Genomic DNA, 92,229 nt, shown 5'->3' with positions numbered 1-92,229 from the left:
GCAGTCACTCAGAAGAGTTACACCACAACGATGCAGAGTGCTGAACAAGATAAAAAGAAACAAGAGAAATCCTCTAAAAAAGACTCAAAAGAAAATGATCAAGGGAAAGAAAAGGAAAATGAACAAAAGGATGCCAAGGGGGAAGAGGGTCAATCCGGGGATAAGCAAAGTAGCCTTCCCCCAGGTGTTCAAAAAGTTACGGAACGAATAAAAACCGAAACAACACGAGATTATCTTGGCGCTGACGGTAAAGTTTTAGGCACAGAGAAAACAGTTAATGAGCAAGTGAAGACTGTTCCACCAGAAATGTTAAAGCAAGAGCAATCTAAAGACGCTTCGCAAGAAGGCGACCAGGGAAAAGAAAAGGAAAAAGAAGAAGGTAAATAGAAAAAAGTTGTAACGGTGTAAAACAGGGGGACAGGTGTATTGTTTTGAAAACACACCTGATCTCCCTGTTTTTCCGTGGTTCTGTAATTAAGCAGAATAGAGGTGGCAGCTGGTTACTTTGATTTGTATATAAGCCTAGGTAGATGTAAAATAAAATAAGTAGATTAAAGAAGAGAAATAATCAGTTATTGGATTTTTATTGAAAGGGAGAACGGTGCATGGAATTTCGCATACATGCCCCATACCAACCTGGCGGGGACCAGCCACAAGCTATCGATGCCTTGGCTGCCGGTCTAAATGAAGGTATGAATCATCAGACGTTGCTGGGGGTCACAGGATCAGGGAAGACCTTTACAATGGCTAATATTATTACGAAGGTGCAAAGACCAACCCTGATATTGGCTCATAACAAAACTCTAGCAGCGCAGCTTTACAGTGAGTTCAAAGAGTACTTTCCGGAGAATGCAGTAGAGTACTTTGTGAGTTACTATGATTATTACCAACCAGAGGCCTATGTGCCTTCAAGCGATACGTTCATCGAAAAAGATGCTTCCATTAATGAGGAGATCGAAAAACTACGTCACTCAGCAACTGCAGCTTTGCTAGAGCGGCGTGATGTAATTGTAGTAGCTAGCGTATCCTGTATTTATGGATTAGGCTCTCCAGAAGAATATCGTGATCTTGTCCTTTCCTTACGTCAGGGACAAGTTATAGATCGTAATGAGATTCTGCGTAAGCTCATTGCCATTCAATACGATCGCAATGATATAGCGTTTACTCGGGGAACGTTTCGAGTGCGTGGAGATATCGTAGAGATTTATCCAGCGTCGTCTAGTGAACAAGTGATTCGAGTCGATTTGTTCGGAGATGAAATTGAGCACATCTATGAGATTAATATGCTGACTGGGGAGATCTTAGGGGAACGGCACCACGTCTCCATATTTCCGAATTCACACTATGTAACGGCCCAAGAAAAGGTTATGAAGGCGGCAGAGGCTATCGAGCTAGAGCTGGAAGAACAATTAAAGATCTTAAATTCGGAAAATAAACTTTTAGAGGCCCAGCGGCTTGAGCAGAGAACTCGCTATGATTTAGAAATGCTTAGAGAAATGGGCTTCTGTAACGGAATTGAAAATTATTCTCGCCACTTGACCTTTCGTGAGCCTGGAGAGACTCCCTACACCCTTCTAGATTATTTCCCGGACGATTTCATTCTTTTTGTTGATGAATCCCATGTATCCCTTCCCCAAGTAAGAGGAATGTATGAAGGTGACCGGTCACGTAAAACCACCCTGGTAAGTTATGGTTTCAGACTCCCTTCTGCTTTAGATAACAGACCACTGACCTTTGCCGAGTTCGAACAAAGGATAAGACAAAGTATTTATGTCAGTGCAACACCAGGGCCTTATGAATTGGCACACTGTCCTAAGGTTGTCGAACAGATTATCCGCCCGACGGGTTTATTAGATCCAGAGGTGATTGTCCGTCCAACAAAAGGCCAGATCGACGATTTAATGGGGGAAATCAGACGGCGGATTGCTAACGATGAACGAGTTCTTGTTACGACCTTAACCAAAAAGATGGCTGAGGACCTAACGGATTATTTTATTAACCTAGACATTAAGGTGAAATATCTTCATTCTGATATTAAGACCTTAGAACGGGTGGAAATCCTTCGAGAACTTCGCTTGGGCGAAATTGATGTTGTGGTGGGGATTAACCTTTTGCGGGAAGGCTTGGACTTACCAGAGGTTTCTCTCGTAGCAATTCTCGACGCGGATAAAGAAGGATTTCTTAGATCAGATCGTTCGCTCATTCAGACCATTGGTCGCGCGGCTCGTAACGCTGAAGGTAAGGTTATCATGTATGGAGATAAAATCACCCGTTCCATGCAGAACGCCCTAGATGAGACGAACCGACGTCGGTCCATCCAGACGGCTTGGAACCTGAAGCAAGGTATTACTCCTCAAACCATTCGCAAAGCCGTTCATGCCGGGCCAGAGGCAACCAAAGTGGCCGAAATGCAAAAGGCTCATGGGACAAAACTGCCTCCCGAAGAGCTGGATCAGCTGATTAAGAACCTGGAAGCTGAAATGCGGCTAGCAGCACGAGATTTAGATTTTGAGCGAGCGGCCGAAATCCGAGATGCCCTGATTGATTTAAAAGGGGAAGAAAATAAGTACAAAATGACCAGTCAACAAGGCAAGAGCAAGAAAAATACTCGATATAACCAAAAAGCCCAAAAGAAACAAGGATCTTCTCGAAAACGATGACCGAAAGGAAGCAATAAATCAAGAAATGAGGCAAACCATGACCCAAGATTACCTTCGCGTGCGTGGAGCACGTGCCCATAATTTAAAAAATATAAATATTGACATTCCCCGTAACAAATTGGTCGTTATCACCGGGTTGTCCGGTTCGGGAAAATCATCCCTTGCCTTCGATACAATTTATGCTGAGGGACAGCGACGTTATGTAGAATCCCTTTCTGCCTATGCGCGGCAGTTCTTAGGGCAGATGGACAAACCGGATGTGGATTCTATTGAAGGTCTTTCCCCGGCTATTTCTATTGACCAAAAGACGACGAACCGCAACCCTCGGTCAACCGTTGGGACGGCAACGGAGGTCTCGGATTACCTACGCTTGTTGTATGCAAGAATCGGTCATCCCCATTGTCCAAAGTGTGGTCGAAAGATCTCTCAGCAAACCGTTCAACAAATGGTTGACCAGCTGATGGCCTTACCCGAACGGACAAGATTGCAAATATTAGCCCCTCTGATTAAAGGGAAGAAAGGGGAACATCAGAAAGTCTTTGAAGACGCCCGTAAATCAGGGTATGTTCGAGTTCGAGTAGATGGAGAGGCCCGAGACCTCAGTGAAGAAATCAAACTGACAAAAAATAAAAAACACTCTATCGAGGTGGTAATCGACCGCATTTCCCTGAAACCAGAAAGTGCTGAACGCTTAGCAGATTCCTTAGAAACTGCCCTTAAATTGGGTGAAGGGAATGTCATAGCAGACCTTGGGGATGGACAAGAGCTGCGTTTTAGCGAAAACTTTGCCTGTCCGGATTGTGGAATAGCGCTTGAGGAAATCTCTCCGCGTCTTTTTTCCTTCAATAGCCCCTATGGAGCCTGCCCAACTTGTACAGGACTAGGGGCAAATCTAACGATCGATATCGACCTGCTCATTCCAGATCGTTCCCTTTCTTTAGAAGCTGGTGCAATAGCACCTTGGGCTAAGTCAACCTCAAGTTATTACCCGAAGATGATGGAGGCTGTGGCCCGAAACCTTGGCTTCGAGATGGATACACCCCTAAGAGAACTCAATGAGAGTCAATGGAAAGAGATACTCTATGGAACAGAGACCCCTATAACCTTTATGTACCAAAATATTTTCGACCAAGAGAAGACTTATCACACCAAGTTTGAGGGACTAGTTCCCTTATTTGAACGCCGCTATCGAGAGTCAACCTCAGATTATGTGCGCTCTGAAATAGAAGGGTATATGAGTGAAAAACCTTGCCCAGAATGCCAGGGAAAACGGCTTAAACCTGAAGCCTTGGCAGTGAAGGTGGGAGGAATCTCCATAGACGATTTTTCTCGTCTTTCTATTACAGAAGCAATTAGTTTTGTGAACGAACTTGTTCTATCCCCCAAAGAAGAAACCATTGCCCACCAGATTCTTAAAGAAATCAAAGAGAGGCTAGGTTTCTTGATGAACGTCGGACTAGACTATCTAACCATGGCACGTGCAGCAGGTACGCTTTCGGGTGGTGAAGCTCAGCGTATTCGCTTGGCGACTCAGATCGGGTCAAGTTTAATGGGCGTCCTATATGTTCTTGATGAACCCAGCATAGGCCTTCACCAACGAGACAATGCTCGACTGTTGGCAACCCTTAAGCACCTGCGCGACCTCGGAAATACCCTGATTGTCGTTGAGCATGACGAGGATACCATGGCAGCCGCTGACCACATTATCGATATAGGTCCTGGAGCAGGAGCCCACGGCGGGCGAGTGGTAGCTGAAGGCCCCATCGAAGAAATAAAAGCCAATAAGGAATCCATGACGGGGCAGTATTTGAGTGGTGCAAAGCAGATCAGATTACCCAAAGAACGACGGCAACCGAATGGAAAGTGGCTCGAAGTGCTAGGTGCGAGAGAGAATAACTTGAAGAACGTGGATGTGCGTATTCCTTTAGGTATGTTTACGTGTGTCACTGGTGTTTCAGGTTCGGGTAAAAGTACCTTGGTTAATGAGATTATCTTTAAGGGATTAGCGTCCAATTTTGGTCGAGCTCGAGTTCGCCCAGGTGCACATGAGGAGTTAAAAGGCTTGGGGCATCTGGAAAAGGTAATTGATATTGATCAGTCTCCCATTGGACGGACTCCCCGTTCAAACCCAGCAACCTATACCGGTGTCTTTGATTTTATCCGCGAACTGTTCTCCATAACTCCAGAAGCTAAGATGCGGGGGTACAAACAAGGCAGGTTTAGCTTTAATGTCAAAGGCGGCCGTTGCGAAGCTTGCCGGGGAGACGGAATTATCAAGATTGAGATGCATTTCCTGCCGGATGTGTATGTCCCTTGTGAAGTCTGTGAGGGAAAACGCTACAATCGTGAAACTCTTGAAGTAAGGTATAAAGGAAAAAATATTTCTCAAGTCCTTGATATGACGGTAGACGAAGCGGTAGATTTCTTCCAAGCTGTCCAGAAGATTGCCCGCAAACTCCAAACACTCCAAGATGTGGGGCTTGGCTATATTCGTCTTGGCCAACCGGCAACTACCTTATCTGGGGGGGAAGCTCAGCGTATCAAGTTGGCCACAGAACTGAGCAGACGCAGCACAGGAAAAACCATTTATATTCTTGATGAACCGACGACAGGGTTACACGCGGCAGATATTGATAAACTTCTTCACGTTCTTCACCGCTTAGTAGATGGGGGAGATACTGTACTCGTTATTGAGCATAATCTCGACGTCATAAAAACTGCAGACTGGCTGGTCGACCTCGGTCCCGAGGGGGGTAATCGGGGTGGAGAGGTGCTGATAGCAGGGAGGCCAGAGGAAGTGGCGGCTTTTCCGGCATCTTATACAGGTCAGTATTTGCAACGATATTTAGGCTAGAGCATGGTGGGCTTAGGCACTCTGGGTGCATGATCTATTTATTTGTCATTTTGAGCACTGCGAAGAATCTGTTCCCCCAGTTTTCGGATAAGATTCTTTACTTTCTTCAGAATTCCCATACGTACCCCCGTCACGATAAAGGAAAGATTATTCTGTCCAATGACATGCAATTTAAGGGGTGATGAAGGTTTTGGCGATTCGTTTAGTAGCCATGGATCTCGACGATACATTACTGAGAAATGATTGGACAATTTCTCCAAGAGTGGTGAAGGCTATTCAAAAGGCCCGGGCACAGGGAGTTAAAGTGACAATTGCAACTGGCCGGATGCCCATTTCCACACGGCCTTACGCAAAACAACTTGAATTAGATGTCCCGGTGATCACCTACCATGGGGCAATGATCCAGCAGGCTATCAGTGGAGATATTATCTTTCGGCGTGTGATTCCCAGCCCTATAGCCTCTGAGATCATTGAAGATGTTTTGGGACGAGGAATTTATTCACAGATTTATCTCAAGGATCGTGTCATAACTCAGACCTGCAATGAATGGTCCGAAGAGTACGCGAGGATCGCCAGTGTTCGTATTGAGGAGGCTAACCTGACACGATTACTTTCTCAAGAACCAGAAGGGGTTGAGAAAATCCTTTGTATCGCTGGAGAGGCCGATCTTGATCAATTAATTCCCATTTTAGGGCATCGTTACGGAAAAAAGGTGCATATTACGAAATCTAAACCTCATTTCCTTGAAATTACCGAAAGCTCTGTCAATAAGGGAGTTGCCTTAGCTGCTTTGGCTGACCGTTTTGGAATCCAACAGCAAGAGGTAATGGCCATCGGAGACAGCTTTAATGATTTAGAAATGATACGATATGCCGGCATTGGAGTAGCTATGGGAAATGCTCGACCAGAGATAAAAGCTCAAGCGGATATTGTCACAGTTACAAATGAGGAAGATGGAGTCGCAGAGGCTATCGAACGTTTTGTGCTAAACATTAATGGTTGAGGTTAGTATAACGTTTTTCTTATAGAAGTCTCATTGATAAGACAAATTGAATTAAAGATCTGAGTTTAATGATTTAAAATAATTGTTCGTGCATCGTGCTCTTTGTGCATAGTGTTACGAAACTTGAGTGGAGGATAACTTTATGAACATCAAAACAGTTCGTCAAACTGCCCGAGAAAAGCTTAAGGGATTTTGCCGTGTTTGCCCCGAGTGTAATGGCAAGGCCTGTGCCGGGGAAGTCCCGGGTATGGGAGGTATGGGGACGGGAGCTTCCTTTAAGAATAATGTTGAGGCTTTAGCAGCTTTTCGCATTAATATGAGAACACTGCATAGTGCCAAACATCCTGATACAAAGCTCAAACTTTTTGGGCAAGAACTGAAAACCCCGATTCTCGGTGCACCAATTACCGGAAATAACTTTAACATGGGTGGAGCTTTAAATGAACATGAATGGGCAGAGGCTATGATCCAGGGCTGCCTTACTTCGGGAACCTTAGGTTCTACGGGTGATGCCCCAGACCCGGCTATGTATAAGGCGGGGGTTGAGGTTGTTTCTAAAGCCCAAGGCCAAGGTATTCCGTTTATGAAGCCACGGCAATTAGATGAAGTTTTTAGTTATCTGCGTCAAGCAGAACAGGCGGGAGTTCTGGCAGTTGGTATGGATGTAGATGCAGCTGGCCTAGTAACGATCCCTGTTAGCCCAAAAAGTAAAGAAGACTTGAAACAGATCATTGATAACACCTCATTACCCTTCATTATTAAAGGAATTATGACGGTGGATGAGGCTGAAATAGCCATTGAAGCAGGTGCTGCTGCAATAGTCGTATCGAACCATGGTGGTAGAGTAATTGATCATACGCCAGGAACAGCAGAGGTTTTACCAGAAATAGCCTCGGCGGTTAATGGTCGCATTCCTGTGATTGTAGATGGTGGAATTCGAACAGGGCTTGATGTTCTAAAAATGCTGGCCCTTGGTGCAGATGCTGTCATGATTGGGAGACCTCTGATCATTGCAGGTTACGGCGGAGGTGCAGAAGGAGTCGCCTTAGTTATAAGGCGAATGACGAATGAACTGAAACAGGCCATGGTTTTGACTGGTTGCTCAACACTGGAGGATATTGATATTGACGTATTGTTTTAACTGTTGCTTAATGGTTTTAGAAGTGGATTTTTAAATTGAGAAGATCAAGTTGGTCAGGGTTTATTAAAATGAAAAGATGCCTGCATTTTGTAGGCATCTTTTTCCTGTCAGTGTATCACTGATCAAGTTTTTTAACGTACCAGACTTTCATGCTGCATAAGCAGCATCATTGAGGGATGGAAAAATAATATTGGGTCAAGATACTTCGCGTCTGAATTTTCCAAAAATTGAATACTAAGCCAGAAAATCCAATCTTTCAAATACTTCGTGCAATTTGGCATAACAATTGCATTGGAGGCCTTAAACCGCTATACTTAAAAGCAAAGGGAGTTGTCGATTTTGCGAGTTCTATTAGTTGCTCTAAATGCAAAATTTGTCCATACGAATTTAGCCCTTCGCTATTTGAGAGAAGGTATAAGTCCCGTCTACCCGGACGTTTTGCTTAGAGAATTTAGCATTAATGATCATCTGGATCGGATTGCCTCGGAAATCTATGAGGCTAAGGCAGATGTCATAGGTTTCTCCTGTTACATTTGGAATCTGAAAGAAATCGTCGCGCTGATTAGGCAGCTCCGGCCAGTTTGTCCCAATGTTCGATTTGTTTTAGGAGGCCCAGAGGTATCCTTTGAGGCGGAGGAGTTTCTTCACGAACATCCAGAGGTAGATGCTCTTGTCGTTGGTGAAGGTGAGACAACGTTTTTAGAACTACTGCAGACTTGGCAAAATGGTAGTGATCTTTCTCACGTCCCGGGCATAGTTTGGAGAAAGGACGGGAAAATACTGGTTAACCCCTCTCCCTTAAAGCCCATGAGTTTAAATGATCTTCCTTTCCCTTATGTTCAAGATGAAGATTTTACAGCACGGATTGTTTATGTTGAAACAACTAGGGGATGTCCGTTTAATTGTCAGTATTGCTTGTCCTCAACCTTTCGAGGGGTTCGTTTCTTAGAGCCGGAGAGATTTCGCAGGATCTTTCGCCAACTACTGAAAAATGGTGCCCGTACCATAAAATTTGTAGACAGAACCTTTAATGCGAATAAGCTTCATGCGCTAAAGATTTTAGACATCGTGCGGGAAGAAAGTCAAATCCAACCAGATGCTCAGCGTATTCGCGTTCATTGCGAAATGGCTGGGGACTTATTTGATGCAGAATGGCTGGATTATTTTCAAAACTATCCCCAGGGACTTATTCAATTAGAAATCGGAGTACAATCTACGCACCAGCCCACACTCAAGATTGTATCCCGTCTTCAATATTTTGAAGAGTGGAAAAAGTTCGTACCGGAACTTCAGTCGTTTGGAATACCGCTTCACCTAGACCTGATCGCAGGGTTACCCGAGGAAAACTGGATAGACTTTCGAACCTCCTTTAATGATGTATACGGGGTAAATCCGGATATGCTTCAGCTGGGATTCCTAAAAGTTCTCAAAGGATCTGGCTTACGTTTGCAGAGGCTAAGTTATGGTCTGTTGTTCACCCCTGATCCACCCTATACAATTCTAGAGACTAAGGTCCTTTCACATAGCGAAATACTCAAATTACATCGCATGGAAGACGTGCTTGATAAATACTATAATTCTGGGAAGTTTTCGACTGCTCTACGTGAAGTCCTTAAACTCTTTCCCACTCCCTTTGATTTTTACTGCGAATTTGCTGAGTTTTGGCAAGAAAAGGGTTGGTTCCAACGCCAATGGCAGGGAAAGGCCCTCTTTGATAAACTCTGGGAGTTCCTCCAGAAGATCTATGCCTCCGAAACGAAGGAGGGGCTAGATGTCGCCCTGAAGAACAGAATCAGCGATGCTCTCCGGTTTGATTATTATAGGTGGGAGCGTCCTCATAGTATCCCTGACTATCTCCAGCCTGAGTATGGCTTGGAGTGGGAAGAGAAGGCAGATCAGTGGAAAACCATGCAGGAAACCATCCGTAAAAGTGCTTATTGGGAGACGGTCATTCCCGGGGTCAAGGGAATGGACCGACGGCAATGGGTTCGCAACACAGCCGTAACTTGTTTTACCTCAGATTTATTTCAAGTTGAAGAATCCAATCAGCCCTGTTGGTATCTTTTCCTCTACCAACCAGGGAACGTAAAAGCCTACCGATATGAAGGATCATGAATGGAGCGCAGTAAAATGACTATGCACATCGCTTGGCGGCTAACAAGCAGTCTAATACATGGGTCGACAATGTCCGCAAGATGGGCTAATGCCTTCGTGGGCGCTGGACGAGTTTTCTTAATAATAGCTACCCTAACCCTTGTCACTGGGTGTTCATCAGCTCCTCAGACAGGAGAACCGGGTGGACCAGCACCTGCAGTCGTCGACGTCTGGCATTCCTTACAAGGAGCAGAGGAGGATGCTTTAGAGATACAGGCACAGATGATTGCCGAGAAACATCCGGAGGTGATTGTCAAGCTCAATTATGTACCTGAAAAAACCTTTGCAAGTTTTTCCTACCAATCTGAAGCGGGAGGGGAAGGGCCGGAGATTTTCATTGCTTCAAGGGAGATTATCCATCAGCTCTATGGGCAAGGGGCATTGGCGCCCGTAGTATATAAGGATCAGGAGGCATTTCCTGCAGCATTGGCAGCCTTTCGATTTGGAGAGATCAGTTATGCTCTCCCTTGGTTGACCGATATTCCTTTGCTTTATTTCAGAACAGATATAGCTGAGGCTCCTCTCGATTTAGCAGGCCTGTTTACAGCAAAAGGGGTTTCCATCGTCTCTCCTGATACTGCCACACTCTCAGCATGGTGGAATGGGCAGGGTGGGCGAATTATAAATACTGGAAAGGTAAGTTTTAATGATCCGAATAATGTTGTATTCCTTCAACAACTCCTGACTTGGCGGAATGCACAAGCAATTCGTATTGACCCTGCAGCAATAACCTCCTTCGCTAAAGGGGAAACACCCTATATCATAACGGGAGCTAGCGCAGCTAAACACCTAACTCAACAGAACGTTCCTTGGGGAAGCATGCCTCTTTCGGACTTGTTGGGAGGACAAGGACAATCCTTGATTGGCAGGACCTTAGGGATTGCTAATTCAGCGATTAAAACCACTCCGGATATGAGGGACGCAATTCAAACCGTTGAGAAGGCCCTGCTTACCCCAGAAGTTGAGGGAGCATTACTGGAGGCTGGTCGTCTTCTTCCGGCTAATATAAGTTACTATGGGCGTCCAGAGGCTCAGAAAGGAGTCTTTCCTCAGGCAAAAACTGCCCTTTCTAAGGCGTGGACTTTAGAAGGGAATGCCCAAGAGTGGAAGCTCATTTCGATACAAGATTCCGCGTGGAATAGCGTACTAGCAGAGAACACCGCTCCCGAGGACGCACTAAACAATGCTCAAGTTCAAGCTGAAAAAGCCATATTGGTCAAGGGTCAGCCATAATATAATAAGAGGAGGTGAAAGAATGAATAAACAAGGATTAGAGCTCATTGTTATTACAGGCTTATCGGGGGCAGGAAGAACCCAGGCCATGCAAAGTCTGGAAGATCAAGGGTTTTTCTGTGTCGATAATTTACCGCCTACCTTTTTAGTTAAATTTGCTGAACTCTGTGCCCAATCCAGAGGGAAGGTCTCTAAGGCGGCTATTGTTTGTGATTTGCGCGGCGGAGAATTTTTTTCCTCCTTAAGTGAAGCTTTAAGCAATTTGGAGACAGAAGGGTTTCGTCTGGAAGTGCTCTTTCTCGATGCTTCGGATGAAACCTTAATACGCCGTTATAAGGAATCTCGGCGCAGACATCCCCTTTCACCCCATGGACGAGTCTTAGACGGAATTCAGGCCGAACGCCAGCAGTTGGCGGAGCTAAGATCTCGAGCGGACAGTATTATAGATACCTCTAACCTTAGTTCCCAACAACTTCGCAGCCAAGTAGCGGGGCTTTTTTGCAAAGCTCAGGGATTGGGCCAAATGGCAGTCTCCGTAATATCGTTCGGCTTTAAATATGGAATTCCTATGGATGCCGATTTGATTATGGATGTGAGATTTCTTCCCAATCCATTTTACGTAGAAGCATTACGGCCTCTTACAGGAGAGCATGACTTAGTTCGTGACTATGTCTTTGGAAACCAAATGGCCCAAGATTTTATGGAAAAATATTTGGATTTACTAGAATACATTCTTCCTAATTATATCAAAGAAGGTAAAACTCACTTAGTCATTGGGATCGGTTGTACAGGCGGACAACATCGTTCTGTTGCCATTGCAGAAAGAGTCGGAAGTTTTTTAAAGGAACGTGATTATGCCATTAGTGTTAAACACCGGGACGCCTCAAAAAACCAAAACCGTGGATTAGCGCGATGAATCCCAAAAAGTACGAAGTGATTTTTAGATATTTAAAATGGCTTTATCCGGATATAAAAGTAAAACGTTGGTTTTTGCTCGCAGTTTTAGGAATCTTTCTCTTCGCAACGGGTTTTTCCGTCATGAACGATGGAGTAGCAATCGGTTACGCGGAGTTAAAGTTTCGTGAGGTTATTTACAGATTGACGGGCAGTACCCGGCATATCACCGTTCCAGCAGGTGCAATCATTAGTGCCTTAGGGGTTTTTGCAATTATCATCGGTTTTAAGCGTATGCTTTATTCGATTATATCTTCAGTGCTCCCCGAAAACGAAGTGAGAATTGTGGATAGGATTTATTCCAGGCATCACTTACGGAGAGGGCCGAAGATTGTAGTGGTTGGCGGTGGGACCGGGCTTTCTGCGCTTCTTCGGGGTCTTAAGCAATACACCTGTAATCTAACGGCTATAGTTACAGTTTCCGATGATGGGGGAAGTTCGGGAAAATTACGAAGTGAGTTAGGCATACAACCACCAGGAGATGTGCGCAATTGTCTAGTCGCTTTGGCTGAGACAGATGAAATCATGGACACTCTCTTCTCTTATCGCTTTGAAGGCGGAGCCCTCAAGGGGCATAGTTTGGGAAATTTGTTTTTGGCAGGCTTAACCGATACCTTTGGGGATTTTCAAAAAGGAATCGAACAAGTCAGCAAAGTTTTTGCTCTTCGTGGAAAGGTATTTCCTACTACCTTGGATCAGGTCGTACTAATGGCGGATTTAGAGGATGGCACCCGTGTCGTTGGGGAGACCTCCATCCGGGCCACGGAGGGTAAGATTGATCGAGTCTATCTGGATCCCAGTGATTGTACTCCTTTGCCAGGCGCTATACAGGCAATTGAAGAGGCAGACCTTATCGTTCTAGGACCGGGAAGCCTCTACACCAGTGTTTTGCCTAATCTATTGGTTACAGGGCTCAGGGAAAAAATTCGAGAAGTAACCGCCCCTGTCGTCTATGTATGTAATGTAATGACAGAAAAAGGAGAAACGGACGGCTATAAAGTATCTGATCATCTCCAAGCGATTCTGGACCACTGCGGTACAGGTTTTGTAGATGCAGTACTTGCTTCCCGTGGAGAAATCACAGAGACGCTTTTGAAACGCTATAGCCAAGAAGAAGCTGTTCCAGTTATTGCGGATCCTAAAGTGGTACAGCATTTAGGTGCAAAATACTATGAAGCAAATTTAGTTCAAGAGAGGAACGTTGTACGCCACGATTCGGATCGATTGGCCAAAGAACTAATTCGGTTGCTCTTTCGTTTAAAACCTATAGGGGAGCGGATTGCACTAGTCGATGCTTATTTGCTCACTCGTAAGCTCCGTCAGGATTTATAGTATTGTTAGAAAGTGCACCGTCACTCCATGAACTTTGTAGGAATGACCGAAGGATCCAGATCCTTCGCTATCGCTCAGGATGACGACTTAGGTTAATCTGCTTTACTGCTTGCTTGCGTATTCGAACTACGAGTCACGAACCACGAACCACGAAAAGGGGGCCGGAGAATTGTCCTTCAGTGCTGTTACAAAGGAAGAGCTTGCCCGCTTAAGTGGGCAGAAATCTTGTTGTGATTTAGCGGAATTGGCAGCTTTAGTCCGCATGGATGGAACCCTTCAAATCAGTGCAAATCAACAGTATACCTTGAATGTGACCACGGAAAGTGCACCAGTGGCACGAAAAATATATCGCTTAGCTAAGGATGTGTTAAAGCGTCAGGTAGATATTGTGGTTCGACGCAAGCTGAGACTGCGTAAAAACAACTCCTATTTGGTTAGAATTCATCCCCGGGGAATAGAAGATTTACAGAATGTTGGATTGCTTGATAATAAGGGCCAAATTTATCTAGGGATTGCTCCAAATCTTATTAAAAAGCGCTGCGATCAAAAGGCTTATTTGAGAGGAGCTTTTCTAGCAGGGGGCTCGATTAACAATCCTGAAGGCACTTATCATCTTGAAATTGTTAGTAATGATGAGCAGCATGCCAAAGCATTATGTCAACTGATCAATCGTTTTAAACTTGGGGCCAAAGTGAGTATGCGAAAGAATTGGTATGTAGTATATCTCAAAGAGAGTGAACACATTGTAGATTTCCTTGGCTTCATCGGGGCACATCATGCTCTATTAGAATTTGAAAATGTACGTGTTTTAAAAGATGTACGAAATCAAGTGAATCGCCTAGTTAATTGCGAGACTGCTAATCTGGATAAAATTGTTGATGCTGCTGTACGTCAGTTAGAGAACATCCAAATAATTGCGGATACTATTGGGCTTCAATCTCTGCCGCCAACACTCCGTGAAATAGCTGAACTGAGGTTAGAGTATTCCGAAGCTAGTTTAAAGGAACTTGGAGAAATGCTAAGACCTAAAGTCGGCAAGTCGGGTGTCAATCACCGAATGAGAAAAATTGATGAGATGGCTGAGCGAATCAGAAACCAAAAGGCAACCTAAAGTAACTCCCTTCAATGCATCTGACGATTGGATAAAACGAGGCAGGGAGTTTGGATTTGATAAAAAGCCAAGGAAGGATCGTATGAAATTGAAGATATAGGGGGGGAGTATGGTGCGGTTAGGTTACGGTCTGAGTCTCGAACAAACCCAAAAACTCATTATGACCCCAGAATTACGCCAAGCAATTACGATTTTACAGTTGTCCGCACTTGACCTTTCCACGTATGTCGAGGAACAGCTTCTAGAGAATCCTCTGTTGGAAAATCTAGAAGAAAGTACGGATATTAAAGGGGAGGCAGAGACCCCTGCAGTTGAGGAGGGCCCTCCTGAGGACAAATGGGAAGTGGACTGGCAGGATTATTTCCATGATCAGGATGATAACAGGGTTCGTCAAGAACGAGTGGTTATGGAAGATAAACAGCGATTTGATCCTTTCATTACAGCAGCACCAACGCTCCTGGAGCATTTGGTCGAACAACTTCATGTTCAAAAACTTACTGCTTCTTTAGAAATAGCTGAGTATATCGTCGGGAATTTGAATGATAAGGGATATTTGACATTATCGTCGGAAGATATTGCTCGGGAAATGAATGTCCCCCTTGCAAAGGTGGAGGAAGCGCTGGCTGCCGTTCAGAAATTAGACCCATTAGGTGTAGGGGCTCGGAATTTAGAGGAATGCTTATCCTTGCAATTACCACTCTTATCAAACTATCCTCCTGAATTACCTGTGTTTTTAAAACATCTTGAAGACTTAGCGGCAGGACGCTTGCAACGAATCGCCCAAGCCCTGAAAATCTCCTTAAGTCGGGTTCAGGAGCTGGCAGACTTAGTACGAAAGCTTGACCCTAAACCCGGTCTTCGCTTTTCTGGTCCCGGGGAAGTGCGTTATATAGTTCCAGATGTAGTAATTGAAGAAATCGAAGGGGAATTTATTATCCTCGTTAATGATATTACGGTCCCTCGCCTAGGGGTTAATAAGGCATACCGTGACGCTCTGAATCAGGATGAGGGAACAGACACTCGCAAATTTGTTGAACAGAAGCTAAATGCTGCTGCCTGGCTTATTCGCAGCATTGAGCAACGACGCCTGACTCTATATAAAGTCGCTAATGCTATTGTAAAGTGGCAAACAGAATTTCTTCGCAATGGAATTCGATACCTGAGACCCCTCACCTTAAAAGATATCGCAGAGGAAATTGGAGTCCATGAGTCCACGGTCAGTCGTGCAACTGCCCATAAGTACGTCCAAACTCCGCGAGGTATTTTTGAGTTTAAATTTTTCTTTGCCAATAGTATGGGTCGCGGAAATCAAAATGACTCAGGCGTTACCACGGATGTCATTAAACTAGTCCTACGCGACCTAATTGCTTCAGAGAATCCCAAAAGCCCTTATTCTGATCAAAAATTAGCGGATCTACTAAAGGCAAGGGATATGGAGATTTCCAGGCGGACAGTGGCTAAATATCGTGATGAGTTAGGTATTGCGTCTACGTCTGTTAGGAAGAGGTATTAGATTGTCTTGAGCGGAGAAGTCGCGAAACACTCGGTCAGCCGTTACGGTCGTGGGCCAAACTAGGGCTCCAGCGCTTGGATGAGAGCGGGCGGGGTGCCCGCCAGATGCGACGTCCGACGGCCATGGATGGCCTAGTGTCGCTGGAGCCAAGGACGGCGGGAAGCGACCGTGTCGCACTGGCGGCTGAGTACATCCCTGTACTCAGCCCCGCTTTGGGTGGGAAGCGCTGGAGCCAAGTTTGGCGAGCCACTCTCGTAGAGGCTTCGCTCCGTGTTTCGCGACTTCTCTGAAGTCGCGGGGAGGCTGTGAAACGGATCGGTGACAACGATTTGGGTGGCAAGGCGGTGTGCTTGCTTAGACAAAAAGAGGAGCCACTGGAAGGACTTGTTCTTCCAGTGGCTCCTTGTTTTTCACGTTCCCATAGTCCTAATCAGAGTATTGATCGGAACCATTAGATCTTATTAAAAAATGCAAAATAGACCTGCCCATCCTTATATGCAAGGGTAATCATTACCGAAGCAACTAACTGATTGGCATCCCCTGTCCAGTCACCATACTCCCAAACATTATCGAGGAGTTTAGAAGTCTTATCTCGATAGAATATAGTACTAAATTGAGTATTGTCTGATTGCAGGAGAAGATCTGTCCCCATGTTCGTGGCAAGGACTTCACCGTTGGAATCAACTAGTGTTACAACAATAGCTGCTAAATCCGATGCATTTTTTCCATCGATAAGTTTAAAATCAACACTTTCCCCTTCTAGTGGCGTGGGGTACATTGAGGAAAAATGGGTCAGGGTCACATGATCGTATCCCTCCATGAAAAGTTCTACTAGTATATCGAATATATCAGTAAGGACTTTCTCTGGAATCGCTGCTGTTCCACCAAATGCTATGACCTCGGAATAAGGCAATATCGATTGTTTCGTCAACTCTCGAGTTACTTGAGGTAATTCCTGTCCCGTAAGGATAATGGGGGATTGTGTTTGAGCAGCGAATGGAACTCCAGCCAGCGCGTCAACAAAGGTTTCGCCATTGGCATAGTAAATATGCTCATAATTAAGTGTCTGAGCAAACCCCTTAAGCACTTCTACATTTGTATCATATTTGGTAAGACCAGCATAACGATGCACCGTACCAGGAAGCTCCAATTCAATAGTTTCTCCAACAACAGCGGTTCCTCCGATGATATACGTGTCCGTAATTCCCTGGATTGAACTTAGGAAATTTACCACTGATTCCGGTAGTTTGCCCTTCGTTGTCGCTAAAATCGGCATGCCTTGTGCACCAGCGATGGCGCCTACAGACAAGGCATCCGCTGGAGTGGACCAACCAGAAGCAATAACCACCTTTGAAAGATCTGCTCCTAATTCGGCCATTTCCTTGGCAATGTTTACGGAGGTCTCATACTGATCCCAGCCGCCTAAAGGAACAACCTTCTCCACACTAGGCATTGCTTCTATGACTTTCAAGACTTCTGGCTTAATTACGGCGCTGCCGCTCGTGACATAAACAGTATGAGGCTCAAGGCGTTCAATTTCTGCCTTAGTTAAGGAGTTCAGGGTTGTACTTCCATCCGTTAATAAAATCGGGGCGTTTAATTGAGCTGCTAAGGGGCCAGCAGCTAGGGCATCAACTAAGTTCCTATTCATTCCTGCAGATAGTACCACAGCCTCTGAATTGATTGTCCATCCTTGGCGTGCGATAAGGGCAGCTGTTTCATATTTGTCATATCCTCCGAGACGATCAAACGGTTGAGTATCCGTCCCCATAACACTCATTTGGCCCATTGCAGTCAAGGGATTAATCAAGCTCATTAATATAAATGAGGTACCTAAAAACACAGAAAGCGCTTTGGTTAGCCTTTTTTTCACTACATTAACTCCTTTAGATTGTTTTTTAATAACTTGTACGGACTTTAGTTTAACAGTGTTGAGTGTTAGAATCATTAGTAAATTAATGGGAGAAACCTTTTGTTTTTCCAAAAGAATAATCTCAAAGGCGGGGATCGATTCAAAGGAATAGTGCGGTAATCCGCAGAATATCAAATAGTACAAGTTTCCGGGTTTTCGTCCGACGTTTAAAAGCTGCTAGAGTGTGACGGAATGGAAAGATAAGGGGGAGAAGAATGAGTCCGGGGGAGAAAACTATCGCTAATAAATACGTTTTAGCAATAGATCAGGGTACTACCAGTTGCCGGGCAATTTTATTTAACCAAGAAAGTGAAGTTATAGGGGTGGCGCAAAAGGAGTTTGCTCAAATTTACCCTAAGCCCGGATGGGTAGAGCATGATGCAGAGGAAATATGGAGTATACAATATGGGGTTATGGCTGAGCTGCTGGCAAGAACGAATGTATCCCCAGAGAAAATAGCATGTATTGGAATTACTAATCAACGAGAGACCACCGTGGTATGGGATAGGTTTACAGGGAAACCTATTTACCCAGCCATTGTTTGGCAATGTCGTCGGACGACGGAAATAGTTGAAGGTTTAAAAGCAAAAGGGTGGGAAGCAAAAATCCGCTCAATAACAGGCTTAGTTCTGGATGCCTACTTTTCGGGAACAAAAGTTCAATGGATTCTCGATGAGGTGGAGGGAGCTCGCGACAAAGCGGAGCGTGGAGAGTTATTATTTGGAACCATCGACACGTGGTTAGTTTGGAAATTGACTCAGGGGAAAGTACACGTAACGGATTATTCTAACGCTTCACGAACATTGATGTTTAACATACATACCTTAGAATGGTCGGAAGAAATTCTCGAGGAGTTAAAAATCCCTAAAAACATGTTGCCTGAAGTAAAACCTTCAAGCTGGATATATGGTCAAACAGAAATCGGTTTATTTGGCAAACATTCAATTCCTATCTCAGGAATAGCGGGGGATCAGCAAGCAGCATTATTTGGTCAGATGTGCTTTGAACCCGGCATGGCCAAAAACACTTATGGAACCGGCTGTTTTATGCTAATGAACACCGGAGAACGGGCAGTACCGTCTAAAAATGGGTTACTTACTACGATTGCCTGGGGTCTTGACGGTAAAATAAACTATGCATTAGAGGGAAGCGTGTTTATCGCGGGTGCAGCTATTCAATGGCTGAGGGATGGACTCAAACTGATTAATTCTGCGCAGGACTCAGAGGTTTTAGCTGGCACAGTCGAGGATACAGAGGGGGTCTACGTTGTTCCGGCCTTTACCGGACTAGGAGCTCCCTACTGGAATATGCGTGCTAGAGGTGCAATTTTTGGCTTAACGCGGGGAACCACACAAGCACACCTGATTCGGGCGACTCTGGAAGCAATGGCTTATCAGACAAAGGATGTCCTTGGAGCAATGGAAAATGATGCTGAGATTACTCTCCAGACATTACGTGTGGACGGGGCCGTAGCAAATAATTTACTGATGCAATTCCAGGCGGATCTTTTAGGAGTTAGCGTGGAGCGTCCTAAAGTCGTTGAGACAACGGCGCTGGGGGCTGCTTATTTGGCCGGCTTAGCTGTGGGCTTTTGGAAGAATCAAGGGGAAATTTGTTCAAGTTGGAGAATAGATCGTTGTTTTACACCTGAAATGCCAGAGTTGCGGAGGATAAAACTTTATCGGGGTTGGCTTAAGGCTGTTGACCGAAGCAAAGATTGGGAGGACTAGCCAAGGAGTTCGTGAACAAATAGTCTTGCTAGCAGGAAACTAGATTTAAATAGAGAAGTACTACAATTGACTAATTACGGCAGGAAAGAGTAAGAAGTTTATTTTCAGGCATACTAATGGATATTTATCCTAAACCAGAGGGGTATCAAGGAGCGGAGATTCAAATGGGTAAAACCATCCTCGATAAGAATAGGGATAGGGTCTTTAGTTGACGACCCCCCGAACCCATGGGACAAGTGAAAGGGGATTTTTTTGAATGAATAAAAAGAGCGTAAAGGATGCAGAGGTACGTGGAAAACGTGTCCTTGTCCGTGTGGATTTTAATGTGCCATTAAATGAGCAAGGGCAAATTACCAATGATAAACGTATCCAAGCATCCTTGCCTACTATATTGTATTTAATAAGAGAAGGTGCACGGGTTATTCTTGCTTCTCACCTTGGGCGTCCCAAGGGAAAAGTCAATCAAACGTATTCCTTAGCACCCGTTGCCAAGCATCTAAGCGGGCAATTAGCCCAAGAGGTAGCCTTTGCCAAGGACTGTGTGGGAGATTCAGCAATGGAAGCTGTCAGCAAGCTGCAAAATGGGCAAGTTCTCTTGTTAGAAAATGTTCGTTTCCATGCCGAAGAAGAGAAAAATGATCCGGCATTTGCACAACAATTAGCTGGGTTGGCAGAGCTCTTTGTCAATGATGCCTTTGGAACTGCCCATCGTGCCCATGCTTCAACTGAAGGGGTTACGCACTATATTCCTGCTGTTTGTGGGTTGTTAATGGAAAAGGAAGTTGAGTTCATGGGCAATGCTCTGGAACGACCAGAACGTCCTTTTGTTGCTATTATCGGTGGTGCCAAGGTAAGTGATAAGATAGGTGTTATAGAAAATCTTTTAGAAAAGGTCGACGCCTTAATCATAGGTGGAGGGATGGCCAATACCTTCCTTAAAGCTCAAGGGTTTAATGTTGGGAAATCCCTTCTTGAAGAGGAAAAAGTGGAGTTGGCCAAGCAACTGATTGATAAAGCCAAAACAAAAGGGGTTGAATTAGAACTGCCAATTGATGTTGTGGCAGCATTGGCATTCGAAGCGGATGCTTCTCATCGTACGGTGAATGTATCTGAGATTAGAGATGATGAAATGGCCCTAGATATTGGGGCTAACAGTGCCGAGAAATTCAAGGCTCGTGTATCGACTGCTCGTACCGTGATCTGGAATGGTCCGATGGGCGTCTTCGAAATGGAAGCCTTCGCTAAGGGAACTGAACAGGTTGCACAAGCAGTAGCTGCTTGCGAGGGGATCACAATTGTTGGTGGAGGGGATTCGGTGGCAGCTGTGGAGAAGATGAATGTGGCAGATCGCATGACTCATATTTCCACCGGGGGGGGAGCTTCCCTTGAATTTCTGGAAGGGAAAGTGCTGCCGGGTGTTACGGCATTAAGCGAGAAGGAGGTATAAAATAAGTGGCTAATCGACGACGGGTAATCGCCGGCAACTGGAAGATGTTTAAGACTGTTAGTGAAGCAGAGAACTATGCAGTAAAATTCTTAGATGAAGTTAAGGATGTTACTGATCTTGATATTGTCCTTTGTGCTCCCTTTACAGCCCTATATGCTCTTAAAAATGAACTTGAAGAAAGTATAGTCCACTTAGGAGCCCAAAACATGGCCTGGGCAGATCAAGGTGCTTATACGGGAGAAATCTCGGCTCAGATGCTGCTTGATGTGGCTTGTACCTATGTCATACTCGGTCACTCCGAGCGACGGGAGATGTTCGGAGAGACGGATGAGGAAATTGCCAAGAAGGTACAGCAAGCTTTGGCAGTCGGATTAACACCCATTGTATGCTGTGGAGAAAATCTGAGTCTTCGCGAAGAAGGGAAAGCTGTCGAGAGGGTCCAAGGGCAAGTGTCTCGTGCCCTTTCCGGCTTAGCCACGGAAGATTTAAGTCGGGTTATAATTGCTTATGAACCCATTTGGGCGATTGGCACGGGAAAAACTGCCTCTAGTAAAGACGCTCAAGAAATGTGTGCCGCGATTCGTACTACTCTCACTAAACGTATGGGGCGGGCTGCTGAGCAAGTACCCATACTCTATGGTGGAAGTGTCAAGGCTGAAAATATTGCCGAGCTGATGACTGAGCCCGATGTTGACGGCGCTTTAGTCGGTGGAGCAAGTCTTGATCCCCTTGGTTTTGCCAAACTTATCAAAAACGCAGGTCCCCTCGTGGCTCGCGTAGAAGGGATATAGTCATGCAGGCTGCAAAACCACTTTTTCTAATAATTCTCGATGGATGGGGTTGTCGAGACAATGCCGAAGGAAATGCTATTGCTCAAGCAAATATTCCAAACTTTAAACGTCTAGAAAAAGAATACCCTTATACTACCCTTCAACCATCTGGAGAGGCAGTAGGACTGCCGAGTGGACAAATGGGTAATTCAGAAGTAGGTCATCTGAACATAGGGGCAGGGCGAGTGGTCTATCAGGAGTTGACTCGTATCTTTAAGGCGATTCAGGATGGTACGATATTTGAGAATTCCGTTCTGATCGAAGCTATGGATCATGCCCGACTACATAACAAGGGACTTCATCTTATGGGCTTACTCTCGGACGGAGGAGTTCATTCACATATCGATCATTTATTTGCCCTGCTAGAGATGGCAAAAAAACAAGGCGTACAAAACGTCTATATCCACGTTATTCTCGATGGACGCGACGTCTTACCTCAAAGTGCCAAAGATTACATTGTCCAACTCGAAGAAAAGATTCAAGAACTGGGCGTGGGAAAAATCGCCTCAGTAAGCGGCCGTTACTATGTAATGGATCGAGATGAACGTTGGGAACGCTTAGAAAAAGGTTATCGGGCCATAGTCTACGGAGAAGGAAAGCATGCGGCAGGTGCTTTATCTGCGGTGGAGTTTTCTTATGACACCCGGGTGACCGATGAATTCGTACTACCTACCGTGATTGATGATCAAGATGGAAAACCAGTGGGGCTAGTGCAAGAGGGAGATAGTGTCCTATTTTACAACTTCCGTTCAGATCGCGCACGTGAAATCACTCGCGCCTTTGTAGACGAAGAATTCCCGGGATTCCAACGACCTAATCGCCCTAAGGTCCACTTTGTTTGTATGACTCAGTATGATGAAACGATTCCTGCACCTGTAGCCTTTCCTCAACAAAACTTAGATAACACCTTGGGAGAAGTGCTTTCCGATCACGGGTTAAAACAGTTAAGAATTGCAGAGACAGAAAAATACGCTCATGTAACCTTCTTCTTTAACGGAGGGCTTGAAGAACCGTATCCAAGCGAAGAACGGATCCTTATCCCTTCGCCAAAAGTAGCTACTTATAATCTACAGCCTGAGATGAGCGCAATGGAAATAACTCAAACAGTCCTCGAACAGCTTCGAGAATCGGACTATGATGTTATCATCCTGAACTTTGCTAACCCAGATATGGTGGGACATACAGGGGTTTTTGATGCAACGGTCAAGGCAGTAGAGACTGTAGACCAATGTTTGGGCCATATTTATGAAGAAATTCAGAAAATGAACGCTACCCTCATTGTGACAGCAGATCACGGGAATGCCGAAGAAAAGGTGGATCCTAAGACGTTATTTCCTATAACTGCTCATTCTTGCAACTGTGTGCCGTTCATATTAGTCGATGATAAACTCAAAGGACATGAGTTGCGGAGTGATGGAGCGTTATGCGATGTAGCTCCTACTATCCTAAAGTTACTTCAGATTCCCGTTCCGAAGGAAATGACCGGGAAATCATTGCTTGAGTCATAGTCAACCTAGCTATAATTCAGGATTAGTTCTTTATATAAGAACCCAAGTTTTCAATAGGTTTAAACCTATATCTAAATTACGCGAGAACTCCTAATAAGGATTTCTAATAAAAAAGGGGGACATTGATCAATGAGTTTTATTACAGATGTTTATGCACGTGAGATTTTGGATTCAAGGGGGAACCCAACAGTAGAAGTCGATGTCGTTCTTACAGATGGAATTATAGGGCGTGCAGCAGTTCCTTCAGGTGCTTCTACGGGAGCCTTCGAGGCAGTTGAACTCAGAGATAAAGATGAGACCCGTTACATGGGTAAAGGGGTATTAAAGGCAGTTGAGAACGTCAATTTAAACATCGCTCCAGAAATAGAGGGACTAAGTCCCTTTGACCAGCCAGGCTTAGATCAAGTGTTGATTGAACTTGATGGAACTGAAAACAAGGGAAATTTCGGAGCTAATGCCATCCTCGGAGTATCCTTAGCAGCAGCTAAAGCGGCGGCAGAGTCGCTAGGAATTCCGCTCTATCAATATTTAGGGGGAGTAAACGCCAAAGAACTGCCTGTTCCTCTAATGAATATCTTGAATGGCGGTAAACACGCCGATAACAATGTAGATATACAAGAATTTATGATTATGCCGGTTGGGGCCTCGAACTTTGCCGAGGCACTTCGTATGGGAACAGAAGTATACCACAGTTTGAAAGCCGTCCTTAAGGAAAAATCCCTCGCTACCGCAATCGGGGATGAAGGGGGCTTTGCGCCAAGCCTAGAGTCCAACGAAGATGCCTTGTTATGCATAATGGACGCTATTCAGAGAGCGGGGTATCAGCCTGGTGAGGATGTCGCCTTAGCCCTTGATGTGGCAGCAACAGAACTTTATGAAAATGGGACCTATAACTTAGCCGGCGAAGGGGTTAAGAAAACATCCGATGAAATGATTGATTACTATGAAGGCTTGATTGAGCGCTATCCAATTCTTTCTATTGAAGACGGTCTTGATGAAGAGGACTGGGAAGGGTGGAACAAGCTCACCAAGCGCCTAGGGGATAAGGTACAGCTTGTCGGAGACGATCTATTTGTAACCAATCCAAAACGTCTGGCCCGTGGGATTGAAGAGAAATGTGGCAACTCGATTCTAATAAAACTTAACCAAATCGGAACCCTAACTGAAACCTTGGACGCCATTGAAATGGCCAAACGCGCAGGATATACATCAGTTATTTCACATCGTTCAGGTGAGACTGAAGACGTCACTTTAGCCCATGTAGCAGTAGCGGTCAATGCTGGATTAATCAAAACTGGTGCCCCTGCACGGACTGAGCGAGTTGCAAAGTATAACGAGCTACTCAGAATCGAAGAGGAACTCGGAGAAAGCGCCGTATATCGTGGCCGTAAAGCATTAGCGAGATAGGACTAGAGCGTACACAAGATTCAAGGATTTATTGAGTTTTGAAGACCTTTATGCTAAAATGAGCCTATTGATAATTTACAAAGTTGTAATGATATAAACAACGGGTTATCTTAGGGGGTGAGCTATTTTGCAAATTGCTTTAATAATTCTTCTAATCATCAGTTCAATCGGACTTATCACGGCTGTATTGCTGCAGTCCGGTAGAAGTGCAGGATTATCTGGAGCTATTACTGGTGCTGGCGAGGCTATCTTTGGTAAAAAGAAGGGTATGGATGAATTATTCGCCAAGCTTACGGGGATTTTAGCGGGTGTCTTTTTGCTGAGTTCCTTAGGTCTAGCAATAATTGCATAAGTTAAGAGAGTTAGAGTACTTCTTACCCCATAGTAATGAAGCTTATCAATGCTCTTACTCAATTTTACGCTAATAGAGCCAAATCAAGGAGGGCACTTCATAGGAGGTGCCCTTCTATGCTATTCTTCTGTTTGAGAGGGAGTGATTTGATGGAATTACAAAGACGCCTAGTAGAGCCCTTCTATTTCCAGGGAAACCGTGTTGGGTGCCTACTTATCCATGGCTTTACAGGAGCTCCTTCGGAAATGCGCTTGTTGGGCGAAGGCTTAGCTAAGTTTAGCTGGACTGTCCTTGGTATTCAGCTTTCAGGACACGGAACAACTCCTGAAGAAATGGCAAAAACTCGTTGGGAGGACTGGGCTAAAGACGCGGAAAAAGGAGTAAGGAAGTTAAGGGAATCTTGCGACACAGTGATCGGAGTTGGTTTGTCCATGGGAGGGCTCTTAACACTTCATCTAGCGACGCTTGGATTAATCGACGGATTAGTTGCTATGAATGCTCCGATGGTGCTTGCTGACAGAAGAACACGTTTTGCCCGACTAATTAAACCCTTTGTAAAGTTTGTCGGGAAATCAAAATTAGCCTCGATAACACAGCCGCGGACAGATCGTTTTGTATATGACCGGATTCCGGTGGATGGCCTGGTTTCCTTGAATAGAGGAATTCGTCAGGTGCGTAATAAACTTTATTTAATTAAGTGCCCAGCATTGTTAATGCAGAGTACTAAAGATTTCACAGTAAATCCTATCAGTGTCCAGATTATTAGAAAGGAAATTCAGCAAGTTAACCCCGTCGTAATCTATTGGGAAAACTCGGGACATATCTTAACCCTTGGACCGGAGCGAAATGAGGTTACACTTAAGGTTCATGAATTTCTCCGGCAGATTACCACAGAAGAACGTACATAGTGAACTTGCTCAACTAAAGCAGAATTAGAATAAATTAAGCGTAGGGTTTAAAATTAATAGTTTCAAGGTTATAAATATATTTAGCACAAAACAACATGGATAAAATAGGTAAATTATGCTATACTGAAACACTGGGACGAAAGGAGGAACTGTATGTCATCTGGAGGAATTAAAGTCATCGCCGAAAATCGAAAAGCCTTCCACGATTATCATATCGAAGATAGGGTGGAGGCCGGAATCATTCTTACCGGAACAGAAATCAAATCCATTCGTAACGGGCGGGTGAATCTAAAAGATAGCTATGCACGACTGGATAATGGTGAAGTTTGGGTTCACCAGATGCATATCAGTCCTTATGAACAGGGAAATCGATATAATCATGATCCACTCAGGCCACGTAAACTGTTACTTCACCGTGCCGAAATCAATAAACTAATCGGAAAAATTCAGCAACAAGGATTGACTTTGATTCCGATTAAGATTTATCTGAAAAAAGGTATGGCAAAAGTAGAATTGGCAGTTGGTCAGGGAAAGAAGAATTATGACAAACGTCAAGCTCTTGCTGAGCGTGAAGGTAAACGTGATATAGAAAGGGCTCTAAGGGATCGCAATAAAGCTTACTAGACAGAAGCAGATAATTAGTTTTACAAACTTATGGATTTTCCATAAAAAAGCAACTATTCAACAGAAATCCAGTTTCCTTTAAGGATAAATGTGTTATACTATCGTTGTAGAGCTTCTTATACATGGGGGCGTTTTAGACTCGCTCGGGGAAGCGGTGGCAAAGGTTGCGCGTCGAGATTCCACCTGGTCTCGTTAAACGGTGGACAAAAATAGTTAACGAAAACAATTACGCTCTAGCAGCCTAAGTGCCGCTAGCATTCTGCCTTCAGAACCTACGATGAAGGGTCAGAGTGTCATTTAAGTAGGACGCTCTAATGTCAATGCTCGGAGACATTAGCTAAGATCATCGAGCTAGCCTGAACTGAATCCTTGCCTTTAGGAGTCAAGACTGGCGAAATTTAAATTAAAGGACACACGCGTAGACGCTTTTGTGGTCGTTCTTCGATACAGGGGTGCAAGTCCCCTCGCCTCCACCAAATATGTGATAATTGAGAGTCCTTGGGGACTCTTTTTGCTTTTCTAGTTAAGAGAGGTTGCTTTACAAACTTCTTGTTGGATGGTCGTATTCCTGTACCTGTAAATTCCTCGAACACGCTAAAAAGAAGGAAATACGTAGTTTTGTGTGGAAGTTGTTGTAAGATAGTTGTGGGAGTAGGAGATGTATTCCTTTGGGAGTATTACAGTTACAACAAATAACTGAGTGCCATGAAAATGCCATAGAGGGCATAATGGTTTATGATAATTTTAATCGTACTAGAAAGTTAGCTATGGTATTGTTTTTATTAAACTTTGTCTTGCTTTTCATAGACTATAGCAACAGAACCAAGGGCCTATGGAATAGTAATGATGGTTATTTTGACCTATTTTATTCTCATGTCATTTTAGGTTCAGTGTCCCTTGTGATTTTTTTGTTCTCCTACAAACTTACTGTTTCTACGGCAAGTGAGATAACGCTATCTCATAAATTGTATGTAATTCTCTATTCCTTTTTTATTCTATGCTTAACAGCGGTGGTCTCTGGGTTGATAGATCAAGAGATTCATGGTCAAATTACAGTTTATATAATGGGATGTATTATAATAGCTGTAATGTTTAGCTATAACCATAAGGTAACTGCACTTTTGTATGGGTTGTCATGTGCGGCGTTTATGATGTTACTGACTGTTAGTCAAAAGGATCCAGATATACGCCAGGGGAACTATATTAACGCTTTCTCGATAGTTGTAATTTCGTATTTTATATCCTCCCTACTCTATAAACTAAAGCAACAGGATTTGCGTTATAAATATTATCTAGAGGATTTAGTTACAGAGCGGACAAAGGAATTACAGACTGTAAATGATTTGCTGTCACAGGAAATATTAGAGCGTAAACGGTCAGAAATGGAAATGTTGAAACTTGATAGATTAAACATGATAGGTGAAATGGCAGCTAGTATTAGTCATGAAGTCCGAAATCCGATGACAACAGTAAAAGGCTTCTTGCAATTGCTCAGAAAAAAACAAGAGTCAAAGGATAGAGAATACTTTGACCTCATGATCGAAGAACTAGACCGTGCAAATACAATTCTCACGGAGTTTCTTTCCATTCGTGGAAACAAACCAACTTTTCTGGAATGGCATAATATTAACGACATAGTCACATCCACCTTGCCGCTCATCCAAGCAGATGCACAAACCAACGATAAATTATTGACTGTCGAACTTAATGATTTGCCGGATATAAAACTCGACATTCAGGAAATACGCCAACTGTTATTAAATCTTGTTCGTAATGGATTTGAAGCAATGGCTCCTGGCGGGCAGTTAAAAATAAGAACGTTTACTACTAATAGTGAAGTAGCTTTAGTCGTATCAGATGAAGGTAGCGGAATTGAACAGTGTATCCTTGAAAAGTTAGGCACACCATTCTTTACAACGAAGGAACAAGGTACGGGCTTGGGATTAGCCGTATGCTATGGTATAGTTTTACACCACAACGGAAGGATAAGTATTGAAACCAGTTCCCAAGGCTCTGCATTTTATGTATATTTTAAATTAAGTAATTAGAAAGAAATATCTGTGTTAGTAAAATACCTTCGGGCGTTGTTCTTGTCGCATAACTTATCATTCATTTGAAGGCGGGTCTTTTGACTCGTCTTTTCGCCTTTTATAAAGAAAAAAGGGCCCTCAAACTAGAAATTGAATTTCTAGTTTGAGACAGCCCATAAACACCATACGCTACTTACATCTTATTAGAACAGACAGCTTTAATGATTTTAAGGAATTCCTTTTCGACCATGGAAAGGTGGTGACGAGCTAACCAAATTAGAATAATTGAAACCTCTAATTGAACATCGCTGATGGTTATCTTCTTGATTTGGTTGGACTTAACATACTCGTCTGCCATAAATTGGGGAACGAAAGCAATCGTTTTACCCTTAGATAGGATTTTTTCCATCATCTCTAAATTGTCCACACGATAAGAAATATTTATAGCACCATACTTTTGTAGCACACTAGATACTCCACAATCCGTAAGATATTCGGTGTTGTACAGAAGTATAGGCAATGAAAGAGCCTTACTAAGAGACATTGTTGAGTCAATGGAATGGTAGTTGTTTCCAGAAATAATCACTAATTGATCGGAAAATAATTCCTTGTAATTAACATCTTTTGATTTGCAAAAAGCTTCTGTCTTCATAATAATACCAAAATCAGCTTTACCTAATTCAACATCCCGTAAAATATTATTTGATTCTCCGACTTTCAAAATGGCATTTACTCTAGGGTGGTTATGTTTAAAGGTCGTTAATATATCGGGCATCATGGTAATATTAATGCTTGGTTCCACGGCAATCGAAATGTTGCCAGTTAAATCATTTGAGTCACCGTGGGCAATAGACTTGATCTCATCAACCTTATTGAGTACTTCCTTAGCTATCGTAATAATTTGTTCTCCAATTTCAGTGAGATGTGCCCCTGTATTAGACCTTTTCAATAAAACTACCTCTAATTCATCTTCCAGTTTACTAATGGCAGAACTGAGTGCAGGTTGAGAGATGTGAGTGCGCTCTGCTGCGAGAGAGATAGATTTTGATTCGTGAACTGCAATTAAATAAGCTAATTGTTCTAAACGCATATGCTTAACCATCCTTGATAGTTTATTTCTTAGTATAGAATTTAATCTAAGGTCCAACTATTTATAGCCATTATACTATGAGAGTTATTCAGATAACAAATGACTTACTATAATATTAGTAGAAAAAAATCGAAACATGTAAAATCAACACAAATAAAGGGGTGAGAAATTTCAGAAAGCCTCAATAGAAATTATTAATCACCCCATGATTAATCTATAGGGGGTATAATCAGCAAGTATTGTACAGGGGGCATAGGTATTACATATAATCGGCATCATAAGTGCTTCAAGTCACAAGCTATTTTGAAAATCGATAGGGTAGGAGGTCAGATAACCATTCAAACGTTCTTATCATAAAATTTTTCAAAATTTTTATGGACAAGACTAGAACTGATTAACAATGACATTCTATAAGGGGGAACAAAAGTAAAGGATTACGGTATTATCATGATATATCTTTGTAATTCTTGCTTGGCAGAACAAATCATTTTAAACTTCATTATCTTCTTAAACCCGATTATCAGATTAAATCACAAGAAAGGGTGAATAACTTGTCACAAGAGAAAGCTAAAGGTAAATCCGTTCTTATTAATCCTGTTGTTTTCTGGGGCAGTGCTATTTTATGCGTTGTGTTATATGCCCCAATGCTTATTTTTGGTAAAGAATTGCAACCCTATGTTTCAACCATATTAAAAGCTATTACCTATAAAATGGACTGGTTATGGTTATTATTTGCTTTGGGCTGTGTAGTGTTTTCACTTTGGTTAGCTTTTGGCAGATATGGCAATGTAAGATTGGGCGGAAAAGATGATAAACCAGAATTCTCAGACTTCAGCTGGATATCCATGATGTTCACAGGCGGTGTCGGAGCAGGTTTAGTTTATTGGTCCATGGCCGAGCCTATTTTTTATCTTAAGTGGCCTCCTTTCTGGGGTGAGCCATTCTCAGCGCAAGCTGCGCAATTCTCTCTTGCTTATGGAATATTTCACTGGGGTATTACGGCCTGGGCTATCTTTGTCCCAGGGGCCATCGCCTTTGCCTACATGCTTCACGTAAGAAAAAAACCCTACTTCTACCCAAGCTATGCTTGCAGGGGAATATTGGGGGACCGGGTAGACGGATGGCTTGGCAGAGCTATCGATATCTTTGTTGTTATCGGTTTGGTAGGCGGATTAGGAACAACCTTAGGAACGGTTATACCTATGATGGCGGCTGTAAGCGCCGATATGCTGGGTATTGAGAATTCTATGACGGTAAAAGTTGGGGTTACACTGGTGGTTGCAGCGGTATTTACCTATAGCGCTTACGCCGGTTTAAATAGCGGAATTAAAAAGTTATCGGAATTAAATAGTTGGTTATGTATGGGATTATTAGCTTTCGTTATGCTTGTAGGCCCCACCTTATTTATGTTATCCTTCTATGTTGACAGCCTAGGGGTTTTGGCTACTAACTTTTTACGGATGAGTTTATATACAGATCCGATTACCAAATCCGGTTTTCCTCAAGACTGGACAGTGTTTTACTGGGCCTGGTGGGCAGCATGGGCCATGTATTTCGGATTATTTGTTGCCAGGATCTCCAAGGGGAGAACGATCAAAAATGTTGTTATAAATATGATGGTTGTAACGACCATTGGATGTTCAATATTCTTCTTAGTGTTCGGCACCTATGCAGTCGATCTTCAGCTTAATCAAGGGATAGCACTTGATCAGACACTGGCGGATGCCGGTGCCGCGGGAATGATTTCCCAAGTCTTGCATAGCTTACCCTTAACTGCAATAGTGATTCCCTATTTCTTATTTGTAATGCTTATTTTCCAAGCTACTACCATTGATTCCAATGCGTTTATTATTTCCATGATTGCATGCAAAGAGGTTAGGAATGATCAGGAATCTCCCCGCTGGACAAGACTTTTCTGGTGTGCACTCCTTGCTGTGATCGGGGTGGCTATCATGATGGTGGGCGGATTACCGGTTGTTCAGCTTTCATCTGTTGCCACCAGCGTACCCATTATAGTTATTATCATCATCTTAGGGCTGTCCCTACGCAAATGGCTCGAGGAGGATTTCGGCGGAGAAAGCAAAGTGCAAGCTGTCGATTATCCGGAAGAAGACTAATCCTAACAGGGTTGTCGCAGTGAGACCAGCCCGGAAAAATAGCAAAAGGCGGCTTCAGCAGAAGCCGCCTTTTGCCGTCAAATGTATCACAGATCCGATTTTGGCAATCGTTATATTCTCGATGTCTCCACAGTCAAATGGTTTAGAGGGCTTAGATTTTAAAGGTGTTAAGCATCTCGTTGGAAAATACTTACTATAGGCAATATAAATTAACCCCATAGATACGTTAGCTATATGGGGCATAATCACTAAGTATTTTACAGGAGAACAAGGATTGCATATAATGCGAATTGCAAGTGCAACAAATAACAAGCTAAACAAATGACGAATTTCATCCTCCGGGGAAGTCGAAATTTCTTTCTCGGAGAATCATGAGAGAACTTAAAAAAATTACGGAGGAGATGCATAACATGAAAAGACCAGCACTTACCGGTAAATTATTGGTATTAGGCGTTGATGGGATGGACCCAAGAATTAGTCGGAAATTCTTAGCAGAAGGAAAAATGCCGAACTTACAGAAATTCATTGAACGAGGATCTGCTAGAAACGATCTTGTCCAACTAGGGGCAATCCCAACCATCACACCACCATGTTGGACGACCCTCGCTACAGGCGCTTATCCGGGAACTCATGGAATCACCTGTTATTGGAGACAATCGCCAGAAAGCCTTGATGCAGTTGTTTACAATATGGATTCTCGTAATTGCACCGCAGAACAAGTTTGGAATATTACATCCGAAGCTGGTAAGAAGACACTTGTTTGGCATTGGCCTGGGAGTTCATGGCCTCCAACCTCTCATAGCGAAAACTTAAGTGTTGTCGATGGCACTCAGCCAGGTTCTGTTAATATGGGTGTCGCGCAGCTTGACTGGGAAAAGGTTATCATTGCTACTCCTGAAATCAAAGAAGTGCGTTATGCACCACGAGTGGATAAACCAGCGGGTGTGGGTTGTATAATTTCCGATTTGGAAGACACCTTAGATGCTGATGTTGACGATGAAATGATGGAACTTTGGTGGGGGGATACCGCTCGCGAAGGTGGCGAAATCCGTACGTTTGTTATGGATGATGAAGATACAGAAGTTGTTATTGGTAGTAAGGTCGCTTATGATATTGTTAACTCTCCTCTTAAAGACGCTGCAGGTTGGGCAAATGCCCCTGAAGGCGCTAAAGAATTCACAGTCCTGACCTCTGGTGGTGTCATGAGACGCCCTGCCTTGATTCTTAAGAATGACGCTGGGGAATATGACCGAGTGGCTATTTATAAGAATAAGAAAGCAGATGCTCCGATTGTCATCTTAAAACGAGATCAAATGATCACTGGCATTATTGATGACGTTACAAAAAAAGAAGTTACTAAGCCTGCTTGCCGTTCCATGAAGATTTTAGAACTTGACCCTGCCGGTAATAAAGTTAGACTCTGGATTAGTAATGCTCTTGATATTTCGAATGACCAATTATGGCATCAAAAATCCCTCTACAAAGATGTAGTTAATAATGTAGGTGAAGTTCCACCAGTAAGCTTGATTGGCGGAGAAGATGCGGAATTAGTACACGAAATCTTTGGACCTTCTTGGGATATTTACTGCAAATGGCAAGCTGATAGTATGAATTATTTGATCAAGGAAAAAGGGTATGAAGTCGTATTTTCCCATCTTCATAATATTGATTGTGCTGGCCACCAGTTATGGCATCTGGGTAAGACACTTCCACCTTGGGATCACACAGACGAAAAGACTTATCAAGGGTTTATTGAAAAGTTTTATGTGCAAACCGATGAGTATCTCGGTGAATTCATGCACTTACTAGATGAAGATTGGACAGTTTTACTCGTAAGCGATCATGGACTCATTGTAGGGGAAAACGTACCTCCGATTATCGGAGAATATGGTGGTCTCAATACAAAGGTCATGGAAGAATTAGGCTATACAGTCATGAAAAAAGATGAAAATGGCAATTCCATAAGGGAAGTTGATTGGGAGAAAACAAGGGCCATTCAGATTCGTAGTAACTATATTTATATAAATCTCAAAGGCCGCGATAAATATGGTATTGTGGATCCAAAAGACAAATATGATTTAGAAGAGCAATTGATTTCGGATCTGTATAATTACAGAGATGAAAGAACGGGTAAACGAGTTATTGGCATCTGTCTAAGAAACAAAGATGCAGTGCTAATTGGTGCTAATGGACCAGAATGTGGGGATATTTTCTTCTCAGTTGAAGAAGGCTATAATAGATTGCATGGCGATAGCATCTCAACTTCAGAGGGGTATTTTGAAACATCCGTTTCACCAATTTTCGTAGCAGCTGGTGCCGGTATTAAGTCTGGATTCAAAACAGAGCGTACTATCCGACAAGTTGATGTTGCACCTTCAATCTCAGTATTACTGGGCTTGCGGTATCCTGCACAATGCGAAGGAGCTCCACTTTACCAGATTTTCTCCGAAGAAGTATAACAAAGAGCTATATGCGCAGCTATCAGAAAAGCAGCACTCTGATAGCTGCTTTTCAAATACAGATAAAAGGGATAAAGAACTGTATTGTAGACAGTTCTTTATCCCGACCCTGATCAAAATTGCTAATCTGGGATTTATAGTAGGCTGTATTAATTGCAAACTAAAGGAGTGTTGGAAGTATGTCATTACAACAACTAGATTCAACCCATTTCGAAGAAATTATCTATGATAATTGTGAGCCTTGCTTAGTGATCTTTTCCAAAAAAGAATGTCATGTGTGTAAAGAAGTCGTTCCAATGTTAGAAGGAATGAAACCTCAATATGAAGGTAAATTTGGGTTCTATTATGTTGATGTTGAAGAAGACAAGAATTTATTTCAACGTTTTTCATTAAAAGGTGTTCCGCAAATCCTCTTTTTCAATGAGGGCGAGTATCATGGAAAACTCGCTGGTAAGGTTGAGGAAGAAGCTGTAGAAGAGAAAATAGAGGAAATCCTTGGGTAGGGGTCAGACCCCCACACAAAGGGAAACTATTCTGATAATTTCGAGAGGGAAGTGGAAGCCGTGGCTAATAGCTATGATTTGATTATTATCGGGGGAGGCCCCGCTGGACTTTCTGCTGCTATTTATGGTGGTAGGGCTAAGCTTAAGACCTTAGTCATCAATAAAGGGACGATTGGCGGTTTAGCAGATACAACGAGGGAAATAGTTAATTATCCTGGCTATATGCAAATTAGTGGACCAGATCTTATGAAGGATTTCCAAAAACACGCTCAATCGTTTAACGTTGAATTTCTAAAAGAAGAGGTTATCGATGTCGATTTTTCTCAAGAAAATAAACTAGTCAAGACCAAAAAGGGAAAAGAATTTTATGCTAAAGCAGTAATTCTTGCCTGTGGAAGTCAACCAAGAATTTTAAATATCCCCGGTGAAAAAACACTTCGGGGAAGTGGAGTAGCTTACTGTGCCACTTGTGATGCTGAGTTCTTTGAAGGGGAAGATGTTGTGGTCATCGGAAGTGGTGACCAGGCTATCGAAGAAGGCATGTACATCACTAAATTTGCTCGCAAAGTAACTGTGATTGTGTTACATGATGAAGGAATCCTTGACTGTAATAAAGTAAGTGCCGAGAGAGCATTTAATAATGAGAAGATGGAGTTTATCTGGAATTCAACCATTGAAGAAGTTCTCGGGGAAGGAAACGTAGAAGGAGTAAAAATCAAGAACCTAAAAACAGGCAGTTCATCCGAACTCACCTGTCAGGGTGTTTTTTTCTTCGTTGGGATGGTTCCCTCAACCCAATTTCTAAACAACAGTGGTCTAAGGATGGAGAAAAGTGGATACATTCCCACCAATGAGCGTATGGAAACTAATCTTGAAGGAATCTATGCAGTGGGTGACAATCGAGTAAAATACTTAAGACAAGTTGTTTCAGCAGCAGGTGATGGTGCGACTGCAGCGGTAGCGGCTGAGCGATATATCGAAGAACTCAATGATTTCAATGCCAATATACTTCAAACCGATAAAAAGACCTTATTATTGTTTTTTAATGCCTTAGTTAATGAAAGCTTGGAATTCAACACCTTATTGGAAGGCGTGCTTAATGATACTGCTGAAAACTATAAACTGTTTAAAGTTGATACGGCAACAAAGAAGACCCTTGCTGAAAAATATAAAATAGACAAGGTTCCCGCTGTCGTTGTCTTAGATCGAGGAGAAGAAATCAAACGGCTGGATTGTAGTATGGATCTAGAAAAACTAAAATCTCAATTATTTTAGGCCCCATATTCCTATCCATATTAAAGCCGCCTAAAGATAAGATGAAAAAGAACCATAGTTCAGTGCAGAACTATGGTTCTTTTTCATCCCTTGGCCATCCTATGGCCTGCCCCAGCCGATGGTTCAGCCTAGAACCATACTGGCAATGGTGCAATGAGGGGACTTGGTCATTAATTTAATGTTTTTTCTTAACCGCTCATATCTAAAACAACAGTATTCGAGAAAGTCGTCGCCATTGTAATGTCTGATTAAAGCCCAAGCTGTCCAGAGTAAATCTTGAGCCATCATAAAGCCTTTAATTTTAAATTCTTCTATAGGCGTCAGGGGACGGCCGAAGTAATGCTGAACTAGATGCTGGATAGCTTCTTCGAATAGTTTAGATTCAAGAATATAGGCAGCAACATCCCAACAAGGATCGTTCATTCCTGAATATTCCCAGTCTACTAAATAAGTTTTGAAGGTATCGTCAATAATAAAGTTTTCAGGTACGGTGTCATTGTGACAGGGAACTAAAATGGTACTTTTAATGTTTTGTTGGACAATAGTTACTAATTGTTCTTTTAAGGTTGTGTAGTCAAAGAAAAAACTTCCGTGTAGTTGTTTGATAATCAGTTCGTATTTAGAGAGCTCTACTTGCCAATCGAAGCGATTTGGAAAGTGTTTTGGAAAGGAGTGGATTTTCCTCATTATATTCGAAACGGCAGCGAGGTTTTCGGGAGAGCAGGGGTTAGCTTGAGCCATATTTTGGCTATTTTTTATAGTTAGGCTTATTTTAATTCCAGTGTATTCATCAAAATAGATACAATCAGAGTTTACCCCGAACTCTGAGGCAATGTTATTATTGATACGTTCAATTTTGCGATCAATAATCTGTTCCGTCATACCGCCAGGTTGCCTAATAATATATTCAATGCCCTTAATATTCATTAAATAGTTGTAATTAGTAAGTCCGCCGGCAAAGCGGGATTTATCGAATACGATGCTTTCATCCTTAAAAGCGCTGCGCAACGTTTCTTGGACTAAATCTTCCATTTTCATATATAACTCCACCAAGTTAGTAAACTTGGATTTTTTTATTTTTAATTTACTTTAGCAAAAAAAATTAACAAAATCAATGTACTTGAGTTACAGATTTTGATTATTGATACTGAAAATTCAATAATCAACGCACTCTCCTAAGGTAGTGGGGGCTATTGTAAGTATTTGTCTCGATAATACCATAAAATCTATTTAATGCAATAACTAGATTCTGAAAGATACAATAATGCTAATTATATCTATTGATTCTTCAAAGAAATAAATTCTGCATGAGATATTATTAAAGTACCAAAATCGATTAATTAATTAAGGGGTAAAGTGACAATCCTTGGAGGTTTAAATCTAATTAGAAAGAGGGGTTGTTTTGATGAAATACATCGGAGAAGAAGCCTTAGGTCTTATTGAAACAAGAGGTATGGTTCCGGCAATTCAGGCAGCGGATGTAATGTGTAAAACTGCTGATGTTATTCTTGTTTCCTATGAAAATATGGGTTCGGGACTTGTTACGGTCATGATTAAAGGGGATGTTGCCGCCGTAAAGTCAGCTGTAGAGAACGGTGCAGCAGCAGCTGCCGCCATTGGTGAGTTGACAGCATCTCATGTTATGCCACGTCCGATTAGCACAGTAGGCAAGATTGTATCAAAACATGACATTGATGAGCAATAACAGTTGATGATGGTTTAGAAAGGGGAGTCCATGTGGACAAAAATGGTGGTGCTTTAGGGTTTATAGAAACATATAGCCTGGTCTCAGTGCTAGAAGCAGCGGATGCCATGTGCAAAGCTGCAGACGTGGAATTGGTAGGATATGAAAATGTGGCTTCTGGCTTGGTTTCCGTCGTGGTCCGTGGAGATGTTGGAGCAGTTAAGGCTGCTGTAGATGCCGGCATCAAAGAAGCTTCCAAGGTGGGCAATGTTTATAGCTCCCTTGTCATTGCTAGGCCTCATGCGGAGGTAGAAAAGATTGTTGCAAAATACGTTATCGACTTTTAATAATTGTTTTGCAGACCTTAGATTTTCTGAGTAGAAGGGGGGGAGTGAGATATGAATAGAATTGACAATGATTTGCTCTCCGTTCAAGAGGCTCGAATTCTTGTGGAAAACGCCCGTGAGGCGCAAAAGGCACTGGCAGCATTTCCCCAGGAAAAACTCGATGAAATTGTCGGACGTATGGCTGAAGCGGCGTTTAAGTATGCCAAAGAACTTGCCCTTATGTCCCATGAAGAAACAGGGTTCGGCAAATGGCAGGACAAGTTTGTCAAAAACATTTTTGCCAGTGATTTTCTTCATAAGAAAATCAGAGACATGAAAGTTGTCGGTATTATCGGCGAAGACAAAGCAAACAAGACCATGGATATTGGGGTACCCGTCGGGGTGATCGTTGCGTTGCCTCCTTCGACCAACCCTGCATCTACAACAATATACAAAGCACTAATTGCCATAAAGGCTGGCAATGCTATTGTTTTTTCTCCTCATCCTAAGGCTCGTAAAACCATCGCTACTGTGCTCGACATACTTATACGAGCAGCTGAAGAAAGTGGACTGCCAAGTGGTGCCATAGGATACTTACGAACGCTGGCTGTGGACGGTACGGTTGCCTTGATGAACCACAAAGACACTTCGCTTATTCTAATCACAGGTGTGCCCAAGATGGTCAGGGCAGCGTATACATCCGGAAAACCGACGATCTATGGCGGCCCGGGTAATGGCCCGGCCTTTATCGAACGTTCGGCTGACCTAAAAAAAGCCGTAGCAGATATTATTGCTAGCAGAACCTTCGATAACGGAATTGTCTCAGCCTCGGAGCAATCCATTGTTGCTGAGGACTGCATCGCCGAAGAAGTAAGACGGGAGCTCAGGAGTAAAGGTGCTTACTTCATGTCAGAAGAGGAATCTGTTCAGCTCAGTAAGTTTTTTTACCGGCCTGATAACAGTTTTAACCCGGAAATCGTCGGGAGATCAGCCTTAGAGTTAGCACAAAAAAGCGGTCTATCTGTTCCGGAAAATACTAAGGTTTTGATTTCAGAACAAAAATATGTTTCTCCTACCAATCCATATTCAAGAGAAAAATTATGCCCGGTTCTAGCATTTTACGTTGAAAAGGATTGGATGAATTCTTGTGAAAAATGCATCGAGCTGCTAATTAATGACGGTCGGGGACATACCTTAGTCATTCACTCGAAGAATGAGAGTGTGATTCGGGAGTTTGCCCTTAAAAAACCAGTCTCAAGAGTCCTGGTGAATACTCCCGCATCATTAGGGGGTATAGGAGCCACAACTAATCTTTTCCCGGCCTTAACCTTAGGCAGCGGAGCAGCAGGCGGCGGGTTTACTTCTGATAATGTCACCCCAATGAACTTGATAAATATTCGAAAAGTCGGCTATGGTGTACGGCTTCTGGAGGATATAGCCAAGGGTGTACAGGTGGGGGAGACCACTGAAACAAGCGGAAGTCATTGTTCCGCCAATCCGCCTTCCATTGACAATACCCAGGATTTGAAAGAGTTGCTGGAAAAGCTAATGGAGCAACTTAAGTGGTACGGAGATTATTGAGGGGACGTTCGGTAATGAAAAAGTTTGTCCTTAAACCTAAGATATATTTCAATGAGGGATCCATGGAGTTTCTTAAAGAAATCAAAGGGTCCTGTGCCTTTATTGTTTCTGATTCTGTTATGGAAACGTTGGGTTACCTCCAAAAAACCATAGATTATCTTAATGAAACAGGGATAGAGTCAGCTGTTTTTAAGGAAGTGCGTCCGGATCCGGATGTCAAAGTCATTGCCGAAGGCATGAAGAAATACCTGGAAACCCAAGCTGATACCATTGTTGCATTGGGCGGGGGATCTACCATTGATGCTGCCAAAGGCATTATTTACTCCTTGTGGCAGTTCAGGAAAGCAGCCGGGGAAGAGTTTAAAAAACCATTATTTATCGCTATTCCTTCCACAAGCGGTACCGGATCTGAAGTGACGAATTTCTCAGTAATCACTGCGGAAGGGGAGAAAGTCTGCATTGTAGATGAGTGGATGGCTCCAGATATCGCCATACTTGATTCCACTTGCATACAACATGTTCCTCAGTCGGTGGTTGCTGATACTGGTATAGATGCTCTGGTGCATGCTATCGAAGCTTATGTTTCTACAGAAGCAACCCATTGTACAGATGCCCTTGCCGAGAAGGCCGTTCAATTAATTTTTGAGAATCTCAAGGCTTTATATAATGACGCAAGCAATTCCTGCGCGCGAGAACGCATTCAAAACGCGTCCTGTATTGCGGGTATGGCTTTTACAAATGCCGGTCTTGGGATCAACCACAGCCTAGCCCATGCTTTGGGCGGAACGTTTCACATTTCCCACGGGCGATCGAATGCGCTGTTACTAAGCGCAGTGGTTGAATATAACGCTAATTTGAACAGCAACGATAGTAGATATGCCTCTGAAAAGTACGCGAGATTGGCCGCAGTGTTGCAATTACCTGCACGGACGTACCGGGAAGGAACCATTAATTTCATGCAGGCGGTTAAGGATTTGCTAAAATCCCTGGGTATTCCCAATCGGGTTCGCGAGTTGGGAATCGATAAGAGCAAATTTGAGAACAAAGTAGAAACTATGGTTGAATTGGCCCTTCACGACCGGTGCACCCCTACTAATCCTAGACTACCGTCTAGAGAAGATCTGGTCGGTATTTATCAGAAAGTATTTTAACCATCAATATTAGGAATTGACTTGTTTTACGAATAACAAAAGAAGGAGGAAAGAAAATTGGATATTAAAGAGTTCTCAAATAAATTTGCGGATGCAACCAAACATTTATCCCCGGAAGAAACAGCTGCCATTATGAAGTTGTTTGAGGGAATTTCCAAAGAGTTGTCTGGAAATAGTACAGTAACAAGGAGTGTAGAAAAATCACCTGTCTATGAAGGGGAAATCACAGGACTGACACCCCGACTGGAACGTCTGAAAGCAGCTTATTTAAAGGTTAAACCAAGTGTGAGTATTTATCGTGCCAGAGCTTTCACTCAAGTGACCAAAGAAAATGTGGGGTTGCCTAAAATTCTTCTGCGGGCCAAGTGCTTCAGAAAAGCTTGTGAGACTGCTCCCTTGGTGATTCAAAACGATGAATTGATTGTAGGACATCCTTGCGGGAAACCAAGAGCCGGTGCAGTATCCCCGGATATCGCCTGGAGATGGCTGCGGGATGAATTGGATACCATGTCAACTAGAGCCCAGGATCCCTTCCAAATCAGTGAGGAAGACAAGCGGATTTTGCGGGATGAGATCTTCCCCTACTGGGAAGGTAAGAGTGTTGACGAAATTTGTCAGAATCAATATGAAGAAGCTGGGGTATGGTCATTTTCAGGCGAATCCTTTGTCAGCGATCTCTCTTACCATCAGGTAAATGGCGGCGGTGACACTTGCCCTGGATACGATGTCATATTGATTAAAAAGGGTATTAACGCCGTAAGACAGGAAGCTGTCGACAGATTGAGCAGATTATCCATGGAAAATCCGGATGACATGGATAAGATCTACTTCTACAAAGCGGAAATAGAGACTTGTGATGGAATTTTAGCTTATGCCAAACGGCTTTCTGATTATGCAAAAGAACTGGCTGACAGAGAGCATGACTCAGCCCGCCAGAAAGAACTATACAAGATTTCCGACAATTTAGCTTCTGTACCAGCCAATCCACCTCGTACTTTCCATGAAGCACTCCAGTCCGTTTGGACGCTGCAATCACTGTTTGTGGTAGAAGAAAACCAGACAGGTATTTCCCTGGGACGCTTGGATCAATACATTTATCCCATGTTCAAGGCCGACATGGAAGCTGGCCGAATGAACAAATTGGAAGCCTTTGAACTGCTAAGCAGTTTCATTATTAAATGCTCTGAGGTTATGTGGCTTTCCAGCGAACTGGGAGCAAAGTATTTCGCCGGTTATCAACCCTTTATCAACTTAACCATTGGCGGACAGAAGAGAACCGGTGGTGACGCAACCAACGATTTAACTTATCTAATTATGGATGCTGTTCGTTTTACTAAGATGTATCAACCGTCGCTGGCTTGCCGGATTCACAACAAATCTCCACAACAATACTTGAAGAAGATCGTCGATGTTGTTAAAGCAGGGCTTGGATTCCCCGCCTGTCACTTTGATGATTCTCATATCAAAATGATGCTTGCCAAGGGTTTCTCCATAGAAGATTCACGGGACTATTGCCTCATGGGCTGTGTAGAACCGCAAAAGTCCGGCCGAATTTATCAATGGACATCCACCGGTTATACTCAATGGCCGATTGCCATAGAATTTGTTCTTAATCGCGGCATGATGAAATGGCATGGCACCATGCAAGGTCTGGACACAGGGGATCTTGACAATATCAAGACCTATGAGGAATTTGATACTGCCTGCAAACAACAAATCGAGCACATTATCCGCCTATCAGCCATAGGAACTCTTGTCAGCCAGCGGGTTCACCGAGATATTGCTCCAAAACCCCTCATGTCCCTACTGGTAGAAGGGTGTATGGAAAAAGGCACAGATGTTACAGGTGGCGGCGCTCTAGTCAATTACGGTCCTGGACTTATCTTCTCCGGCCTCGGAACCTATGCCGACTCTATGGCAGCAATCAAAAAGCTGGTTTTTGAAGAGAAGAAATATACTCTAAAACAAATCCGGGACGCATTGGCTGCGAATTACGAAGGATTCGAATCTATTCGCACTGATTGTCTAAATGCACCGAAATACGGCAATGACGATGACTATGTTGATGAAATTGCCTCAGATCTCATTATCTGGACTGAACGGGTGCACCATTCCTTTAAGATGTTGTATTCTCACTTCACCCATGGCACCCTTTCTATTTCCAACAACACGCCTATCGGAGAAATCACTGGTGCAACAGCTAACGGACGTTTGGCCTGGACACCGCTGTCTGATGGAATCAGCCCGACACAGGGTGCCGACAAATTGGGACCCACAGCCATTATTAAATCCGTCAGCAAGCTAAGTAACGAATCCATGAATATCGGTATGGTGCACAACTTCAAATTGTTACGTGGTATCCTGGAAACTCCGGAAGGAGAAAATGGCCTAATCACCTTACTCAGAACAGCCTCCATCCTCGGAAATGGTCAGATGCAGTTCAGTTATGTTGATAACGAAGTTTTGAAGAAAGCCCAAATCGAGCCTGACAAGTATAGGGACCTAATCATTCGTGTTGCTGGGTATAGTGCTTACTTCGTTGAGCTGTGCAAAGAAGTACAGGATGAAATCATTAGCAGAACGGTTTTGGATCATTTTTAAATAAGAGTTTCAAATTAATATGGAATATCGGAAGACAACTCTTCTGATATTCCATGAATAAGGAGGGAGATAGTCTAGATGAGCATATCGGGAAATCAAAAAGCCATCATGATGAAGGAAAAACTTAATGCCGACTTTGCCAGAAAAGGTGTATTAACGGGCCTTTTCAGTGGCTGCACCTGGGGTTTGAACAGTGTACTCTTAGGACTGGCCCTGGGCCTTATCCCTTTAATGGGGGATGATGCTGGAAAGTATGCCCTATTCGCTATCCCGCTGGCTGCCGCCTGTATGAATGATTCCTTTGCAGGACTATGGCTGCTCCTCTATAACGGTGGAGCCGGACGTTTCAAAGAAATCATTCGTAGTCTTAAAACCTTTCCAGGTTTAATGGTTTGCGTTGCCGCATTGTTGGGTGGACCTATTGCTAATGGTGGATACCTGCTGGGAATCTCAATGGCTGGACCAGCTTATGCATTAACTATTACGGCCTTATATCCAATCGTTGGTGCGCTTCTTTCTAGAATCTTCCTCAAACAACACATTGTGCCTCGGGTTTGGGTTGGCATGCTTCTCTCAGTTATCGGAGCGATCGTTATATCCTATGTGCCGCCCGAAGGCGGAAACAGCGAAACCTTCTACCTCGGTCTTCTCTTCGCATCTCTAGCTGCTTTAGGATGGGGCGCAGAAGCCGTATTGGCTGTATTCGGCATGTCCATGATTGACCCGAAAATCGCTATTAATATCCGTGAATTGACTTCCGGTCTTTTCCTAGCTATTTTCGTTCTTCCCATCGTTGGTGGCTGGGTTATCGTTTCCCAAGTCTTTACTCTGCCTGGAACCCTTGGGGCCTTTGCCATTGCTGCCCTGGCGGCAGCGGTATCCTACCTGGCATGGTATAAGGCTAACACCACCATTGGTGTCGCCAAAGGGATGGCCCTTAACGGAACCTATGTCATGTGGGGGGTTATCTTCTCGGTAGTTTTCTTGAACTCGCCTCTTACCCAGAACTTGGTTATAGGCAGTGGGTTGGTACTGATCGGTGCTACTCTCGTCGCTATTAACCCGAAAGAGTTCTTCAAGAAAGGAGAGGTGGCATAATCATGGCTGATACATTACCACTGCGATTCAGAGTGCTTCATTATATTTCTACAGTTGACAAAGCCTCCGCGGATCAGATTATGCAGGCGTTGAAACCGGAATATGGCACTGAAAAACAGTTTACCAAAAAAGTGTTTGTAGATCATCTCCTCGACATGAAAGCAAACTTCATCATTGACGATAACGATGTGACATTAGATGACAAGGGAGAATTAGTTATTTACTACTCCATCAATGATGAGGGAAAAAGACTACTTGGCAAATATCTCCCTAAGCGTTGGACTCAGAAATAATTTTCATAGGGATTAAGGATGGGACATTATGAGTACAGAAACCGTTGCAATCTTAGAAAGAAAAGCGAGAATCTTCAATGTACAGAAATACTCCATCTATGATGGACCGGGTATACGAACATTAATTTTTTTCAAAGGGTGTCCCCTGAGATGCAAGTGGTGTTCCAATCCCGAGGGACTTGAAAGAAACTATCAGGTCATGTTCAAAGAGGATTTGTGCGTAGACTGTGGCAATTGTATTCCTGTATGTCCCGTCCACCTACATTATTTTCAAGATGACGAAGGCGGAAAGAACGGCCAAGGAGCCGAGCATAAAGTCAAGAGAACGATTGACTGTGTAGGTTGCCGAAAATGCGAAAGCGTATGCCCTAAACAAGCGCTGTCCATTGTCGGTTCAGACAAAACAATTTCTGATGCCCTGGAAATCATCCAACAAGATGCGCTCTTCTATCTGAGTTCAGGTGGAGGAGTTACCCTTGGGGGAGGGGAGGTCACAGCGCAGCCGGAATTTGCCGCAAATCTGCTGATGGAATGTAAGCGTCTGGGAATTCACACGGCGATTGAAACCAGTGGCTATACAAAACTTGACTCCCTACTAATGATCGCCCAGTTTACTGATTTATTTCTGTATGATATTAAGCAAATCGATTCTGAACGTCATTATGAACTTACCGGAGTGCGCAATGAACGTATTCTGGATAATCTAACCGAACTTATACGCCGGGGGTTTACGGTTAAAGTCAGGATGCCCCTCATCAAGGGATTGAATGATAGTAAAGAAACCATTGGCAAAACCCTGGAATTTCTTCAGTCCTTCAAAGATTATAAAAACTTTCAGGGTATCGACTTGCTTCCTTATCATAAATTAGGCATCAACAAATACAAGCAATTGGATATGACATATGCCATAACTGAAGATTTGAGCTTTAAGGAAGAAGAGTTGGATAAAATTCAAGAGTTTATAAAAGGGTATGACTTACAGGTCGAAGTCATTAGACATTAAATTCTTTATGCGGAGGTCGGGATTAGATGAGTGCAGCGGATGAGTTTGATAAAAAACGAATTATCCAGGAATCTGTGCCTGGCAAGCAGGTCACCCTGGCTCACATCATAGCTTCTCCCGTACAAGACATCTATGAACGTCTGGGAATTGAAGAAACAGGAGCCATTGGAATTTTAACCCTCACTCCCAGTGAGACAGCAATTATTGCCGCCGATATTGCCACAAAGACATCTGATATTGAGATCGGCTTTCTCGATCGTTTTACAGGATCCCTAGTTATTTCTGGTGACGTGGCCAGTGTTGAAACAGCCATGATAGCCATTAATGAAACCTTGGAAAAGTTGTTAGGCTTTACGCCTGCTAAGATAACACGCACATGAAAAAACGCATTATGGTCATAGGGCCAACTCAATCTGGTAAATCCACACTGATCAACGTTTTGAATGATTCTACGAGGCCCTTAAAAAAGACCCAAGATGTCATCTATGGAAAAAATACCATAGATACTCCAAGCTCGTATATTGAAAACCCTTCTATGTACAAATATCTGATCGCAACGGCTCAAGCCGCATCCCATTTGCTCATTCTAGTGGATCAAGCCAGACCTACGGAGGTATATCCGCCCGGTTTTGCCAAAACCTTTACCTGTCCAGTCATTGGTGTAGTTACCAAGACGGACTTAGTTCCGGAAAATGCTGGTTTGTGCAATCAACAGCTGAGAAAAATCGGGATTTTCGAGCCTTACTTCTGGATTTCGCTAAAAGACAATAGAAATGTGGATTCACTGAAACACTATTTACTTGGAAATCAACAAACGCCTTAATGAAGTTTTTAATTATAGATGACTTTGCGCAATACAAGGGGAAATTTGGTATCAGACTTTCATGCAGCTAAGGCTGCACCATTGATGAATAAAAAAAGTATTGGGTCAAGATACTTCACTGCGTTCAGTATGACATAGTGCAGTGTCATCCTGAGCATGGCGAAGGATCTTTTCCAGAAATTTAAGGAAGGGTAGGTGAGGCAATGAAATTCGTCACTGAAATAGAATTGCGAGATTTATATAGGAAAGAACCCTTTGCTACTTATGTTCTGGAACCAGATACAAAGATTACACCGGGAGCCCGCCAATTCCTTGTGGACAGACGAGTGACGCTGGTACAAGCCCAGTGTTGTGACGACAAGAAATCTAACCTCGACGCTTCGAATCAGGTACAAGTACGGGAAAACTGGTGTACCCAGAGATTGCTTAGAAGAATGGAAAGCGTAGAAGCTTTATTCCTTCTAATTGCAGCAGAACTCTTACACTCTGGAGATGCTGTACAATCAGAAGAAATCATGGCCCTTGGAAAATGCTTTCGAAACCTTCGAAACGCTGAACGGGAACAGGTACCCCCAGACATTTTTGAGTTTTGGGGATGGTCAGAAGAAGAAATCAGAGAACGCTCCGATAATCTGGAAAAATTCGTTGACCTACGTGAGTTCCACGTAGGACTAGAAAATGGCAAAGAAGTTGCGCTGTTAAATTATTTGCGTGCCTCACTCCAAGAGGTGGAACCAGCCATTTTAGAAGCTTATTGGAATGAGGAGCAGCAAGACTGCTCACGGCAAGACCTAATTGATACGATCAATCTGATCATCAACATACTTTGCATAATGATGTGGAAGTGTTTAGGAGGGAAAAAATGGAGACGGTAAATTCAGCTTTTCTATACTGTGATCAGCTTGTTAGAGATTTCGAGAAAGTCATTGAAACACCCATCTTGAATAAATCCTCTGTTTATTACACAGGCGTTGACCTGGGAACTGCCTACATCGTACTTGCAGTTCTCGATGAGAATTATCAGCCCGTTGCCGGAGCCTATCGATTTGCCAGCGTAGTCAAAGATGGTATGGTAGTGGACTATATCGGGGCAATTCGCATAGTCAAGGAACTAAAACAAGAACTCGAAGAGAAGCTTGGCGCGGAATTGATCTACGCTGCAGCAGCGCTTCCGCCGGGAACCGATACTCTTGACTCAGGTGCTATTAAACATGTGGTACAGGGGGCTGGTTTCGAAATCACCAACATATTGGATGAACCCACGGCGGCCAATGCAGTGCTTAAGATTAAAGATGGTGCGATTGTCGATATCGGTGGCGGAACTACGGGAACTGCAATCCTGAAAGAGGGCAAAGTGATTCATGTAGCAGATGAACCTACAGGTGGTACTCATTTTTCTCTCGTCATTTCCGGAGCGTATAAAATGAGCTTTGAAGATGCGGATCAATATAAGCGGGATTTTAAGAATCATAGAGAGTTAATTCCCGTGCTGCGACCTGTCATTGAAAAAGTTTCCTCAATTATCAGTCGCCATATAAAGGAATACCCAGTGAAAGAAATATATCTGGTGGGTGGAACCTGTTGCCTGAATGGAATCGAAGACATTATCGCTAAACAAACCAACCTTCCCACTTATAAACCACAAAACCCCATGTTCGTTACCCCTTTAGGGATTGCCCTTAACTGCACGCAAGAAATTCTTTAGTCAGGAGTGGCGTTTACAATGGAATATCGAATCATAAAATCCCCTACGAGTGGGACCATGGATATTCTCTTTCGACGAAAAGGCTCCGCTTCAACAATCCCCATTGAGCACTATGACGCTGTAGGTATGGTTCAAGGGCGGTTAATTGATATGGTTTTTGCTGCTGATATTGCGGAAAAAGCAGCTGGTGTCGTAGTCGAAGATATTAAAGGTCATTGCCCGCAAAATCTGATTATGATCGCCATCTTCGGAGATACGGCATCAGTGGAAGCCGCTATTCAAGAAATACGATACAAATTTAATGAGGCAAAAACAGGTGAGATACGATGATAGCAGCAAAGGTAATTGACAGTATTTGGTCTACAAGAAAAGCCGATTCTCTCATAGGAATGAAATTTATGATGGTGGAAGTTCTTGGAGGCATTGATGCCGGCCGTATCATAATAGCTGCTGACACTATTAGTGCCGGCATTGGCGAACGAGTTCTTGTCTGTACTGGCAGCTCGGCGCGCAAAATGTTGGATCGGGAGGATATACCCATTGATGCCGTTATTGTGGGCATCATTGACGAAGACTGTAAGTTTTAAAAAAACAGGAGGTGTAAACCTTTGGATCTTCTGGACTTAATCAAGAATTCAGGGATTATTGGGGCAGGAGGAGCTGGATTCCCAACTCACGCTAAACTTACTTCTAAAGCCGAGTATATATTGCTGAATGGAGCAGAATGTGAGCCCCTGCTTAGAGTAGACCAGCAATTGATGGAACTGTTTCCTGACGAAATCATCAAAGGTTTGGAAGCGGCGGGAAGATATATTGAAGCCCGCAAAGCCATCATTGGCATTAAAGGAAAACACAAGAAAGTCATCGTTCTTTTACGTGAAAGAATTGCAGCTCTGGGACTTTCAGATTACATGGAAGTTATGGAACTTAGAGATATCTATCCTGCCGGTGACGAACAGGTTTTGGTGCATGAACTAACTCAACGAATTGTACCAGAAGTATCGATCCCCTTGAAAGTAGGTTGTGTGGTTATTAATTCAGAAACCGCACTGAATATCTCAAAGGCCCTGGCAGGGAACCCTGTCACGGAAACCTATATTACTATCGCTGGGGATATTCCTCAGCCCAGGACCGTTAAAGTACCTGTGGGTGTATCGATTAGGGAAGTAATCGGCCAATGTGGAATAGAAAATGTCGATGATTATGCTGTGATAGACGGAGGCCCCATGATGGGGTCTGTCATGAACAAAGTCGATGGGTATGTCACCAAAAAAAGCAAAGGCTATGTACTGCTTAAAAAGGATCACTTTCTTATCCGGAAAAAAACTGTAAGCCCCGATAGGGCCAGAGTGATAGGCAAGACTGCCTGTGAACAGTGTCGCATGTGCACGGACCTGTGTCCTCGTTATCTCCTAGGACACAATATGCAACCCCATAAAGTCATGCGTGCCTTGAGTTACAATTTAGAGGACGTGAAAGAACAGCAAATTGCTCAATTATGTTGCGAATGTAATGCTTGCGAATTATTCTCCTGCCCGGCTAATCTCCATCCGAAATCTGTCAATAGTCTATATAAGCAAAAGCTGGCAGAACAAGGCATAAAGTATCAGCCAGTTCAGGTGGATTTTCAAGCGAGGTCGGCTAGAGACTATCGCCTTATCCCAAGCAAACGTCTAGTTATTAAAATCGGCTTAACTGCCTTTGATAAACCGGCACCCCTGACCCAGGTTGAATTTCAACCTGAATACGTTGAAATCGCTTTACGACAGCACATAGGCGCACCGGCCATACCGGTTGTTGCTATAGGAGAACAGGTGAAAGCTGGGCAACTGATTGGTAAGATTCCGGACAATAGTCTGGGAGCAACCGTTCACTCCAGCTTCGATGGTACTGTTCAAGAGATTAAGGATAATTCTATTGTGATAAAGGTGGGTTGATATGTTTAGTGCAATAGGTATGATTGAGCTTACGAGTATTGCTAGAGGAATTTATGCCACGGATTTGATGCTTAAAACAGCCTACGTGGAAGTGGTAAGTGCAACACCTGTCTGTCCGGGGAAATATATCGCTATCATTAAAGGAGACGTTGCTGCCGTAGAAAGCTCAATCAGCGTAGGCGTAGAGATGGCAGGAGAATATCTGGTAGATAGCTTTATCCTCGCTAATGTTCATCAGGGCATTTTCCCGGCCATCACAGCCACGACCATGCCCGATGGAGTCGGAGCTTTGGGAATCATGGAGTGTTTTTCCTTAGCCTCTATGATTATCTCAGCTGATGCGGTACTGAAAGCTGCTGATGTACAAGCCTTGGAATTGCGTTTAGGCAGCGGTTTGGGAGGAAAAGCCTACTTTACTTTCACAGGGGATGTCGGCGCGGTGGAAGCAGGTATCGAAGCAGGGATAGCCATCGCCCTGGAAAAAGGCTTGTTAGTCGATACTGAGGTAATTCCTTCGCCCTCGGACAAACTGTGGGCATCCTTATTCTAAAATTAACACCCAAACGTCTATACCCTTTACGATAGAAAGGAGGTGCGACTTTGAAAAAACTCGTTTCAGCAAACGAAGTAAAAGTAGCAGCAGAAAAGGGACAAAAAGCATTTTACGTAGACTGCAATACCATCATTACTGCGGCAGCTAAGGATCTAGCCAAAGAACTGGGCGTTGAATTTACAAGTGAATCATCTGCTGTAGGAAATTCCCCCTGTAATGAAAGTAGTCTGCCAAAGAAAGAGAACCGGGAAAATGAGATTGACCCAGAAATGATCTTTCAAGTTGTAAAATCGGTATTAGCTAACAGGCTCCTGGAAAGCGTTTCTTCACCGAATCTAGAAACCCCTTTCCGAGCAGATGGTGACTCGAAAAGTGGACTGAAAATTGTGCGCGGCAGAACAGTGAACCTGGAGACCTTTGACACAGGGGATTCAAGCACCGACGTAGCTTATCGTGAGGTAATCAGTAAAGAAGATTCCCAAATGAGCGCAGGCTTTTTAACCATTGAAAAATCAAGCTTTGATTGGGAATTATGCTATGAAGAGATTGATATTGTTCTCGAAGGAAGCCTAACCATTACCATTAACGGTGAAACTTATCACGCTCACCAGGGAGATGTCCTCTTTGTACCTAATGGCTCTAAAGTAACCTGGGGTTCCTCTGATTATGTCAAACTTTTTTACGTAACCTACCCGGCAAACTGGCCTGATCTGATGGCTCAACAATAGGAGGGTAAGCTATGAAGGCTCTTGGCCTAATTGAGACATACGGGCTCCTTCCCGCTATTGAATGTGCAGATGTCATGCTAAAAACGGCGCAAGTGGAACTTCTGGGGAAAACCTTAGTCGGTGGCGGTCTCGTAACGATTACCGTAACAGGCGATGTGGGAGCTGTTAAAGCTGCAGTGGAAGCGGGTGCGATTGCGGTTGAAACGATTGGTCACCAAGCCTTAATTTCTCGACATGTTATTCCCAGACCAGATCCTGAGATTGAAAGCGTGATTCTTGTGAGGGAGGAGAAATTAAGCGTTCTCCCAAACACTGATCTAGCAACCAACGTTAACGTACCCTTGGCAAATAACGATGCCCCAACAGAACGCCAGGAAAAGGTCAAAATTCTAAAAGAGAGCACTAAGCCAGAGCAAATGACACTTAAGCAACTCCGCAAAGAGGGAGTGGATGCTTTGGTACAGGAATTTGGCCTTGAACAAAGCTTGAACGTCCTGAAAACACTTTCTGTGGTAAAACTTCGCAACCTAGTAAGAGACTACAAAGAACTTGACATTGCAGGCAGAGCCGTTTCAAAAGCAAACAAAGAATTACTGATCCGGAAACTGAAGGAATTCTACGAACGGGCTAGTGAGATGTAGCTTGATGGCCGGTGATAATCAGTAAAGACAGTGACGGAAGGAGTAATAACTTGGAAAACTTCGATTATGATTTACTATCTGTGCAAGAGACCAGAAATCTTGCTCGTCAAGCAAAACTTGCTCAAACCCAACTTGCAAAATTTAATTGCGAGCAGATTGATAAAATTATCCGTAACATGGTGAAAGTAGCCGAGGAGAATGCCGTTTCCCTAGCAAAATTGGCGGTGGAGGAAACCGGATTTGGTAAGGTAGAAGATAAAATCTTCAAAAACCGTTTTGCTTCCACTGAACTATATGAGTTTATTAAACCTATGCAAACTATTGGAGTCATCAAAGATGATAAAGTCAATAAAACCATGGAAATTGCAGAACCGGTTGGATTACTCATGGGGATTATTCCCTCAACTAATCCTACATCCACGGCAATTTACAAATCCATTATAGCCATTAAAGCTCGCAATGGGATTGTCTTCTCTCCCCATCCTTCAGCACTGAAATGTACACTTCAAGCAGCCAAACTGATGAATGATGCCGCCGTAGCTGCCGGTGCTCCAGCCAATATCATAGGGTGTATTTCAAAACCTTCCATGGCTGCAACTAATGAACTTATGAAATGTGATGAAGTCGCCATGATTATTGCAACAGGTGGTTCAGCTATGGTCAAGGCTGCCTATAGCGCAGGGAAACCTGCTTTAGGTGTTGGCCCAGGTAATGTTCCGGCTTATATCGAAAAAACTGCCAATATCTCCAAGGCAGTTAAGAATATTATTGCCAGTAAAACCTTTGACAACGGCACGATCTGTGCTTCCGAGCAATCGGTTATTGTTGAAGAATGCATTCGTGATCAAGTTATGGAAGAGTTCAAACGCCAGGGTGGCTACTTCATGACCCCAGGGGAAACAGACCAAGTTTCTAGGAAATTATTTGTCCGCGGTCATGCTATGAACGCCAAGATGGTAGGAAGATCAGCCGCAGTCATTGCAGAAGGTGCTGGCATAACCATTCCCCCAGGAACAAAAGTTTTGTTAGGTGAACAACAGGGCGTAGGGCAAGAATATCCTTTATCTTATGAAAAGTTGACCACCGTGCTGGCCTTCTATACCGTAAAGGATTGGCATGAAGCATGTGAGCTCTGCATCAAACTTTTGAATAATGGTGGTGTGGGACACAGCCTTTCTATTCATACAGAGAATCAGGAAATGGTCATGAAGTTCGCTGAAAAGCCCGTATTTAGGATTTTGGTCAACACAGCCTCCAGCCAAGGCGGTGTAGGGGCAAGTACAGGACTTTCCCCGTCCTTCACATTGGGTTGCGGTACTTGGGGCGGAAGTGCAACCTCCGATAATGTAACCCCAATGCACTTAATCAATATAAAACGTGTTGCCTATGGAATCAAGGACGTTACCGAAAACACAACTTCCTCCCATTCAGACTGCGTGGCACAGAATAGTAGCCCTAGTGCCATCAGTGACGATCAGATAATGAACGTTGTAAATGAAGTAATCCAGCTATTGAAACAAAGAGGTGGTAACTAAACGTGGGAAAGTATGACGCCTTAGCAACGCTTCTCCTAGAAGCAATCAAAGAGGGGGGGGATTTTACAAAGGACTTAAGCTCCATACCTGTGGGAATATCTAATCGGCATATACATCTATCTCAAGCAGACTTGGAAACTCTGTTTGGGACAGGATACCAATTGACAAAAACTAAGGATTTGTCCCAACCCATGCAATATGCGTGCAAGGAAACTCTGACCATAGCCGGACCCAAGGGCGCTATTGAAAAGGTTCGTATCCTCGGGCCAGCGCGAAGTGAGTCCCAGGTAGAAATACTCCAAGCAGATTGTTTCAAACTTGGTATAACCGCCCCGGTGAGGTTGTCTGGAGACTTGCAAGGGACTCCTGGAATCACTCTGATTGGTCCTAAAGGAAGTGTCTTTCTTTCCAAAGGTCTTTTGATTGCCCAGCGTCATATTCATATGAACCTGGAAGATGTCAAACACTTTGGTGTATCCGATGGAGAACAGGTGACCATCCAAGTAGACGGACTTCGGGGAGGAACTTACTCGAATGTCGTCATTAGAGCCAACAATACCTCATCACTAGAGTTTCATATTGATATGGAAGAAGCGAATGCAATGCATCTCGTCTCGACCTCAAGAATAACAATTTTAAAATAAAATTTTAGGAGGAAACAAAAATGAGTAGATCAGAAGCTTTAGGATTAATTGAAACAAAAGGTTTAGTAGGAGCAATTGAAGCAGCAGATGCCATGGTTAAAGCGGCTAACGTTCAGCTGATTGGTTATGAAAAAGTTGGCGGTGCTCTAGTAACTGTTATGGTAAGAGGAGATGTTGGTGCTGTAAAAGCTGCAACCGATGCCGGTGCTGCAGCAGCTCAGCGAGTAGGAGAGCTTATCTCCGTCCATGTTATTCCTCGTCCACACGGTGACGTAGAAATGATGCTTCCCGGAGGCAAGAAAGACGCATAAGGCCCCCTTAGAAGATACGGCAAAGGTCAAACTCTCGTTTAGAGGTTTGGCCTTTGTCTTTTCATTAGCGGAGATACTAACATACAATTTTCGACTAAATCTCTCTCCTATTTACATTTTTATCATAGTATTGTATTATAAAGATTAACTATATCCGAATCTGTGACTTCCTTTACTTTTAGTTTCAGCTAACTAAAAGACCTAGTCACTTGCCCTCGGATGCTTTTTTTTTGGGATTGATCTGCCAAGCTAATTGGATTCTCACTCATAGAAAAGGAAGTTTTGGCAAATATGAACAACATTGAAAAAACCTTAAAAGATTTAACTGATTCCAACCTATATTCACGCTATTGCGGACTATTATCCCTATCTAATAGTTCGTTGCAGTTGATAGATACCAAGGGCAATATTCTGCTGGAATTTAATCCGTCTCCAGATTTTTGTAAGTTTGTTTGTCAAGAGGATGAAACTCGAATATGCCAAGACTATATGTCTAGATTTAAATCAGGTAAGGAAGACCGATTTATCTGTCAGTATGGACTGTCAAACGTTCTTCTGCCAATCAATATTAACAACCAGACCATAGGCTATGTTGTTGGAGCACAGGTTTATTCACAGGATAGTGAATATCAGAAATATCTAATTGATATAACGACCATAGCAAAGGATAAAAAACTCGACCCAGAATTTATTGCTAAATCAATTTCTGCCATCAGAACCATCGAAGAGAATAAAATTGAAATGCATGAACAGCTTTGCAACCATATCGCCCAAAATATTTGTTATGACCTTTCTCAAAGCATCCATACTACGGATAAAGACATAGCAAGATTATCAATCGAAAAAGAAATGCTGGAAAAAAAGATTATCGACTTGGAAGCAAAAAATATGTCTTTAGTTATTAATCCGCATTTCCTATTTAATACTCTAAACTCTATAGCCCGTATTGCATATTTTGAAAAATCCCATACAACAGAAGAACTAATATACTGTCTTTCAGATTTATTGCGGTACAACTTAAAGCAAGATGATGAGTTACACACCATTGGAGCTGAGATGGATAATATCGAGAAGTATCTTTATATTCAAAAGATAAGATTTAAGAATCGTTTGGAATATGAGATTGATATAGGAGATCATATTAAACCTCATAGAATACCTAATATGATCATACAACCCATTGTTGAGAATGCCCTTATCCATGGCATTACCCCTAAGAGGGATGGAGGCAAAATAAAAATTTATGCTGAAAAATATAAGAATGACATTAATATCTTTGTCATGGATAATGGGAATGGTTTTCCGAAGGAAGTCTTACAAAGCTTGGAGCAATCAGAAAATAGGTTGGGAATAGGTTTTCGCAGCACGGACAAACGTTTAAAACGCTATTTTGGAGAAAATTACGGATTAAAAATTGCGAAATCAGACTATAGTGGAAGTACTGTCACCATCTCGATTCCCACTAAACCCAATGTGAGGCGATCATGATGAGTGTCGTTTTAATTGTGGAAGATGAATTACTCGAATTGGAGTTTCTCAAATCTATTGTAACCGAAGAACTTACCCTCGAAGATAAATTAATCACTTGTGAAAGCGGAATTCAGGCTGTTAAACTTGCTAAACAACATCGACCTGACATCATAGTGATGGATATACTAATTCCTGAAATGGATGGGTTACAGGCCCTTGAGGAGATAAGAAAATTCCTTCCCCAGGCCAGTGTCTTGATTCTTTCGGCCTGTTCAGACTTCACCTATGCGCAAACAGCCATTCGCCTTCGCGTTCAGGAATATTTGCTGAAACCCATAAAACCCTCCGTTTTTAAACAGGTATTCCATAAGCTGTTAGCTACCGTAGCTGCCAATCAGGTACCAGTCGAAGAAGAAATTGTTGAGGAAGAAGAAATTAACCAGGTATATTTTATTGAGAAGTCGCTAGACTACATTCATGATAACTTTAAGCAAAAATTACCCTTGCAACTGGTCGCTGACAAGGTGTTTATGAATCCTCAATATTTCAGCCGTATCTTTAAAAAAGAGGTAGGGGTTACCTATATTGATTATTTAAATAAATTAAAGATTGAGTATGCCTGTAAATTATTAGAGACGACAGATTATCCCGCCTATCGAATTTCCAGTGAATGTGGTTTTTCCGATCCCTCCTATTTTAATCGTGTCTTTGTACAGCAAATGAAAATGACCCCTAAAGCATATAGGAGAAACCATTTGTTCGACAGCAAGGATAAGGGATAAGAGGAGCTTAACAGTGAATATTCCTGTTAATTTGCATAATACAAACAGCCTGAAAGGGCTGTTTTTGTTATTTTTAAAGAATATTAGGGTCATCAAATAAAATTCTAAATTGTATTTAGGTTTGTCACCCTTGTCCTATGACTGAATACTATGTACTAAATTATTAGCTAGGGGGTAAAAAAATGGGTCATAGAGTATCCGTGACGGATTTTATACGTTTGTCCCTTGAATTAAACCTGTTTTTTTTACGCATCATGAAGGAGCATTCATTATTCCTTGAAGCAGGTTTTTTACCGAATGATTCAAACTTGGCCCGTCAGGCAGACCAATTTAAGGAACGATTTAATGATCTATTACGGCAGACAGTAAGTTTAGCTAATGGAAATGTCAGTAGTGTAGTGCTTTCTTCTGGGGAAGTGGTAACTGACAAAACTCTCAGAGCAGAGCAAAAGACCATCGAGCTTTCAGGTATACCGATAGATACTGAATTAACTTTAGAGGAACTAGAGCTTATGCCTGGTTCTCCGGACCCAAGCCTAGAGACCGCTGTAGCAAATCTAAACCAACAAGCTATTGCTTTGACCCAGGAACTAATTCGGTTTAAAACTAGAATTCTTAATCAAGTTCTAAATTGTACGCTATTTACCTTCAACTTCCCCTTGTTAATAGACCATATTAGACGGGAAGCAATATTATTTGTTGAACAGTTGCAACGTCTGCAAAGAAGGGAGCAGGTTAATCTTACCCAGGAAATCATTGCGGAAAAGGCTTTTTGGGATAGAATAATGAAAGAACATGCTCAATTTATCTCTCACTTATTAGATCCAACTGAAGTAGCCTTAATAAATACAGCGGATGAGTTTGCAGATTTATTTACTTTGCTTCAAAATAAAGTTCAGAGAATCGATGAAAATATTATTGCCAGGCTTTTACTTGGCTGCTTAATTAGGGAAGAAACTAGAGCAACGAGGGAAATAAGGGATTTTAAAGCAACAGCTACTGAGGGACTTTTGGCTTGTCAAATAAGATCAATCATAATACCACTGTTAGGAGACCATGTGCTTAGGGAGGCTAACCATTTTCTTAGGATTCTAACAAATCCCCGTAGTTTACTTTAAACTATTTGATATTTCACAGGCAGCCTGCCGAGATTTTTATCAATAGTTACAGCATCTTAGCTCTGCCACTTGGCAGAGCTAAGATGCTGTAAGGCAAACATGCACTTCAGTGTCTTGCTGTTTGAGGACTACCCTGGATAAGGTTAAGGGGAACTCATAAACTAGTATATTCGCTTCAACCCGGTAACCTCGGCGCTCAAAGAATCCAGGGCAACAAGGTCATCGGGATTAAGCTCTTTCAACGATGCTTTTCCGAGAGCGCGCATTCCTTCTTCCATTTCCAGTACCATGGAGGTAATAGCGTTTACAACACTGGTCGCTGCTTGATCAATATCTAGTTTGCTCTTAGATGGGGAATCATAGAATACCAACGTCGTTGGAGGTTCCCAGGGTATCACTTTACCGACTTGATTATGGGTTAGTGAAAAAAGGGGAACAGTCGCCATATAGATGGCATCCGCTCCTAAAGCAAGGGCTTTAAGACACTCACCAGGAGTATAGAACCCCCCGGCTATAATTAAGCTAATCTGCTCACGTAGCTTGTGTTTGTTTAAAAAACGTACTGCTCTAATTAAAGCAAAGAGAGTTGGAATGCCAAAATCATCTTGCTTAATAGGAGTCGTCGCATGGGAACCGCCTTGGGCACCATCAATAATGACAGCATCAAAACCTAAACGAATCGCAGCGTCTAAATCTTCCTCTAGATGTGCGGTTGCCATAAGTTTTAATGCAATAGGGATACCCTTTGACCTTTTACGCAGAGTCTTCATGAAACCTGGCCAATCGCTTTGTTTTTGAATGCCAGGAGGCGCTGGAAAGGAAATAGCCATCTCATCAGGGGCTAATCCCGAAAGCTCTTGCGCCCGACCTTGGAATTCTACGGCCTCGATTGTGACAGAACCCATATCGGCGCCTTGACCCATTTGAACCTCTAACATATCAGCAGAGTCAATTTGTTTCTGAGTTCTTGCCCCCCATGCCCAACGTGAAATTTGTAATACGTATTTTCCGGCTTCCATGCGTTCTTCTGGTAAAAAGGGACCTTCCCCAGAACAGGTGGAAGTCTGCAGGGTTTTAGCTGCTCTGGCCAAAGCTCTTTTCGCTTCCTCACTAAGTGCTATTCCATATGCCATTGCACCAATCATAATAGGAATATTAATAACCAGCGGTTTGTTGGCCTTAGGCCCAATCCTTACTTGCATGTTCATCTGGGCACTTTCCGGTAAGGAAAGCTTTGACATTAAGTGGGGAGCAAACATAAGGTTATCAAAACCAGGAAACTTCTTAGGAGATCCTATTGGGCGAGTGATGATTTTTCCACTCTGCGAGCGTAGCCCAATTTCTACGATATTTAGAACCGAAATACGTTTTCCGGCCGGCCAAATTTCCATAAGGTTTTCAGTATACTTATCCGAGAGTAATTTTTCCAGAAAGTTACTAACCTGCAGTCCCACAAGATAACGCAGAACTGGTTTAATGATTAGTATTAGTACTAAGAACAATTGTAGTGCCAGCAAAACAATTAAAAGAAATAACCAGAACGAGCTTGTGATTGTAATCTGCATATCTTGACCTCGTATTTAGAGTTTGGAGAATTTGGCTACTTATAAGACCTCGTCGTTTGCCAGGTTTTATAGATATGCCAAGAGAGCAGTAAGTCACCTAGAGCAAACATCGCCCCACCCAGCACCCGTATAATTAAATAAGGTTTAAGAATCGAATGAACTTCCATAAAGTCCATACCAATGATTCTCCAGAGATAAGTTTGAATGGAACCTGCAATTAGAAGGGCCGAGCCCATGGTGATAAGGCCACAGTTGAGTAGGATTACAGCTAAAACAGCCCCCCGATACCCTTTGAGATTGGGTTCGCTGCCCTGGCTCAGAACGAAATAACACCCCGCTAAAACTGCGAAACCTAAGCTGCCAAATAAGGCTAAATGGGCATGGCCGGATGTAATATACGTTCCATGTGTATAAAGATTAATCCAGGGTACGGTAATAAACAGGCCTAAAAGGGAAGCGCCAGTAATATGATGAAATACACTGCTGAGCAGTAACCATAAGGTGAGTTTTTCACGATTACTCCTGATTTTGGCCGATTTTAGTCCCCTATAGGTCATATGAACCAACATTCCTACGGGAATGACCTCTACCAGGCTGACCAATGAACCAAGGACTAACCAAAAAGCAGGGAAACCAATCCAGTAATAATGATGTCCGGTGCCGTACAAGCCTCCGATAACCGCCAAGGTGGCCTCTAAATAAAGCCACTTTTCAATTTGTTTCCGAGGGGCTAGTCCTGAAACAATATAATAGGTAGCAATAAAACCAGCGGATGTAAGCTCAAAGGCCATTTCTTCCCATAAGTGAACAACCCAAAACTTGGTAGCTTCATCAGTGATTGGGTTGCTAAAGGTTATAGTGTTGGGCAACAAAAGTAACAAGAGAAAGATCACACCCACTGTCATTGTCGCGGCAGCAGGGGTTATATTTTTTTTATCCATTAGTAAAGTTCGGATAAGGTTATAGGAAGCGAGGGCTAGAGTCAAAGATATACCAACATAAAAGATAGGCAGCCCTTCAAGATATTCCCGACCGTAACCAATCCGCAGGGCCAAGGTCCCCAAGATAGATGAACAGAAAAACATAACCATCCAATACTGCCAGCGGACCAGACGAGGGGAATAGATCTCCCGATTAAGTTCAGCAGTGATAAAAAAGTAAACCATACCCATGGTACCGATGAGTGGCCAAAGAACGGCCAAAGCTAGATGAATTGCTCGTCCATACTCAAAGGGGATCAGTGAAGGAAAATCCGGAATCACTAAATCCAATGCACCCATTGAGGCTACAACACTTTGTAGGGCAAATAAAATTATCGCCGAAGAACAATACCATCGACTTATCTTTTGCGCCATAAATTGTTGTTTACGACCTAGGGCTTTATCAACTTTACCTGTATAAGAAAACCGCTTGAAAAGTTTCATAAGTTCTCCGAACCATTATCTAACAAAGGAGGCCACCCTAAAGTCGGTATTGTGTGAACAAACTCTAGGTATTGTACCAGATTTTTTGCATCCGCCTCATCGAGGGCGGGGTGATGAGTGTATTTGTTAGGCCGCATTACAGGTGGCTGGACAAGATAGTTAATAAGATATGACGACTTCTCCTTTGCTGTAATATGCGTTAAATCATCCGCTTTATACCCACCGTGTCCAAAGAGGGTGTGGCAGCTTATGCAATTGTTTCTTTGCCAGACGATCTTGCCAGCGACAGCTTTTTCCGGCATGGGAGATGGAAGTCTTGACGATATCAGTGTAATTGCCAAAAATAATACAAAGGATAAGGTGCTAAGTAACAAAAATATTCGTAGCTTCAAGAGGGGTTCCTTCCAATTCTACCAGAATAATATTTATGGTAGTGTTTACCAAAGTGATAAAACTATACATTCTTTGGATTTCCCGGGTGCTTTGTCGGCGATTCATTCTTTGTTGTTGTGTTATAATATTTTTAATAGGATAGAGTTTAATTAGTAAGTATAATTTACAAAGGAGAATATAAATTTATATGAAATTAATATCGTGGAATGTAAATGGAATTCGTGCTTGTGTAAAAAAGGGTTTCTTGGATTTCATTCAAAAGGAAAATGCCGATATAGTTTGTCTCCAGGAAACAAAAGTGCAAGAGGACCAGATTCCCTTCAATCTTGACGGCTATTATCAATACTGGAATTCTGCCCAGAAAAAAGGGTACTCCGGAACAGCAATTTTTTCAAAAATTGAGCCAGTTAATATAGTTTTTGGCATGGGTAAAGAAGAGCATGATAAAGAAGGCAGACTAATAACCTTAGAGTTTGAAAAATACTATGTAGTGACAGTCTACGCTCCAAATTCCCAAAGAGGGTTAGCTAGACTGGACTATCGAATGCAGTGGGAAGATGACTTTTTGAATTACCTTAAAGATCTAGAGAGTACAAAACCTGTAATTTTCTGTGGAGACTTAAATGTCGCCCATCAGGAAATAGATCTTAAAAATCCCAGCTCAAACCGAAAAAATGCCGGCTTCACCCAGGAAGAAAGAAATAAATTTAATGAAGTACTTCGTAAGGGCTTTATTGATACATTTAGGTTTTTTTATCCCGATAGGACAGAAGCCTACACCTGGTGGTCCTATATGTTTAATGCCAGAGCTAATAATGCAGGGTGGCGGATTGATTATGTTTGCGTTTCCGAAGGATTGAAAAATCAGCTAAAACGTGCTGTTATCTATAACGATATTTTGGGGTCAGATCATTGTCCGGTGGGATTAGAACTAGTTTGAAAGAATTAACAGTCCGTGTAGGGCTGTTTTTTTTCGGTCCTGTTCCATACAAAAGTATTTATTTTTGAGATTAAGATAGGCCAGGCCAGAAGGTGCCTTTAATAATAATAAAACTAAATTAAAAATAATTATGATGTTCAATCATACTAGCAGGAACCAAGAGAAAAATGTCGAATAATAAGTATTCACACCAATTATTTAAAAATACATTATCTAAGGAGGGAATAGTTATTAATAGCTTAAGAATCAAAATTGTACTTTACATCGGAGTGCTTTTACTAATCGTTTGCGGAGGGTTGGGTGCGATCTCATACGTAACCGCTGCAAATGCTATAACCGTACAAGTTGAACAGGCCTTGCCAGAGTTAGCAGGCCAAGGAGCAAAGGTTGTTACAGAAAGAATGAATGCCCTGCTAGGGACTCTAGAAGTAGTAGCAAACATGAATAGGATAAAAGACAGTACTAACCCCTGGGAGGACAAGAAAGCAATTCTTCAAGATGAGGCAATAAGAAGTGGACACATTTCCATGCTTATAGCTCTTCCAGATGGATCAGCAAAATTGACAACAGGTACAGAGGCGGACATCAAAGACAGGGATTATTTTCGGAAGGCTATAGCGGGTGAACGAGCAATATCTGAGCCACTGATCAGCAGAGATGATGGGTCTATGGTCATCGTCTATGCTGTACCAATTAAAGTAGATGGCGTAATAGTTGGAGTTTTGGGAGCTTTGAGGGATGGCGACAATTTAACTGAAATGACAAACAGCATTACTTTTGGCGAATCGGGCAAAGCTTTTATGATCGATGAAAAAGGTACAAAGATTGCTCACAGCAATGCGGACCTTGTTATGAATATGGACAATGATTTAGAGAATGTTAAAGAAAACCCTCAACTAGAATCATTAGCTGAATTACAAAGACAGATGACAGAAAGAAAAACAGGATCAGGAGAATATGAGTATAACGGAGAGGTAAAATTTCTGGGATATGCACCGGTGGAAGGGACCGACTGGTCCTTAGCAGTTGCGGCTCCTAAGGCTGAGGTTTTTTCTGAGCTTCAAAACTTAAGATCTTTCATGATCATTGCCTCTGCACTATTTTTATTAATAAGTTTAGGAGTAGGGTATTTAATAGCAAAGCTGATTTCAACACCTATAGTGCTGGCGTCAGAACACCTAAAGACGATTTCAACGGGAGATTTCACAAACGAGGTTCCTAAAAAAATTATGGGAAAGAACGACGAGATTGGGGTTTTGGCAAACTCTTTAGATGTAATGCAGCAAGCCGTTAGAGAAGTGGTTAAAGGTGTTATCAATGAATCGCATATAGTCACTGAGGCGGTAAAAACAACGGCGCAAAATATAAACGAGCTCACCTACCAGATCGAAGAAATGTCTGCAACCACAGAGGAACTGTCTGCCGGCATGGAAGAAACTGCTGCATCGAGTGAAGAAATGAGTGCGACAGCCACTGAAATCGAGCGAGCAGTTGAGTCCATTGCCCTTAAGGCCCAACAAGGTGCTGAAGCTGCCGGTGAAATAAGCAGAAGAGCGAACGAACTCAAGCAAAACACAATCTACTCCCAAAAAAGTGCCTATGATGTTTATGTAGGTACTCAGGATAAGTTAATAAAAGCTATGGAAGATTCTAAATCAGTGGATCAGATCAATGTTCTATCGGATGCCATACTGCAAATTACGTCTCAAACCAATCTTCTTGCCTTAAATGCTGCGATCGAGGCGGCAAGAGCCGGAGAAGCGGGAAAGGGTTTTGCTGTTGTTGCTGAAGAGATCAGGAAATTAGCCGAAAACTCAAAAAGTGCCGTCAATCAAATCCAAGAAATTACAAAGACTGTTGTAGCATCGGTAGGAAACCTGTCGGAAAACTCAGCGAGTATTCTAGAATTCATAGACCGGCAGGTGCTTAAAGACTATGAATCAATGGTCAGTATTGGCGACCAATACAACAAGGATGCAGAGTTTGTAGATAACCTTGTGTCGGACTTCAGTGCAACTGCAGAGGAACTCACCGCTTCCATACAGGAGATGACAAATGTAATCGAAGGGATTGCAATAGCTGCAAATGAAGGGGCTGAAAGCACAACGAGCATTGCACAAAAAACCACCCTGATTGCTGATAAATCAGATGCGGTTATGAAGCAGGCAGATGTTTCAAAGCGAAGCTCAGATAATCTTGCAGAAATGGTAGCAAAATTTAAAGTATAAACAGTATGAAACTAAGGCGGGGGACCTATACGTCCTCCGCTATTTTTATACTTATCAGACCCCCATGCCGCCGAGCGGCACCACTGATGAATGAAAACTACAGTGCGCTTTTGTCGTTCTGAACGAAGTGAAGCAACTTAAGCCTTAGATCCTTCAGTCGTACCTCCTTCAGGATGACACAGTGCTTAAGTTGCTTTCATAGCAAAGACATGTATAGTAAAAAGACGTGTAGCGTTTTTCTTAATGTAACCTTATAAAAGTTAAGGCTTTATTAAGGAAATGTATTATGGCTTATTGTGAATAAAAGGAATTATAATCCTTCTTAACGAATAAATGATGATACAAATAAATATAAACGCTGGATCCGACGCCATGTTTCCCACAAGAGTGGTCCTGAAAAAGAGGTGGAGATAGATGTATATAAGTGAATATGAGATTGCTTTGAGATTATTCCTAGCTTGTGTCTTTGGTGGAATAGTTGGCTTTGAAAGAGAACGAAATGATAGTCCGGCGGGATTTAGAACCCATATTTTAGTATCCCTAGGTTCTGCCTTAATCATGATTTTATCTATGTATGGATTTAATGATTTTACAACACTCACGAAAGATCCTGCGCGCTTGGCGGCTCAAGTAGTTTCCGGTATTGGCTTTTTAGGTGCAGGAACAATTTTAAGAGATAAAACTTCGATTAAAGGATTAACAACGGCTGCTTCACTATGGGTTGTTGCCGCCATTGGATTAGCAGCGGGAGCCGGATTTTACTTCGCATCAACGTTTGTTACTCTATTAGTTTTTCTAACTCTTGAACGCTCCGTTGAAACCTATTTTTTCAGAAATAGTCAAACCTTAAAAATCGTTGCCATTAACGGCACTTGTCGAGTTAAAGAAATAAATAAGGTCCTGGAAGCGCATAGTATTGTCCCCCAGAATATTTCTATGAAATTGTTAAAAGAAGAAAATAATAAGACAACGATTGAATATATACTGAGAACCCCCTTTCGAAAGATTAATATGGACCAAATAATTGAAGACATAAATGAAATTGACGGTATATTTTCAACTGAACAAGAAGGGAAAAGTGATCGAGAATTTTTCCCCTTCTTTAGGCGACTATTCAGGCGGACTAAAGGCCCAAATAAGCCTTCTATGTAGATCAACCCTATGATCTATAATAATATTACTTTTTATGTATCGTTCTGCGTTTAACGCATGAACGATATTTTGCTTAATAGACACTTAATTCCTTATGTAGATACTCTCTCATCACATTTATACTAACGCCAGCAATGCAGGAATAGTGACATCAAACGTCGAAAGATGTCAAGATATTTACGGGTTATGGTTAGATAAAGGAGGGATAGCATGTTTGACGACAAAATGCTTATTAATCTTCAAAACACTTTAAGTTCTAGTGGAATTCTCATTAGCTTTTCTGGTCGCTTTTCACAAGGGATTATTGAGGAGCTTGGGGAAGCTATCATAAAGCATATGGAGACAGAAGAAAGACCCCGTAACGACATATATAATGTTTTCGCTATTTTTGTGGAAACTACAAACAATATAAAAAGATATTCGCTTTCTAAACAAGGCAGCGAAGTTTACGAGCGTATATACAATTCTGGAATTGTTACAATTGGCAGGAATAATGAAGGTTATTATATCTGCGCTGGAAACTTAATCGAGAAAGCAGATGCAGACAAGTTAGCAGCTCAGCTCGATTCATTGATCCCTTTGGATAAAGATCAACTAAAGAAACGATATAAAGAACAGATTAAAAAAGATCTCCCGCCCGACAGTATGGGCGCAGGTCTAGGTCTTATTGATATAGCTAGAAAATGCAGCAAACCCATGAATTATTCCCTGCGCGATATCGATCACTTATCGTTCTTTACCCTGACAGTAAAGGTTTAAAAGAGGTGAATAGGATGGAAACGTTAATTTTTCAAGCAACTAAAGCAACTCCATTAATCGATTTCGATGCAGATAAAGGGATTCTAACCCTAAAGGGGCAATCCTACCCTGAGAATGCCTTTAAGTTTTATGATCCGGTTTTTTCATGGATAGATTCCTATTTAGCCACTTATCCACCTCAAATACAAATAAATATGCGCCTTAGTTATGTTAATACAAGTAGTTCTAAATGCATCATGATGCTCTTGGAAAATTTCGAAAAAGCCTTCAAGCAAGGGGTTAGCATTGAACTTAACTGGTACTGTGATATGGAAAATGAAAGTGAAGTAGAATGTGCTGAGGAATTTAAAGAGGATATATCCTTTCCCTTTGAGATAATTTCGGAGATAGAAAAGAATCCTTAATTAAGACGATTAGATTATTTGTAAAACTATAGAATTCAAAGGCTGAAATGAATAAGATGCCCTGTGTTTGAACGGGATACAGGAGTAAGAATGTGAATGAATAAAATTAAAAAAACAGACTTATATGATAAAGGAACAATGTGGGTAATTCTATTGGCCTGTCTAAGCATTGCACTCGCAATGCTTTTGACAGGCTCCTTAAGCTACAATATTACTAAAAAGGCAGTTATTCAGAAACTTAAGGACAAGGATTTGTTTTTTATAGTTCAGTCAGCAGCCAGTAAAATCGATGGTAGGATGGCTAGAGCTAAGGAGACCTCTTTGATGATGGCCCGAGATCCTTTTTTCAACGAATGGGTATCCAAAGGGGAAAGTGATGTTAATACTCGAAAACTTGCAGTGGAAAAATTGAATAGAATTGCTACCGAATACGACTACAGTAACACGTTTTTAGCAAGTGCCAGAACTTATACCTATTGGGCAGAAGGAGAAGTAGTAGGTAAGCTTTCGGCGGCAAATCCACAAGATGTATGGTTTTTTCAAACAATTCAAGCCAAAACCCCAATCTCAGTGAATATTGATTACAATAAAGAACGAGAAAATACCTTTGTCTTTGTCAACGCATTAATGGGAGATCCTGCCCAACCCCTTGGAATAGCAGGGGTTGGGCTAGACCTCAATGACATTTCCAAGGAATTTTCATCTTATAGATTTGGGGAAATCGGAACTATTTGGTTGGTAGATCGGTTGGGTAAAATCCACCTAGCAGCAAATCTGGAAGATCAAGGTGGGCAACTAGAGAATTTACTACCCCTAGATATCTGTGAAATGGTTTTAAGCGATACTCAAAGCATAGATCGACCCGGAGTTATGGAGTATAGAAATGCTGACGGTGAGCTAATTGACCTGGTTCACCAGACCCTGGAATCAACGGACTGGAAGTTAGTAATACAAGTTCCGAGAAAAGAAACCATTGGGTTTTTAACGTCTATTATGACGAATACTATTTTTGCAGCTTTATTGGCTCTTGTTTTAGTCACCCTCGTTTTTTATTTGGTCTCGACTCGAATTGCCAACCCCTTGAAGCGAGCAATTAGATTAAGTGAAGAGCTCGAGCGACAGGTTAATGAAAGGACTCAAGTGCTTAAGGAACAAAACATTAAGATAATGGACAGCATAGACTATGCTAAGAAAGTGCAAGAGACAATCATCGCTTCAGATCGAGAGATGCTCGAAGCTTTTAAGGATAGCTTCGTTCTGTGGCAGCCTAGAGATGTTGTAGGTGGTGACTTTTATTGGCTGCGCAAACTAGACAACAAGGTTATCCTAGCAGTAGCAGATTGCACGGGACATGGGGTACCCGGTGCTTTAATGACCATGGCTGTAGCCCCCATTCTTAATCATATTGTTCAGGAAGGATGCCATACTACTCCTGGAGAAATTATCAGAGAACTTAACCTTCGAATAAAGTCTGCCTTAAATAACAAGGGGTCCCGAATTACGGATGATGGACTAGATATAGGGATATGTTTGATTGAAGCAAACACCTTAGTTTTTGCAGGCGCTAAAATCGATCTCTATCACAAAAACCAGGAAAGGGTCATGAGGATTCAAGGAGAGCGCCAGAGTATTGGTTATGAAAGATCAGACTTTGACCAAATCTTTCGAGATACAAGGGTAGAGATAGGTGAGAAAGATTCTTTTTACATAACTACGGATGGATTCCTTGATCAAAACGGCGGGCCAAAAAATCATTCCTTGGGTCGCAGGCGTTTCATATCTCTGATAGAGGAATGCAGTAAACATAATTGTGAGGAACAACTTAACTTGTTTAAACTGACGTTAAGAGATTATCAGCAAGAAGAGCCTCAGCGAGATGATATAACGGTTCTTGGCTTTCAGATCTGAATGAAACCATTGATGTCAAAGGGTAATAAATGTGAAAGGACTTCCTTATATGATCGATAAAGACTTTCAAAGGCAATTATTTAATACAGAGCTCAAAGTCTTAGAGCAAGCTTTGTTAGACCTTGCCGAGGGAAAGTATGAAGGAAATGAGTTGCTCGAGGATTATAAGTTTATGGTGACAAATTACGAAAGGCTATTAACATTTACTCGGCGAATCTTCAAAATTAGTGATATACAAGCCGGAAATCTTATGCAGCGTGAAAATGAGATCAAGAATATTCTCAACAATGCAGGACAAGGTTTTCTTACCTTTGGACGGGATTTACTCATTGACCGAGAATATAGTGCGGAATGCGAAAAAATTTTCGGTTTTAAAGTTAGTAGCATGAATATTCTTGACTTGCTTAAAACTGAGGATGAAGAGCAAAATTCTCTCTTTAGAGAGGTTTTCAAGACGGTTTTAGAATCAACAGATGAAGCGAAACAGCAGCTATCAATTAATAAACTGCCTAAGGTAATAAAACGAGAAGAACGCTATCTCTCCATCGAACTCAGACCCATTCCACCAAACCACGAGGACGATAATTTACTGTGTATGTTGATTCTTACAGATGTCACGGAAAAACATAGGGCTCAAGAACAGGTAGTATATCTCAGCTTTCACGACAAACTGACGAGTTTGTACAATCGAGCGTTTATTGATAACTGGCTTGAGGAGTTCCAGCCGGAAGGCAATTTTCCGCTCAGTGTGATTATGGCAGACTTAAATGGGCTAAAGTTGGCGAATGATGTTTTTGGCCATATCCAGGGAGATAAGCTGTTAATAGGACTTGGGAGAGTTCTGCTTCACAGTACCCGTAAATCAGATGTTGTGGCACGTTGGGGAGGGGATGAATTTCTAATCCTTTTACCTAGTACGGATATGTCAGCCTGTAAAAAGGTTGCTGAACGGATATTGGAAAGTTGCAAACATCAAGAGGGTCTACCTATTGAACTCAGTGTCTCCTTAGGAATGGCAACTCAACAGAAGTCTACAAAGAATATTTCGGATTTGTTTGGTATAGCCGAGAATAGAATGTATAGCGAAAAATTGCAAAAAAGCAAAGAAGTGCGTCACAGGCTCATCCTTAGTGTAGAAAAGGAGCTTCATAGGAGATTTTTCGAAGATCCCGGGCATGTTGAGAGAGTTAGCAACCTAGCCGATAAACTTGCCCAGGTTGAGGAAGCAAGGATTGGACCCTTTGAGTTAGATAAATTGAACTTATTAATAAAGCTCCATGATATTGGTAAAGTGGGTATTCCTAAGGAAATTCTAGGAAAAAACAGCGAATTATCGAATCAAGAATTTGAAATAATGCAAAGACATAGTGAAATAGGTTTTCGTATGGCACAGTCTATTGATGAATTACTAGTTGCAGATGCAATCTTAGCTCTCCGTGAACGTTGGGATGGAACAGGTTATCCAAGGGGGCTGAAAGGAGACCAAATCCCCTTGCTTTCCCGTTTGGTTGGGATAGTGGATGCCTTTGATGTAATGACTCACAATCGACCTTATCGCTTAGCTAAGTCCCAAGAAGAGGCAATTAAAGAATTAGAAAAGGGATGCGGGAAACAGTTTGATCCGCACTTAACACATCTTTTTATAACCAAGGTACTTAAACAGGATAAAGCCCTCACTTCATAAGTGAAGGCCTTATCTGTTTTTGGCCAGCTTTTATTAGGATTTCATAGCCTCTTGGGCTTTGCCTACGTAACGTTCTGCAGTTTTTTGCATAGCTTCTACTTCTGCCTCAGTAAGCTCCCTAACTACTCGAGCTGGGACACCCATTAGCATAACGTGAGGAGGATAGGTTTTGTTCCCTGGTACTATAGTTCCGGCAGCTATTGAGGTTCCCTCACCGATAATGGCATCATCCAGAATTATTGCTCCCATTCCTACAAGGGAGCCTTTACCAATAGAGCATCCATGGAGGATAGCAGAATGACCAACTGTTACATAGTCTTCGATAATCACTGGTTGATTTTTATTAACGTGAATAACAACCAAGTCCTGAATGTTGGAGCATTTACCGATGCTGATTTTAGCCAGGTCACCCCTGATTACTGAGTTGAACCACACGCTGGATTGCTCACCAATTTCCACGTCCCCTCTTATTATACAGCCATCTGCCAGATAGACACTGCTGGCTATTTGAGGTTTTTTGTGGTTATCTATCATGTTAATCTTCCTCCGTCAAATAATGTAAGAGTTCTGCCTTAATAGTACAAATCTAGACTAATTATACGGCGGTATGAACCGAAATGCTAGGAGCAACGGTGTGAAACCCTGTGCTCTGCCCTATAAACGTAAAAAATATTATACTTTGAAAAGTTCTTGGTTTTAATGCCTTTCCATGGCTGAGAATAAAGGAAAATACACTTTAACGTCGAAAATACTTTATTGCACAATAAAAATGGAATCCAAAGAGATACTAAGGAGTGTTTTCATGTCAGAGACCCCTTATCCAATACATGAGTGGGAGCAGGCCCTAAAACAAATCAGATCCGTAGTAGCTGCTCGAATCAACGTTAATAATCAAGGAGAAATTGAAGAAGTTCACATCTTAGCCAAATCAGGACGAGCCCCTAAGCAGATTGTTAGGGATGTGGAGTCAATCTTAGTGGCACAATTCGATTTGCAAATTGACCATAAAAAAATAAGTGTGGCTCAGGTGGAAGAGGATGAGGAAGGAACCTTCGCCATTGTAGAGTCAAAACGACCCAAACTGGTTGGCTTGACCCTCCGAACCGTTCATGGAATGGCAGAAGTAAAAGTGGAATTGTTAACAGGAGATAAACTAATGGAAGGCTTGGCTGAGGGACCGTCCTCATCCCGCAATAAATTACGTTTATTTGTTGATGCCACACTCAAAGCACTTACTCCTCTAACCTTAGATAAATTCCTTTTTGTTACTGAGGATGTTGGAATTACTCAACTAGCTAAGCAGCAGATTGCTTTAGTTTCCATAACCTTGATCGCCTCTGAAGGGGAACAATCTTTGACCGGATGTGCTTTAGTCAGAAATGACGATCGGGAGGCCGTTGTTAAGGCAACCCTTGATGCCGTAAACCGGAAATTATGGTTTCTGAGAAACAATTAATTCACTAACTTTGGCCGACATCTTTACATCAGGTTTTGGGGGACCACCTAGTTATTTCCAAAAATAGCGGAGCGGAAAAAACAGCGAAACGGAAAATGAGCGGAGCGGTAAAACTATCCCTTTGATAAAAAACATCAAGGAGGTTTACCGCAATGAGCAAATTATTCAAAGCTATCTCTGTTCTCGTTACTCTCGTTCTCGCCGGTGGCGCAACTTTTAAGTGGTAGAACATTTAATCTAGATTTTCTCGAGGTTACTTATGTTCTTGCTAGAGTGCCCTGATTTTTGTTGTTGGATGTTCGGCCAAAAAATAAGAGGTGGCAAATGGAAAGCCTTTCAATGAAGATCAAAGTATATTTCGGATCAATAGCTGCCTCCGCCACAGCGATATTAATATGTAATATTATTAATACTGATTGGGATAAGACCCAATTAATTAATCTTTTGGTTTTTGGAATTCTCGCTATTGCCTCAGAGTCATTACCTGTTGCCCTTCCGAAAGGGGGGTATGTTACAGTAAGTTATTCGATATTTCTCTCTTCGTTAATCTTATTTCCTCTAGGAGTAACGTTAACAGCAATGGCCTTATCCGGTTTGCTTATTTTCGGTAAAGCGGGACAGGAGCAACCTCTTTATAAAAGAGTGTTTAATGCCTCACAATATGTAATAGCCCTAAGTGCTGCCTATGCAGTTATTGGCTTTTCGGGAATTGAATCGTTTCAATTAGATATACAATCCTTTCTATTTTATTTAATGGCAGCTATAGTTTATATGATAATGAATATGACAATTGTCACGATTGTATTAAGTCTTTCTTCAGGAAGATCCCCGTGGTCGATATGGATTGGTAATTTCCGTTGGGCAGTACCTAATTTCTTAGCCCTTGTTCCTCTTGGATTTTTATTGGCTCTACTCTACAAAAACTGGGGTCCGTTGGGACTTCTTTTGCTTTTCGTTCCTCTTTTAGTATCACGGCACTCCTTCCAACTTTACATCGATATGCGGGAAAACTACCTCAATACAGTCGAAGCCCTAGTCCAAGCTCTAGAGGCTAAGGACACATACACTAGTGGACATTCAGCAAGGGTAGGAAAGTTATCAGTTACTATTGGAGAAGCAATCAAAATGAACGATGAGAAAATCGAGTTTCTTAAATATGCTGCAGTCTTGCATGATGTAGGAAAGATCGGGGTTAGCGAAGTAATCTTGAATAAACAAGAGAAACTTATGGATATGGAGTGGGACTCTATACGCAGCCATCCAGTCATCGGTCAAAAAATTATTAAAGGGATTAAGTTTTTGTTTGATATAGGACTAGTTGTTCGCTATCATCACGAGAGGTTTGACGGAAAAGGATATCCGGATGGACTGGCAGGGGAGGACATACCCTTGGAATCTCGAATTATTGCGGTTGCGGACACTTATGATGCAATTACTTCGGATCGCAGTTACCGTAAAGGAAGAACTCACAATGAGGCCGTAGAGGAGTTAAAAAGAGTCGCAGGATCCCAATTGGATCCGGAAATTGTAGACTTGTTCTGCAAAGTAGTTACTGAGGAAGTAGCCCAAAGGGTAAATGCGGAACACGTGCCCATTGTGTGATCTCTGGTAGAACCAGTGCACTTGACAGTAATGAGGTGGAGAATATGCTTATAGAGGCCCTGATTTTTGCGTTAGTTATAAGCATGCTGCTTGGAGGGAAAATCACCCGGCTAGGCCAGCTTGTTCTACAGGGAGCTTGGCTGGTCCCGGTTGCTCTTTTAATACAAAGTGGCCTGTATTGGTCTGCAGTTAGAGAAATCGGGCTTACCCCGAGTTGGCTGATTCAGTCATTCGGGACGGGGTCCTATTTTTTGTTGTTAATTTTCACATGGCGAAACAGAACCTGTCCTGGAATGATTTGGATTGCCCTGGGGATTTTGCTTAATACTATCGTAATAGGTATTAACGGGGGAGTAATGCCCGTCGACCCATTGTTTCTTCCAGAGGAAAGCCGTAATGCATTGCTGGGTGGTCAAGGTACTCATGGGTTAATGACCCCCATGACCCGTTTAAGCTTCTTAGCAGACCGCTTCTATTTAAATATTCTAGGATTCAAACAGGTGTTTAGTGTCGGAGATATCCTTATAGATATTGGGATATTCCTCCTAATTTTCAGGACCATGGTTCGAAAGCAGAAAGAGCACACACTTGATAGCAGAGCCCTTAAAATCAGTTGAATTTAGGTGGCCTCTCTCCCGATTAAATCCCGAATGACTTCACCAGCAATCAGTAGGCCGACAACGGATGGAACAAAGGAAATACTCCCTGGGATTTGGCGTTTTTCTGCACAGTGAGCATCCCCGCTGGGACAGATGCAGTTAGTACGACAATTCTCATTAGAGGGCAAGGGAGTGAGTGGAAGGTCTGGACTTGAAACAACCTTAATCCCTTTAGTAATTCCCTCTTTACGTAGGAGTTTACGCATGGCTTTCGCAAGGGGATCTCCACTGGTTTTAGAGATATCAGTAACCTTATAATTTTCTGCAGTAAGGCGATTCCCTGCGCCCATACTGGAAATGAAGGGGATTTTGCGCAATAAACATTCTTTTGCTAGATTTACTTTACTCGAAACAGTATCAATGGCATCAACAACATAAGTCAGCTTTCTATCATTAAAAAAGTAGTCTGCTTCAGCTGCAGTATAGAACTTCTTAAGGGTTTCCACATGGGCTTCCGGATTGATCTCCAAAATTCTGTGTTTCATAACCTCAACCTTTGCCATGCCCACAGTGGAGTGAAGGGCGTGCAATTGACGGTTTATATTCGTCAAGCAAATATCGTCAAAATCAACAAGAATTAAATGACCAATACCTGCACGAGCCAAGGCTTCCACTGTTAAAGAGCCCACCCCTCCGATTCCGAAGATCATGACAGTGCTTTGCCGAAGTTTTTCCAAGCCATTGGTTCCGATTAATAGCTCAGTTCTTGAGAATTTATGCTGCATTTTTTCCTCCTGTTGACTTCTTATTTTTAAGAATTTATTATACCCCATTTATAGGAAAAAGTCAGATACAGCTATGATATCCTATGACCAAAACCTCTGAGAAGAAACAATGTCGAAAGTAGTCAATAAATAATTCAAGGCCATGGAGAGGAATATGGTATAATTATTTAATCAGTCTTCAAAAGGTGTGATTAAGGAATGGATGCCGAATTGAAAGAAATTTTCGGAATGATTATAGGAAAGTTAGATTCGTTGGATGAGAAAATGGGTACCTTGGATGAGAAAGTGGGTACCTTGGACCAAAAAGTAACCAAGAATTCCATTGATATTGAATCTATCAAGACGGACATCAAAACAATAGTAGAGGTACAGAAAGCTTATATAGATAAAAATGAACGGGATCATGAAGGAATTATTAAACTCATAGATCAAGATATAGGCTTACATTCTATAATAATAAAAAGTTTATCCTCGGATGTACGAGGATTAGAGGAAGATCAAAAAATACTCGAGCGAGAAGTGTTAACCATAAAAAGAAAAATTGGATAATCTAGAAGAGGAGGCTAAAGGGAAAGTTCCCTTGCCTCCTTATCTGCTTTCAACTTTAAATTTTCCTGCGCTGTGTAAAGTTAGTATGAAGTAATTGATGGGCTTTTTCTCCGTAGGGTTCGCCAATGAATTCATTGTATAGCTTGAGGACAGCTGGATTTTCATGGGATTTGCGCAAAGGTTTGGAGCGGTCTTCTTGATAGATGGCACTGGCACGGGCTTGGAGTATTTCTAGATTCCCATGATGATAAGGTTGTCCACCGCCTCCGATACAACCACCGGGGCAAGCCATGATCTCGATGGCATCATAATGACTCTCGCCAGATTGGATTTTTTCCAGAATGGTACGGGCATTTCCCAGACCATGTGTGACTGCAATCCGAAAGTCACGCTCACCGATGGGAATGACTGCCTCCTTAATTCCATCCATTCCCCGAAGGGACTCAAACTCGACATTTTCTAAGGGCTTTCCGGTCAGCCACTCATAGGCTGTCCTCAAAGCAGCTTCAATTACTCCCCCCGTCGCACCGAAAACGACAGCAGCACCCGTCGATTCCCCTAAGGGGTGATCGAAGTCTTCTTCTTTAAGGTGATCAAAATGTATACCAGCTTCCCTGATCATGCGCGAAAGTTCTCGGGTCGTGATGACGATGTCTACATCCGGGGTAACCGGGTCTTGCCCCAGCTCCGGTCGAGCTGCTTCGTATTTCTTGGCAATACAAGGCATGATTGAGACAACGGTAATCTTCTTAGGATCGATACCATAGGTATCTGCATAATAGCTTTTAGACAAGACTCCTAGCATTTCATGGGGAGATTTGCAGGTTGAAGGGATGTCCAATAAATCTGGAAATTGATGCTCAAAGAATTTGACCCAAGCAGGGCAACAACTGGTGAGAATCGGCAGACGCCTGCCATGTTCTATCCGGTGAATCAGCTCGGTAGCTTCCTCTATAATCGTCACGTCAGCCCCGAACTCCGTATCAAAGACACGGTCAAACCCAAGTCTACGGAGAGCGGCAACCATTTTGCCAGTCACAATCGTCCCAGGTTCTAATCCGAACCCTTCCCCAAGAGCGACCCGTACAGCGGGGGCCGTTTCAACAATAACGTAACGGGTCGAATCGTTAAGGGCTTTCCATACCTTATCGACTTGATCAAGTTCCATCAAAGCACCAGTAGGGCATACCGCTACACATTGTCCACAGAACGTGCACGAGGTGTCGTGTTGAGGTAAATCGAAGGCGGTTTTCACAACCGTTTCGAAACCCCGTCCCACAGCAGAGTAAACTCCAACCGTCTGAACATCATTACACATCGTTTCACAGCGACGACAGCGAATGCACTTGTTCGGGTCACGAATAATAGCCAAACTGGATTTATCAATCTCGAACTCGGATTCTTCCCCTTCATAGGTTATATTGCGCACACCGAGATCTGCAGCTAGGGATTGGAGGTCACAGTCTAGGTTTTTCGCACAGGTCAAACATGATTTTGGATGGTCAGAAAGTAGGAGTTCCACCATGGTTCGTCTGCCCTGGATGGCACGCAGAGTATCGGTTTTAACGACCATGCCATTGAATACAGGGGTCGAACAGGCCGGTGCCAAATTTCGGCGACCCTCTACTTCAACAACACAGACTCGGCAGGAAGCGATATGATTATTCATTCTCATCTCGTGTAGGTTGAGGTAGCATAAGGTCGGAATGTCGATGTTTACAGTTCGAGCTGCGTCCAAGATGGACATTCCTTCAGGGACAGAAAGGGATATGTCGTTGATTGTTAGCTGAATATCCATAACGGGGTCCTCCTTTAAAGAAAACTTGGCTGGCGCTCGAAGACACTGTCTTCGCACGAATTAGCTTTCTTGCAGAATGCGAAGCGGCCGCCTAGTTGCACTTATGCCCACGCATTCTAATAAGCAGGGTATAGGGATAACTTAATGGCGTATGATGGCACCGAAACGGCATTTTTCCAAACATGCCCCGCATTTAAGGCAACGGTCTTCATCTATGATGTGAGGTTCCTTGACAGAACCGGTGATACAGTTAGCCGGGCAATGTTTGGTGCAAAGAGTACACCCTTTACATTTGTCAGTAATCTTGTACTTCAGTAAACTCTTGCAAACCCCGGCCGGACAGGATTTATCGACAATATGGGCCAGGTATTCGTCTCTGAAATACTCCAAAGTAGAAAGAATGGGATTGGGTGCACTTTGTCCAAGTCCGCAAAGAGAAGTATCCTTAATGATCTTGCTTAATTTTTCTAGACTATCTAAATCATCTAAGGTCCCTTTGCCTTCCGTAATTTTTGTGAGGATTTCATGAAGGCGTTTTGTACCGACCCGGCAAGCAGTGCACCGGCCACAAGACTCGTCCACGGTGAATTCGAGGAAGAACTTTGCTATATTAACCATACAATCGCTATCATCCATGACAATTAGACCCCCAGAACCCATCATGGAGCCAATTGAGATTAAGGATTCATAGTCGATAGGAGTATCCAGATATTTAGTGGGGATACATCCGCCAGAGGGTCCGCCAGTTTGTGCCGCTTTAAATAGTTTATGATGTTTTATCCCACCGCCGATGTCAAAAATAATTTGTCGGAGGGTTGTTCCCATAGGAACTTCTACCAGGCCAACATTGTTGACTTTCCCAGCCAAGGCAAAAACCTTGGTTCCTTTACTTTTTTCCGTTCCAATACTAGAAAACCACTCCGCTCCCCTTAAAATAATGGGGGGAATATTCGCGAAGGTTTCCACATTATTAACACAGGTGGGCTTGCCCCAGAGTCCCTGTTGAGCAGGGAAGGGTGGCTTAACCGAGGGCTCCCCGCGAGCACCTTCAATGGAATGAATAAGGGCGGTTTCTTCTCCACATACAAAGGCCCCAGCACCGTATTTTATTTCTACATCAAAGCAAAAGTCGCTGCCTAATATACCTTCCCCAAGCAATCCATACTCCCTAGCTTGGTTAATAGCAATTTGTAAACGGTGAATAGCTAGGGGGTATTCTGCACGAATATAAATAAACCCATGGGCTGACCCGATTGCTGAGCCTGCAATGAGCATAGCTTCTAGGACACTATGAGGGTCGCCTTCGAGGATGGAGCGGTCCATGAAAGCACCTGGATCTCCCTCGTCGGCATTACAAATAATATAGCGTTGTTTAGCCTCACCTTGACCCGTAAGTTCCCACTTCACACCTGTGGGGAAGCCTCCACCTCCTCGCCCACGGAGGCCGCTTTTTTTTATCTCTTCAATAACTGAGGAAGGAGTCATCTTGAAAAGAACTTTCGCCAAGGCTTGATATCCATCGGCTGCGATATATTCACGAATCTCTTCAGGAGCAATATAGCTACAATTGCGGAGGGCAATGCGAAGTTGATTGTGATAGAAGGGAAGGTCAGAAGCAAAACGCTTTTCAGTGTCAGGATCAATATAGAGAAGGCGCTCGAGCCGTTTCCCTTGGATGAAGTGTTCCTCTACAATATCTGCAACATCCGTGGTGGAGACATCGACATAGAGGACATTATCGGGGTGGATTTCAAGAATAGGTCCTTTTTCGCAAAAACCAAAACAACCTGTTTGGAGTACTTCAACTTGATCAGATAATCCGCGCTGATCAAGCTCCTCTTTAAGATGTTTAGCTATTTCAGGACTATCCGAAGCATGGCAGCCAGTTCCTCCACAAACCATAATGTGGCGAGGCTTACCTTGGGCATCAGGAGTCGTGATTGGGTTTGTAACACGTCGATTTTCGAGTAGAGCCAGGCTCTGAGCTTTTAGGGTATTCAGCGCTGTCGTATCTTTGAGTTTCATATGTCCTCCCTTCCCATGCCTCATGCCTCGCGCATCGTTTCAGGGCGATATTTGGCAAGGGCTTGTTTGACATCCTCGGCGTTATCTAATCGTCCATGGACTTTTCCATCCACAGTCATAACAGGAGCTAGGCCACACGCTCCAATGCAACGTACAGAGTCCAAGGAGAAGAGTTGATCCTCCGTAGTCTGACCAGTTTTTATTCCTAGCTGACTCTCGATTTCTTGTTGTAACTTTTCTGAACCTCTCACAAAACAAGCAGTACCCATGCACACATTCGCTACATGTTGCCCCCGGGGCTTCATGGTGAAGAATGAATAGAAACTCACAACGCCATAGACCTTGGCTGAGGGGATATCTAATTTCTGCGCAATATGCCACTGGACTTTGTCGGGCAGATAACCGAAAAGTTCTTGAGCATGATGGAGAATTGTAATAAGGTTTTCTTTTTTATAGGGGAGGCCGTCAATATAGTCATCCAACTGTTGATAGGGATCTTTGATCAAAGGGTTATTATACATGGGCGTTTCTCCTTTTATCGGAAGTGTTTCTTTTATAGTTCCCGAATTTGTTAAATCAAATCGCTGGTGCAGTGATAAAAAATAGGCTAGAATAGGAAAGAATGGGACTTGCATACTCATATTGTTTAAATGTAGGTGAAAATAATGACGAAAAAGAATTATACCCAAACTGCTAATCTAACCTTGGGAGGTATTACCCTGGGGTTTTTAGTGAGCTATCCCTTCTATCTTCAAGGTAGTTTTATTGGGGGGCTTATCTCAAGTGGATGCAGTGCAGGAATGATCGGGGGGCTTGCTGATTGGTTTGCAGTAAATGCTTTATTTCGACGCCCTTTGGGTATCAGGCCAAGTAAAATAGTGCGTACGGAAATTATACCTCAAAACCGAGAACGGATTTTTGCAGCCTTATCAGATATGGTTCAGCATGAACTACTTTCTCAAGACGTACTTAGGCGTAAACTATCTGCCTTGGATTTTTCAGGGATGCTGATTCGAGTCCTGCAAGAGCCTGAGGTGCAGGAAACAGTCAATTTCATGCTGGTTAATCTAGTACAGGATATACAGAACCATCGGGAACCGGAGGAGTTTAAGCGTCAGATTCAGAGTTTGGTTCGTGAAACAATAGGGAAATTGAATCTCTCCCAAACGTTTGCAGAAATCCTGGAATTCTCTGTGGAACGTGGAGATATCGATAAAGCCTCGGCGGCTATTTGCCGAGCAGTCTCTGAATTTGTAGATCAACCTGTTGTCAGGAAGGCCTTAGAGGATATGATCGAGGCTGCTTTGACAAGGTATGAGGAAAACAATTCTACGCGTAAAATGGTCGGGATGTTTCTTCCGGCACCTTCTGAGCTAGCGCTGGGTCTTCAAGAAAAAGCTAAAAAAGTGCTGGGAGACGGCACCATCGAGCGGTGGCTTAAACACGCTTTGCTCAGGTTAGTGTTGGAACTCAGAACAAAGGCATCCCTGCAAGAACGTCTGAATCTCTTTGTAATGGAGGCCTTAGAAAAAGTCCTGCAAAACTCCGAACTAAAGAATATCTTTATAGCTTTCCTTGGGACAAGCACAGAGAACTCGCTGCCCATGTCAGAACAACCTTTAGCATATTTACAGAACCGGTGGAAGACAATCCTCGAAAGAATTGAGCAAAATCTAGATGCCAGGGCTCAGATCAATCAAGCAGTTAAAGTTCTTCTCGAGAAACAGATTGCCTACCATCATAATTCTATCGGACGCCTAGTGCGAGAAGGGTTGGAACCTTTAACAGATGACAAGCTAATTGCCCTGATTGAGGATAAAGCAGGTAATGATCTGCAAATGATTCGTATTAACGGCTCTGTCGTGGGTGGTTTGGCTGGAATGCTAATTTACTTGCTCGGGATGGTGTTTATCTGATGAATTATCATAAAAAAGCAAATCTCACCTTAACTGCAGTCTTTATCTTTTTCCTGGGGGCGGCTGTTTTAGAACACTTTTATCCCCATAATTTTGGAGTTAGACTGGTGTATTTCGTCTTGGAAGCTGCCTTAGTCGGCGGAATCGCTGATTGGTTTGCAGTAACAGCAATTTTCAGAAAACCCTTAGGATGGGGTTTTCATACTGAACTTATCCCCAGAAATCGGGAAAAGGTTATCGAAGCAGTGGCCTCCATGGTGCAATCTGAGCTTTTGCACATAGATTTGATACGCAAAAAAATCGAGAGAGTTCCCTTTATTGAATCGCTCCTTAACTATGTAGAAAAGGAAGGCGGGCCAGTATACTTAACGAACAAGTTACTTCCCTATCTTCAGCGTTATATCGGAAAACAACAGCCGCACCGGCTTGCTAAGGCATTGACTGAGTATCTTCATAGAAATTCCAAGACTTGGACCTTAGGACATAAGTTACAGGCTGTAAGCGGGTGGGCCTTAAATCAGGGATATATTGATCAGGGACTAGATCGGTTAGCGGAAGGATTGTTGGATAAAGCATCAGAAGGGGAAACCCGGCAAGTTATTGTTCGCTACTTTGAGGAAATTAAACAAGAAAAGGTAAGCAATGCGGGAGGTTTATTTCGTACCCTGATGGGTTTTGTTGAAATGTCCGATGGATTAAACCTTGACGAAGCAGCAGATGCTCTGCAAGTTGAGTTGCTTTTAACCTTACGCAAATTGCAAGACCGTAACAGTCCTCTTCGGGCAACTCTAAAGGATCACCTTATGGATCAAATAGCCGAATTAGGGCAAGATCAACTCTTTGAAGAGCAAGTGCAGCAATGGAAAGATGCTGTCCTGAAAGAGCCCTTCATCGAGAGCTTTCTAGAGTCTGTCATAAAGACAGCCATAGACGCAGCAACATCACCTTCAGGTGGAACAGGGGGACAGGTTCCTTGTCCCACGTTGTATCGCCTGCTCCACCCCTATGTTGAAAAATACTGGGTTAGCCTTCATGAGAACGGAGTACTTCGCGAAAGGATGAACGCCTTCATTGTAGATAGCTTATGCCGAATGATTAAAAATGAACATAACTTAATTGGAAACCTAGTGAGGGAGACCCTATCAACTTACACGGACCAAGATCTTAATCAGTTTGTTCAGGATAAAGCAGGTAACGACTTACAATGGATTCGTATCAACGGATCCATGATTGGTGGAGTGGTAGGGCTGATATTGTTTTTATTCCTAGAGTTTTTCTATAATCCCTTCATCATACCAGTAATAATGAACTACATTCCATAAACGCGGGACAGGGGGACAGGTTCCTTGTCCCCCTGTCCCTCCCGTCCCGCCCTGCCCCTGGACCGACTTCAGGCCTCTGACCTCCGACTTCTGTACAGGTATACAAGATTCATAGAGAGGAGGTATTGTATTCGGGTTCGTCTCTGTGCTAGAATACCAAACATAAGGTGTGCACAACCGAAAACCCATGGGTAACTAAAAATGAACGGCAAAGCAATGACGCTTTGAGAATACTCGCAAGAGTAGCTCAAAGCGTCTTTTGTTTTACTAGCACTATCCAAGTTCTCTAAAAAGTATTAGTTGACTGGTACCAGTCATAGGCTGACTTTTACTGAAAATAAGTTTAGGTTAATATCAGTTTTTTGTTAGGAGGAATTATGATGGATACAGGAGATACATCGTTTATATTGATTTCGGCGGCAATGGTCTTTCTAATGACGCCTGGTTTAGCGCTTTTTTATGGTGGTATGGTACGTAAAAAGAACGTTCTTAGTACCCTCATGCATAGCTGGATTGTCATAGGTATTATGTCCTTACAGTGGATTTTAGTGGGATTCAGTTTAGCCTTTGGAACAGATCACTATGGTTTGATTGGAGGCCTGGACTGGCTGGGCTTGAATGGGGTTGGAATGGAACCTAATCCGGATTACTCAGCCACAATCCCAGCCATCGTATTTATGGCCTTTCAAATGATGTTTGCAATTCTTACCCCGGCTTTAATAAGCGGTTCAGTAGCTGAGCGGATGCGTTTCCCAGCGTTTTTAGCCTTTATGATTTTGTGGGCAACGTTTGTATACGATCCTCTAGCCCACTGGGTGTGGGGGGTCGGTGGTTTCTTAAGAAATCTTGGAGCCTTAGACTTTGCAGGAGGAAATGTAGTGCATATTAGTTCGGGATACTCCGCACTAATAGCAGCTATCGTACTTGGAAAGCGTAAAGGGCTTGGCAAAGAATCCATGGCACCTCATCATGTTCCAATGACTGTCTTAGGAGCAGGAATCCTTTGGTTTGGATGGTTTGGGTTTAATGCAGGAAGTGCTCTAGGCGCAAATGGTTTAGCAGGCATTGCCTTGGTGAATACAAATACCGCTGCAGCGGCAGGAGCGGTTGCATGGGCAATTGTAGAGCGGTTGCATAGAGGTAAATCCACGATCCTGGGGACGGCCAGCGGCGCTATTGCAGGATTAGTAGCCATAACTCCTGGAGCAGGATTTGTAACACCCCTCTCTTCTATAGTTATTGGTTTTATTGGAGGTATGATTTGCTATCTAGCCATCAGCGTGATGAAGGCAAAATTTGGATATGACGATGCTTTGGATGCTTTCGGATGTCATGGAATTGGCGGGACTTGGGGGGCTTTAGCAACAGGGGTTTTTGCCACGACGAGTATCAATTCAGCTGGTGCAGACGGATTATTCTATGGAAATGCTTCCCTCTTAGGGATTCAAGCTTTGAGTGTTTTAATCACAGTGGTGTTTACAGTGCTGGCAACCTTTATCATTTTAAAAACGATTAGCTTAGTGACGAAACTACGTGTTAGTGAGGAACAAGAATCAAATGGTTTGGATCTATCCTTACATGGGGAAACCGCCTATTCTGAGTTTGTCTAATTGTATAATTGTGAGTCTGAAATCAACTCAAAGGAGGATTTAGCATGAAGAAAATTGAGGCGATTATTCGGCCCGGAAAGCTAGATAATGTTAAAGATGCGTTGGGAAGCCTTGGGGTTAATGGATTAACAGTGACCCAAGTGATTGGGTGCGGAAAACAAAAGGGAAATACCCAGGTTTATCGGGGGGTGGAATATACTATTCATCTTATTCCAAAGGTAAAGATAGAGATTGTTGTAATGGATAAAGAGGTGGATAAGGTCATCGAAGTCATAAAACAAGTAGCACGCACAGGTGAAATTGGAGACGGAAAGATCTTTGTTTCTGCCGTTGAAAATGTCTATACGATCAGAACCGGAGACAGTGGAGAAAAGGCATTATAACAAATGAAAAGGGGATTGCTATTTATATCGTATGTTATGCTAACACAAAAAAGGCCGAGCTCTCACACAGGAACATCGAGAGCTTGGCTTTTTTGACGTATCAGACACCCATGCCACCACTGATGAATGAAAACTACAGTGCGCGTAGCGAAGGATCTTAAAGTATAAGGATACAGTCTTAGAAAAATAGTGAAATAATACCATTATTTGTTAACTTATTTCATTGATCTTCGTATACTGTAAAAAGAGGAAAGGGGGATTTAAAATGGCATTCGGAGCTGGTGAAGCTAGCGGAGTTGGCGCTGGCATCGCAGTCGTGGTTGTAATAATTTTGCTCCTCATTGCGATGGGCATTGTATTCTAAAATCTTTAATGGTCTATAGTTAAATGAACCGAAATTAAAGGAGGCAAATTAATATGTACGGATATGGTGGATATGGTGGATATGCTGGAAATGTTGGTTACGGTGGTTGCGGATGTCCTGTTACCCCTATTGCTCCCGTAGGACCTGCTGTAGGTGTTGGTGTAGGGATTATTTCCATCGCAATATTAATTCTAATAGCTCTGGGAGTTATCTTCTAGAAATTATCGAAAAAGACGGGCTTCCTATGCATTAGGGAGCCCATTTTGTTTAGGTTGGTAAGAGAGGAGTGAAAATATGAGAGGACTTAACCTGTTTAACAACCCAAATACCCCTAACCTGATGCAAAGCTTGGGACAAAGTCCAATTCCTTTACGGGGCCTCGAACGCTTTATGCAAAGACGAGGAATGAATTTGTCCGGATATCCTCAAGGTGGGAATTATCAGAGCCCGAATTTCCAGGGTCCGACCTTCCGGGCACCAAATTCGCAAGCAAATATATCAAATACCTTAGATGTACAAGAACCGCCCGAAAAAATCAGTGGAATAAAGGCGTTTTTGAGCCGATTCAGCCGTAAGTCAAACAAGTAATCATAAACAAGGCACCTTGGTAACATACCAAGGTGCCAAACTTCCATTAAATCATCAAATGTCAATAGTTTAGTACGCAACTCCTTGAGCGTACATAGCATTAGCAACTTTGATAAAGCCGGCAATATTAGCCCCCGCCACCAGATTATCCTCTTGACCGTATTCCTTAGCGGCTTCACTGGCACTCTTATAAATGTTAACCATAATTTCTTTGAGTTTGGCATCAACTTCTTCAAAACTCCAAGAATATCTCATGCTATTTTGAGACATTTCAAGAGCTGACGTTGCAACACCACCAGCATTTGCAGCTTTTCCAGGACCAAAGACGACTTTTTTATCAATAAAGAGATTAACCGCATCAGGAGTAGAAGGCATATTAGCCCCCTCACCGACAGCGTAGCAGCCGTTTGCTATTAGAGTTTGGGCAGCTTGTCCGTCTAATTCGTTTTGGGTAGCACAAGGTAGAGCTATATCGCATTTAACACTCCAGATGTCAGCACATCCATCATGATAGGTAGCACTTGGATGAGATTCTACATATTTGCTGATTCTGAGTCGATCAATTTCTTTAATTTGCTTAACAGTGTCCAGATTAATTCCTTCAGGATCGACGATATAACCATTGGAATCACTCATAGCAACGACTTTACCACCTAATTGTTGAACCTTTTCTGCAGCATAGATAGAAACATTGCCTGATCCGGAAATTACAACAGTTGAACCTTTAAAGGATTTCCCCTTAGCATTGAGAGCTTCCTCCATAAAGTAGCAAAGACCATAACCCGTAGCTTCAGTACGTACTAAGCTTCCACCCCAAGCTAACCCTTTACCGGTAAGGACGCCAGTAAATTCATTACGGATTCGTTTGTACATACCGTACATGTAGCCGATTTCACGACCCCCGACACCAATATCACCGGCAGGAACGTCAGTATCTGCTCCGATATGTTTTGATAACTCACACATAAAGCTTTGGCAGAATCTCATGATTTCTCCGTCAGATTTACCTTTCGGATCGAAATCGCTGCCGCCTTTACCGCCGCCGATGGGGAGACTGGTTAGTGAATTTTTAAAGATTTGTTCAAATCCTAGGAACTTAATGATACCTAGATTAACGGATGGATGGAATCTTAATCCACCTTTGTAAGGACCAATGGCACTATTAAATTGTACTCTGAACCCACGGTTCACTTGAACGTTTCCGCTATCATCAACCCAAGAGACTCGGAACATAATTTGTCTCTCCGGCTCAACAATCCTGCTGAATATTCCTGCCTTCACCCATTCAGGATGTTTCTCAGCGACGGGATCAATTGATTCGAGGACTTCTTTGACGGCTTGGAGAAATTCGGTTTCATTTGGATTCTTTTTCACTACTTGTTCCATTACATCTGCTAAAATTTTCATCTTAAATTACCCCTTTGTAATTTTATAGATTTTAATTCGCCTTTTATAATACAGCTATTCTCGTCCAATTATAAGTATCTAACAGCATGAATTCATTATACATGATCGAAAACCTAGTTTTTTAGCCCTAAAAAGGACAGTTGCCTGAACTGCCCCCTTGGTTCGATCATGTTATCTAATTATTTTGCCTGGACTAGGAAGAGTGGAATTGCTGTAGCCATAGTAAACAGGTAAAACGTAATTTCTAGTGCAATTAAAGCACGGGCAGTCACGTTTGTTGGTTTAATGTCACCTAAGCCCGCAGTAGCTATTGTGGTTGAACTTAAATATAGAAATGAGAAGGTTTGAGTGCAAAAGTTATCTCCCACATCCCCTTCCCAACTGGATGGGAAAAATCTGTAGAGAAGAAGATCCACAGAACCGAAAAGCAATATGACCGTAACGAGAACTCCTGCAAGGGGCGGAAACAGATTATTGTAAGTGGGGCGAGATTCATCAATAACTTTTTTTACCGCATAATAAGTTGAAACTAAAGCTCCCGTTGAATACCCCACAAGAACAAATTTAAAAAGATTTCCCTCAGACCGTTCGATATAATCTTCACTCTTTCTTTCAGAGAACAAGCTCAAAACAAGCGCACTAACTGCCCCAAAAAGAGCGGGGGATAACAGTTCCCAATAGCCAAGGTTAGGTATTGGCTTTGAAGAAAGAAGCGGCATGGAGGGAGGAGAACAACTATGCGGGTTAGGATATGAAGGCTTATAGCCTCGAAAATTACTTGGATTTGAGGGGTAAGGTCTAAAATAGGACGGAGGAGGGGAGTGTTGCGTCTTGTTTTGATCCACGTCTTAAATCCACCGCCTTTCCGAGGATCTCAATCCAGTATATGTAAAAAAGGAATATTATGTTAAGGGCATTAGGTTAAGTTTAAACAGTTTTTTTGCGAGCTAAGTAGGATATATGGAAATTATGGTGAATTATAGAAAATTAGCGTTTAAATTGTTATAATTAAGATAGTTAAATAAAGAACAGGATGTGCAAAATGGGTATTATTAATTTAACGAAGGATGAACCATGCTTAGAGTTTCAGGAAGAATTCTTAAATAATCATGTTTATGCCAATTATTTACGCTTAAGAATCTTATCCACAATCCTGCTTTTATTAACTATCTTTTTTATTTTTAATGATTATAGTATTTTTACAAGGGGACTTTGGAGCAATACTCCCGCTTATGAATGGCTATTGTATTCCCATGTTGCCTTAGGACTTAGTTTGATAATAATTTCGGCGTTTTACTGGCATTCTAACCTTCAGTCCATGGAGGATGTAAGGACGGTTCATAAGATCTATGAGATCTTTTTTGCATTAGTTAGTTTGTTAACTAGTGCATTTATCACTGGCTGGGTTGATCAGAGGATTCATGGACATCTGACAGTTTATGTTATAGGGTGTTTTTCAGTAGCCGTCGTCTTTAATCTAAAACCAAAAGTTAGTTTTTGGATATATTTCTCATCCTACATTATTGTGATGATAGGAATAACGCTATATCAACCTAATTCGGTCATTCTAAATGGTCATTATTTGAACATATTACTGCTTATTTTGGTATCATGGATTTTGTCAGTAACACTGTACAGATCAAACTTTCAAAATTTTTTACATAGGACCCATCTCCATAGGTTAGTTAAAGAACGGACGAGGGAGTTAGAGGAAATCAATCAAAAGCTAATTAAAGAGGTTGACGAACGTAGAAAAGTTGAAAAGAAGATTTCTCGGTTAGCCTCAATTGTTGAGTCTACTGATGATGGGATTATTGGGATGACCCTAGAAGGAATAGTTATCGATTGGAACAGAGGTGCAGAGAGTATTTATGGATATTCTGATTCTGAAATTATCGGTGAGTCGATTAAAGAACTGGTCCCTCCAGATAAGCAGGGAGAGTTAGATGATATTTTTCTAAACATCTCCCAAGGAAGATCTCTTTTACATTATGAGACGACGCGAGTAAGAAAAGATAGACGGATTATCAATGTCTTTTTGACAGTATCTCCGATCAAAAATCATGCTGATGAAATCATTGGGGCATCAACCATTGTGAGGGACGTAACCGCTCAAAAAAAGATAGAAAAAGATATGATACGAATGGATCAGATGAATCTAGTCGGTGAAATGGCCGCAAGCATTGGTCATGAAGTTAGAAACCCCATGACAACGGTGAGAGGATTCTTACAACTGCTGGGAGGAAACAACAATCCCAATAAATACAATGAGTATATTCCATTAATGATTAGCGAACTTGATCGTGCAAATCTTATTATTACGGAATTTCTCTCTATAAGCCGCACTAAAGTTACAGAGGTGGCGCCTAATAATCTCAATGATATAATAAACAGCATACTTCCTCTTGTACAGGCTGATGCTATTAATAATGAAAAGAACGTAACAGCTGAACTAAGTAAGGTCCCAGATTTAATGCTTGATGATAAAGAAATGCGTCAGATGATCTTAAATTTAGCGAGAAATGGACTTGAAGCAATGACGAGAGGCGGACGTCTGACAATAAAAACATTTATTGAAGACAATGAAGTGATTTTAGCCGTCCAAGACCAAGGAACAGGTATTGAGCCAGAAATAATAGATCGGTTAGGTACTCCGTTTCTTACGACAAAAGAGATGGGTACAGGGTTAGGTTTGGCAGTCTGTTATGGAATTGCTGAAAGGCATAAAGCAATTGTTAAGATTGAATCCGGCCCAAGAGGCTCAACATTCAATATTAAGTTCAAAGTTCCTATGTCGAAATAGCAAAGAAACGTTCACTAATTCTTGAATGATCATGATTATGTAAATTTTTGCATCAAATTATTTGACCTTAACTGACCTTTGTACTAAAATATAGTTATACGGCAAGAATATACTATGTTATAGTAGTACCTTAATGAAAGCGAATAGGGGGAATGTGTGAATGGGTTATCTCGTCCCAATGGTAGTGGAACAAACAAATCGTGGGGAGCGCTCCTACGATATTTACTCACGGCTATTAAAAGACCGTATTATTTTCCTCGGCGGTGGAATCGATGATGATGTAGCCAATCTTGTTGTAGCGCAAATGCTCTTCCTCGAAGCAGAGGATCCTGAAAAGGATATAAATCTCTATATAAACAGCCCTGGTGGTTCAATTACAGCTGGAATGGCTATTTATGACACCATGCAATATATCCGCTCGGATGTCCGTACGATATGTATTGGTATGGCAGCCAGCATGGGTGCTTTCCTCTTGGCAAGCGGTGCAAAGGGAAAACGAGTAGCCTTGCCTAATTCAGAAGTTTTGATTCATCAGCCGCTAATCGGGGGACATGGACTTTCCGGACAAGCGACAGAGATCGAAATTCATGCTAAACAGTTACTCAGAACCAAAGCCAAGATGAACAAAATTCTTGCCGAGAGAACCGGGCAACCCATTGAAAAAGTTGAACGGGATACAGAGCGTGATTATTATATGACAGCAGAAGAAGCCAAAGAATACGGTCTTGTTGACCAAGTTTTAGAGAAGCTTGAGTCTTCTCTGGAAAAGTAAGAAATAAATAAACAGGTAACTCTAAAAACGCAAAGGCGATTATCGCCCTTGCGTTTTTGCCGTGCGCCCGGTATGGGCATTAGATCTCAAAAGGTAATCTATCCAAAAAATCATGTAGGTGTTCAAAACCCAATCCGGCAAGGAACCATTCGGGAGCCATTCGGAGAGTAATGTATCCGTTAACATTTAATGTATCAGTATAGTTCCAGGGACATTTTCCTAGGATTAAAGCTAAGATATACCCACTTGAGTATTCAATTGTCCAGATCAGGGCTAAATAAGTAAGTCCGCGGATCCACCAGGGATGAGGTCGCAATTTGGCATGTAAGGGTTCGAGAAAAATAGCCAGCCCATAAATAGGGATCATGATCAAGAAGGTGAACCCTTGCATACTTAAATCCCCTTTGAGAAGGGAAGCTAAACCCGTATAAATGACCTCGACAACAAGGCCGATGGTACCATATATTAAGAAGCGTTTAAGTTTTTTCATATAGTTAGTATGGTTAGAAACGTAAAGAGCATGCCTAGAAAAATAGGTAATTAATGGGGAGATAAATAATAATTTCTCACATTATGTAGTGTTTTACATATATTTATAGGACAGAAGGTAATTAATACCCTTATGTCGAAATCATCACCTATGTAGTTGCAAGGATGTGCGAATTAGTTGGACTACTTTAATATTAGATTAATGAGCACATAGATTTTTTGCACAAAAGGAGAGGCGTTTTATAATGCGCAAAATTCGCAAAGCAATAATACCTGCAGCCGGATTGGGTACCCGTTTCTTACCAGCAACAAAAGCCCAACCGAAAGAAATGCTGCCGATTGTAGATAAACCGACGATACAATACATTGTTGAAGAGGCCATTCAATCCGGAATAGAAGATATTATTATTGTGACAGGGCGGAACAAACGGGCGATTGAAGACCACTTTGATCGTTCCATGGAGCTTGAAGTTTTTCTGGAGAAGAACTCCAAAGATGACCTTTTAGATTTAGTTCTAGACATTGCTCGAATGGCAGATATTTATTATGTTCGGCAAAAAGAAGCCTTAGGCTTGGGGCATGCAATCTATAGCGCACGTAAATTTATCGGAAATGAGCCCTTTGCAGTTCTTTTAGGAGATGATGTTATCCATTCAGAAGTGCCGGCACTAAGGCAGATGATAAATCACTACCAGCGGTATGGAGCAAGTATCGTAGGAGTTCAAGAGGTTCCCCTTGAGGACACTTCAAAATACGGAATCGTGGATGGAGACAAGTTTGAGGATCGGCTTTACCGCGCTAAGAACATGGTGGAGAAACCTCGTCCAGAGGAAGCCCCAAATACTCACTTAGCCATAATGGGGCGTTATATCTTAAATCCTGAAATTTTTGATATATTAGAAGTTCTACCTGCCGGTAGAGGTGGAGAGATACAGCTCACCGATGGTATTAAGCAATTGGGCCGGTCTCAGGAAATACTGGCCTATGAATTTGAAGGTCGACGGTACGATGTCGGAGATAAGTTGGGTTTTGTGGAAGCAACCATTGATTATGCCTTGCGACGGGACGATCTGTCTGAAGAATTAATTAATTATCTCCGAGATCTAGTTAGGATAGCAGACAAAAAATAAAAAAGTCGCTTAATTTGAACAAACTTAAGTAAATAACTTAAGA

At 42.5% G+C, this 92,229-nt stretch carries 83 protein-coding genes and 1 other RNA gene; 70 read left to right on the top strand and 14 right to left on the bottom strand.

The window, feature by feature from the left end; genetic code table 11:
• Window positions 1–30: 30 nt before the first annotated feature.
• From HGJ98_RS08310 to HGJ98_RS08255, 12 genes are all read left to right on the top strand, one after another.
• Window positions 31–387, top strand: a complete 357-nt coding sequence (locus tag HGJ98_RS08310) for a hypothetical protein (protein WP_291350585.1) — start codon at window positions 31–33, stop codon at window positions 385–387.
• 218 nt (window positions 388–605) lie between these two features.
• The gene (gene uvrB, locus HGJ98_RS08305) at window positions 606–2,660 is read left to right on the top strand and encodes an excinuclease ABC subunit UvrB (protein WP_291350584.1); all 2,055 of its coding nucleotides are present in this window, start codon (window positions 606–608) and stop codon (window positions 2,658–2,660) included.
• A gap of 37 nt (window positions 2,661–2,697) precedes the next feature.
• A complete protein-coding gene (gene uvrA, locus HGJ98_RS08300; RefSeq protein ID WP_291350583.1) occupies window positions 2,698–5,514 on the top strand; it encodes an excinuclease ABC subunit UvrA in 2,817 nt (938 codons plus the stop codon).
• A 190-nt stretch (window positions 5,515–5,704) separates the two neighbouring features.
• Window positions 5,705–6,517 (top strand): Cof-type HAD-IIB family hydrolase, encoded by an 813-nt coding sequence (locus tag HGJ98_RS08295; RefSeq protein ID WP_291350598.1) that lies wholly within the window; start codon window positions 5,705–5,707, stop codon window positions 6,515–6,517.
• Window positions 6,518–6,659: 142 nt separating this feature from the next.
• Window positions 6,660–7,658, top strand: a complete 999-nt coding sequence (locus HGJ98_RS08290; protein ID WP_291350582.1) for an alpha-hydroxy-acid oxidizing protein — start codon at window positions 6,660–6,662, stop codon at window positions 7,656–7,658.
• 339 nt (window positions 7,659–7,997) lie between these two features.
• Complete coding sequence (locus HGJ98_RS08285) at window positions 7,998–9,773, top strand: B12-binding domain-containing radical SAM protein (RefSeq protein ID WP_291350581.1); 1,776 nt, start codon at window positions 7,998–8,000, stop codon at window positions 9,771–9,773.
• Window positions 9,774–11,045: an extracellular solute-binding protein gene (locus HGJ98_RS08280; protein ID WP_291350580.1), complete on the top strand. Its 1,272-nt coding sequence runs from the start codon at window positions 9,774–9,776 to the stop codon at window positions 11,043–11,045.
• A gap of 22 nt (window positions 11,046–11,067) precedes the next feature.
• Entirely contained in the window at window positions 11,068–11,961 is an 894-nt protein-coding gene (gene rapZ, locus HGJ98_RS08275; protein ID WP_291350579.1) for an RNase adapter RapZ, read from the top strand.
• A complete protein-coding gene (yvcK, locus tag HGJ98_RS08270; RefSeq protein WP_291350578.1) occupies window positions 11,958–13,331 on the top strand; it encodes a gluconeogenesis factor YvcK family protein in 1,374 nt (457 codons plus the stop codon). The genes rapZ and yvcK overlap by 4 nt, the downstream gene beginning before the upstream one ends.
• A gap of 169 nt (window positions 13,332–13,500) precedes the next feature.
• Window positions 13,501–14,442: a DNA-binding protein WhiA gene (whiA, locus tag HGJ98_RS08265; RefSeq protein ID WP_291350577.1), complete on the top strand. Its 942-nt coding sequence runs from the start codon at window positions 13,501–13,503 to the stop codon at window positions 14,440–14,442.
• 112 nt (window positions 14,443–14,554) lie between these two features.
• Window positions 14,555–15,955: an RNA polymerase factor sigma-54 gene (gene rpoN / locus HGJ98_RS08260; protein WP_291350576.1), complete on the top strand. Its 1,401-nt coding sequence runs from the start codon at window positions 14,555–14,557 to the stop codon at window positions 15,953–15,955.
• Between the two features lie 305 nt (window positions 15,956–16,260).
• Complete coding sequence (locus tag HGJ98_RS08255; protein ID WP_291350575.1) at window positions 16,261–16,410, top strand: hypothetical protein; 150 nt, start codon at window positions 16,261–16,263, stop codon at window positions 16,408–16,410.
• Here HGJ98_RS08255 and HGJ98_RS08250 read toward each other — a convergent pair.
• Complete coding sequence (locus tag HGJ98_RS08250; protein ID WP_291350574.1) at window positions 16,407–17,828, bottom strand: cell wall-binding repeat-containing protein; 1,422 nt, start codon at window positions 17,826–17,828, stop codon at window positions 16,407–16,409. The two genes, HGJ98_RS08255 and HGJ98_RS08250, sit on opposite strands and share 4 nt — an antisense overlap.
• A 254-nt stretch (window positions 17,829–18,082) precedes the next feature.
• On the opposite strand from HGJ98_RS08250, the gene glpK reads away from it, so the two are divergent.
• The 10 genes from glpK (at window position 18,083) to HGJ98_RS08200 (ending at window position 28,721) form a co-directional block, all read left to right on the top strand.
• On the top strand, window positions 18,083–19,597 hold the full coding sequence (gene glpK, locus HGJ98_RS08245; RefSeq protein WP_291350573.1) for a glycerol kinase GlpK: 1,515 nt from the start codon (window positions 18,083–18,085) through the stop codon (window positions 19,595–19,597).
• 256 nt (window positions 19,598–19,853) lie between these two features.
• Window positions 19,854–21,044: a phosphoglycerate kinase gene (gene pgk, locus HGJ98_RS08240; protein ID WP_291350572.1), complete on the top strand. Its 1,191-nt coding sequence runs from the start codon at window positions 19,854–19,856 to the stop codon at window positions 21,042–21,044.
• A 5-nt stretch (window positions 21,045–21,049) separates the two neighbouring features.
• Complete coding sequence (gene tpiA / locus HGJ98_RS08235) at window positions 21,050–21,835, top strand: triose-phosphate isomerase (RefSeq protein ID WP_291350571.1); 786 nt, start codon at window positions 21,050–21,052, stop codon at window positions 21,833–21,835.
• A gap of 2 nt (window positions 21,836–21,837) precedes the next feature.
• On the top strand, window positions 21,838–23,382 hold the full coding sequence (gene gpmI, locus HGJ98_RS08230; RefSeq protein WP_291350570.1) for a 2,3-bisphosphoglycerate-independent phosphoglycerate mutase: 1,545 nt from the start codon (window positions 21,838–21,840) through the stop codon (window positions 23,380–23,382).
• Between the two features lie 129 nt (window positions 23,383–23,511).
• On the top strand, window positions 23,512–24,789 hold the full coding sequence (eno, locus tag HGJ98_RS08225) for a phosphopyruvate hydratase (RefSeq protein WP_291350569.1): 1,278 nt from the start codon (window positions 23,512–23,514) through the stop codon (window positions 24,787–24,789).
• 127 nt (window positions 24,790–24,916) lie between these two features.
• Window positions 24,917–25,141, top strand: coding sequence for a preprotein translocase subunit SecG (gene secG / locus HGJ98_RS08220; RefSeq protein ID WP_291350568.1), 225 nt, complete (start codon window positions 24,917–24,919; stop codon window positions 25,139–25,141).
• A 116-nt stretch (window positions 25,142–25,257) separates the two neighbouring features.
• Window positions 25,258–26,049 (top strand): alpha/beta fold hydrolase, encoded by a 792-nt coding sequence (locus HGJ98_RS08215; RefSeq protein WP_291350567.1) that lies wholly within the window; start codon window positions 25,258–25,260, stop codon window positions 26,047–26,049.
• A gap of 153 nt (window positions 26,050–26,202) precedes the next feature.
• Complete coding sequence (gene smpB, locus HGJ98_RS08210; RefSeq protein ID WP_291350566.1) at window positions 26,203–26,673, top strand: SsrA-binding protein SmpB; 471 nt, start codon at window positions 26,203–26,205, stop codon at window positions 26,671–26,673.
• Between the two features lie 124 nt (window positions 26,674–26,797).
• Window positions 26,798–27,149, top strand: a transfer-messenger RNA (tmRNA) gene (gene ssrA / locus HGJ98_RS08205).
• A 192-nt stretch (window positions 27,150–27,341) separates the two neighbouring features.
• Entirely contained in the window at window positions 27,342–28,721 is a 1,380-nt protein-coding gene (locus HGJ98_RS08200; RefSeq protein ID WP_291350565.1) for an ATP-binding protein, read from the top strand.
• Between the two features lie 175 nt (window positions 28,722–28,896).
• Here the strand turns inward: HGJ98_RS08200 and HGJ98_RS08195 are convergent, their stop codons facing one another.
• The gene (locus HGJ98_RS08195) at window positions 28,897–29,793 is read right to left on the bottom strand and encodes a LysR family transcriptional regulator (RefSeq protein ID WP_291350564.1); all 897 of its coding nucleotides are present in this window, start codon (window positions 29,791–29,793) and stop codon (window positions 28,897–28,899) included.
• Between the two features lie 551 nt (window positions 29,794–30,344).
• Here HGJ98_RS08195 and HGJ98_RS08190 point away from each other — a divergent pair.
• The 4 genes from HGJ98_RS08190 (at window position 30,345) to trxB (ending at window position 36,147) form a co-directional block, all read left to right on the top strand.
• Window positions 30,345–31,910 carry a BCCT family transporter gene (locus HGJ98_RS08190; protein WP_291350563.1) on the top strand — a complete coding sequence of 522 codons (1,566 nt, stop codon included), beginning with the start codon at window positions 30,345–30,347 and terminating at the stop codon, window positions 31,908–31,910.
• Between the two features lie 410 nt (window positions 31,911–32,320).
• Window positions 32,321–34,369, top strand: coding sequence for an alkaline phosphatase family protein (locus HGJ98_RS08185; protein ID WP_291350562.1), 2,049 nt, complete (start codon window positions 32,321–32,323; stop codon window positions 34,367–34,369).
• A 179-nt stretch (window positions 34,370–34,548) separates the two neighbouring features.
• Window positions 34,549–34,872: a co-chaperone YbbN gene (locus HGJ98_RS08180; protein ID WP_291350561.1), complete on the top strand. Its 324-nt coding sequence runs from the start codon at window positions 34,549–34,551 to the stop codon at window positions 34,870–34,872.
• 60 nt (window positions 34,873–34,932) lie between these two features.
• Entirely contained in the window at window positions 34,933–36,147 is a 1,215-nt protein-coding gene (trxB, locus tag HGJ98_RS08175; protein ID WP_291350560.1) for a thioredoxin-disulfide reductase, read from the top strand.
• Between the two features lie 123 nt (window positions 36,148–36,270).
• On the opposite strand, the gene HGJ98_RS08170 is transcribed toward trxB, so the two are convergent.
• A complete protein-coding gene (locus HGJ98_RS08170; protein ID WP_291350559.1) occupies window positions 36,271–37,185 on the bottom strand; it encodes a choline kinase family protein in 915 nt (304 codons plus the stop codon).
• 367 nt (window positions 37,186–37,552) lie between these two features.
• Here HGJ98_RS08170 and HGJ98_RS08165 point away from each other — a divergent pair, with 367 nt between their 5' ends.
• From HGJ98_RS08165 to HGJ98_RS08050, 24 genes are all read left to right on the top strand, one after another.
• On the top strand, window positions 37,553–37,852 hold the full coding sequence (locus HGJ98_RS08165; protein ID WP_291350558.1) for a BMC domain-containing protein: 300 nt from the start codon (window positions 37,553–37,555) through the stop codon (window positions 37,850–37,852).
• A 32-nt stretch (window positions 37,853–37,884) separates the two neighbouring features.
• A complete protein-coding gene (locus HGJ98_RS08160; RefSeq protein WP_291350557.1) occupies window positions 37,885–38,178 on the top strand; it encodes a BMC domain-containing protein in 294 nt (97 codons plus the stop codon).
• Window positions 38,179–38,229: 51 nt separating this feature from the next.
• Window positions 38,230–39,738 (top strand): acetaldehyde dehydrogenase (acetylating), encoded by a 1,509-nt coding sequence (locus tag HGJ98_RS08155; RefSeq protein ID WP_291350556.1) that lies wholly within the window; start codon window positions 38,230–38,232, stop codon window positions 39,736–39,738.
• A gap of 14 nt (window positions 39,739–39,752) precedes the next feature.
• Window positions 39,753–40,889 (top strand): 1-propanol dehydrogenase PduQ, encoded by a 1,137-nt coding sequence (locus HGJ98_RS08150; protein ID WP_291350555.1) that lies wholly within the window; start codon window positions 39,753–39,755, stop codon window positions 40,887–40,889.
• A gap of 57 nt (window positions 40,890–40,946) precedes the next feature.
• Window positions 40,947–43,490: a choline trimethylamine-lyase gene (cutC, locus tag HGJ98_RS08145; RefSeq protein WP_291350554.1), complete on the top strand. Its 2,544-nt coding sequence runs from the start codon at window positions 40,947–40,949 to the stop codon at window positions 43,488–43,490.
• Window positions 43,491–43,568: 78 nt separating this feature from the next.
• On the top strand, window positions 43,569–44,588 hold the full coding sequence (locus tag HGJ98_RS08140; RefSeq protein ID WP_291350553.1) for a DMT family transporter: 1,020 nt from the start codon (window positions 43,569–43,571) through the stop codon (window positions 44,586–44,588).
• Between the two features lie 2 nt (window positions 44,589–44,590).
• Entirely contained in the window at window positions 44,591–44,881 is a 291-nt protein-coding gene (locus HGJ98_RS08135; protein ID WP_291350552.1) for a hypothetical protein, read from the top strand.
• A gap of 28 nt (window positions 44,882–44,909) precedes the next feature.
• Window positions 44,910–45,884, top strand: a complete 975-nt coding sequence (gene cutD, locus HGJ98_RS08130; protein ID WP_291350551.1) for a choline TMA-lyase-activating enzyme — start codon at window positions 44,910–44,912, stop codon at window positions 45,882–45,884.
• A 26-nt stretch (window positions 45,885–45,910) separates the two neighbouring features.
• Window positions 45,911–46,264 (top strand): BMC domain-containing protein, encoded by a 354-nt coding sequence (gene eutS, locus HGJ98_RS08125; protein WP_291350550.1) that lies wholly within the window; start codon window positions 45,911–45,913, stop codon window positions 46,262–46,264.
• The gene (locus HGJ98_RS08120) at window positions 46,261–46,707 is read left to right on the top strand and encodes a EutP/PduV family microcompartment system protein (RefSeq protein ID WP_291350549.1); all 447 of its coding nucleotides are present in this window, start codon (window positions 46,261–46,263) and stop codon (window positions 46,705–46,707) included. The genes eutS and HGJ98_RS08120 overlap by 4 nt, the downstream gene beginning before the upstream one ends.
• Before the next feature lie 203 nt (window positions 46,708–46,910).
• A complete protein-coding gene (locus tag HGJ98_RS08115; protein WP_291350548.1) occupies window positions 46,911–47,582 on the top strand; it encodes a cobalamin adenosyltransferase in 672 nt (223 codons plus the stop codon).
• Complete coding sequence (gene eutJ, locus HGJ98_RS08110) at window positions 47,570–48,412, top strand: ethanolamine utilization protein EutJ (RefSeq protein WP_291350547.1); 843 nt, start codon at window positions 47,570–47,572, stop codon at window positions 48,410–48,412. Before HGJ98_RS08115 ends, eutJ begins: the two co-directional genes overlap by 13 nt.
• Before the next feature lie 18 nt (window positions 48,413–48,430).
• Window positions 48,431–48,742: a BMC domain-containing protein gene (locus HGJ98_RS08105; protein ID WP_291350546.1), complete on the top strand. Its 312-nt coding sequence runs from the start codon at window positions 48,431–48,433 to the stop codon at window positions 48,740–48,742.
• Window positions 48,739–48,999, top strand: coding sequence for a EutN/CcmL family microcompartment protein (locus HGJ98_RS08100; RefSeq protein ID WP_291350545.1), 261 nt, complete (start codon window positions 48,739–48,741; stop codon window positions 48,997–48,999). The genes HGJ98_RS08105 and HGJ98_RS08100 overlap by 4 nt, the downstream gene beginning before the upstream one ends.
• Window positions 49,000–49,020: 21 nt before the next feature.
• Window positions 49,021–50,349 carry a 4Fe-4S dicluster domain-containing protein gene (locus HGJ98_RS08095; RefSeq protein ID WP_291350544.1) on the top strand — a complete coding sequence of 443 codons (1,329 nt, stop codon included), beginning with the start codon at window positions 49,021–49,023 and terminating at the stop codon, window positions 50,347–50,349.
• A gap of 1 nt (window position 50,350) precedes the next feature.
• A complete protein-coding gene (locus HGJ98_RS08090) occupies window positions 50,351–50,899 on the top strand; it encodes a BMC domain-containing protein (RefSeq protein WP_291350543.1) in 549 nt (182 codons plus the stop codon).
• Between the two features lie 50 nt (window positions 50,900–50,949).
• Window positions 50,950–51,630 carry a cupin domain-containing protein gene (locus tag HGJ98_RS08085; RefSeq protein ID WP_291350542.1) on the top strand — a complete coding sequence of 227 codons (681 nt, stop codon included), beginning with the start codon at window positions 50,950–50,952 and terminating at the stop codon, window positions 51,628–51,630.
• Window positions 51,631–51,641: 11 nt separating this feature from the next.
• Window positions 51,642–52,271 carry a BMC domain-containing protein gene (locus HGJ98_RS08080; RefSeq protein ID WP_291350541.1) on the top strand — a complete coding sequence of 210 codons (630 nt, stop codon included), beginning with the start codon at window positions 51,642–51,644 and terminating at the stop codon, window positions 52,269–52,271.
• Between the two features lie 50 nt (window positions 52,272–52,321).
• Window positions 52,322–53,806: an acetaldehyde dehydrogenase (acetylating) gene (locus HGJ98_RS08075; RefSeq protein ID WP_291350540.1), complete on the top strand. Its 1,485-nt coding sequence runs from the start codon at window positions 52,322–52,324 to the stop codon at window positions 53,804–53,806.
• A 2-nt stretch (window positions 53,807–53,808) separates the two neighbouring features.
• Window positions 53,809–54,450 (top strand): phosphate propanoyltransferase, encoded by a 642-nt coding sequence (locus tag HGJ98_RS08070; RefSeq protein ID WP_291350539.1) that lies wholly within the window; start codon window positions 53,809–53,811, stop codon window positions 54,448–54,450.
• A gap of 20 nt (window positions 54,451–54,470) precedes the next feature.
• Complete coding sequence (eutM, locus tag HGJ98_RS08065; RefSeq protein WP_291350538.1) at window positions 54,471–54,761, top strand: ethanolamine utilization microcompartment protein EutM; 291 nt, start codon at window positions 54,471–54,473, stop codon at window positions 54,759–54,761.
• 291 nt (window positions 54,762–55,052) lie between these two features.
• Window positions 55,053–56,249 carry a histidine kinase gene (locus HGJ98_RS08060; RefSeq protein WP_291350537.1) on the top strand — a complete coding sequence of 399 codons (1,197 nt, stop codon included), beginning with the start codon at window positions 55,053–55,055 and terminating at the stop codon, window positions 56,247–56,249.
• Window positions 56,249–57,013: a helix-turn-helix domain-containing protein gene (locus HGJ98_RS08055; RefSeq protein WP_291350536.1), complete on the top strand. Its 765-nt coding sequence runs from the start codon at window positions 56,249–56,251 to the stop codon at window positions 57,011–57,013. Before HGJ98_RS08060 ends, HGJ98_RS08055 begins: the two co-directional genes overlap by 1 nt.
• Window positions 57,014–57,195: 182 nt before the next feature.
• Window positions 57,196–58,131 (top strand): DUF2935 domain-containing protein, encoded by a 936-nt coding sequence (locus tag HGJ98_RS08050; RefSeq protein WP_291350535.1) that lies wholly within the window; start codon window positions 57,196–57,198, stop codon window positions 58,129–58,131.
• Window positions 58,132–58,292: 161 nt separating this feature from the next.
• Here HGJ98_RS08050 and HGJ98_RS08045 read toward each other — a convergent pair whose 3' ends face one another.
• Genes HGJ98_RS08045 through HGJ98_RS08035 form a run of 3 tightly spaced genes read right to left on the bottom strand, consistent with a single transcriptional unit; the run spans window position 58,293 to window position 61,512 of the window.
• Window positions 58,293–59,696: an FMN-binding glutamate synthase family protein gene (locus HGJ98_RS08045; RefSeq protein ID WP_291350534.1), complete on the bottom strand. Its 1,404-nt coding sequence runs from the start codon at window positions 59,694–59,696 to the stop codon at window positions 58,293–58,295.
• Window positions 59,697–59,731: 35 nt separating this feature from the next.
• Window positions 59,732–61,120: a cbb3-type cytochrome c oxidase subunit I gene (locus HGJ98_RS08040; RefSeq protein ID WP_291350533.1), complete on the bottom strand. Its 1,389-nt coding sequence runs from the start codon at window positions 61,118–61,120 to the stop codon at window positions 59,732–59,734.
• Window positions 61,117–61,512: a c-type cytochrome gene (locus HGJ98_RS08035; protein ID WP_291350532.1), complete on the bottom strand. Its 396-nt coding sequence runs from the start codon at window positions 61,510–61,512 to the stop codon at window positions 61,117–61,119. Before HGJ98_RS08035 ends, HGJ98_RS08040 begins: the two co-directional genes overlap by 4 nt.
• Window positions 61,513–61,700: 188 nt before the next feature.
• Here HGJ98_RS08035 and HGJ98_RS08030 point away from each other — a divergent pair, with 188 nt between their 5' ends.
• From HGJ98_RS08030 to HGJ98_RS08000, 7 genes are all read left to right on the top strand, one after another.
• Window positions 61,701–62,453 (top strand): exodeoxyribonuclease III, encoded by a 753-nt coding sequence (locus HGJ98_RS08030; protein ID WP_291350531.1) that lies wholly within the window; start codon window positions 61,701–61,703, stop codon window positions 62,451–62,453.
• Window positions 62,454–62,620: 167 nt separating this feature from the next.
• On the top strand, window positions 62,621–64,681 hold the full coding sequence (locus tag HGJ98_RS08025; protein ID WP_291350530.1) for a methyl-accepting chemotaxis protein: 2,061 nt from the start codon (window positions 62,621–62,623) through the stop codon (window positions 64,679–64,681).
• Window positions 64,682–65,095: 414 nt separating this feature from the next.
• Complete coding sequence (locus HGJ98_RS08020) at window positions 65,096–65,833, top strand: MgtC/SapB family protein (RefSeq protein WP_291350529.1); 738 nt, start codon at window positions 65,096–65,098, stop codon at window positions 65,831–65,833.
• Between the two features lie 210 nt (window positions 65,834–66,043).
• Window positions 66,044–66,592: a SiaB family protein kinase gene (locus HGJ98_RS08015; RefSeq protein ID WP_291350528.1), complete on the top strand. Its 549-nt coding sequence runs from the start codon at window positions 66,044–66,046 to the stop codon at window positions 66,590–66,592.
• 14 nt (window positions 66,593–66,606) lie between these two features.
• Entirely contained in the window at window positions 66,607–66,996 is a 390-nt protein-coding gene (locus HGJ98_RS08010; RefSeq protein ID WP_291350527.1) for a DUF1987 domain-containing protein, read from the top strand.
• A gap of 96 nt (window positions 66,997–67,092) precedes the next feature.
• Entirely contained in the window at window positions 67,093–68,904 is a 1,812-nt protein-coding gene (locus HGJ98_RS08005) for a SpoIIE family protein phosphatase (protein WP_291350526.1), read from the top strand.
• A gap of 49 nt (window positions 68,905–68,953) precedes the next feature.
• A complete protein-coding gene (locus HGJ98_RS08000) occupies window positions 68,954–70,588 on the top strand; it encodes a diguanylate cyclase (RefSeq protein WP_291350525.1) in 1,635 nt (544 codons plus the stop codon).
• A 33-nt stretch (window positions 70,589–70,621) separates the two neighbouring features.
• On the opposite strand, the gene HGJ98_RS07995 is transcribed toward HGJ98_RS08000, so the two are convergent.
• The gene (locus tag HGJ98_RS07995) at window positions 70,622–71,122 is read right to left on the bottom strand and encodes a gamma carbonic anhydrase family protein (protein WP_291350524.1); all 501 of its coding nucleotides are present in this window, start codon (window positions 71,120–71,122) and stop codon (window positions 70,622–70,624) included.
• 268 nt (window positions 71,123–71,390) lie between these two features.
• On the opposite strand from HGJ98_RS07995, the gene HGJ98_RS07990 reads away from it, so the two are divergent.
• The 3 genes from HGJ98_RS07990 to HGJ98_RS07980 all read left to right on the top strand — a co-directional run bounded on the left by HGJ98_RS07990 (window position 71,391) and on the right by HGJ98_RS07980 (window position 74,263).
• Complete coding sequence (locus tag HGJ98_RS07990) at window positions 71,391–72,044, top strand: hypothetical protein (RefSeq protein WP_291350523.1); 654 nt, start codon at window positions 71,391–71,393, stop codon at window positions 72,042–72,044.
• 324 nt (window positions 72,045–72,368) lie between these two features.
• Entirely contained in the window at window positions 72,369–73,646 is a 1,278-nt protein-coding gene (locus tag HGJ98_RS07985; protein WP_291350522.1) for an HD-GYP domain-containing protein, read from the top strand.
• Between the two features lie 44 nt (window positions 73,647–73,690).
• The gene (locus tag HGJ98_RS07980) at window positions 73,691–74,263 is read left to right on the top strand and encodes a DUF5317 domain-containing protein (protein ID WP_291350521.1); all 573 of its coding nucleotides are present in this window, start codon (window positions 73,691–73,693) and stop codon (window positions 74,261–74,263) included.
• A gap of 2 nt (window positions 74,264–74,265) precedes the next feature.
• Here HGJ98_RS07980 and HGJ98_RS07975 read toward each other — a convergent pair whose 3' ends face one another.
• Window positions 74,266–75,030, bottom strand: a complete 765-nt coding sequence (locus HGJ98_RS07975) for a tRNA threonylcarbamoyladenosine dehydratase (RefSeq protein ID WP_291350520.1) — start codon at window positions 75,028–75,030, stop codon at window positions 74,266–74,268.
• A 198-nt stretch (window positions 75,031–75,228) separates the two neighbouring features.
• On the opposite strand from HGJ98_RS07975, the gene HGJ98_RS07970 reads away from it, so the two are divergent.
• Entirely contained in the window at window positions 75,229–75,579 is a 351-nt protein-coding gene (locus HGJ98_RS07970) for a hypothetical protein (protein WP_291350519.1), read from the top strand.
• 55 nt (window positions 75,580–75,634) lie between these two features.
• On the opposite strand, the gene HGJ98_RS07965 is transcribed toward HGJ98_RS07970, so the two are convergent.
• The 3 genes from HGJ98_RS07965 to HGJ98_RS07955 form a co-directional block, all read right to left on the bottom strand.
• Window positions 75,635–77,377: an NADH-dependent [FeFe] hydrogenase, group A6 gene (locus HGJ98_RS07965; RefSeq protein WP_291350518.1), complete on the bottom strand. Its 1,743-nt coding sequence runs from the start codon at window positions 77,375–77,377 to the stop codon at window positions 75,635–75,637.
• Window positions 77,378–77,518: 141 nt separating this feature from the next.
• Complete coding sequence (locus HGJ98_RS07960; RefSeq protein WP_291350517.1) at window positions 77,519–79,402, bottom strand: NADH-quinone oxidoreductase subunit NuoF; 1,884 nt, start codon at window positions 79,400–79,402, stop codon at window positions 77,519–77,521.
• Between the two features lie 20 nt (window positions 79,403–79,422).
• Window positions 79,423–79,923, bottom strand: a complete 501-nt coding sequence (locus tag HGJ98_RS07955; RefSeq protein WP_291350516.1) for an NAD(P)H-dependent oxidoreductase subunit E — start codon at window positions 79,921–79,923, stop codon at window positions 79,423–79,425.
• A gap of 144 nt (window positions 79,924–80,067) precedes the next feature.
• Here HGJ98_RS07955 and HGJ98_RS07950 point away from each other — a divergent pair, with 144 nt between their 5' ends.
• From HGJ98_RS07950 to HGJ98_RS07925, 6 genes are all read left to right on the top strand, one after another.
• Window positions 80,068–81,318 carry a DUF445 domain-containing protein gene (locus tag HGJ98_RS07950; protein ID WP_291350515.1) on the top strand — a complete coding sequence of 417 codons (1,251 nt, stop codon included), beginning with the start codon at window positions 80,068–80,070 and terminating at the stop codon, window positions 81,316–81,318.
• Window positions 81,318–82,640: a DUF445 domain-containing protein gene (locus tag HGJ98_RS07945; RefSeq protein WP_291350514.1), complete on the top strand. Its 1,323-nt coding sequence runs from the start codon at window positions 81,318–81,320 to the stop codon at window positions 82,638–82,640. The genes HGJ98_RS07950 and HGJ98_RS07945 overlap by 1 nt, the downstream gene beginning before the upstream one ends.
• Before the next feature lie 377 nt (window positions 82,641–83,017).
• Complete coding sequence (locus HGJ98_RS07940) at window positions 83,018–84,250, top strand: ammonium transporter (RefSeq protein WP_367142695.1); 1,233 nt, start codon at window positions 83,018–83,020, stop codon at window positions 84,248–84,250.
• A 44-nt stretch (window positions 84,251–84,294) separates the two neighbouring features.
• Window positions 84,295–84,633: a P-II family nitrogen regulator gene (locus HGJ98_RS07935; protein ID WP_291350512.1), complete on the top strand. Its 339-nt coding sequence runs from the start codon at window positions 84,295–84,297 to the stop codon at window positions 84,631–84,633.
• A 417-nt stretch (window positions 84,634–85,050) separates the two neighbouring features.
• Window positions 85,051–85,215 carry a hypothetical protein gene (locus HGJ98_RS07930; RefSeq protein ID WP_291350511.1) on the top strand — a complete coding sequence of 55 codons (165 nt, stop codon included), beginning with the start codon at window positions 85,051–85,053 and terminating at the stop codon, window positions 85,213–85,215.
• 76 nt (window positions 85,216–85,291) lie between these two features.
• Window positions 85,292–85,585 (top strand): hypothetical protein, encoded by a 294-nt coding sequence (locus HGJ98_RS07925; protein ID WP_291350510.1) that lies wholly within the window; start codon window positions 85,292–85,294, stop codon window positions 85,583–85,585.
• A 69-nt stretch (window positions 85,586–85,654) separates the two neighbouring features.
• Here HGJ98_RS07925 and gdhA read toward each other — a convergent pair whose 3' ends face one another.
• Window positions 85,655–86,992 (bottom strand): NADP-specific glutamate dehydrogenase, encoded by a 1,338-nt coding sequence (gene gdhA / locus HGJ98_RS07920; RefSeq protein WP_291350509.1) that lies wholly within the window; start codon window positions 86,990–86,992, stop codon window positions 85,655–85,657.
• A gap of 179 nt (window positions 86,993–87,171) precedes the next feature.
• Window positions 87,172–87,621 carry a hypothetical protein gene (locus HGJ98_RS07915; protein ID WP_291350508.1) on the bottom strand — a complete coding sequence of 150 codons (450 nt, stop codon included), beginning with the start codon at window positions 87,619–87,621 and terminating at the stop codon, window positions 87,172–87,174.
• A gap of 413 nt (window positions 87,622–88,034) precedes the next feature.
• Here HGJ98_RS07915 and HGJ98_RS07910 point away from each other — a divergent pair, with 413 nt between their 5' ends.
• Both HGJ98_RS07910 and clpP read left to right on the top strand, forming a co-directional pair.
• Window positions 88,035–89,795 carry a PAS domain S-box protein gene (locus HGJ98_RS07910; protein ID WP_291350507.1) on the top strand — a complete coding sequence of 587 codons (1,761 nt, stop codon included), beginning with the start codon at window positions 88,035–88,037 and terminating at the stop codon, window positions 89,793–89,795.
• Between the two features lie 160 nt (window positions 89,796–89,955).
• On the top strand, window positions 89,956–90,567 hold the full coding sequence (gene clpP, locus HGJ98_RS07905) for an ATP-dependent Clp endopeptidase proteolytic subunit ClpP (RefSeq protein WP_291350506.1): 612 nt from the start codon (window positions 89,956–89,958) through the stop codon (window positions 90,565–90,567).
• A 79-nt stretch (window positions 90,568–90,646) separates the two neighbouring features.
• Here clpP and HGJ98_RS07900 read toward each other — a convergent pair whose 3' ends face one another.
• A complete protein-coding gene (locus tag HGJ98_RS07900) occupies window positions 90,647–91,057 on the bottom strand; it encodes a hypothetical protein (RefSeq protein WP_291350505.1) in 411 nt (136 codons plus the stop codon).
• A gap of 244 nt (window positions 91,058–91,301) precedes the next feature.
• Here HGJ98_RS07900 and galU point away from each other — a divergent pair, with 244 nt between their 5' ends.
• Window positions 91,302–92,186: a UTP--glucose-1-phosphate uridylyltransferase GalU gene (gene galU / locus HGJ98_RS07895; RefSeq protein WP_291350504.1), complete on the top strand. Its 885-nt coding sequence runs from the start codon at window positions 91,302–91,304 to the stop codon at window positions 92,184–92,186.
• Window positions 92,187–92,229: the final 43 nt, after the last annotated feature.

Origin of the sequence: Desulfosporosinus sp., assembly GCF_014237355.1 — a bacterium.
In the GTDB taxonomy this organism is placed as follows: domain Bacteria; phylum Bacillota; class Desulfitobacteriia; order Desulfitobacteriales; family Desulfitobacteriaceae; genus Desulfosporosinus.
Note: the sequence above shows the minus strand (reverse complement) of the source record. Positions and strands in the feature narration are given on the sequence as shown.

What these genes read in the sequence shown, in the direction of transcription:
- HGJ98_RS08090 (WP_291350543.1), top strand. Translation starts at nt 50,351, where the DNA reads ATGTTTAGTGCAATAGGTATGATTGAGCTTACGAGTATTGCTAGAGGA.
- cutD (WP_291350551.1), top strand. Translation starts at nt 44,910, where the DNA reads ATGAGTACAGAAACCGTTGCAATCTTAGAAAGAAAAGCGAGAATCTTC.
- HGJ98_RS08115 (WP_291350548.1), top strand. Translation starts at nt 46,911, where the DNA reads ATGAAATTCGTCACTGAAATAGAATTGCGAGATTTATATAGGAAAGAA.
- HGJ98_RS07910 (WP_291350507.1), top strand. Translation starts at nt 88,035, where the DNA reads ATGGGTATTATTAATTTAACGAAGGATGAACCATGCTTAGAGTTTCAG.
- HGJ98_RS07980 (WP_291350521.1), top strand. Translation starts at nt 73,691, where the DNA reads ATGCTTATAGAGGCCCTGATTTTTGCGTTAGTTATAAGCATGCTGCTT.
- HGJ98_RS07955 (WP_291350516.1), bottom strand. Translation starts at nt 79,923, where the DNA reads ATGTATAATAACCCTTTGATCAAAGATCCCTATCAACAGTTGGATGAC.
- HGJ98_RS08140 (WP_291350553.1), top strand. Translation starts at nt 43,569, where the DNA reads ATGAGCATATCGGGAAATCAAAAAGCCATCATGATGAAGGAAAAACTT.
- yvcK (WP_291350578.1), top strand. Translation starts at nt 11,958, where the DNA reads ATGAATCCCAAAAAGTACGAAGTGATTTTTAGATATTTAAAATGGCTT.
- HGJ98_RS07965 (WP_291350518.1), bottom strand. Translation starts at nt 77,377, where the DNA reads ATGGATATTCAGCTAACAATCAACGACATATCCCTTTCTGTCCCTGAA.
- HGJ98_RS08150 (WP_291350555.1), top strand. Translation starts at nt 39,753, where the DNA reads ATGAAAAAGTTTGTCCTTAAACCTAAGATATATTTCAATGAGGGATCC.
- HGJ98_RS08155 (WP_291350556.1), top strand. Translation starts at nt 38,230, where the DNA reads ATGAATAGAATTGACAATGATTTGCTCTCCGTTCAAGAGGCTCGAATT.
- HGJ98_RS08120 (WP_291350549.1), top strand. Translation starts at nt 46,261, where the DNA reads ATGAAAAAACGCATTATGGTCATAGGGCCAACTCAATCTGGTAAATCC.
- HGJ98_RS08215 (WP_291350567.1), top strand. Translation starts at nt 25,258, where the DNA reads ATGCTATTCTTCTGTTTGAGAGGGAGTGATTTGATGGAATTACAAAGA.
- HGJ98_RS08100 (WP_291350545.1), top strand. Translation starts at nt 48,739, where the DNA reads ATGATAGCAGCAAAGGTAATTGACAGTATTTGGTCTACAAGAAAAGCC.
- HGJ98_RS08080 (WP_291350541.1), top strand. Translation starts at nt 51,642, where the DNA reads ATGAAGGCTCTTGGCCTAATTGAGACATACGGGCTCCTTCCCGCTATT.
- HGJ98_RS08020 (WP_291350529.1), top strand. Translation starts at nt 65,096, where the DNA reads ATGTATATAAGTGAATATGAGATTGCTTTGAGATTATTCCTAGCTTGT.
- eutS (WP_291350550.1), top strand. Translation starts at nt 45,911, where the DNA reads ATGAGTGCAGCGGATGAGTTTGATAAAAAACGAATTATCCAGGAATCT.
- HGJ98_RS08050 (WP_291350535.1), top strand. Translation starts at nt 57,196, where the DNA reads ATGGGTCATAGAGTATCCGTGACGGATTTTATACGTTTGTCCCTTGAA.
- smpB (WP_291350566.1), top strand. Translation starts at nt 26,203, where the DNA reads ATGTCATCTGGAGGAATTAAAGTCATCGCCGAAAATCGAAAAGCCTTC.
- galU (WP_291350504.1), top strand. Translation starts at nt 91,302, where the DNA reads ATGCGCAAAATTCGCAAAGCAATAATACCTGCAGCCGGATTGGGTACC.
- HGJ98_RS07975 (WP_291350520.1), bottom strand. Translation starts at nt 75,030, where the DNA reads ATGCAGCATAAATTCTCAAGAACTGAGCTATTAATCGGAACCAATGGC.
- HGJ98_RS08135 (WP_291350552.1), top strand. Translation starts at nt 44,591, where the DNA reads ATGGCTGATACATTACCACTGCGATTCAGAGTGCTTCATTATATTTCT.
- HGJ98_RS08040 (WP_291350533.1), bottom strand. Translation starts at nt 61,120, where the DNA reads ATGAAACTTTTCAAGCGGTTTTCTTATACAGGTAAAGTTGATAAAGCC.
- uvrB (WP_291350584.1), top strand. Translation starts at nt 606, where the DNA reads ATGGAATTTCGCATACATGCCCCATACCAACCTGGCGGGGACCAGCCA.
- HGJ98_RS08310 (WP_291350585.1), top strand. Translation starts at nt 31, where the DNA reads ATGCAGAGTGCTGAACAAGATAAAAAGAAACAAGAGAAATCCTCTAAA.
- HGJ98_RS07930 (WP_291350511.1), top strand. Translation starts at nt 85,051, where the DNA reads ATGTACGGATATGGTGGATATGGTGGATATGCTGGAAATGTTGGTTAC.
- HGJ98_RS08015 (WP_291350528.1), top strand. Translation starts at nt 66,044, where the DNA reads ATGTTTGACGACAAAATGCTTATTAATCTTCAAAACACTTTAAGTTCT.
- HGJ98_RS07900 (WP_291350505.1), bottom strand. Translation starts at nt 91,057, where the DNA reads ATGAAAAAACTTAAACGCTTCTTAATATATGGTACCATCGGCCTTGTT.
- HGJ98_RS07985 (WP_291350522.1), top strand. Translation starts at nt 72,369, where the DNA reads ATGGAAAGCCTTTCAATGAAGATCAAAGTATATTTCGGATCAATAGCT.
- HGJ98_RS08055 (WP_291350536.1), top strand. Translation starts at nt 56,249, where the DNA reads ATGAGTGTCGTTTTAATTGTGGAAGATGAATTACTCGAATTGGAGTTT.
- pgk (WP_291350572.1), top strand. Translation starts at nt 19,854, where the DNA reads ATGAATAAAAAGAGCGTAAAGGATGCAGAGGTACGTGGAAAACGTGTC.
- glpK (WP_291350573.1), top strand. Translation starts at nt 18,083, where the DNA reads ATGAGTCCGGGGGAGAAAACTATCGCTAATAAATACGTTTTAGCAATA.
- HGJ98_RS08165 (WP_291350558.1), top strand. Translation starts at nt 37,553, where the DNA reads ATGAAATACATCGGAGAAGAAGCCTTAGGTCTTATTGAAACAAGAGGT.
- HGJ98_RS07935 (WP_291350512.1), top strand. Translation starts at nt 84,295, where the DNA reads ATGAAGAAAATTGAGGCGATTATTCGGCCCGGAAAGCTAGATAATGTT.
- HGJ98_RS07950 (WP_291350515.1), top strand. Translation starts at nt 80,068, where the DNA reads ATGACGAAAAAGAATTATACCCAAACTGCTAATCTAACCTTGGGAGGT.
- HGJ98_RS07970 (WP_291350519.1), top strand. Translation starts at nt 75,229, where the DNA reads ATGGATGCCGAATTGAAAGAAATTTTCGGAATGATTATAGGAAAGTTA.
- HGJ98_RS07960 (WP_291350517.1), bottom strand. Translation starts at nt 79,402, where the DNA reads ATGAAACTCAAAGATACGACAGCGCTGAATACCCTAAAAGCTCAGAGC.
- gpmI (WP_291350570.1), top strand. Translation starts at nt 21,838, where the DNA reads ATGCAGGCTGCAAAACCACTTTTTCTAATAATTCTCGATGGATGGGGT.
- eutJ (WP_291350547.1), top strand. Translation starts at nt 47,570, where the DNA reads ATGGAGACGGTAAATTCAGCTTTTCTATACTGTGATCAGCTTGTTAGA.
- clpP (WP_291350506.1), top strand. Translation starts at nt 89,956, where the DNA reads ATGGGTTATCTCGTCCCAATGGTAGTGGAACAAACAAATCGTGGGGAG.
- HGJ98_RS08030 (WP_291350531.1), top strand. Translation starts at nt 61,701, where the DNA reads ATGAAATTAATATCGTGGAATGTAAATGGAATTCGTGCTTGTGTAAAA.
- HGJ98_RS08170 (WP_291350559.1), bottom strand. Translation starts at nt 37,185, where the DNA reads ATGAAAATGGAAGATTTAGTCCAAGAAACGTTGCGCAGCGCTTTTAAG.
- HGJ98_RS08185 (WP_291350562.1), top strand. Translation starts at nt 32,321, where the DNA reads ATGAAAAGACCAGCACTTACCGGTAAATTATTGGTATTAGGCGTTGAT.
- HGJ98_RS07945 (WP_291350514.1), top strand. Translation starts at nt 81,318, where the DNA reads ATGAATTATCATAAAAAAGCAAATCTCACCTTAACTGCAGTCTTTATC.
- HGJ98_RS08045 (WP_291350534.1), bottom strand. Translation starts at nt 59,696, where the DNA reads ATGCAGATTACAATCACAAGCTCGTTCTGGTTATTTCTTTTAATTGTT.
- HGJ98_RS07940 (WP_367142695.1), top strand. Translation starts at nt 83,018, where the DNA reads ATGATGGATACAGGAGATACATCGTTTATATTGATTTCGGCGGCAATG.
- eutM (WP_291350538.1), top strand. Translation starts at nt 54,471, where the DNA reads ATGAGTAGATCAGAAGCTTTAGGATTAATTGAAACAAAAGGTTTAGTA.
- eno (WP_291350569.1), top strand. Translation starts at nt 23,512, where the DNA reads ATGAGTTTTATTACAGATGTTTATGCACGTGAGATTTTGGATTCAAGG.
- HGJ98_RS08180 (WP_291350561.1), top strand. Translation starts at nt 34,549, where the DNA reads ATGTCATTACAACAACTAGATTCAACCCATTTCGAAGAAATTATCTAT.
- HGJ98_RS07925 (WP_291350510.1), top strand. Translation starts at nt 85,292, where the DNA reads ATGAGAGGACTTAACCTGTTTAACAACCCAAATACCCCTAACCTGATG.
- rapZ (WP_291350579.1), top strand. Translation starts at nt 11,068, where the DNA reads ATGAATAAACAAGGATTAGAGCTCATTGTTATTACAGGCTTATCGGGG.
- HGJ98_RS08105 (WP_291350546.1), top strand. Translation starts at nt 48,431, where the DNA reads ATGGAATATCGAATCATAAAATCCCCTACGAGTGGGACCATGGATATT.
- gdhA (WP_291350509.1), bottom strand. Translation starts at nt 86,992, where the DNA reads ATGAAAATTTTAGCAGATGTAATGGAACAAGTAGTGAAAAAGAATCCA.
- HGJ98_RS08000 (WP_291350525.1), top strand. Translation starts at nt 68,954, where the DNA reads ATGATCGATAAAGACTTTCAAAGGCAATTATTTAATACAGAGCTCAAA.
- HGJ98_RS08280 (WP_291350580.1), top strand. Translation starts at nt 9,774, where the DNA reads ATGGAGCGCAGTAAAATGACTATGCACATCGCTTGGCGGCTAACAAGC.
- HGJ98_RS08060 (WP_291350537.1), top strand. Translation starts at nt 55,053, where the DNA reads ATGAACAACATTGAAAAAACCTTAAAAGATTTAACTGATTCCAACCTA.
- HGJ98_RS07995 (WP_291350524.1), bottom strand. Translation starts at nt 71,122, where the DNA reads ATGATAGATAACCACAAAAAACCTCAAATAGCCAGCAGTGTCTATCTG.
- HGJ98_RS08005 (WP_291350526.1), top strand. Translation starts at nt 67,093, where the DNA reads ATGAATAAAATTAAAAAAACAGACTTATATGATAAAGGAACAATGTGG.
- HGJ98_RS07990 (WP_291350523.1), top strand. Translation starts at nt 71,391, where the DNA reads ATGTCAGAGACCCCTTATCCAATACATGAGTGGGAGCAGGCCCTAAAA.
- uvrA (WP_291350583.1), top strand. Translation starts at nt 2,698, where the DNA reads ATGACCCAAGATTACCTTCGCGTGCGTGGAGCACGTGCCCATAATTTA.
- HGJ98_RS08195 (WP_291350564.1), bottom strand. Translation starts at nt 29,793, where the DNA reads ATGCGTTTAGAACAATTAGCTTATTTAATTGCAGTTCACGAATCAAAA.
- HGJ98_RS08010 (WP_291350527.1), top strand. Translation starts at nt 66,607, where the DNA reads ATGGAAACGTTAATTTTTCAAGCAACTAAAGCAACTCCATTAATCGAT.
- HGJ98_RS08025 (WP_291350530.1), top strand. Translation starts at nt 62,621, where the DNA reads ATGTCGAATAATAAGTATTCACACCAATTATTTAAAAATACATTATCT.
- HGJ98_RS08290 (WP_291350582.1), top strand. Translation starts at nt 6,660, where the DNA reads ATGAACATCAAAACAGTTCGTCAAACTGCCCGAGAAAAGCTTAAGGGA.